91 protein-coding genes and 1 pseudogene (1 of these 92 running past the window's edge) are annotated in these 115,343 nt (G+C 58.1%); 41 read left to right on the top strand and 51 right to left on the bottom strand.

All coding sequences use genetic code 11. The features are described from left to right. The 6 genes from SO140_RS14660 to galE all read right to left on the bottom strand — a co-directional run. Window positions 1–86: the start of an Ig-like domain-containing protein gene (locus SO140_RS14660; RefSeq protein ID WP_498542759.1), read on the bottom strand. 5,179 nt of this gene lie to the left of the window's left edge; only the first 86 of its 5,265 coding nucleotides appear in the window; its start codon is at window positions 84–86; its stop codon lies beyond the left edge, outside the window. A 258-nt stretch (window positions 87–344) separates the two neighbouring features. After that, the gene (locus SO140_RS14655; RefSeq protein WP_449380557.1) at window positions 345–2,102 is read right to left on the bottom strand and encodes an ABC transporter ATP-binding protein; all 1,758 of its coding nucleotides are present in this window, start codon (window positions 2,100–2,102) and stop codon (window positions 345–347) included. Window positions 2,103–2,152: 50 nt separating this feature from the next. Continuing rightward, window positions 2,153–3,148: a glycosyltransferase family 2 protein gene (locus SO140_RS14650; RefSeq protein ID WP_498542758.1), complete on the bottom strand. Its 996-nt coding sequence runs from the start codon at window positions 3,146–3,148 to the stop codon at window positions 2,153–2,155. Continuing rightward, window positions 3,145–6,072, bottom strand: coding sequence for a trifunctional glycosyltransferase/class I SAM-dependent methyltransferase/polysaccharide deacetylase (locus SO140_RS14645; RefSeq protein WP_498542757.1), 2,928 nt, complete (start codon window positions 6,070–6,072; stop codon window positions 3,145–3,147). Before SO140_RS14645 ends, SO140_RS14650 begins: the two co-directional genes overlap by 4 nt. Then, window positions 6,069–7,187: a glycosyltransferase family 2 protein gene (locus SO140_RS14640; protein WP_498542756.1), complete on the bottom strand. Its 1,119-nt coding sequence runs from the start codon at window positions 7,185–7,187 to the stop codon at window positions 6,069–6,071. Before SO140_RS14640 ends, SO140_RS14645 begins: the two co-directional genes overlap by 4 nt. Before the next feature lie 57 nt (window positions 7,188–7,244). After that, a complete protein-coding gene (gene galE, locus SO140_RS14635; RefSeq protein WP_449380561.1) occupies window positions 7,245–8,228 on the bottom strand; it encodes a UDP-glucose 4-epimerase GalE in 984 nt (327 codons plus the stop codon). Window positions 8,229–9,181: 953 nt separating this feature from the next. Between galE and SO140_RS14630 the strand changes: the two genes are divergently transcribed. Next, window positions 9,182–10,216, top strand: a complete 1,035-nt coding sequence (locus SO140_RS14630) for a glycosyltransferase family 2 protein (protein WP_498542755.1) — start codon at window positions 9,182–9,184, stop codon at window positions 10,214–10,216. Here SO140_RS14630 and SO140_RS14625 read toward each other — a convergent pair. Further along, on the bottom strand, window positions 10,205–11,404 hold the full coding sequence (locus SO140_RS14625) for a glycosyltransferase (protein ID WP_498542754.1): 1,200 nt from the start codon (window positions 11,402–11,404) through the stop codon (window positions 10,205–10,207). The two genes, SO140_RS14630 and SO140_RS14625, sit on opposite strands and share 12 nt — an antisense overlap. A 109-nt stretch (window positions 11,405–11,513) precedes the next feature. On the opposite strand from SO140_RS14625, the gene SO140_RS14620 reads away from it, so the two are divergent. Further along, window positions 11,514–12,563, top strand: a complete 1,050-nt coding sequence (locus SO140_RS14620) for a glycosyltransferase family 2 protein (protein WP_498542753.1) — start codon at window positions 11,514–11,516, stop codon at window positions 12,561–12,563. Between the two features lie 63 nt (window positions 12,564–12,626). Here SO140_RS14620 and SO140_RS14615 read toward each other — a convergent pair whose 3' ends face one another. After that, window positions 12,627–13,445 (bottom strand): glycosyltransferase family 25 protein, encoded by an 819-nt coding sequence (locus SO140_RS14615; RefSeq protein WP_498542752.1) that lies wholly within the window; start codon window positions 13,443–13,445, stop codon window positions 12,627–12,629. Between the two features lie 311 nt (window positions 13,446–13,756). Here SO140_RS14615 and SO140_RS14610 point away from each other — a divergent pair, with 311 nt between their 5' ends. Continuing rightward, on the top strand, window positions 13,757–15,397 hold the full coding sequence (locus tag SO140_RS14610; RefSeq protein ID WP_498542751.1) for a putative Ig domain-containing protein: 1,641 nt from the start codon (window positions 13,757–13,759) through the stop codon (window positions 15,395–15,397). A 10-nt stretch (window positions 15,398–15,407) separates the two neighbouring features. On the opposite strand, the gene SO140_RS14605 is transcribed toward SO140_RS14610, so the two are convergent. The 5 genes from SO140_RS14605 to SO140_RS14585 form a co-directional block, all read right to left on the bottom strand. Continuing rightward, complete coding sequence (locus tag SO140_RS14605) at window positions 15,408–16,550, bottom strand: polysaccharide pyruvyl transferase family protein (protein WP_498542750.1); 1,143 nt, start codon at window positions 16,548–16,550, stop codon at window positions 15,408–15,410. A gap of 454 nt (window positions 16,551–17,004) precedes the next feature. Then, window positions 17,005–17,961, bottom strand: coding sequence for a GDP-L-fucose synthase (fcl, locus tag SO140_RS14600; RefSeq protein ID WP_498542749.1), 957 nt, complete (start codon window positions 17,959–17,961; stop codon window positions 17,005–17,007). Then, window positions 17,942–18,154 (bottom strand): GDP-mannose 4,6-dehydratase, encoded by a 213-nt coding sequence (locus SO140_RS14595; RefSeq protein ID WP_498542748.1) that lies wholly within the window; start codon window positions 18,152–18,154, stop codon window positions 17,942–17,944. Before SO140_RS14595 ends, fcl begins: the two co-directional genes overlap by 20 nt. A gap of 1 nt (window position 18,155) precedes the next feature. Next, the gene (locus tag SO140_RS14590; RefSeq protein WP_498542747.1) at window positions 18,156–19,706 is read right to left on the bottom strand and encodes a lipopolysaccharide biosynthesis protein; all 1,551 of its coding nucleotides are present in this window, start codon (window positions 19,704–19,706) and stop codon (window positions 18,156–18,158) included. A gap of 396 nt (window positions 19,707–20,102) precedes the next feature. Continuing rightward, window positions 20,103–21,449 (bottom strand): glycoside hydrolase family 16 protein, encoded by a 1,347-nt coding sequence (locus SO140_RS14585; RefSeq protein ID WP_498542765.1) that lies wholly within the window; start codon window positions 21,447–21,449, stop codon window positions 20,103–20,105. A gap of 244 nt (window positions 21,450–21,693) precedes the next feature. Between SO140_RS14585 and SO140_RS14580 the strand changes: the two genes are divergently transcribed. Together SO140_RS14580 and SO140_RS14575 are read left to right on the top strand one after the other, a co-directional pair. Beyond that, window positions 21,694–23,001, top strand: coding sequence for an O-antigen ligase family protein (locus SO140_RS14580; protein WP_449382837.1), 1,308 nt, complete (start codon window positions 21,694–21,696; stop codon window positions 22,999–23,001). Window positions 23,002–23,041: 40 nt separating this feature from the next. Continuing rightward, on the top strand, window positions 23,042–23,827 hold the full coding sequence (locus tag SO140_RS14575) for an FkbM family methyltransferase (RefSeq protein ID WP_498542746.1): 786 nt from the start codon (window positions 23,042–23,044) through the stop codon (window positions 23,825–23,827). A 16-nt stretch (window positions 23,828–23,843) separates the two neighbouring features. Here SO140_RS14575 and SO140_RS14570 read toward each other — a convergent pair whose 3' ends face one another. After that, on the bottom strand, window positions 23,844–24,914 hold the full coding sequence (locus tag SO140_RS14570) for a glycosyltransferase family 2 protein (RefSeq protein ID WP_498542745.1): 1,071 nt from the start codon (window positions 24,912–24,914) through the stop codon (window positions 23,844–23,846). 276 nt (window positions 24,915–25,190) lie between these two features. Between SO140_RS14570 and SO140_RS14565 the strand changes: the two genes are divergently transcribed. From SO140_RS14565 to SO140_RS14515, 11 genes are all read left to right on the top strand, one after another. Next, entirely contained in the window at window positions 25,191–25,712 is a 522-nt protein-coding gene (locus SO140_RS14565; protein WP_498542744.1) for a hypothetical protein, read from the top strand. Window positions 25,713–26,202: 490 nt separating this feature from the next. Next, a complete protein-coding gene (locus tag SO140_RS14560; protein ID WP_498542743.1) occupies window positions 26,203–28,008 on the top strand; it encodes an HAD-IIIC family phosphatase in 1,806 nt (601 codons plus the stop codon). 50 nt (window positions 28,009–28,058) lie between these two features. Continuing rightward, on the top strand, window positions 28,059–29,498 hold the full coding sequence (locus SO140_RS14555) for an MBOAT family O-acyltransferase (protein ID WP_498542742.1): 1,440 nt from the start codon (window positions 28,059–28,061) through the stop codon (window positions 29,496–29,498). Between the two features lies 1 nt (window position 29,499). Continuing rightward, entirely contained in the window at window positions 29,500–30,645 is a 1,146-nt protein-coding gene (locus SO140_RS14550) for a hypothetical protein (protein WP_498542741.1), read from the top strand. Window positions 30,646–30,686: 41 nt separating this feature from the next. After that, complete coding sequence (locus SO140_RS14545) at window positions 30,687–30,926, top strand: acyl carrier protein (protein ID WP_449382844.1); 240 nt, start codon at window positions 30,687–30,689, stop codon at window positions 30,924–30,926. A gap of 10 nt (window positions 30,927–30,936) precedes the next feature. Next, a complete protein-coding gene (locus SO140_RS14540) occupies window positions 30,937–31,374 on the top strand; it encodes a VOC family protein (RefSeq protein WP_498542740.1) in 438 nt (145 codons plus the stop codon). A gap of 189 nt (window positions 31,375–31,563) precedes the next feature. Continuing rightward, window positions 31,564–32,547 (top strand): NAD-dependent epimerase/dehydratase family protein, encoded by a 984-nt coding sequence (locus SO140_RS14535; RefSeq protein ID WP_498542739.1) that lies wholly within the window; start codon window positions 31,564–31,566, stop codon window positions 32,545–32,547. Between the two features lie 648 nt (window positions 32,548–33,195). Beyond that, window positions 33,196–35,616 carry a polysaccharide biosynthesis tyrosine autokinase gene (locus SO140_RS14530; protein ID WP_498542738.1) on the top strand — a complete coding sequence of 807 codons (2,421 nt, stop codon included), beginning with the start codon at window positions 33,196–33,198 and terminating at the stop codon, window positions 35,614–35,616. 90 nt (window positions 35,617–35,706) lie between these two features. Continuing rightward, window positions 35,707–36,351 carry a hypothetical protein gene (locus tag SO140_RS14525; protein WP_449382848.1) on the top strand — a complete coding sequence of 215 codons (645 nt, stop codon included), beginning with the start codon at window positions 35,707–35,709 and terminating at the stop codon, window positions 36,349–36,351. A 94-nt stretch (window positions 36,352–36,445) separates the two neighbouring features. Beyond that, entirely contained in the window at window positions 36,446–37,876 is a 1,431-nt protein-coding gene (locus SO140_RS14520) for an O-antigen ligase family protein (RefSeq protein ID WP_498542737.1), read from the top strand. A 70-nt stretch (window positions 37,877–37,946) separates the two neighbouring features. Next, window positions 37,947–38,579, top strand: coding sequence for a hypothetical protein (locus tag SO140_RS14515; protein WP_449382850.1), 633 nt, complete (start codon window positions 37,947–37,949; stop codon window positions 38,577–38,579). A gap of 108 nt (window positions 38,580–38,687) precedes the next feature. On the opposite strand, the gene SO140_RS14510 is transcribed toward SO140_RS14515, so the two are convergent. From SO140_RS14510 to SO140_RS14500, 3 genes are all read right to left on the bottom strand, one after another. Beyond that, the gene (locus SO140_RS14510) at window positions 38,688–39,260 is read right to left on the bottom strand and encodes a sugar transferase (protein ID WP_498542736.1); all 573 of its coding nucleotides are present in this window, start codon (window positions 39,258–39,260) and stop codon (window positions 38,688–38,690) included. 1,072 nt (window positions 39,261–40,332) lie between these two features. Next, window positions 40,333–41,763, bottom strand: coding sequence for an undecaprenyl-phosphate glucose phosphotransferase (locus SO140_RS14505; RefSeq protein WP_449382852.1), 1,431 nt, complete (start codon window positions 41,761–41,763; stop codon window positions 40,333–40,335). A 2,772-nt stretch (window positions 41,764–44,535) separates the two neighbouring features. After that, window positions 44,536–44,700, bottom strand: coding sequence for a hypothetical protein (locus tag SO140_RS14500; RefSeq protein ID WP_449382853.1), 165 nt, complete (start codon window positions 44,698–44,700; stop codon window positions 44,536–44,538). 471 nt (window positions 44,701–45,171) lie between these two features. Between SO140_RS14500 and SO140_RS14495 the strand changes: the two genes are divergently transcribed. After that, window positions 45,172–45,426, top strand: coding sequence for a hypothetical protein (locus SO140_RS14495; protein WP_449382854.1), 255 nt, complete (start codon window positions 45,172–45,174; stop codon window positions 45,424–45,426). A 237-nt stretch (window positions 45,427–45,663) separates the two neighbouring features. Here SO140_RS14495 and SO140_RS14490 read toward each other — a convergent pair whose 3' ends face one another. From SO140_RS14490 to SO140_RS14475, 4 genes are all read right to left on the bottom strand, one after another. Next, complete coding sequence (locus SO140_RS14490) at window positions 45,664–45,915, bottom strand: hypothetical protein (RefSeq protein WP_474799310.1); 252 nt, start codon at window positions 45,913–45,915, stop codon at window positions 45,664–45,666. A gap of 831 nt (window positions 45,916–46,746) precedes the next feature. Beyond that, entirely contained in the window at window positions 46,747–47,235 is a 489-nt protein-coding gene (locus tag SO140_RS14485) for a hypothetical protein (RefSeq protein WP_474799308.1), read from the bottom strand. Between the two features lie 621 nt (window positions 47,236–47,856). Continuing rightward, the gene (locus tag SO140_RS14480) at window positions 47,857–48,129 is read right to left on the bottom strand and encodes a hypothetical protein (protein WP_449382856.1); all 273 of its coding nucleotides are present in this window, start codon (window positions 48,127–48,129) and stop codon (window positions 47,857–47,859) included. A 1,318-nt stretch (window positions 48,130–49,447) separates the two neighbouring features. After that, window positions 49,448–49,786, bottom strand: a complete 339-nt coding sequence (locus SO140_RS14475) for an H-NS histone family protein (RefSeq protein ID WP_449382857.1) — start codon at window positions 49,784–49,786, stop codon at window positions 49,448–49,450. Between the two features lie 986 nt (window positions 49,787–50,772). On the opposite strand from SO140_RS14475, the pseudogene istA reads away from it, so the two are divergent. Both istA and istB read left to right on the top strand, forming a co-directional pair. Next, window positions 50,773–52,309: pseudogene (gene istA, locus SO140_RS14470) on the top strand (IS21 family transposase). 15 nt (window positions 52,310–52,324) lie between these two features. Then, window positions 52,325–53,068, top strand: coding sequence for an IS21-like element helper ATPase IstB (istB, locus tag SO140_RS14465; protein WP_498542735.1), 744 nt, complete (start codon window positions 52,325–52,327; stop codon window positions 53,066–53,068). 435 nt (window positions 53,069–53,503) lie between these two features. On the opposite strand, the gene SO140_RS14460 is transcribed toward istB, so the two are convergent. Together SO140_RS14460 and SO140_RS14455 are read right to left on the bottom strand one after the other, a co-directional pair. Then, window positions 53,504–53,755, bottom strand: a complete 252-nt coding sequence (locus SO140_RS14460; protein ID WP_449382858.1) for a PilZ domain-containing protein — start codon at window positions 53,753–53,755, stop codon at window positions 53,504–53,506. 17 nt (window positions 53,756–53,772) lie between these two features. Further along, on the bottom strand, window positions 53,773–53,907 hold the full coding sequence (locus tag SO140_RS14455) for a hypothetical protein (protein WP_474802478.1): 135 nt from the start codon (window positions 53,905–53,907) through the stop codon (window positions 53,773–53,775). 836 nt (window positions 53,908–54,743) lie between these two features. On the opposite strand from SO140_RS14455, the gene SO140_RS14450 reads away from it, so the two are divergent. Beyond that, window positions 54,744–55,406, top strand: a complete 663-nt coding sequence (locus SO140_RS14450) for an arylesterase (RefSeq protein WP_498541539.1) — start codon at window positions 54,744–54,746, stop codon at window positions 55,404–55,406. Window positions 55,407–55,824: 418 nt separating this feature from the next. Then, entirely contained in the window at window positions 55,825–56,082 is a 258-nt protein-coding gene (locus tag SO140_RS14445; protein ID WP_449382861.1) for a hypothetical protein, read from the top strand. A gap of 825 nt (window positions 56,083–56,907) precedes the next feature. Here the strand turns inward: SO140_RS14445 and SO140_RS14440 are convergent. After that, on the bottom strand, window positions 56,908–57,084 hold the full coding sequence (locus SO140_RS14440) for a hypothetical protein (RefSeq protein WP_449382862.1): 177 nt from the start codon (window positions 57,082–57,084) through the stop codon (window positions 56,908–56,910). Between the two features lie 709 nt (window positions 57,085–57,793). Beyond that, window positions 57,794–58,075, bottom strand: a complete 282-nt coding sequence (locus SO140_RS14435) for a hypothetical protein (RefSeq protein ID WP_449382863.1) — start codon at window positions 58,073–58,075, stop codon at window positions 57,794–57,796. 1,326 nt (window positions 58,076–59,401) lie between these two features. Between SO140_RS14435 and SO140_RS14430 the strand changes: the two genes are divergently transcribed. The 7 genes from SO140_RS14430 to SO140_RS14400 all read left to right on the top strand — a co-directional run bounded on the left by SO140_RS14430 (window position 59,402) and on the right by SO140_RS14400 (window position 68,950). Continuing rightward, complete coding sequence (locus tag SO140_RS14430) at window positions 59,402–59,773, top strand: hypothetical protein (RefSeq protein WP_449382864.1); 372 nt, start codon at window positions 59,402–59,404, stop codon at window positions 59,771–59,773. 174 nt (window positions 59,774–59,947) lie between these two features. Continuing rightward, a complete protein-coding gene (locus tag SO140_RS14425; RefSeq protein WP_449382865.1) occupies window positions 59,948–60,316 on the top strand; it encodes a hypothetical protein in 369 nt (122 codons plus the stop codon). Between the two features lie 145 nt (window positions 60,317–60,461). Next, on the top strand, window positions 60,462–60,719 hold the full coding sequence (locus SO140_RS14420; RefSeq protein ID WP_449382866.1) for a hypothetical protein: 258 nt from the start codon (window positions 60,462–60,464) through the stop codon (window positions 60,717–60,719). Between the two features lie 775 nt (window positions 60,720–61,494). Further along, complete coding sequence (locus SO140_RS14415; protein ID WP_498541538.1) at window positions 61,495–64,383, top strand: MFS transporter; 2,889 nt, start codon at window positions 61,495–61,497, stop codon at window positions 64,381–64,383. Between the two features lie 534 nt (window positions 64,384–64,917). Continuing rightward, a complete protein-coding gene (locus SO140_RS14410) occupies window positions 64,918–65,256 on the top strand; it encodes a VanZ family protein (protein ID WP_498542734.1) in 339 nt (112 codons plus the stop codon). 154 nt (window positions 65,257–65,410) lie between these two features. Continuing rightward, window positions 65,411–66,502, top strand: coding sequence for a GDP-mannose 4,6-dehydratase (gene gmd, locus SO140_RS14405; protein ID WP_449382869.1), 1,092 nt, complete (start codon window positions 65,411–65,413; stop codon window positions 66,500–66,502). A 426-nt stretch (window positions 66,503–66,928) separates the two neighbouring features. Beyond that, window positions 66,929–68,950: an acyltransferase family protein gene (locus SO140_RS14400; RefSeq protein WP_498542733.1), complete on the top strand. Its 2,022-nt coding sequence runs from the start codon at window positions 66,929–66,931 to the stop codon at window positions 68,948–68,950. Between the two features lie 968 nt (window positions 68,951–69,918). Here the strand turns inward: SO140_RS14400 and SO140_RS14395 are convergent. From SO140_RS14395 to SO140_RS14380, 4 genes are all read right to left on the bottom strand, one after another. Further along, on the bottom strand, window positions 69,919–71,226 hold the full coding sequence (locus SO140_RS14395) for a WcaI family glycosyltransferase (RefSeq protein ID WP_498541536.1): 1,308 nt from the start codon (window positions 71,224–71,226) through the stop codon (window positions 69,919–69,921). Between the two features lie 60 nt (window positions 71,227–71,286). Then, complete coding sequence (locus SO140_RS14390) at window positions 71,287–72,261, bottom strand: GDP-L-fucose synthase family protein (RefSeq protein ID WP_498541535.1); 975 nt, start codon at window positions 72,259–72,261, stop codon at window positions 71,287–71,289. Between the two features lie 262 nt (window positions 72,262–72,523). Then, on the bottom strand, window positions 72,524–72,796 hold the full coding sequence (locus SO140_RS14385) for a hypothetical protein (RefSeq protein WP_449382000.1): 273 nt from the start codon (window positions 72,794–72,796) through the stop codon (window positions 72,524–72,526). Between the two features lie 208 nt (window positions 72,797–73,004). After that, on the bottom strand, window positions 73,005–73,883 hold the full coding sequence (locus SO140_RS14380; RefSeq protein WP_498542732.1) for an ABC transporter substrate-binding protein: 879 nt from the start codon (window positions 73,881–73,883) through the stop codon (window positions 73,005–73,007). A 488-nt stretch (window positions 73,884–74,371) separates the two neighbouring features. Here SO140_RS14380 and SO140_RS14375 point away from each other — a divergent pair, with 488 nt between their 5' ends. From SO140_RS14375 to SO140_RS14365, 3 genes are all read left to right on the top strand, one after another. Further along, window positions 74,372–75,757: an undecaprenyl-phosphate glucose phosphotransferase gene (locus SO140_RS14375; RefSeq protein WP_498541534.1), complete on the top strand. Its 1,386-nt coding sequence runs from the start codon at window positions 74,372–74,374 to the stop codon at window positions 75,755–75,757. 172 nt (window positions 75,758–75,929) lie between these two features. After that, on the top strand, window positions 75,930–76,838 hold the full coding sequence (locus tag SO140_RS14370; protein WP_498541533.1) for a glycoside hydrolase family 113 protein: 909 nt from the start codon (window positions 75,930–75,932) through the stop codon (window positions 76,836–76,838). Window positions 76,839–76,876: 38 nt separating this feature from the next. Beyond that, on the top strand, window positions 76,877–77,890 hold the full coding sequence (locus tag SO140_RS14365) for a glycosyltransferase (protein WP_498541532.1): 1,014 nt from the start codon (window positions 76,877–76,879) through the stop codon (window positions 77,888–77,890). A gap of 215 nt (window positions 77,891–78,105) precedes the next feature. Here SO140_RS14365 and SO140_RS14360 read toward each other — a convergent pair whose 3' ends face one another. From SO140_RS14360 to SO140_RS14315, 10 genes are all read right to left on the bottom strand, one after another. Next, window positions 78,106–79,452 (bottom strand): hypothetical protein, encoded by a 1,347-nt coding sequence (locus tag SO140_RS14360; protein WP_498541531.1) that lies wholly within the window; start codon window positions 79,450–79,452, stop codon window positions 78,106–78,108. 101 nt (window positions 79,453–79,553) lie between these two features. Then, window positions 79,554–80,792, bottom strand: a complete 1,239-nt coding sequence (locus SO140_RS14355; RefSeq protein WP_498541530.1) for a lipopolysaccharide biosynthesis protein — start codon at window positions 80,790–80,792, stop codon at window positions 79,554–79,556. 10 nt (window positions 80,793–80,802) lie between these two features. Beyond that, window positions 80,803–81,735, bottom strand: coding sequence for a glycosyltransferase family 2 protein (locus SO140_RS14350; RefSeq protein ID WP_498541529.1), 933 nt, complete (start codon window positions 81,733–81,735; stop codon window positions 80,803–80,805). A gap of 15 nt (window positions 81,736–81,750) precedes the next feature. Further along, entirely contained in the window at window positions 81,751–82,179 is a 429-nt protein-coding gene (locus SO140_RS14345) for a hypothetical protein (RefSeq protein ID WP_498541528.1), read from the bottom strand. 902 nt (window positions 82,180–83,081) lie between these two features. Continuing rightward, on the bottom strand, window positions 83,082–83,843 hold the full coding sequence (locus SO140_RS14340; RefSeq protein WP_498542731.1) for a hypothetical protein: 762 nt from the start codon (window positions 83,841–83,843) through the stop codon (window positions 83,082–83,084). Further along, window positions 83,833–86,100: a polysaccharide biosynthesis tyrosine autokinase gene (locus tag SO140_RS14335; protein WP_498541565.1), complete on the bottom strand. Its 2,268-nt coding sequence runs from the start codon at window positions 86,098–86,100 to the stop codon at window positions 83,833–83,835. The genes SO140_RS14340 and SO140_RS14335 overlap by 11 nt, the downstream gene beginning before the upstream one ends. Before the next feature lie 274 nt (window positions 86,101–86,374). Continuing rightward, window positions 86,375–86,995, bottom strand: a complete 621-nt coding sequence (locus SO140_RS14330) for a hypothetical protein (RefSeq protein WP_449382011.1) — start codon at window positions 86,993–86,995, stop codon at window positions 86,375–86,377. Window positions 86,996–87,147: 152 nt separating this feature from the next. Next, window positions 87,148–88,617, bottom strand: coding sequence for an O-antigen ligase family protein (locus SO140_RS14325; RefSeq protein ID WP_474802438.1), 1,470 nt, complete (start codon window positions 88,615–88,617; stop codon window positions 87,148–87,150). Window positions 88,618–88,641: 24 nt separating this feature from the next. Then, window positions 88,642–89,229 carry a hypothetical protein gene (locus SO140_RS14320; RefSeq protein WP_449382013.1) on the bottom strand — a complete coding sequence of 196 codons (588 nt, stop codon included), beginning with the start codon at window positions 89,227–89,229 and terminating at the stop codon, window positions 88,642–88,644. A gap of 93 nt (window positions 89,230–89,322) precedes the next feature. Then, complete coding sequence (locus tag SO140_RS14315) at window positions 89,323–90,525, bottom strand: polysaccharide biosynthesis/export family protein (RefSeq protein ID WP_449382014.1); 1,203 nt, start codon at window positions 90,523–90,525, stop codon at window positions 89,323–89,325. Between the two features lie 262 nt (window positions 90,526–90,787). Here SO140_RS14315 and SO140_RS14310 point away from each other — a divergent pair, with 262 nt between their 5' ends. The 3 genes from SO140_RS14310 to SO140_RS14300 all read left to right on the top strand — a co-directional run bounded on the left by SO140_RS14310 (window position 90,788) and on the right by SO140_RS14300 (window position 93,136). Beyond that, complete coding sequence (locus tag SO140_RS14310) at window positions 90,788–91,357, top strand: hypothetical protein (RefSeq protein WP_498541564.1); 570 nt, start codon at window positions 90,788–90,790, stop codon at window positions 91,355–91,357. Window positions 91,358–91,433: 76 nt separating this feature from the next. After that, window positions 91,434–91,709 carry a hypothetical protein gene (locus tag SO140_RS14305; RefSeq protein WP_449382016.1) on the top strand — a complete coding sequence of 92 codons (276 nt, stop codon included), beginning with the start codon at window positions 91,434–91,436 and terminating at the stop codon, window positions 91,707–91,709. Window positions 91,710–91,873: 164 nt separating this feature from the next. Then, window positions 91,874–93,136: a hypothetical protein gene (locus tag SO140_RS14300; protein ID WP_449382017.1), complete on the top strand. Its 1,263-nt coding sequence runs from the start codon at window positions 91,874–91,876 to the stop codon at window positions 93,134–93,136. A gap of 11 nt (window positions 93,137–93,147) precedes the next feature. On the opposite strand, the gene SO140_RS14295 is transcribed toward SO140_RS14300, so the two are convergent. Continuing rightward, entirely contained in the window at window positions 93,148–93,771 is a 624-nt protein-coding gene (locus SO140_RS14295; RefSeq protein WP_449382018.1) for a transglutaminase-like cysteine peptidase, read from the bottom strand. 191 nt (window positions 93,772–93,962) lie between these two features. On the opposite strand from SO140_RS14295, the gene SO140_RS14290 reads away from it, so the two are divergent. Beyond that, on the top strand, window positions 93,963–94,700 hold the full coding sequence (locus SO140_RS14290) for a metallophosphoesterase family protein (RefSeq protein WP_449382019.1): 738 nt from the start codon (window positions 93,963–93,965) through the stop codon (window positions 94,698–94,700). 57 nt (window positions 94,701–94,757) lie between these two features. Beyond that, window positions 94,758–95,423, top strand: coding sequence for a hypothetical protein (locus SO140_RS14285; protein WP_474803406.1), 666 nt, complete (start codon window positions 94,758–94,760; stop codon window positions 95,421–95,423). 137 nt (window positions 95,424–95,560) lie between these two features. Here the strand turns inward: SO140_RS14285 and SO140_RS14280 are convergent, their stop codons facing one another. After that, a complete protein-coding gene (locus SO140_RS14280; protein WP_474803403.1) occupies window positions 95,561–96,004 on the bottom strand; it encodes a hypothetical protein in 444 nt (147 codons plus the stop codon). A gap of 502 nt (window positions 96,005–96,506) precedes the next feature. After that, the gene (locus tag SO140_RS14275) at window positions 96,507–96,755 is read right to left on the bottom strand and encodes a hypothetical protein (RefSeq protein WP_449382022.1); all 249 of its coding nucleotides are present in this window, start codon (window positions 96,753–96,755) and stop codon (window positions 96,507–96,509) included. Window positions 96,756–96,918: 163 nt separating this feature from the next. Between SO140_RS14275 and SO140_RS14270 the strand changes: the two genes are divergently transcribed. Next, window positions 96,919–98,070, top strand: a complete 1,152-nt coding sequence (locus tag SO140_RS14270; RefSeq protein ID WP_498542730.1) for a hypothetical protein — start codon at window positions 96,919–96,921, stop codon at window positions 98,068–98,070. A gap of 13 nt (window positions 98,071–98,083) precedes the next feature. Here SO140_RS14270 and SO140_RS14265 read toward each other — a convergent pair whose 3' ends face one another. The 3 genes from SO140_RS14265 to SO140_RS14255 form a co-directional block, all read right to left on the bottom strand. Beyond that, entirely contained in the window at window positions 98,084–98,362 is a 279-nt protein-coding gene (locus SO140_RS14265) for a hypothetical protein (RefSeq protein WP_474803397.1), read from the bottom strand. Between the two features lie 318 nt (window positions 98,363–98,680). Next, window positions 98,681–99,094, bottom strand: coding sequence for a hypothetical protein (locus SO140_RS14260; RefSeq protein ID WP_498542729.1), 414 nt, complete (start codon window positions 99,092–99,094; stop codon window positions 98,681–98,683). A gap of 253 nt (window positions 99,095–99,347) precedes the next feature. Beyond that, window positions 99,348–100,031 carry a LuxR C-terminal-related transcriptional regulator gene (locus SO140_RS14255; protein ID WP_449382026.1) on the bottom strand — a complete coding sequence of 228 codons (684 nt, stop codon included), beginning with the start codon at window positions 100,029–100,031 and terminating at the stop codon, window positions 99,348–99,350. 1,008 nt (window positions 100,032–101,039) lie between these two features. On the opposite strand from SO140_RS14255, the gene SO140_RS14250 reads away from it, so the two are divergent. Next, complete coding sequence (locus SO140_RS14250) at window positions 101,040–101,378, top strand: H-NS histone family protein (RefSeq protein WP_449382027.1); 339 nt, start codon at window positions 101,040–101,042, stop codon at window positions 101,376–101,378. Between the two features lie 90 nt (window positions 101,379–101,468). On the opposite strand, the gene SO140_RS14245 is transcribed toward SO140_RS14250, so the two are convergent. The 3 genes from SO140_RS14245 to SO140_RS14235 all read right to left on the bottom strand — a co-directional run bounded on the left by SO140_RS14245 (window position 101,469) and on the right by SO140_RS14235 (window position 104,385). Next, window positions 101,469–102,398 (bottom strand): ATP-grasp domain-containing protein, encoded by a 930-nt coding sequence (locus SO140_RS14245; RefSeq protein ID WP_449382028.1) that lies wholly within the window; start codon window positions 102,396–102,398, stop codon window positions 101,469–101,471. A gap of 293 nt (window positions 102,399–102,691) precedes the next feature. Next, a complete protein-coding gene (locus SO140_RS14240; RefSeq protein WP_449382029.1) occupies window positions 102,692–103,936 on the bottom strand; it encodes an NAD(P)-binding domain-containing protein in 1,245 nt (414 codons plus the stop codon). Window positions 103,937–104,019: 83 nt separating this feature from the next. Further along, a complete protein-coding gene (locus SO140_RS14235; protein WP_449382030.1) occupies window positions 104,020–104,385 on the bottom strand; it encodes a hypothetical protein in 366 nt (121 codons plus the stop codon). A 184-nt stretch (window positions 104,386–104,569) separates the two neighbouring features. Between SO140_RS14235 and SO140_RS14230 the strand changes: the two genes are divergently transcribed. From SO140_RS14230 to SO140_RS14220, 3 genes are all read left to right on the top strand, one after another. Next, window positions 104,570–105,424 carry a hypothetical protein gene (locus tag SO140_RS14230; protein WP_449382031.1) on the top strand — a complete coding sequence of 285 codons (855 nt, stop codon included), beginning with the start codon at window positions 104,570–104,572 and terminating at the stop codon, window positions 105,422–105,424. Continuing rightward, complete coding sequence (locus tag SO140_RS14225) at window positions 105,402–105,881, top strand: hypothetical protein (RefSeq protein ID WP_449382032.1); 480 nt, start codon at window positions 105,402–105,404, stop codon at window positions 105,879–105,881. The genes SO140_RS14230 and SO140_RS14225 overlap by 23 nt, the downstream gene beginning before the upstream one ends. A gap of 200 nt (window positions 105,882–106,081) precedes the next feature. Continuing rightward, the gene (locus SO140_RS14220) at window positions 106,082–106,315 is read left to right on the top strand and encodes a hypothetical protein (protein WP_449382033.1); all 234 of its coding nucleotides are present in this window, start codon (window positions 106,082–106,084) and stop codon (window positions 106,313–106,315) included. A 326-nt stretch (window positions 106,316–106,641) separates the two neighbouring features. Here the strand turns inward: SO140_RS14220 and SO140_RS14215 are convergent, their stop codons facing one another. The 3 genes from SO140_RS14215 to SO140_RS14205 all read right to left on the bottom strand — a co-directional run bounded on the left by SO140_RS14215 (window position 106,642) and on the right by SO140_RS14205 (window position 113,931). Then, complete coding sequence (locus SO140_RS14215) at window positions 106,642–107,967, bottom strand: HlyD family type I secretion periplasmic adaptor subunit (protein ID WP_449382034.1); 1,326 nt, start codon at window positions 107,965–107,967, stop codon at window positions 106,642–106,644. Next, window positions 107,964–109,667 carry a type I secretion system permease/ATPase gene (locus SO140_RS14210; RefSeq protein ID WP_474803387.1) on the bottom strand — a complete coding sequence of 568 codons (1,704 nt, stop codon included), beginning with the start codon at window positions 109,665–109,667 and terminating at the stop codon, window positions 107,964–107,966. Before SO140_RS14210 ends, SO140_RS14215 begins: the two co-directional genes overlap by 4 nt. A gap of 1,111 nt (window positions 109,668–110,778) precedes the next feature. After that, on the bottom strand, window positions 110,779–113,931 hold the full coding sequence (locus SO140_RS14205; protein WP_498542728.1) for an Ig-like domain-containing protein: 3,153 nt from the start codon (window positions 113,929–113,931) through the stop codon (window positions 110,779–110,781). Between the last annotated feature and the right edge of the window lie 1,412 nt (window positions 113,932–115,343).

The following is a 115,343-nucleotide window of genomic DNA, read 5'->3' as shown; positions in this document are numbered from 1 at the left end:
TCCGAGCCTGCTCCTCCGGTCAGGAGGTCGTTTCCGGTTCCGCCAAACAGGATATCGGCTTCTGCAGTTCCGTTGATAATGGTCATGGTTGAATCGCGCGCCCCTTTGCGCGACACGCAACTATGCCCACAATCAAAAGGGGCTTACGGGATTCCACACAATTTGACGCATGAAGTGAGAATCAGCCGAGGCACCGTAGCGCTACGGACTCACGCGAGGTCGGCGCTGCTTGGCAACCGGCAAGTTCAACCCACGCGCCGTCCCGTCGCTTCAATGGGCGCACGCCGAACACACGCTTGGTTCCAATTCGGGAACCGAGTTATGCGTCCGATATTTGACCGACTTCAGCGCGCGAAATTCCTGGTGCGCACGCTCGTAGAGTTCGCCATCACTATAGCCGGTGGCCCCTCCGCGCGAACCCGGCCGTTCTCGATGCATACCACATGATCCGCATCGCGTACGGATTCCAGGCGATGCGTTATGAGCAGTAAGGTTCGACTCCTGAAGTGCAGCTGGATCGCGCGTCGAATGCTGTCCTCGAGCGTCAGATCGAGCGCGCTCATCGCTTCGTCAAGGATGAGGAATTTTGGATTGCGCACAATCGCGCGTGCAAGACCAAGACGCTGACGCTGACCGCCCGAAAAGCGCAGGCCATGCTGCCCTATCCAGGTGTCGTATTTGTCGGGCAGGGCCTCGACGACCTCTGAAATTCCCGCCACCCGAAGCGCCTGCAGAACCTCCTCTTCGGTGGCGTCGTTCTTGGCCATCCGAACGTTCTCGATCACCGTGCCTTCGATCAGATCGACATCCTGGCCCGCAATCGCGAGCATACCGAGCCAATCCGTCCGGCAAAGGTCTTCGATGGGCCGACCGTCAACCCGTATGACACCCTCGTTGGCCGAATAGAGCCGCAGCAGCAGATTTACGATCGTCGTCTTGCCCGCTCCACTGGCTCCAATGAGCGCAGTGGTTTTCCCCGCCGGAATGTCAAACGAAACATCCGTAAGAGCGGCTTCGCCTCCGGCATCATAGCGGAAAGTCACGTCGCGAAATGAGATGCCTTCGTCCAATGCAGTCACGGCGACGTGCCCGGCCTTGGGGTACTCCTTGTCATCCGTCGACAGCATGTGTCGGATCGACCGAAGCTGAGGCTCGATTTGCGCCATATACAGCAAGTTCCCCTCCAGGTCTCGCATATGCGGCTGCAGTCGATAGAGCAGCGCAACCGCGGTCAAACTCGTCGCAAAGCCGATTCCCCACATGTCTGCGGACGCGATGACGAGAAACAGCACGACAAGATAGCCTACCTCCGTCAGAGGCGAGACCAGGGCGGACAGACGCGCAAGCCGCAGCGCGACCTGTCGCGCCTGTGTCGAAGCCTGCTCGAATCGCCTCTGGTGACTCTCCTCCTGGCCATATGCGCGGATCGTGCGCATACCCTGGAGCGTCATCAGCATGTGCTCCCCCAGTCTTTGATGAACCAGCTTCACGCCGGTGCCCAACTGCTGCATGGGCAACGAAAGATGACGCAATCCGGCCGATACCAGCATCGAGGCAACGATGGCGAGGACGGTCACCTTGATCGAGAGCGCCAACAGAAAGGACGCGAACAGAAAGATCGAACACGAGCTTACGATAATGCGGGTGAGGCTGGCGTATGCTCCAGAAATCACCCATGTCTCAGTTCCCAACACCTCCATGAGATATGCTTCGTCATGGCGTTGAAAGAACGAGTACGAAGTCGAGAGATACTGCAGATGGACGCGGTTGCGTGCGGCTTCATTGATCTGTTCGCCAACACGCGCACTGATGAGTGTGTTGACAAAGGAAAGAGCACCGCGAGCAATGATGAGAAGGAGCAGCACGACGGCAGTTTCGGTCGAGCTGTGAAACCAGTTCGCCGCATACCGGAGCGCCTCGCCCAGCAGGCCGCCGGTAGACGTCGCAAGTTCCACCTGCCCCATGGCGAAATAGAAGAACAGGAGCACGAGGGTGATCCCGACCGTCTCGGCCAACGATGCAGCCAGGCCAAGAACGATCAGCGTCGGCGTCACCCAACGGGGCAGCGGAGCAAGCTTGAGCAGCTTGAACAGTTCGACCAATGCAGCGCTGCGCGCAGCTCTCGATCTTCTCGTATTGTCTGCGTTCTCTGTCATAGCGTTTGATTTGGATCTCCGATCGCAAACGACGACAGGGGATGTCGAACCGCTCTGTGACGCTGATGGCGCCATTTCCACCGTATCTCCGAGACGGTATCTCGTGGCACATCGTGCACGAAAACCCTGAGCGCCAGCATGGGATTCCGTCTGCACAGGAGCCCAAGGATTGAAACGAAGTACCACAACTGACCGCCCGTCAGAGCTCTCCGAAGCAGCCAACGCGCATAGTTTCTGAAGCCCTGATCGAGTAGCGCCGTGCGCCCGGGATGCCGCGTCATGATCTCATCCGCGACCAGCATCCATGACCGGAACATCCGGGTCATGTTGCTCGACATGTTGTTCGGGAGATAGCGATAGCCAATCTGGTACTCGGGCACGACCGCGAAGTGGTACGACTCCGCGACGCGGCAATAGAACAGCAGATCTTCGCAGCCTTCGGCACCCGATGCCCTGAGTCCGCTCTCGAAACCTCGCGCGGCTATGAGCGCTTCCCGGCGAACCAGCGCCGAGCTCCCGTTGCCGATGAAATTTCCCTGACAGAGATAGTCCAGCACCTCGCCCGCATGAAACACCGGATCGGATCTGGCGCTCACGCGACTGTCGACGTCGATCCAATCATACCAGCTGTACACTAGACCAGTCCTTTTTCCCGCATCAAGCAAGACCTGAAGCTGCTGCTCGATCTTGCGGGGCGTCCAGAGATCATCGGCATCAATGAACGCGACGAAGTCCGCGCGCGCCGCCTGCCAGCCGGCATTCCGGGCTGCCGCTACTCCTGCATTACGCTGTTCTACGATTACTATTCGAGAATCCAGATCCAGATGTCGCTGGACGACCGCAACCGTGTCATCCGTGGAGCCGTCGTCCACGACAATGATTTCCAGCTCCCGGTGCGACTGGGATCTGACGCTCCGAAGCGTCTCGTCGATCGTTGCACCGGCATTGAAGGCGGGGATAACCACACTGACCAGGAGCGCACCGATGCTCATTGATATTGCTCCAGGTCGCACGCGAATTTGTCCAGCGTAGAATCGCCTCTGACCTCAATTCGCGGCAGGTCTAATAAATTGTCCTTCAGTGTGGCGGCCCGGCTCACCGTATTGTACAGGGTCCTGTAACCACATTCGGCTGCGAGAAATCCAAGCCGCTGATCAGTGGAGCCAAAAGGAGCAGCAAGCGACGTTATGGGGCGCCCAAGCCATTGCTCCAACTGTGCACGAGATCGCGTCAGTTCCTCGGCGAGATTCCAGGTCGCAAGCTCCTCGCTCCGCGGGTGGCTCGCCAAATGGCTGCCAAAGGCCACGCCCTCGGCGGCAAGCCCGGCAATCCTCGCCGCATCCAGCAGCGAAGCGGGCTCTCCAAACGGTGCATCCCACTCCGCCCGCTTTCCCACGAAGTCGGTCGCAACGAACACCTCTGCCGTGAAATCGTTTGCCTGCAGGATCGGCCATGCATGCTCGGCAAAATCCGCGTACCCGTCGTCGAAGGTGATCAGCACCGGCCTGCCGACGAACGGATGATTGTTGGCCACGAACCAAGCGAGCTGGTCCGAATTGATCGTGTGGTAGCCATTGCGGCGAAGCCACAGCATCTGTTGCCGGAACGCATCGGGAGACAGGCGATACCGCGCCAGTTCACCTGGTCCCTCAAACGCAATTCTGTGGTACATCAGGACCGGGGCGTGCGTGCGTCTTTCGGATTGCGCGACGTCGAACCTGCGCGCGACGGCACCACCCCACACGATGGACCGCGCAACCTCGACATCGATCGGCGCGTTGACGGCCGCAGCTCTTACCTGTGTTTCAGGGATGGATTCGCCCGGGAGTAAACGCCTGAACCGATCGATGCGGTACAGCTCCGTCTCGATCGAGGCCTCCAGCGCAAGTCCGGGCACGCCCCCGATAATCCGCGTAATCGTCTCCGCTCCATACGGACTATCCCAGTCGAGCCCCGTTCGGGCCATGTTGTCCTTCAGCACAAAGGCATGGGCCGCCACGAGGTAACCGCCAGGACGCAGCGCCTGCGCCAATCGCCTCGCGACCGATTCTAGTTCCGCCTCGTCATTAAGGTAGTAAAGGACCTCGGAGCAGATGATCAGATCGATGTCCTGCGGGAGTGGATCGGCGGACAAGTCCAGTTGAGAGAACTCAATGTTCGGATGTCCATTGCATCGGGCACGGGCGCGATCGAGCGCTTTGGTCGAAATATCGGCGGCCTGGAGACGCTTGACCCTGGGAGCCAATTGCTGCGTGAAATGACCTTCCGCGCACGCAAGCTCAAGAGCACGATCCATCGGCCGGTCTGGAAGGAGCTCGAGCTGCCGGTTGTACTTTTCCTGTTCATACGGCGAACCGTAGTTCCAGGGGTCTTCCTGCTTGAAGAGGTCTTCCCAATATTGCCTGCGTACGGTTGCCTGAGACTTCTCGGCGCGCATCCGGCTGCTGGCATCGGGGATGCCTGAAATGATGAGCGGCCGCGCTTGGCGTGAAGCCCGCAAGTTCAACTCACGCAGCCGCGCTTGGTGCGTATCTCGGCCATCGCGCAACAGAGATCGAACCCGTCCGGTTCGCTTGTGGAGTGCGATTTTTGCCTGAACCAGGCTTCCGATGTGGTCTTTGACCTGGAAATGAACGAGGCCATCGGCAGCCAGCTTGATCCAGAAACGGCCGCCGACAGTGCCGAGGGCGCCAATATCGACCAGCGTCAGGATGCGAGAGCCGTCGCAGAGATAGACGTACAATCGATCAATGGTCCCGACCGGCCTGATGGTGCTGACATGACGAAGGTCGACGCGCGTACCGAGCGTCAATGTGAGGACCCTGGGCGCCGAAACGTCGTCATAGTCGAGCACTTTCCGCTCGATTCTGTATTGGCACTTTCGCCCAGCCGCCGGGTCATTCCATGCACGACCGATTGCAGAGATGAGACCGGTTAAGCTCTCCCCGTATTGCGGCCACCGGTCCGCCAGCTTGGCAGGCACCGTTCTCGCACCGACCATGACGGCATCGAGCAGGACAGCCGTGATTTCGTCTGCCGACGTCTCGGTCTTCGGAATGTGGCTGAGCAGTTCCAGCGAAATATCGAAGGCATTCCTGCGGCCGCAATCAAATCCAGCACACCAAAGCGCGAAATGCGCGTACGCCGCGGCAGCGCTGCCATATGCAGTTGATGCTCCCGCTCGATGTGCGGGTGCCGGCTCTTTCACGCGATCATCATTCGAGAATCCGCGCGCAATGACCACCCGCGCGTCGGCCAGCATACGTTTGACGTCCTGCGTCAGCGAACGGTCGCTCGTCCGGTAATAGCTCAATTTCTCATCGACATGGATCCACCTGCCGCCGCAACGCGCGATCCGTTGCCACAGGTCCCAGTCTTCGCACGAGCGGAGGCTTGCCTCAAAGCCGCCGACCTTTTCGACATTGCTTTTTAAGACGAGCACGGCATGGATGAACGTGGCACACGTGCGAGCGAAACGCTCAAACGCACCGTCCTGGATGGTCGGATCGCTGCGAACGGGTGTCTCACTGCCGTCAGGCATGACCCGGCAACTGTTGCAATAGGCGGCCACCGCCGAGTGATCGAGATCCAGCGCAGCATTCATCCGGGCAAGGAAGGATCGATCAATCCAGTCGTCACTATCCAGGAACAGTATTCGTTCGCCGCGCGCGCTTGAAATTCCCCTGTTGCGGGCGCTCGATGCGCCTGCTCCGTCAGACTTCAGAACGCGAACGCGAGAATCGCGTACCGCATGTTCGGCAATGATCGCGGCCGTGCCATCATTCGATCCGTCATCCACGACGAGAGCCTCCCAGTCGGGGAAGCTCTGCGCGAGCAGGCTGTCAAGCGTTTCAGCAATGGTCGCTTCGGCATTGCGGGCTGCAATCACGACGGACGTACACGGATAGGCCGTCATCTTCGAAACCTTCGGCGATGATAGAACAGCAATCCGGCGAGATATCCCGTCACCTCCTCCTTCAGGAAGCGGTCGCGAACGCTGTCTCCCTCCATGACTTTCCGGAGCAGTCGATACAGGTACCAGCGAGGTTTTTGATAGTAGGCCAGACGCCGATTAGCCGAGATCCCCGTTCGCTCATACTGCACCAAAAGTGCCGCCGCATGACCACGCATGTAGTGATAGATCTGGCTGGCCAGGCCATCCATCGTCCTACGGTGAAAATGGAATGCGACCGACGCCGGAGTGTAACGACAGGTGTAGCCACCCGCGAGCAATCGATACCAGTATTCCGAGTCACCCGAGCAGCCCGCCTGACCGACGTCCAGTCGCTCGTCGAAAAGTCCGACGGTTTGAAACACATCGCGCCTGAACGCCATGCTCGCTCCAGCGCCAATGTCCCATGCCGGAAGAACTCGGTCGCTATGCGATCGGAAGACTGTGCCGTCGTAATCCTGTTCGCAGTAGCCCTTGCCAAATCCCCAATACGTCTCGAAGTGCCGTTGCGCCTCGGTTGCAAGCTCCGCCGGAAGCACCAGTCCCGTCACCGCCCCGATCTGGGGAGAGTCAAACGCGCACGTTAGTTGCTCCAGCCAACCCGGGTGAAGCAACACATCGTCGTCCGTATAGGCGACGATATCTCCGGTTGCCCGGAGCGCGCCGGCATTACGCGCAATATCCAGACCGGGTCTATCCTCGCGAACGTAGGTCACTCCCGCGGCCAACGCCACATCCCGCGTCCGCTGATCGCGCGACGCATTGTCCACCACAATAATCTCTCGCGGAGGATGGGTCTGTTGAGGCAGCGACAGCAAGCATCTGCTCAGCTCGTCCGGACGGTCCCGCGTGCAGATCACCACGCTTGCCGAGAGCCGCGCCTTCGTCGGCGTTCGCACCTTGGAGTCGATCGCTGAGATAAGCGCATCGTCGATATGCTCGATCCTGGAGTCCGTCACCCGGCCTTCATGCATCAGAACATGACCAATCGGCTGATTGGCACGCCAAAATACCGTCATGCCTTCGCTCAATGGCGTTTCCGCAACAGCAGAAGCCGACGCCACGGAGACATGCGTCACGCCCCTTCCCAATCCAATGCCTGCAATGAATGGGCTATCGGTCATCTTCGTGCGACGTCATGCCGGCGGGTTGCTATCGCTCCACCTGAGCGCAGTTTCGATAATGAAATCGATCTGGGATTGCCGTGGCCTCCAACCGAGCTCCTGCTCGACTTTGGCAAAGGAGGCGACAAGCGTGGGCGGATCTCCCGGACGGCGCGGGCCGCGGCGGACGATCGGATCGTTTCCGGAGACACGCTTCACGGCCTGTAGCAGTTCAAGCACGCTCGTGCCGATCCCCGTACCGAGATTGAAGACGTGAGTACCGCCACGAGCTGCCAGCATATTGCCTGCGAGAAGGTGGGCCTGCGCCAGGTCACTGACGTGGATATAGTCCCTGATCGCGCTGCCGTCCGGCGTCGGAAAGTCCGTTCCCAAAATGGTGAAAGGTCGATCGGGTCGGCGCACGGCTTCAATCGCAAGCGGAATGGCATGCGTCTCCGGTTCGTGGCGCTCGCCGATCTCGCCGTCCGGATCGCAACCCGCAGCGTTGAAGTAGCGCAGGGAAGCCGACGACATCCCGTACGCGCGACCAAAGTCCTCCAGCATGCGCTCGATGATCATCTTGGACCATCCATAGGGATTGATTGGCGCTTGCGGATGCGTTTCGTCTATCGGGATGCGATTTGGAATTCCGTAACTGGCACACGTGCTGGAAAAGAGGACGCGCGAGCAGCCGGCCGCTCGCATCGCCTCAAGGAGCGCAAGTGTTCCTCTCGTGTTGTTGTCGTAATAGATGGCGGGATCGGCCACGGACTCGCCGACATAAGACAGCGCAGCAAAATGCGCGACGAGGTCCGGCCTGTGGGTTTCCAGCGTCGCGCGCACGCCGGATGAATTGCGAATGTCGCATTCGATCAGCGGTCCCCAGCGGACGGCATCGCGCCAGCCCCGGGAAAGATTGTCCAGCGTCACGACGTTCCAGCCGGCCATCGCAAACGCTTTGCAACAATGCGAGCCGACGTAGCCGGCACCGCCGGTGACAAGAACGGTCTTCTTCATCTCGTTGCGTCCGCCCGCTGGGCATCGATCGCAAGCGCGGAATTACCGAGATTTGTAGGATCGGCGACATCGTCGCGCATCTGCCTTCGCGCCAACAACACTCAACTCCCTGTCACGAAGCACAACCTTGTTGTTGATCTCCCCGATCTGCCAAATTCCAATCAATTCTTATCCAAATGGATTGTGGCCGCATTCGTACCGTGGAACGGACAGTTGCAAAGGCCCGAAACTCTCGCTGCGAGATGCAGCGACTAAGTCAGCAACTACCTCAACAAACCGACGAACTTTCCGACCTCACACGGCGGCCGCGAGTGCTGCCATACTCGCCTTGCGACATCGCTGCGTAACTATTGTCTCGCTGTGGTTTCGTCCGCGGGATAGAATTGCGCTTGATGCGCTTCCGACAGAACCTGCCCTGTCGGTGATTTCGCCAAGGCAGTCCATTCATACAGGCCAGGATTGCACGGACCGAAAGTGTGGATCGTGCCAAATGGCAAAATACCGTTGCTCGGAACCGGAACATCCTGCCCTCCCATTTCTCGAGCGCCTTGCCTCAACGTTAGCGATATCGAGGTGGAACCCGCGGGAACATTGCGCAGATGAATCTCGGGATTTGGGAACAAAGTGACGCAACCGTGCGCACCGCGCCATGAAAAATCCAGCGTCATCGGATCAGCCGATGCGGGACGACACACGGCAAGCAGCCAAGCGAGGACGACAACAATAACTCTCACATACCACTCCAATTCGTGTTCGCTTCCAATCTTCCAGCGATCGGCCGGACAAACTATCCTCGCAAATAGATCGCCCTTTTAAGGCACGATCGGTGAGCACACTCACTTAGTTGCGGCGGCACGAGGAGGCCAAGCCGGGAGGTCACGAGTTGGCCATTCTTCTGGCTGACCGTCCGCTCGTCCTTGGCGTGCATCGAATAACATTCCCGCGCCCGCCCAATGGTTGAAGACAACAACGACAAGTGGCAGCTAACCGTGTCCAGAAAAATCCTGATCGTCATACCCGCTTTGAACGAGGCTTCCCACATCGAGACCGTTGTCCGCAACCTGGCTCGGGACAGTCTGCACGAAGATCGCACAATAGTGGTTGCAGATGGCGGCAGCACCGATGGGACGCCTGACATTGTTCGCTTGCTCGCCAAGGAGATCGACGACGTCCATCTGTTGCGCAATCCCCAGCGGCTGCAGAGCGCCGGCGTCAATCTGGCCGTACGGGGTTATGGCGCTGCGGCGCAGGTGCTGGTGCGGTGTGACGCTCATTGCGAATATCCGGCGGATTATGTTTCGAGTCTCATCGAGACCTTGGACGAGCGCCAGGCCGATTCGGTCGTGGTCCCCATGGACTCGCGTGGTGACAGCTGCCTGCAAAAGGCCGTCGCCTGGGTCTCAGACACAAAGGTCGGATCGGGCGGATCGGCGCATCGCGGCGGAAAGCAAAGCGGCTTTGTCGACCACGGACATCATGCGGCGATGACCATCGATGCGTTCCGCAGGGCCGGCGGCTACGATGAAACCTTCACTCATAATGAAGATGCAGAGTTTGATTGCAGACTGCGTGCAATCGGCGGCCGGATATTTCTCGATTCGGACATCCGCCTTTCATATCGACCGAGGTCGGGTTTTCTGAGCCTGGCGAAGCAGTACTTCAACTACGGTCGCGGTCGATCGAGGACCGTGAGACGGCATCCCGGATCGTTGCGACTGCGCCAGTTCCTGGTGCCCACTCATGTTGCATTGACGTTTTGCGCCATCGCGCTGTCTCCGGTGATGCCGGTGCTGTTGGCATTGCCAGCGGCCTATCTGGCAATTCTGGCGCTGACTGCAATGATGATTGCAGCAAAGCATCGCTCAATCTGCGGGCTGCTTGCGCTGCCGGCCGCTGTCGTGATGCACTTCGCGTGGGCACTTGGCTTTTTCTGGGGCATTCTGTCGATCCGCCAGACCACCTGGCAGATGACGCCGTCAGTTTCGTAAATCCTGCAGAACCTTAACGCTAGCCGGCGCGCCCCCCACACGCCGGCTCGCTTTCGCATAGGCGACTTCAGTCAGGCGGGCAATCGAGGTCCATGTCGGCACGGAGTCGCGCAGATCCAGCATTCCTCGACCCTTGGAGTTTCGATAGTCGGGGTCGCGAATCAAGCGTTCGAGCGATCGAGACAATGCCGCCGGATCATCTGGAGGAACGAGCGTTCCCTCTGCCTGATCGCTCAGCCATTCCGAAAACGTTCCAAGGTTCGACGCCACAATCGGACGTCCCGCCGCAATCGCCAGCATCAGCACACCCGATGCGTCGATGTCCCGGTACGGAAAAGCCAGGATGTCAGCGCGCGCGACCAGGGAGGTCACTTCATTTTCCGGGACAAAACGCAGGTCGAACTCGACATGGTCTTCGAGCTCCAGGTCCTTCACCATCGCAAACAGCGGCTCCATCGGCATTTCTGGCCAGCCCACGACCTTCACCACGCAATGCGCCCTGACCTCGCGGGGAAGCAGCGCAAGCGCGCGGAGCATGACGTCGACGCCCTTGTAGGGCTTTATCTTGCCGAACAGGAGTATTTGAACGCGCCCGCCCGCTGCCGAAGACTCGTCGGCCCGTCTGGCGATATGATCCGTGAGCAATCCGTGCGCGATAACGGATATCTTCTCGTCCGGGATGCCGACGCGCAGCAGGCGATCGCGTGCAACGGTCGTATGAACGATGAGATGGTCGAAACAATGCAGAATCCCGAGCGCGCCAATTCGCTGTATCCGCGAGCTCGGATTGTTATTGAACGGATTCGAATCGTGAACGGTCAAGACCGTTGGCGCGACCCTCCTGAACTTGGGGATGAACTGGCTGTCAACGATTGCCAGCGGCGCCCACTGGAAATGGATCACGTCAGGCGGCCTTCTCCTGAAGCGCCTGATTAGCCGTGTCATTGATTCCGCGTGACTGAGGCCCTTCAACCCCAGCTGCACGCTGCGCGGAAGTCTCTTGAAAAAACGCGATTGCAATCCCGGATAAAAATGCCGGTCAAGAAACAGTTCCTCATCCACGGAGGGCTTCTGTCCAAGCTGGCGGCCGACAATGCTGGCTGCATGCCCAATATCGGTCAATCCTTTGGCTAATTTGAGATCATACGGCCACGTAAACAGTGAGGGATCGATCAGAGAAATTTTCATGCGATTGCCTTACCGACCATGCTTTGCGGACCGTGAAATTACTTCTGGCTCATCAAGACATGGATTGATAGCCTCTCGTGACATCCGCGAACTTCGTGAGCGACACACGTTGAAGATCAGCATCGTCATAACGGTCTACAACTACGAACGATATGTCGGATTGGCGATCGACAGCGCATTGAATCAAACGCGTCCAGCGGATGAAATTGTTGTCGTCGACGACGGCTCGATCGACGGTTCCCGTCAGATTATCGCCGGCTATGGCGACAGGATTCGAGCCATATTTCAGGCTAATCAAGGCAACATCGCAGCATTCGAGGTTGGTTATCGCGAAGCGACAGGCGACGTGCTGCTCTTCCTCGATGCGGATGATATCCTGCTGTCGACGGCGGTGGAACACGTCGCTGCGCGCTGGCGCGAGGGTGTTTCGAAGCTTCAATTCAATCTGGAAATCATCGATGGCGCCGGCAAGCAACTTGGACGCTCGTTTTGTGCGTTTCCCAAGTCCTACGCGCCAGACGACGTGCACGCAGAATTTATCCGGTGGGGAACATACACCTGGCCGGTCATGTCGGGAAACGCGTATTCCCGAGAGTTTCTTCGCCAGGTCATCCCTCTCAATCCACCTGTTGGATACGATGGGGCTCTCAACACGATCGCGCCTCTCTACGGGAACGTGGTCACGGTGCAGGAAACCCTGGGGCAATATCGGCTTCATGGCAGAAATATCAGCCGGAATGACGCGAAGGGCCGCGCGCAGCGCTTTCCCGATTTCCCCAGGCAGATCGGGTTCCGTGTCGCCGAGTTCGATATCTTGAAGGCGCATTGCGACAGGAAGTCGATGCACGTGCAAGCTGCACGGCCGATCGACAACGAGATCGTCTTCGTGAACTATCGCCTCGCGTCGCGCAAATTGGGACTGAGGTATGTTGGCCAGGATGCGGACTCCTCGAGTTCGCTCGTGCGCCGTGGAATATGGCTTGCCCTGACCAGGACGACCCAGTGGCGCGCCGCCGCCTCTCATATCGTCTGGTTCTCCGCGTTGTTCCTGAGCCCCTCCTGGCTTGCGTACCGGCTGATCATGCTCCGGTTCAACCGGGCGGAGCTCCTGAGGCCGCTTCTGCGGTTCGGCAGCGTCATTCGCCGTAAGCACGCCTGAGTGCGCAACGGCGCAACGGCGACCCGCCTCGTCAGATCTCGCTGCAGGCCCTCGAGGCGCCGATCACACGCTTTCGATGGCGCGAATTGTCTCGCGCATTGGCCCGTGAAGAGTCGTTAAGCCGGCAAGGCGGCTGCGAATCCGCTTATCGGACTGGCGAAGACGAATATTTTCCGACAGGCGCAGAACATATTCCTTTGATTTCCACGCAAACCATGCCGCTCTGTCGATCGCGGTCGGCTCGCGGACCGAATCTGCCGCCTTTGCAATCGACGACGTCATCGTCAGTTCAAGGCACGGGAAAGGAAATAAGGCGTAATTGTAAAGGCCGTTTGCCCAGAACCGGTCCATCTCCCAGTCGACGGGTCGATGGATCGTCGTCACGCTGTCGATGAATCGACGCGCGGCGCGGCTGGAGATCAGATAGGCCTGGGTTCCCATCGGTGCACGCTCAAACCGCACCAGTTCCCGCTGATCCAGCCAGGCAACATGCTTGCACTGCGCCATGTGCCGTCCATACAGCCGGAGATAGCCGATCTCGGCAGCCTTGCAGATATCCGGAAGTGATCGAAAGCCGAATCCAGCATCGAGAACGACGTCGTCTTCCATCACAAGAGTCCACGAATCCTCCGAGTCCGACTCCGCCAGTTGCGCCATGATGCTCATATGGCTTGCTGCACAGCCGATCTCGGCTCGAGAAAGGCCCCTGCCCCAAAAGCGAATGGCCAGCGCTTCATCATATTGCGGAAGTCCCTGGGCCGGCACACGCAGGGCATCGAAGAAGGACCACGGAATATCAAGCGCATCCAGGTTTTCAGTTGCGCGCTGGCGGCGATGGGAACCGGCCAAACTAATCGCCATAATTCTGAGATTGCTGCCCATTGCTTGATCAGTCCGACGCTGTCGACTTGGAACCGTTTGCACACGACCCTCGGAACGATTAGCGCGAACTTGTCGGTGCTGACAAGGACGCGTCACGCATCTGAAGGCCGCCATGCTGTGGGCCATGTTTTCATGTTCCTACTCGGTCAGCACGACCAAATTCGCGGCTACGCTACGGCGGTCCGCATTCGCAGCACCTTGGAGCGAACCAAAGATCCTCACGTCAGAGTGAATAGATAGGTCGCGAGAGTCGCAATGGTCTCAAGCCAAGAGAGGCGTGGATGCTATCAAAGCGTCGAACCAACGGTACCATGGCAATACTGTTCGTCGCATCGTTGGTCGTCGCCGGCGCAGCACTTTATTTGGCCTTGAACCGCGAAGGCTTGCGACATTGGCTGCAATCCATGCCGCCCTTCAATCGAAGCAATCAGGTCGTTGGCGGCGCCGTCGTCGGCCAAAATGGCACTGGGTTGTATGAGGGCTATACGCTGTCCTGGGGCGATGATTTTGACAATCTCGATATCGTTGGTCCTCGAAATCCCCGCGGAAAATTCTTCCCGACCGGTGCCTATCATCCGGGCATCCGCGGCAATACCACGTCGCTAGGGACAGCCTTCGATGCCGACCCGCTTGCGACGGGCTACAAAGACCGCAACCGCGGCGTCGCGGTCGGTTTCGACAACATGTCGGTTTCCCACTCGGTGCTGCGGCTGGGAGCGCGCATGGCAACAGAGCGCGAGCAGGCATTCCTAACGCCGACCGATCGGTCCATCAACGGGGGCGTCCGTCCGCATCTCTCCGCAATGATCCATACGGCGGGAGCATTTGCATACTACCCGACCACCAACGCAGTCATTGTCGAGATGCGTGCCCGGTTCAGCTCCAGGCTTACAAATCCGGCCGGCTTTCATCCGACATTCTGGACTTATTCGGTCGCCCCCGTGCTCAATCCAACCGGCAACGAGTGGGATCTGGAGTGCAACTCTCAAGGCATGCATTTCAGCAATATCGTCCACACGTCGGGGGCAATCTCGACCGACAACAGCGCCGGACCATTCGACTACATGGACGACACGTTTCACGTGTTCAGCTTTGTCTTTCGGAACGGGGGGAACACCCAATTCTATGTCGACGGCGCACTTCGGGCCCAATTTGTCGGCGTCGACTCGAATACCAAGAGCATGCCTTCATATGTTCTTCTGACGTCACATATCTTCAACAGTACGTTCGCGGGCGAGGCGTATAACGCCGAGGCATGGGCCGGCTCGACGACTGGGGCCTATCTCGATATCGACTGGATCCGCGGCTGGCGGACGGCAGGCGTCAAGCATTGGAAGCCGCTGGTTTCGGTCGCAGACCTTAATGTCGACTACGACGGCAACGGCAAGGTTGTGCTGCCGAGCCCCATGGCTCTCTGGGGTGATGCGAGCGTTACGGAATTCGTCCAGGTCTTGCCCTATGACAGCTCCGAACCGGGCATGTCGGAGCAAACGACGTTCACGCAATTTCCGGAAGGAATTTCGTACGACGCGGCCTTGCGCACGATCAGGGCAGACTTCACCACCGGCACGGGCAATGCCGGGCGGTCGCACGTCATCGTATATGGCTATAAGCCCGACGGCTCGACGATGGAGCCTCTGCGATTCTCCATCAATCGCGGCCCAAACGTGACGACCGGTCCCCTTTCGGCCACCACGGGCGGTGGCTACCGCCACGATGTCTATGGTGACTGCGACGTCGGCGTCATGACGCCGAAGGTCTTGTCCGTCAAAGGACTACCGCAGGGTCTTTCCTTTAACGCTTCCACCGGGCTCATCGCCGGCACACCAACGGCAACAGGGGTCGGCAACCTGACAATCTCCTGCACAAACAACGCGGGCCAGACAACAACGAGAGCGGCCACACTAGCCGTCGACGCGCACGATCCGGCGAGCCACCCGGACGGAGGATGATGCTTGACCGTCACCCTTGATCCGCCGGAACCCGACTGCTCTTGCAGATATCCAGAAAGGTTGCGACGGCCTCATCCACACTTCTGCTCAATGGCCGGCCCAGCTTTTCGAACGGCTTGCTCCAGGCGTCGACGAACGTGCTGATCTTGCCATAATTGTTGTCAAGGACCGAGTGCGGCACATTCAACAACACGCAGAAGATGTGCGTGTGAAGCCGGTCCGTGATCACATAGGCCGACGATCCAACTTGCTTCATTCCGCGGGCCACCCGGTTCAACGCCAAAAGATGAAACCACCGAATACGCAAGTCGAGCTCGGACGGCATCCTGCCCTTGAACAGGCGAAGAGATGTTTCGAGCAGCGCCTGAAGCAAGAGCCACTTTCCCAAGCCTCGCTGTTCCGTAAGCCAGTCCTCGACGACTGCAAAGCTCGGGAGCGGGCGAGATCGCTTCTGCTCCCCCTTCTCGTGATCGGTTCGGAGCAGCAGCAACAATTTCCTAGTAATCTCCGCTCGTGAGCTCTGCGACCCAAGGCAGAATGCCATGTCCGGACAGAGATCGACGGCGGCTGTGAATTCCTTTCTCGCGATGTCCAGGCTTTGCAGGTCGCGGACCAGGATCCGGAACTTTTTGTGGGAGTTGATGATTTCCGCGGCGCGTTTGAGACTTGCCTTCGTGGAGAAGTGAATGGTTTGCGGTAACTGGATGATCTGGCGATCCGGAAACTCCGACAGAAGTCTGAGCCGGAACTCCTGATGACTTGGCCACAGGTCGCCGAAATTTCCCCCACCATGGATCAGGATAGGTCCGGCAGGAACGGCTCTCTCAAAGTCTTCCTTTGCCCAGGTGTCGTAGGTGCACACGTAGGACGGTGCCCTGCCCAGCTTCTGCTGCAAATAGGTCTCTTCACCCAACCAAATGGCGCTGTCGCCCACATTCGGATGGTTGGGGAAATCCACCAGCGCAAAGTTCTCGACGCCCTCCAGATGAGGCCCGATGACCTTGTCGATCTCGCTCTGCAATTCTGCAATGAGTGTACGAGAATCCTTCATTGGAGTTTCTATGGGACTTTCGGCCATCGTCCTTAACTCTTCGGCGCCGTCGGTCACATCACAGCATCGAACGGCTTCCGATGCATCGCCAACATTTCGCATTCGACAAATCCACCTCTGCGATTGCGCGAGACACTCGCTACGGGAGAGCGAACGACGAATCTGCGTGCAGCAAGCGAGACCGCTGGACAGTTTGCGCTGCCGTGCTCCCCGCGTCACGCATCAGATTCGAACTTTCACGCTCAGCCGGCGTCTGCCTCTATCACTCTCTCGTGTCCCCGCCGGTGCCGCCCCGCCGATCCAGAAGCCGCCCCGGTTCCAAAATACCGAATTGGTCGGCCTGGCAACCGAAGGGAAGACTCGGCAACACTGCGAGTAGCGATAACACCGCACATATTCATGACAAAAATCGACTCTATTGACGTCTTAAGGCAGGCAAATGTGTTCGTTGCAACGAACATGGGCAACGAGTGCACGGGAATGCCGCTTCCTGCAGCACTCACGCGGATTCGTTAGCGAGCTTCCGCGACCGTTGACTCGCAATCACGGCCGTCCCCTACTCCGTCGCCTGCCGGCTTTCGCTGAGATATGCCTGATAGGCGAGCTTGAGCCCATCCTCGAGCGAGGTCTTGGCCTGCCAACCCAATTGCATCAATCGGCTGACGTCTAGCAATTTGCGCGGGGTGCCGTCAGGGCGCGAGGTGTCATAGCTGATCTCGCCGGAATAGCCGACGGTCGCCGCGACCACGCGCGCGAATTCGGCGATGGTAATATCCACCCCTGTGCCGATGTTGACGAGCTCGTCGCTCGAATAGGTCTTCATCAGGTGGATACAGGCGTCCGCCAGATCGTCGACGAAGAGAAATTCGCGCCGCGGCGTGCCGGTGCCCCACACCGCGACGTTCTTCGCCCCCGATATCTTGGCCTCGTGGAAGCGTCGGATCAACGCGGCGACGACATGGCTGTATTCCGGATGATAATTGTCGCCGCGACCATAGAGGTTTGTCGGCATCACGCTGATGAAGTTCGAGCCGTACTGGCTGCGATAGGCCTCTACCATCTTGATGCCGGCGATCTTGGCGATTGCATAGGGTTCGTTGGTCGACTCCAGCGCGCCGGTCAGCATCGACTCTTCGCGCAGCGGCTGGGCGGCAAGTTTGGGGTAGATGCAGGACGAGCCGAAGAACATCAGCTTCTCGCATCGATTGACGTGCGCGGCGTGGATCACGTTGGTTGCGATTACCAGATTGTCGTAGAGGAACTCGGCGCGCAGCGTATTGTTCGCGACAATGCCACCGACCTTGGCAGCGCCAAGGAACACTACCTGCGGACGCTTTGCAGCGAACCATCTGTCGACGGCGGCCTGCTCACGCAGGTCGACCTCGCTCCGCGACACCGTCAGCAGCTCGACATCTTCCTCCGCAAGCCGCCGCACCAGCGCGGAGCCGACCATGCCGCGATGCCCGGCGACGAAAACGGTCTTGCCGGCCAGCTCAAACGGAGTGCTTGCCATTGGCAATCTCCCGCCTGGCCTCGCGTAAATCGCCCGCAACCATTTGCTTGACCAGTTGCGCGAACGGGGCCCTGGATTTCCAGCCCAGCTTCTCGTGCGCCTTGCTGGGATCGCCGATCGGGAGATCGACTTCGGTGGGGCGGAGATAAGTCGGGTCGATCCGCACGATGACCTTCCCTGAGCGTTCATTCATATCACTCACCCGACTGCGCGGTCATCATCGACGATTTTCCCACTTTCCCAAATCTGTTGGCGATCACGCCGAGGATCCGCAGGATCTCCCGCTCAGGTCCGGTCGGCGAACCCGCCACCCGCCAGAATCCAAACACTGACCCGACATAGGCAAAAATGCTCACGAGAACAACAGCGGTCAACCGAGCATAGACGTGAGACTCGTGGCCGAAGAATGTGATGAAAGCCCAATTGGTTAGAAGACCGACGATGATCATCGTGCACGTGGATAAGGCTGTCCTCAGATTCACGAGAAATTGCCGGAAGACAGAGGTGCCGATCAATTCGCGGACCAGGACCATGTTGTAGACGACACCGCCCAGCGTAACCGCCACACGAGCGACAAGCAGGCCAAGCAACCCTCCCACCCACAAGCCCGCAACAATGAAAGGCAATCTCACGATCAGGACCGCAACGTCGCGATGAAATAATTTGCGCGTCTGCCCAAGGGCCAGACCAAGAGGTTGGACGGTCGCGCTGAGTGTATGCAACGCAATTGCGCCACCGAGAAGCTGGATCACGATTGTCGCACCTGCCCAGGCATCACCCAGAGCGAGCGGAACGAATTGATCGGCGATCATCGCGAAGCCGAACCCCGCCGGAAAGGCGATCGCACACAGCATCGATTGCGCCGACAGATAAGCTCGCTGAAGGGCGGCTTTGTCGTCCCTCAGCTTCACGAACGCAGGAAACAGCGTTCCTGCAAGCGGGTTTGTGGCTTCTCGGGTCGGCGTGGCGGCCAGGTCGCTGCCCAGCACGTATCCGCCCAGGGTGGATTTACCGAGAAAGTATCCGATGATGATCTGGTCAAAACGCCAGTTCAGCGTGCTGACCGCCTGCCCGAGCGATAGCCACACAGAGAATGACCATAGGGAGCGGCTGCCCCTTATCCGGAATTTTGGCCGGAACGGCTGGATCAGATAGGAAGCGACGACATCGACGAGGTTGGCGACGACGGCCCCGGCGATCAGAGCCCAGTAGCTCCTGAAGAAAATGGCGATCCCAGAGGAGATGAGGATGGTTGCGAGTGCCCGGCTGCTGCTCGTCACGAATTCCTGCCAGAACACGAGCTGGCGCTGCATCATCGCGAGCATCGGATTTCGAAGGCCTGATATCGCAACCGAACAGCTCAGCACCAATAGGATCGGAATCAAACGAGCATCGCCGTAGGACAGCGACACCGGATAAGCGAGCAACGACAGCAAGAGTGCGAGCAGGCAGGCGCGAGCCAGGCTCAACGTCCAGGCGGCGTGGAACTGATCTTCACTTGGATCCTTGTGGTGGATTAGCGCCGATGTCAGGGACAGCTCGGTCATCGACGCCAGAATAGCAATGATCGCCGTCGCGACGGCGACCAAACCGAAATCCTCCGGCGTGAGCATCCTCGCCAATATCAGCGTGTTCAGGAAGCCAAGCGTGGCGACCACCACCCGACTCACGCCGATCCAGGCAGCTCCGATGGCGATTGAACTCTTCGACAACGGAGGCGCCGCTTTCGCACCGACAGCGACCATTTTTCAATGCTCGTTCATTGACAGATGGTTTCCAGCGCGAGCAAACGCCGCGTCACGGCTGCCGAATTGAAGCGGCGCCTTTCGCATCAGCACTTCTTCCTCGATGGCCCGCAGCCAGGAATGCGGATGTTCACTTCTCCACGTGCGATGACCGCAAAGCCGGCTAGGGCTGCCGCGCAATGCGCCACGGAGGATTTGCCTGACGGTGCGAACCTTAGAGTTCATGGACGACTACCATTGCAAGATAACGCCTCTGGCAGGAAGCCGCATCGCGCGCTTTCCTGCCACAGACAGAACAAAACCCAGACCGACCTGCGGGCAGCCGACCGCAATCGGCGTCACTCGGCTTGATCCAGATCACACAAAGTTGTGCTCGCGCTGGATACACGGTTCCGGTCAGCGGCGCACATGCAGCGACAATAGGCGGCAAGATCTGGCTTTTTTGGGTTGGATCACCTGGGTGTCGCAGGCAACGGGAACTTCTTTGGGGCCGACCTCGCCCGCGACTTCGGCCGTGAGCTTGCTGCCCAGAATATAGTTCCCTTCACGAGGCAAAGCCGGCAGCGCCAATTCGATCACGCTGGCGCCATCTTCCCCTTCCTTGCGAGAGACCTGCTGCAGCGGCTTCCTGGCCGATGCGACCACGGCGCCGGTTGTTTCGTCGAAGACGTACGTCTGAAGCGTTCGATTTGTCGGATAGTCTTCCGGAACCTTGATCGGAATTTCGACCTTGAGCGGGTCGGTTGTGCTTAGCGACAATACTCCGGCATTCGGCTGCTTGTCCGCCACGACCTTCGTCACGTTGAGGAATGTCGGCTTGGGCATGTCGTTGAGCGCTGCCGTGTATCCAAAATCCGTTGGATCCGGCGTCACCTCGCTCGGACCGCATTTTCGGCCTCCACGCGCGGAGGACGTGAACTGGCAGACCCGAACGTAGTCGATCTTGAACGCCTGCGGGAAAGCCGCGTCATCGATTCCATGCCGGCCCGCCCAGCCCGCTCCACCGACGGCAAAGTTGAGATCGACGTGTGCAGGCGGCCCCAGTTGGCCGTCCTTCCTGAGCCACTGGTACATGCGAGTGTAGACAAGGCGGCCGTCCCAGAAGAACGAAATGCGGTCAGGGGCCCAGACGAAGCCGGCAATATGCCAATCCTTGTTCAGGTCCTCCTTGCTGACCATGTCCTGAAACTTGAGCACGAACGAGCTGTCCACATACGTGTAGGACTGCGGCGTCCACTTGTCCTGGCTCATCGCGTTCGAGTGCAGCATGTTCGGCTTGTCTTCCACGCCGTTGATGACGTACTCGAAAATGTCGATCTCCGGCGGATGCCAAAACTTTCCATCGATGTCGTAATCGGCTTCGAGCCAGAATGCCGGCCACGATCCGCGCGCATTGGGAAGAAAGACCCGCGCTTCATAGTAGCCATAATAAAATGTCTGGTGGCTTCGGATCATCGCGGAATCGAACGTATCCGAGCCTCCGTTCTTTTTTGCGGTCAGGCTCAGTACACCCCCGGACACCACGTGGTCGTCGCGGTAGCGTTGCTTTTCGTCATTGAACCGGTCCATCGTTTCATTGTTGTAGATGTATCGGGTCGCCCATTTCGTTTGATCAAGCTTGTCGCCGTTGAACTCATCCGAAAACACCAGCTCCCAACCGGCACTGCGCGCAGGTCCAGCCGACGTGACCATCAGCACGATCGGAACAATACTCAAGATTTGTTTGCGCCAATCGGCAATCATCACTGATGTCTCCGGTCCGCGTTCGATCGAGTCTCACCGGAACTACATGCGAATATTGCGACACTTTTGCGTCGACATGGCATTGATTGCCGACTACGTTTCTCACGCTTTGAGGAACGATAGTGGCCACCATCTTCAGTTCCCGCATGCAGCAAACAAAGGCCTTTGGGTCAATGGCACCCGGGCATGTCTGAAAGCAACACAACTTACCAAAAGGGCAGCATAAGTGACTTTTGATATGCCGATGAATGAGCTGTCTCCTGCCGGCCAAACATCGGCCATTCGGATGGAGATGGAACTGGACAGAGCGGGAAAAGCTGTAGTCTGGATCTCGGTGATATCTCCTCTCTTCTTGTCGCAAATTGCCTACAACCTGGGCACCTTTCCGATCTCGGCGGATCTCATCTCTTACGCGTTATTTGCAACCTATCTCCTCGTCTCCGGCTACGTATCGCTGAGCGTTTTGTCATTGCTGCTATTCATCAGCGCGATCGCCTTGGCGGCTTTCCGCATGTCGTTTTCCGACACCTCGGGGACGTGGACGTCGCTCCTGCTTCTATCCGCCCTGTACGCGCCCTTCTGCTTCCGCTTGAGAAGCGCCCGCGATCCGCGGCCGGTGCAGGATTACATCCAGCGCACGTTCGTGACTGCGGCGACAGTGATTGCCGTGATTTCCATTGTTCAGATCGTCGCGGTAAACGCGGTGAAGAGTCCCTTCATCACGAATATTCACTTTGTGCTCCCCGAGGCGATACGGAGCGAGGGGGCTTATACCTATAGCCGCGAAGACGCAGGCTTGATAAAGGCAAACGGCTTCTTCCTTCGCGAATCATCGACTCTGTCCTTGGTGATGGCCCTCGCCATCATCCTCGAATATTGCACGAGGGCCAGGTGGCTCGTTCTCGGCGTTCTTGCGGGCGGGTTGGTCAGTTCATTCTCCGGTTCGGGTGTCATCGGAATCATAGCCGGGCTTCTGCTTCCACGGTCGCCGGCCCGCATTCCAGTCTTCGTTGCATGTCTGGTCGGCGTGGTCGTCGTGCTGTTCACGCTTTACAGCGCCGACATTCCATATCTGAACGTCTGGCTGAACCGGCTCGACGAATTTACGATGCCGAATACGAGTGGCTACGCCCGCTTTGTAGCGCCGCTCGACATGATCGCGCACAGCTTCGACGACGGATTCTTTTCGACGTGGTTTGGCAACGGGGCCGGCAGCTACCTGCGGGAAATCGGCCTACTCAAAGTCAAGTACGAGGTGAATGATCCGACCTGGGCGAAACTCATTTACGAGTACGGGGTGCTTGGATTTGCGCTGGTTTTGTCAGTTTTCGTACTTCGGCTACATTCGAGCGACCTGCGGGTCGAGGCCTGCAACTACTTTCTGTTCACCTGGCTTGTTAGCGGGCAGCTGTTGAAGCCTGAATTTGCCGTTATCGTTTGGTTGTTGACGTTGGTGCCGAAGCGACATCGACGCTCCGGCGTTGCGAGGCCGGCAACCGCAAGCCATTTGCCCTGGCATCGCGGGGAAATGACACCGATGAAGATGGCATAGTCGTACCACTTCAGCGGAGACTGATGAGGGATCACGACCAATGAGCTTTTGGTATCACGTTGGCCTTAATATCGAGGATGTACGACTCTTCGGTCCTCGAATTCTTTTGCGCCACGTCGCACGGATAACCGGCGCGAATGCATCGCGCGTGTTCCTTCCTTCGATCGGCAGTGTCTACCTTCGTCCTCGCGAAAGCGACGTGTCGACGTTTCGGGACATCTTCGGTTCGCCGAAATATGCGGCCTATTGCTATCCAGCAGTGAGGGCCAGACTCGAGGCTTCGTATTCAGCAATCCTACAGCGCGGCGCCAAGCCCGTAATCGTTGACGCAGGCGCCAATATCGGAGCGGCGTCGCTTTGGTTTCGGAAGGCCTTACCCGAGGCCTCCATCGTTGCCATTGAACCTGAGGAGAATAACGTCAAAATCCTCCAAAAGAATATCGGCGATCGCCCCAATACCTTTGTCGTCCAGGCTGCGATCGGCGTAGCCCCCGGCTTCGTCACGGTCACAAACTCCCAACTGTCCTGGGGCGCACGGACAAGCCGCTCCAGCACGGGAGTACGCGTGCTCACCGTTGATGACGCGCTGGCCATGGTACCGAACGGCGTCTTGCTCATCGTCAAAATCGACATTGAAGGCTTTGAACAGGAGCTCTTCTCGGAAAACACCGGGTGGATTGATCGCACAACAATGATCATCATAGAACCGCATGACTGGCTTATGCCTGGCAGGCGAACAAGCCGAGCACTTCAGAAAGCCATGGGTCGGAGAGATTTCGATATGATACTGGATGGCGAAAATATTGTGTATGTTCGTCCTGAATAGAGTCCGCTTCGCGTCCTTATCGGAGGACGCGAAGCCGCCTCAGCATTGACTTTATCCATTTTGGCCGTTCCGCGGGTACAAATCGCCAGCCCACGAGCTGACGCCCGAGACGTGATGGACTGACCAGCACGCAAACGATCCACAGCAGCAGCGAAACACTTTGTGAGGTCGAAAAGCCCTGCGGGTAAAAGAATGCCCTAAGTCCATCAGCCAAAATCGAGCTCGCAGTGTCTCGCGCGATGGGATGAATGTCAGGCCGCAACCGGTATGACGCCGTCCGCAGGCACAAGTATGTCAGGTTCCTGTTCAGAGCGTGCTGCCTCACGGGCAGGTTCATCGTCCGCGCCACCTCCAAAAAGAATTCGTAGCGCCGCCGCGTGAGGTCGATCTCTCTCGCAAAGCGCGTATCGTCCAATTGAAGGAAGGCCCCGTGATTGAGGCCATGTACGCGATAGTCTGCCAGCGGCTTGGTGATCGTCACGATATCGCCACACGCGGGAGCTGCCGCCAGAAGATAACTATCCGGCGCGCGATCGACAAAGTCGGATTCAAAGCCGAAAACACGCTCGACAAACCATCGCGGGTAGGCATTTCCCGACCCCGGCGGGGTCGGATAGGCACCGGTCGTTATCATCCAACTGCGGATGTCCTCTGAGGTCGGAGAGGAGAAGTACTGTGGCAGGACATTTCCAGTCGGCCGCCCCTTTGCGTCGATCACGCGCATCTGGAACTGATATTTGCTCGCGAGTTTCGACCAGACGGACGCAATCTCGGTCATCACATCGGGATGCAAGATATCATCCGAGTCGAGAAATATGATCACGTCGCCAGAGGATTTGCGAAGGCCGTTGACACAGGACGTCGTCTGACCTGCGTTCGGCTGGCTGATGACTGTGATCTCGTCGGAAAATTCGTTGATGACCGCAAGCGAATTGTCCGTCGAACCGTCATCGACAACGATCACGTCGACCTTCGGCCATCGTATGTCCAGTGCGCTGCGGATCGCGGATCCCACGTAAGCAGCGTAGTTGTGGTTGGGAATGATGACCGACAGACTCGGTACGGCCGCCAGTTCGGCGTCCCGCAACACAGAGTGTCCTGGCATCTCCTTCAACATTGGACGTCGATAATGCTCGCGTTGTGGATGCTCATCATATGATGACCGGTAGAGTATCACAGTCGACGGGTGTTCGGTGGCCTGACATTGAAGAGTGCCGTCACCGCTTTCAATCGCAAGGAAACGGCAGAATTCGGTCACAGCAATTAGGGAACAATTCGTTCGTCATTCTGTTGCCGTAACTACAACCCTATCCTGCCGCCGACGAGCGCGGCATCCTGTCGAGCCGGCCTCAGCTGTCATCACATGTTAGATGCGATCATACGCCGGATGTGGTTCGTCCTGACCGATATCTATGCAGAACGAGCAGTGAGGATGCGTGATAACCGATCAACGCGCACAGATCGTTACGTGGCGATGTGCATCGTGGTCGCTTCATCGCTGCTTGCAGCGACGGCCGATGCTCAAATTTCCGGCTTCGGCCGCACATCTCAACCGATGTATGGCGGCTCAGGTATTTCCACTCGGCCCTCGAGCTCGATTCGGCCGATGGAAGGCACTTACGCTCCAAATCACAAGACGGTGGACGGAAAGCTTTGCATATCGGTCCACCCGTTGACGCATCCGCAAGCTAACAATTCCAAGATCGTCGACCAGATTGTCCTGGTTCAAAACATTTGCGGTGACGCCATCCGGGTTCAGGTTTGCTATGCCGGCAGCACCGATTGCATCATCGTTCCACTCGCAGGCTATCAGAAGCTGCAGAGAACGCTGGGGATCGCGGCCGGAGCACCGAACTTTCAATTCGAATATCGCGAGCTCTATTGAGCAAGCCAACGCAGCCGAGCAGCCACGAGTGATCGTCCTCACACCTCATCATGAGAAATACAATCGTTCTCGCGACGAATGCGCGAGCATCCGCTCGATATTGCCGTTTCCACAGAGGAGCCGGATGGAACCGACGAGGTCGTCGCACGCACAGGTAGGTAACGATCTTGTTATCTCGGTCCGATCATTGGATACCCAACCAACTCCTGCCCCGATTTTTCGCCAAATCTACCAAATCTAAATGACGAGCCGTGGCGGGAACCGTACCGCGCTACGCGCAACTGCATGTCAAGCGATCAGCCTTTGCGGGCTTGGCGCTTGCGTCGGAGGTCGTAAGCGGCCTTCGAGAATTAATGCCAAACAAGTGGGGGCGACCGTGTCCGTGGAACTGTATCGGCAATTGGCGTGGCTTCCAAAACCACCCTCTGATTTTGCGTCACGCTGCAGGGAATTTGCAAACAATTCTGGCGACTTGGGAAAACAAATCAGATTGCTGGCGACACACGCATTGGATGAACGCCAATCGTCGCGCTTGGGTCGCGTCATTAAGTCAGCTCAACAAAGTGGCCAATCGCTCGCCCCCCTGGTTCCATTTCGCCTCGGCCTGATCGGCAATGGCACGCTCGATCTTATCGTTCCGGTCCTGGTCGCAACGGCCGCGCGTCACGGCTTCGCGCTCGAATGCATCACAGGAGCGTATGACCAGTTTTTGCAGGATGCATTGACGCCGGAGTCAACCATGAACAAGGCGCGCCCCGATGCGGTCCTGGTCGCCCTCGATCATCGCGGACTCGCGCTGCAACCTTCTCCGGGCAACGAGCAGCTTGCAAACGAATCTATCGATGCCGCGATCGGACTTCTCGATTCGATCCGCGCCGGCATATCGCGCAACTGCGGCGCGCCGTGCATCGTCCAGACGTTGGCGCCGCCTCCCGAGGGGTTGTTCGGGTCCTTTGACCGCGCGCTGACCGGAACCGCACGCAATCTGGTCGATCGTGTCAATCAGAGGATCAGCCAGTCGGTCCTGCAGTCGACCGACATGCTACTTGATGTTGCAGGCATGGCTGAGACGGTCGGGCTGGCCGATTGGCATTCCCCTGCCTTGTGGAATCTCGCGAAATTGCCATTCGCTGACGCCTTTGTGCCGCTTTACGCCGAACAGGTAGGGCGGATTGTGGGGGCGATGCGCGGCAAGAGTCGCCGTTGTCTGGTACTCGATCTCGATAACACTATCTGGGGCGGCGTTATCGGAGACGACGGAATGGAGGGCATTCAGATTGCCCAAGGCGACGCGACCGGTGAGGCCCATCTTTCCGTGCAGCAACTCGCGCTCGCGCTACGTGCGCGCGGCATCGTTCTGGCGGTAAGCTCAAAGAATACCGACAGCGTCGCCAGAAGGCCGTTCAAGGAACACCCGGACATGCTCCTGAAGGAAGAGCATATCGCGGTATTCCAAGCCAATTGGAACGACAAGGCGACCAACATTCGCGCAATCGCGAAAGAACTCGCGCTCGGGCTCGATTCGTTTGTTTTCCTCGATGACAATCCGGTCGAACGCGAGCTTATCCGGCAAGAGCTTCCGGAGGTTGCCGTCCCCGAACTTGAGAGTGACCCGGCCACCTACGCGCGCACGTTGGCTGCGGCCGGGTATTTTGAAGCGATCAACTTCTCCGAAGAAGACCGCGCGCGCGCCGAAATGTATCAGGCCAATGCGCGCCGACTGAGCTTGCAGGGTCAAACCGCCGACCTCCAGTCTTATCTTCGATCGCTGGAAATGCGTATCGTCTTTGGCTCCTTCAATCGAACGACACGCGCCCGCCTCACCCAGCTCATCAACAAGAGCAATCAATTCAACTTGACGACGCGGCGGTACACCGAATCCCAGGTCGAGCAACTCGAAACGGATCCGGCCGCAATGACGCTGCACGCGAGGCTAATGGACAAATTCGGCGATAACGGCCTCATTTGTGTCGTGATTTGCCGGGCAACCGGTTTCGCACGATGGACGATCGATAGCTGGCTGATGAGCTGCCGCGTGTTAGGTCGTGGCGTGGAGCAGGCGGTGCTGGCAGAGATCGTACGCCGAGCGCGTGCCGCAGGCATCGAAACCCTCGAGGGCCTCTACGTCCCAACCGATCGCAACGAGATGGTCCGTGAACACTACGGAAAGTTGGGTTTCATGCGCATAGATGATGGCTCTGACGCGAGCAGTCGTTGGGAGCTGGGCACGGACGTCGAATTGGAACAGTTGCCGATGACGGTCGAACAGGAAGAGTCGCAGCTTGAGCTGGCGTGATTGGAATCAATCTTGCAGTGCAATTTCAGACAGCTCCGAGCATTCCATCGATGAGTCTCACATCGCCCATATTCTTCGCTTTCGTCGCAGCGACAATCGTCGCTTTCCACATCAGTGAGTCAGTTTTCTATCGGCGAGTGGTCCTTGCGGCCGCAAACGCCATATTCGTCGCCAGCTATCTGACCGATTTCACACAAGTGTTGCCGCTGTTCGCCTTCCTGGCGCTCGGCTACGCTTGCGTGTGCATGCTTTATGTTTACCGAGCGTCTGTCGTGTTGGCATTCGGCGTCGTTGCCGTGCTCTGCTCTTATATTTACCTGAAACGCTTCTCTTTCTTCGATGGTCTTGGACACCTGCCGTTCCCCTACATGACCATCGGCTTGTCCTACATCCTGTTCCGGATATTGCACATCATGGTGGATGTCCGGTCGGGAGATCTGGTCGAGCGAATTGGCCCGTTCGCGTTTTTTCGCTACGCTTGCAATTTTCTGTGTTTCGTTTCCGGCCCCATCCAGCGCTATCAGGATTTCAGCGAGACGGACGGAAAGGCCGTGGTAAAGCCCGACACATCCAGTGTTTACGGCGCGTTTTCCAGAATCGTCACCGGCTACCTGAAATTCGTCATTATCGCCGCCACCGCCGACTACGCCTTCTCGTTCCTCAGCCCGCAATTGTTACAGGCGGCGCCTGTGCCCTTCCTCAAGCTATGTGCGGTCTACGCCATGGCCGCGTCGTTCTACACAGTCTATCTCTATTTCAATTTCTCCGGATACATGGACATCGTGATCGGTATTGGGGGCCTCCTCGGACAGTCATTGCCGGAGAACTTCGACAAACCGTTCACGGCGAGCAGCTTCCTCGAATTCTGGCAGCGGTGGCACATGACGCTGTCACAGTGGTTCAAGTTCTATCTGTTCAACCCGCTTCTGATGCTTCTCATGGCATGGCTGCCCTCTCCTGCCCTGACCGCTTACCTGGGCGTCCTGGCATTCTTCATCACGTTCCTGGTCATGGGCGTGTGGCACGGCACTACGGCGGTATTCGTCATCTACGGCTTGCTGATGGGTGCAGGCGCGAGCATCAACAAGCTCTGGCAGGAGGCCTGCATCAAGCGATTGGGTAAAAAGCGCTATCGGGCGCTTACCGAATCCACCACCTACATCTACTTTGCCAGAGGCCTGACGGTCGGCTATTTCGCACTCGCTCTCACATGCCTGTGGGTCACGGAGTTGCCTCAATTCACCGACCTGTTGGTACGCCTCGGTGTCGCCGGCGTACTAGGCACGTTCGTCGTATTGAGTGCGACGTTCGCAATAGCTGCTCTGGCTCTCGACCTGATCCGCGAGCGCGTACACATCCCGCTTTCTCTGTCGGCGATCCAGAGTGGGGAGATCGTCAGGAACTTAACCCTGGCAAGCAAGATGATGGCAATCGTCGCCGTCGCCACCCTGCTGCACAAGGCTCCGGACTTCGTCTACAAGGCGTTTTGAAGTGAAACACATCCTTCGACAGACCGCGCTGACCTTGTGGTCATTTGCCTTCCTTTACGTGCTGCTCGGCGGCGCATCGTTCCTGGTGTTTCAAGACCCTTCAGGAGGAGGCCCGAGGGATTTCCAAGCCGCGGAACGAACCCTCTACATGACGGTCCCGAAATATGTTGTCCTCGGCCGTAGCGTTCTGAATAACTCAGACAGGAAGGTCATTCTCGTCGGAGCGTCAAACACAAGCGTCGGATTTCGACAAGCGATGGTGCAGGCGAATCTCGGCTGTGCCGCCGTGACCAATCTCGGGATGGGCGGCGCCAACATTTCCGAGGTCAAGCAAGTGATTGATCTGGTGCATGAAGTACAGAACGAGCAGAATCGCCGGCTCAACACCTTCGTCATTGGCACCTGGTTCGGCATGTTTGTCGATTCAGACGTGAGATATGCCGAAGGCGACCGTCATCGCGGGGAAACGGACGTCGATATCGAGCGATACCGATATGGCTTCTACCGACGCACGCCGGATGGAGCCGTCGCGGTGCTGCCGCCGAAATGGCTGGACTGGGGCACGACAGCGCTGCGTCCGTTCCTGCTTTTCGAAAAGATCGCGCGTGAAGCCAGAGCCGGCGTCAGTTTGGTCCTTACCGGACGGACTACCGCGCAGCGCACCGATGACGAGCGCGAGAGCGTCGTTATGTCAAAGCGGGAGCGGCAGGAGGCACTGGAGTATTGGAAAGTGAGCATGGGCGGCAAGGATGAGATTTCCCATGCGCAGGTCGACGTGCTGAAGGAAACCATCGAGGCGCTACTGGCCTCCGATGAGAAGGTCGTGCTTGTGGACCTGCCGATCCCTGTCTGGCATCGGGATGCCAGCCCTTACCAACAAGGTTACCAGGAAGCCCTGAAGGACGTAGTTCAGCAATTTGGCCACCGCCCGAACTTTGTGTCGCTGAGCATGGATGATCTCGACCAGAACCTGGACTACTCCGACGAGGTCCACGCCAAGCGGCACCTGGCTCAAGTATGGTCTACCAGGCTCGCCATGGTGCTGAACTCATTCGTCTGCCAGGAGAAAGAGAAGGACGATACAGAACCACCGGTCGCAACCCTCCAATCTTCCCAACGCGTATTGGCTGTCCCGAAATCCAATTGAGACGTGATCCGCGAGCCGACCACCATCAAAGGATAAGACAAATGGAAAATGCCCAGCTCTACAGCAAGCTCACTGCCATTTTTCGGGAGGTGTTTGACGAGGACGAATTGAATGTTACGCCGCAGACCACGGCAGATGACGTCGATGGCTGGGACAGCCTGTCCCACATCCGCCTGGTACTTGCGGTCTCGAAGGCATTCGGCGTGAAGTTTTCCGCTTCAGAAATCGGGAACCTTAAGAATGTCGGAGAGTTCGCCGCTCTAATCGAGAAGAAAGCATGAGAGCATAAAAGTGGGCCGTGTCGTTCCTGCACTAGCTGGACTGGCCTTCCATCATCTGGGACTCGCGGTCGCATCCCCTGAAGCCGCGTTTCAGTTCCTGGCTTCGATCGGCTACACCCCGGGAAACTCGGCCTTTGATCCCATACAACGGGTCAACCTCGCCATGCAGCATCATCCCCTCATGCCCGATGTCGAAGTGATCTGGCCGAGTGAGGGCCCCTCTCCGATCGACAACCTCGTCCAGCGAACCGGTTCCATGATCTATCATTTGTGCTACGCCTGCCCAAATGCCGAACTGGCACTCGAGTCCCTGGCTGCCTCCGGAATCGAAATCGTTCCCGTGAGTTCCCCCGCGCCGGCGGTCTTGTTTGGAGGCCAGAAAGTATCGTTCCATCATATTGCCGGCTTCGGCCTCATCGAGATGCTGGAGACCGACGTCCCAGTCTGACCTCTAACCATCCGATCGAAAGGATACCGTCAGACGAATGACCACCGATCTCTACCCCATTACCCCAGTCGCACAGCCCGAATTCTACGCGGCTTTGGCGTGTCTCGCGTCCTCCTGCACTCGCACGCTCTGACCGCAAATTCGTCGCACTTGATCCAGTAGGCTTCACGCACTTTGGCCCGAACCATAATGTCCAATCCTACCCAAGCTATCGTGTTCGGCGGCGCAGGCTTCATCGGTACACATCTGATGACGCGGTTGGTCGCTTCCGGGGGCTACGACCGGATCGTCGCAGTCGATATCGGCAAGCCAAGGGCGCGCGTCGATGGCGTTGAATATGTCCATCATGACGTCCGTGAGCCGATCGATCCGAAGGTCGGAGACGGAATGCCTGCCGACATCTTCAACCTGGCTGCGATTCACGTCACCCCGGGTCACCCGGAGGGTGACTACTATTATACAAACGTGCTGGGCGCCGTGAACGTCTGCCGATTTGCGAGGGAGACGGGCAGCCGGAGTATAGTCTTCACCAGCTCGATATCGATCTACGGTCCCACCGAAGCCCCGCTTGACGAGGATGCGACACCGGCGCCGGTCAGCGCCTATGGACGCTCCAAACTCTCGGCCGAGGCGATCCATCGTCTGTGGCAATCGGAAGCCTCGGACAGACGGCTCACTATCGTTCGCCCCGCTGTTATTTACGGACACCACGAGCGGGGCAATTTCACGCGATTGTCGCGGCTTCTCGAAAGACGCGCCTTCATCTATCCCGGCCGAACCGACACTATCAAGTCGTGCGGCTACGTGAAGGACTTGGTCTCGTCGATGTTCTTCATGGCGTCTCGCAACGACAGCTTATCGATCTACAATTTCTGCTACGAGCAACGCTACACGATCAGCGAGATCTGTTCGGCATTCTCCAAAGCTGCCAAATACACAAAGCCAACGATCACGATTCCGGTATGGCTAATGAATCTCGCCGTGCTTCCATTCGAGATGCTGCACGCTGTCGGCATCAAGACGGGCATCAATCGCGACCGAATCAGGAAGTTGTGGTTTTCCACGAACATTATGCCGAAGCGCCTCGTGGCCAGCGGCTTCAAGTTCGAATACGACCTGGCAAGCTCGCTTGCGGAATGGAAGCGGGAATCCTCCATCGAGGATTTTGATTGAGATATCGACGGCCTGACTGTTTCACGATCAATTCGGTGGAACTTCGGAACAGTCGTTCGCCCTGGTGGCGGGTGTTCCCAAGCCGGGCTTTTTCGCATCGGGCCGTTCGTGGTTGATCGCAGCGAACAGGCAGGATTCACTTCCGCCCACTGCGGTTTTTCGATTCGTTGCCCGCCCCGTCACACTCAGGCCGATATTGCATCGCAGAATTTACGGGTTCGTCGGCGCCGGTTCCATTTAGTCGGCATGGGACTTGCTCGATCTCTATCCAACAGATCGGCGAACCAATGATCTTCCAAGGCGGTGCAGGTCATCCTGACTGACAGTCGCAGCCTTGGGCGGTTTGGCGGAGATGCGCATTATGACGACTTTGCGGCGAACGGAACCGATCGCGCCCGGCAGCGTTGCCGAAACTTCCTTGGCCAACAACTTGTCAAACAATCCGACTAGCTATTCCATCGATGCCGGCGGCGGCACCGGTCAACTCACGAGCGCAGCGATCTCGACTACCGTATCCGCCGTGTCGAACTTTTGCTGACGTCAGGCAGTTCGCTCCGGCGCCTTACACGCTCACAGATTCAGCGCGGGGGCACGGCCAGGCTGATGCCATACATCGCAAATCACAATAGGTTCACGTAGGCGAGCCGGATGCTTCAAACCAAAATCACATCTCGCGAGATCGACTCCACTGCGCCCGAGGCCCCATCGCTGGAGCAGACGATCTCCTCTGCGCTAGCGCTGTTCAGCCGGCAGTATCCCGTGATCATTTTCACGCTGCTCCTGTGCATCTTTCTTGCCGGCGTCTACGTGTTCACGGCGACGAAACGATATACCGGCACGGCCATCCTGATGATCGACAGCCGCAAGATGCAGGGCCTGCAGACGCAGGCTACGACAAGCGGCGGCGACAATCCGATCGATTCGGCGATGGTCGACAGTCAGGTCGAACTCCTCAAGTCCGAGGCGATCGCTTCCAAGGTCATCAAGGACCTGAAGCTCGTCGAGTCGCCGGAGTTTATGAGCGACGGCGGCGGCGGAGTGCTCGGTAGCATCAGCGACGCGATTTTCCGATTTTTTTCGGAGTCGAAGCCACCCACGGAAGACCAACTGCTGCGCGCAGCTCTCGCGCGCTTTGCAGGCGGCCTCAGCATCAAACGCGTCGGCGTGAGCTATGTTATCGAGATCGCCTTTCAGGCGTTGTCGCAGGAGCAGGCCGCGCAGATCGCCAACGCGGTCGCCGATGGCTATATCGTGGACTCGCTGGAGTCGAAATATCAGGCGTCCAGGCGCGCGGCGGTCTGGCTGCAGGACCGATTGAAGGAGTTGCGGTCGCAAGCATCCACCGCCGAACGCGCGGTCGCCGACTTCAAGGCCAAGAACAACATCGTCGACGCAGGTGGGAGACTACTGACCGAGCAGCAACTCGCCGAAATCAACACTTCGCTGACAACGGCCCGTAGCCAGCGAGCCGAGGCACAAGCCAAGCTCGAACGCATCACCACGATTTTGAATGCGGACACTGAGGATTCGACGGTCATTCTGAACGACCTCGCGACCGTGAGCGAAACGATGGCTAACCCGGTCATCACCAAATTGCGACAGACCTACCTCGAGTACAACGCCAAGCAGGCAGATTGGTCGAACCGATATGGATCGACCCATCTGGCCGTCGTCAATTTGCGCAACCAGATGCGTGAAATCCGGCGCTCGATTATCGATGAGCTGCGACGTACGGCCGAGGTCTACAAGAGCGACCTTGAAATCGCCAAGGCGCGAGAAGAGTCCAGCCAGAAGAGCTTGAACGAAACCATCGCGGTGTCGAACAACACCAGCCAGGCCCAGATCGTCCTGAGGGATCTCGAAAGTAACGCGCAGAGCGCCCGCGCCCTGTCTGACAACTTCCTGCAGCTGTACATGGTCTCGGTTCAGCAGCAATCGTTTCCCATTACTGAAGCGAGGGTGATCACCCAGGCCGCGTCGACTCTTCCCAACAAGACGTCGCCAAAGACGACACTCATCCTGCTCGCAGCGTTCGTAGGCGGATCGATTCTCGCGAGCATCGTCGCGATGTTGCTCGACATGATGGATCGCGTCTTCCGAACTGTTTCCCAGGTCGAGCAATTCGTGCAGACCAGCTGTCTGGCCTCAATCCCTGTCATAGAGCAAGGTGTGGTCAACGCCCTTCCCGCGCAACGGCGCAAGGCGGCATGGCGATTCGGTAAACGCGGCAAGCCCAAGCCGCAGCAGGCGCCGCCTGGAAACGGCGGATCCGGCACGACCTCGCCACTCTCGGGATCGGCGGCGGGTTCCGGTCATCCGCAGCCACACCGCGACCGTCTGCTTTCGACCGAGGAGAGCGTCGGGCGGTACGTGATCAACGCCCCGTTTTCGCGCTTCGCAGAAGGGTTTCGGTCCATCAAGCTGGCCAGTGATCTTGCAAATTACGGTTCGGCGTCCAACAAGGTTTTGGGGATTACATCAGCCCTTCCGAACGAGGGCAAATCAACCATCAGCGAAGCCCTGGCTCAGACGTTGGCCCAAAGCGGCTGCCGTACCCTGCTGATCGACGGCGACATTCGCAATCCAAGCCTCACCGCAAGGCTTACGCCAACTGCACAGGCTGGCTTGATCCACGTCGTCGTCGGTCAGGCCGACTGGAAGGAAGTGGTCTGGATCGACCCCCAGACAAATCTGCATTTTCTTCCTTGTGCGGTCACATCGCGTTTCCCGAATTCGAGCGACCTTTTGGCCTCGCAGGAGATGGAAAACCTGTTCCAACAGCTACGCCAACACTACGATCGCATCGTTCTCGACCTTAGTCCGCTGGCGCCGGTCGTCGACGTTCGGGCGACCAGGGGGCTGGCTAACTCCTATATTCTCGTCATCGAATGGGCGAAGTCTAAGGTGGATATCGTCGAGCGCGTGCTAGGTGAAACGCCGATCGTGCGCGAGCGTCTGCTGGGTGCAGTTCTTAACAAGGTGAACGTGTCGGTGATGAGCCGCTACGATACATACGGCGCAGCCTACTATCGCAATCGATACTACAAGAGGTATGGTTACGTCGATTGACGTTCAAGCTTGGCTTGATGCTATCGCCCCACAACATCACGGTGTCATGCGGCGCGATGGATTATGTTTTAACAGGCCTTAGAGTACGACATGAAGAATTCGACTCCGGCGGAGGTTACGTCTGCGTTCATGATGATGCGCATAATCTTGCTCTGCGCTGGTGTCTTGGTGTTGCCGTATGGTTCCGGCCGAGCCGAGCCGCTGCGTCCGGGTATTCTGAACTGCGCGTCTGGCGTCGACGCCGAGCAGCGTCGACGTTGCGACGAAGAGGCGCTCAGGCAGGTCGAGGCCGGCAGCCAGTCGACACAGCTTGAGGGCGGTTGGCGATTGGTCAAGAGCAGAAATCCCGACGGTGGCGCCGACGCCATTTCAGTGATGCACGTCGTCGATGGCGCCAAATCGGATGCGCGCCTTGCGGGCTTGAACTTGCAATGCGGTAAGGACGGCATCGAAGTTGTGCTCATCGTTCTCGAACCCCTGTCCCGCTCGACGCAACCGAACGTGACCCTGATAGCAGGAGAAAAGCAGGCAGAGTTCCAAGCAACGGTGATCCAGGGCGGAGTGGCGCTGCTACTGCCCGCCGATGCCTCCAAGCTTGCTGCCAGCGACTGGCAGAACGCAAACGAGCTTGCCGTCGAAATCGGAACCAAGCCGAGCGCCATCCGCGGGGCGGTGCCAATCGCCGGACTGGCTACGGCCCTACGTTACTTGCTGCAAAACTGCCATGCCCGGTAATTCAATCATGCCCATCAATCCCGCAAATCGACTGCATTCGGCCCGGTGGCGCGCCACCGACCGATGATCAGTCACATTCTCAACGAACAGCGCAATGAGCAAGACTGCGTTAGATTCACATGTTCGCCTATGGGATAGGCGCCAACGTGAGCCCTTTGCCGCGGTGAACTCCATTTCCCCTTCGAAGTCTCGCGGCTTGTCGATCGCTCATTACCTTCTAATCACATTGCTGGCCGCGGCTCCGATCTTGGCGATCGCAAACGGCGCCTTCGCACAGCATATGGTTGCGCTCGTTGCCGCCATGACTATGGCCATGGCGGCAAGGTCGCCGCAGGCCGAACTCGCGTCTGCTGCACAATTGCTGAAGCAATTTTTGCCCGTGGTCCTGCTTCCGATCGTCTGGATGGCGCTGCAAATTTTTCCGGCGCCCACTGTTTCGCTTGCAAACCAAATCTGGTCGGCGACTTCGGTCGCATTGAACCAGCCATCCCTACCTGGCCGCATCAGCGTTGCCCCCGGCGCAACGTTGCAGAGCTTGTTTCACTATCTGGTTGCTGTGTCGCTGGTGGTGTCGACCGTCATCATCACCAAGGATCGCCACAGGGCCGAAACGATCCTGTTCGCGTTGTGCGCGGTAACGACCTTCATGTCGATCGAGGTCCTGCTCCGCCGATTCGGTTTGTTCACCGGCATGATTTCCGGGACGAGCGCCGCTACGAGCCCATTTTCGGCAGCAGCTGCGCTCGCAGTATTGGCAAATGGTGCGCTCGTTGCCCGGGCACTCGAACATCACCTGCACCAACAGGACATCCACAATCTGGCCTCGCTCCAGCTGTGGGTCGGGGTTCTTTCCGGTCTGTTCGGAATTGCCGTGGCGTTCGCCGCTATGGCGACCCTCGAACGAGGCGCCTTGCTGGCGGTCACTGGCTGGGGATTGACTGTCCTCGTCTTCATCGCCGCTGTCCGCCGCTTGGGATTTCGCTCCTGGCCATCGGCGATCTTGTTTTCAATCCTTGCAGCAATGGCCGGCCTCATGGCGCTACCGCACTCTCAATCCGGTGGTTCGAGCCTCCTTGGATTCGCCAACCTCTCCCCGGAAGCGGTCGCACCGGTAAAACACCTGCTCTCTGATGCACCGTTGTTGGGGAATGGCATCGGAACATTTGGGCTGACGTCGATGGCCTATCAGGAGTTTGGCGTTGGAGCGTTGGCGATACCTCCTTCCACCGCAATCATGATCGCTATCGAGTCGGGACGACTGGCGATTGTGGTCCTGGCAGGCTTCGCCGCCCAGCTCTTCTTCGTTAGCTTTCGCGGCGCCGTACGGCGAGGACGCGATTTCTTTTTCGCGGCTGCCGCGGCCGCCGGCATTCTGGTCGTACTCTGCGAGAGTTTCCTCGATTCTAGTCTCTCAAGCCCGACGATCCAGATCGTCGTGGCAGTGATGGTCGGACTTGGACTTGCACAATCGGTGGGCCGGACCAGCGTGCGCCAACCGTTAGGCGACAGCAGGCTCGCGCCATGAGATTGCCTTACATCGAACTAGCCCGCCGAAAATGACCTCCTCACGCAGATTTCGCATTCTTCTGACTGCGTTGGCGCTGATCATCGGATCCCATGCGATGGTCTTGGCCATAGCAGAGGTGATGGCGTTGGAGCACACGACATTTCCTGCCGATGCAGCCAGGATTAGCTCGCGCTGGACTGAAGATCTGCCCTCCTCACTGGCAACGCTCTCTCCCTTCGGATCGGAGCTGGAGAGCAATCATGCCCTGATCGCCGCTCTGCAGGCGATCCAGTCTGGTCAGCAAAAGCCGGCGACCGTGCGATCGACAAAGCATGCAGACGCCATCGGCAGGGTCAGGCGGACGCTCTCAATCGCGCCTTACAATTCTGAACTGTGGCTGGCGCTGGCGCTGCTTCAGGCCCAACGCGACCCCCACGATCCCGTCGCGGTCGAGGCGCTGAAGATGGCTTATTATATCGCGCCAAACGACCAGCGCTTGATCCCAGTGCGGATCGACATAGCGAGCCGCTCCGATGCGCTGGCCATTCCGGACGTCAAGGACCTCGTACGCAACGATGTTCGGCTGATTTTGACCCGAGAGCCTGAATCGAAATCAGCACTCGTGTCGGCCTATCGGCGGGCATCAGACCTCGGCAAGGCTTTCCTGGAAGACGCTGTCGAATCGATCGATCCGTCATTCCTTGCGACACTGCGCGGCTGATTACGATGCGGTCAGCAGTCCATGCATGCTCGCCGTTTGACGACCGCTTCCCCTCTTGCTCTTCGATCCTAGTCGCGGCCTCGCCGAATGACGCGCGATCGACCGCTCTCAATCGGCTTCCTGATACATCAGCGCGACTGCGGTGCGGAAAATGATCCTGACGTCGAGCCAGATGCTCCAGTGCCTCACATACCAGGCCTCGCACTGCACGCGCTTCTCCATCAGGTCGACGGTGGGCGTCGCTCCCCCGAAGCCGTTGGCTTGGGCCCAATCGATCAGGCCGGGCTTCATTTGGTAGCGCCAGACGTATTTGCTGATTAAACGGTCATAGACCAGCGCATGCGGACGCGGCCCGACCAGGGAAATCTCACCCCGCAGCACGTTCCAGAGCTGGGGCAGCTCTTCAATGCTGGTCTTGCGCAAGAACTCTCCGACTCGCGTCACCCGCCCACCATTGGCTTGCGGGACCTTGGAGCCGTTCTCGGCCACGCCTATGCTGCGGAACCTCCAGATCTCGAACGGCTTGCCGTTGAGACCACGACGCGACTGGCGAAGAATGATCGGGCCCGGAGTTTCCAACTTGATCAGGATCGCCGTCGTGATGATCAGTGGTGCCAGCGCTACAAGGGTGACGGACGCACATCCGATATCGAGACAGCGCTTCTGAAATCGTTCGCGCACCGACAGGGAAGGCCTCTGAAGCTCAATAGCGACGGCTTCGCTGACTGGCAAAAGCGGCCGCGCGCTCGACTCCGCGATCGAGTAATCGCGACTCGGCTGCAGAATCGTCGGTCTCTGCAACTGAGTGCCGCAGTTCGGCTCCAATATGCGGAGTTCATCGGAGCGATACGCGCTCGCAGACATATCGAACCCTCCGCTCAGCGGCAACGGCCGCGTGAACCAAAAACCAACAAACACAACAAGTTTTGGCGAAAGGAACGAGCACAACGCGGAATGGGCTGCAACTGTTGCCCATCCAAGTTTGGAAGTGCGCTACAGAGCGAAGTTGCTTACCAAACACAGCGACATTGTGGCGCCGCTTCAAAGAGCTAAGTTGCGCGGGCTTGATATCATATCTCGAATTCTTCGTTGAGCAGCGGCCAGGCCCTCCCGCCGGAGGCTGGGAAACGTGCCCCGGTTATGTTTTCACACCGGCGAGAGCGGGAGCCCGGCGTCAGTCGCGATCGGTTCCGACGATGTTGTGCTTCGCCTCGAAGAACCAGCGATCCCAGGTGTGTCGATCGCAGACCGTAGTTGTCCCGGTCGCAATGACGATCATTGACGTAGCCGACTTTTGCCCGAATTGATAAAAACGACCGAGAGAGCTCCGAGGGCAGTTCTTGACTCCATACTTGATCCTGTATTTTTGGAAAGACCGGATGTCGGCTATACTTGTCATATTGAGCATCTGGCTGCTGCTCAACGTTCTATTCGTTCTGATCGTGGTACCTCCAAGGAAATCGAGCTCACGGCCCTCAAGAACCACCTTTGCGCCCGCTCCGATCGACAAGCACAAAGACCGGCTTGATCAAGGCGAACCAGTTTCGCTTCGCCATGTCTTCGTGTCACGTGCGTTGGGAACCTTTTTCATCCTAGCCTCGCCGCTGACCGCGGGACGTGATGCGATCGTGCGGCTCCGGAAGAGGATGCAGGATCCAGGACAGCGCCGCTGACAAGGTTAACGCAAGACCTTTGACGCAAAGCCCTACGGATGGGTTCTTGGTGCTGCTTCTCCTTGCGCTTCACGTAGACGCTAGTAGGCCTCCTGGAACAATACGGAAGCCGCCGTGCGCGACAAGATCTTGAGGTCGAGCCAAATGCTCCAGTTGCTGACGTACCAAACGTCATATTCCACCCGCTTCTCCATCAGGTCGATGGTCGGTGTTTCACCACGGAAGCCGTTAACCTGGGCCCAGCCGGTCAGTCCTGGCTTCATGTGGTGGCGGTAGACGTAGTTAGTAATAATCTCATCGTAGTATTTGTCGTGCGCAAGCGCGTGCGGGCGCGGCCCAACCAATGACATATCGCCGCGCAGCACGTTCCAGAGCTGGGGCAATTCATCGATGCTCGTCATGCGAAGGAGACGCCCGATCCGCGTCACTCGCGCGTCATGCTTCGTTGCCTGGATGATCGTCTGACCGTTCTCGCAGACCGTCATGCTACGAAATTTCCAGATTTCAAAGGGCTTGCCGTTGAAGCCCCGTCGCGATTGCCGGAAGATCGCGGCACCAGGTGAATCCAGCTTGATCAGAACGGCGACCATCACGAGCAGCGGCGCCAAAGTGACAAGAGCAAAGGCCGCGACACCCACATCAAGGCAACGCTTCTGCAGGCGCTCGAACACGGTCAGCGGAGGTCGCTGGATCTCGATCGCCACCGTGCCGCTGACCGGCAAGAACGGGCGTGACACGAGATCGGCGATCGAATTATCCGGAAGAACGCGTATCGGCTGCGGCACCGCGCGCAGATGTTGTCCGAGCTTCGGCAGCAACGGCAGCTCATTCCAGTCAACCGCAAGAAGATACTCGTCGACATCGACCGCGCGCGACTGCCGGATGATATCGCGAATCTGTGTCTTCCACCCGCTATCGCCATTATCGTTGGCAAGCACGAAATGGCGCACCACGTCGAACCCATTCCTGCGCAGGTCCTTGAATCGATCTGTGGTGAAATCAATCGGCCTGAGACTAAGCAGTACAACCTTCCGATCGACCAGCCGGCCATTCGCAAAACTCGTGCCGAGTGCAAACTGCCATGCGAAGCGCAGACTGAGCAGTCCGATGCCGCCGACTGCAGCAAACAAGATGACGGTGCCGCGGGAGAGATTGTCCGTCGATTTCAGTAGAAACGCCGCGACGGCAAGAATCGTCAGTGACGCGAGCCAAATGATGAGAGCTTTGCGCAACTGCCAGACGAGATTAAGCAACCGATGCGTCGCGTACACGCCTTTGAAATAGGCAATAGCAACGAACACCGCGCCTACGATTAGTCCCGCGCCGAGCGAGGCTCCGTCAGCATTGGAAGCGACGATGCCGCTGTAGAACAGGGAAGCCACGACATAACAAAGCAAGATCAGCAGGAAGTCGGCCGCAATAACGAAGACCTGAAAGGGACGCTGCAGAACGGCGCCGTGCGCTGACGAGACCGTCTCAACATCATCTGAACCGTATGTTGCTACAGCCATTCGAACCTCTGCGTGTCGATCGGATTGCTTCCGAGAGGAGACTTGATCCCTGGAGCGCGCGACACTCGTCGCGATCGCGAACACTTGCGAATTTCGACGCGGAGGTTGTTGACTGATCGCAGCGATATTGTGGCACCGCACGCAAAATCTTTGCGATGCAGAGAAGCATGCGATCTCTGAATTGCAGAGACAGATTCTCGAGGCTGTTTTGTCGGCGTTAACATTTGATAAGTGATGCGCGGCACCTTGCATCAACACGCTTGTTGATGGTTTACAACAGTTGATCTCGCGCGACGACGTCTAGCGGACAATCATCGCTTTCATGAGTTATCGGGCGCTCGCTCTCCATCGTCACCGCCCGTACGTGTCATGTCAGAGTCCATGCCCAAAATTTAGTAACGCGGCACTTGTTGCCGCATCAAGCCCTCGGGCGTCGTTTGCAGTTCCAGACCTCATGTTGTGATATAGCGACGGAACACTGTAGCGACGGAGCAGTTCCGGTCGGTGTGCTGAAGAGCTGGACGTGAAGCCGAGAGGACCCGCACGCTCGAACACAGATGGCCACGCTTCGGTTCCTTGCATCTGGAAAAAAACAATCTCCGAAGTTCCGGGATACGGTTCCTCACGTTTCATGGAAGCGCGCCGGGAACTTTCCAGCGCAGCATTCATAAAATAGGCCATCCTTCGGTGCTGAATGACTGCCTTCCGCGTGGGCAGCGCATAGGCGCTGATGTCTTACGTTGTCGGATTCTGACGAAGCTGCATGTTGGCTGAATGCCAATCTCGCCAACATCGATACCGGCGCCTATGCAATAGGCGGCCCTCACGACGACCCAAGACAGTCGCATGCTCGAGAGGGCCACAGAACCGCTCTCCGGCACAAACCACCACAGTGGAAGCAACGCGCGGACGATGCCAGGAGGTGGCGGCCGGGCAGCAGTTGCGCGGCTCAAATTCGTGCAAGGCAATCGCCTCCGTCAAATAGCGGCACGTGTGCGAATGGCGCTGCCATCTGGTGGGGGCAACGAAAACGTCGAGGTCCAGTTGATGAGCGCATCAACTGCCCCAATCAGATGCTGGCGCTACCGAGTGGACGTCGCGGCGAACGCCCCTCCGCGTGGAGCCGTTCTCGGCTTCTTGCATCTTCTCTAGCTACCCGCATGCCAGGAAGGGCACGCCCTTTGGAAGTCAGCCTGGGCCAGAGCTTCATCGAGCGCAGCGATTACTCGCAATCCGTATTTTCCTGACGAGCAAAGGATGCGTTGGGATTGCAATGGTACCCAGCGCCCTTAGGGAACTCCGGGTAGCGCTTTCCTCACATGGACAGGCGTCCCTCTTCGGGCGCAGGAGGCGGTCCACGGTCATTTAATTTTGTTCTGATTACGTTTAATGATACAAGATCAGCATTTCTAATCATCGGCGTTACAATGGTGACCCGTTCCCCGCCTATCGCGTCCCATATACCGGCAAACCAAGATACTTATCTCGTGCTGGATGACCTAGGCGGGCGGCTCGGGCGCGCTTGGTGCGAGACGGATGAAGACAGTGCGGACCGAGCAACACTAATTCGGCGTCTTTTGGATGGTCAGTACATTCATCCAGCACGCATCGTGGCCTTCAACACGGCCGAGGGCTGGTCTCGCGATGTAACTGCGGAAATCGCAGATGAACTTCGTCGCCGTTTTGTCGAACTCGACGAGATGGAGCCATCCGTCCTTGAGTTTCTCGACAGACTAGTGAGGCGTCGATGACTTTCGTATCCCCAAAAGCGGCCTACCAAGCGATCTCACCTCGACAGCAATCACGCATTCGGGCGATTCGAGCCGGCGCGCTTGTGAACCACGCATTGAGCTTGGGTGCTCCAGCTCCGCTGATGCCGCAGCTCCCTTAATACGCTCCGCCTATATGCCGTCTCTCTCCGGAAAGCGACGACCCCGACATCCAGGGGGGCTGGGGGCAGGTGGGGATGATGCCGGGGCCGTCGTCAGGTTATCGCCTCGCGGAATCACCGCCAAGCCTCCATAGCTTATCCTATTTTTAAATAATTTAAACATTTAATTTCGATTAATTTTATATTTTCGATTTATCGGCGAGGTAAGCATGGCGCCAGACGCCCCGACGCTAATCTCGGGACGATCAATCTTCAGTTTCCCCACCGGGACGCCGTCCACCCCAGGAAGCCGGTGGAAACCACCACTCTGCTCGCCGTCGCGCCTTATCGCCTGGCCGTTCAACACGAAATTGACCCCGGCACCCGAGCGTCCGCTTTGGAGGCGATGGGGATGGGTTGCCGGGGTCGTGGTCAGGTCCTGTGCTTGATGCGTGCATCCGGCACCAAGCTTCGTCACCTTATTATATTATCTTGCAACGATCTAGTTAATTTTAAAACCTTTAATTTATTATTTTTAAATGGCCCTTCAGGGCAAATGGTAGATGGAGACGGCTCCAGTCGCAGGGGTTTGAGCCGAGCCGCCAGGTCCTATTCCATGTGCCAGCATCCGTGGCAATCGGCACCGACATTTCCGTAGATTACTCGCTACGCAGAAGGGGCGTCGAAATGATGCAGTTTGTGCCCAAGCTGGCCGCAGGACCACCGTGATCTTGGCTTGAAACTGTCGCGAGCAGCTTTGTGCTGACCTTAGTGCAACCGCAACGAGAGGCTGAAGCCCGCCTCCATATTCGGCTGTCCGACCCCCGCGCAATTCCTTTTCCAAGGCTGCGGTCAGCGTCGGCCTTCCTCGGCGCCAGGGAGATCCCCTCGTGAGACGGAGTTCACTGCTCTGACCTACGGTCTGTGCTCTGTCGATTGAGCATCTCGAGACGGCGTTCAAGTTTTTGCTTTTTGGCAGATAATCTTGCGGCGAGAATATCGTTGACCGCGCTGTGGAGTTCCCACAGCTCGTCAACAGACATATTCTCAAACTGTTTCCGATCCATGATCCCCCCGAATCATGCTTTCATAGTTTGAACTCACTGCGCGGCGGCTGGCAACTAATCGTCGGTTTAGCGCATCAAGTACTGTTAGTTGTGATTCCTACGTGCCGACTGTCGTTCGATGTCCGAAGAGGCTTGATGAAGCCGGACAAATCCCCAGCCGCGCCGCCGTCGTTTCTCGCCTGGGCAGTCTTCAAAATTGAACGAAAACAGCGGCCTGCGATTTGCGATTGAGCTATCGCTGCCGCTCTCGTCTTTTGCCAACGCGGCGAAGCGCTTAATCCTCAACTTACCGAACTGGACGAGTTGCGAGCCCGAGCGCGCGAAGCGTCGCGGAAAGGCAACCCCGTTGGGGGCGTCCATCGCCAGGCGGCGAGCCAAGGCAACGAGCGATTAACGATGAACTCGTAGCATGGTCTTGTCGTTGATCTGTAGCTACCCCACGCGAGGTGGTTCAGCAGCTGAGTCAATACCATGAAGGACCTCAGGGAAAAGTTGGAGAACCTCCGCGCCGATGCCGCGGAGTTCGCCCTCATGAGCAGGCGGGCGAATGATGCGGAAAAGCGGGAACGGTTCGCACGCTTGGCAGATGAGATCGCAATAGAGGCTCTTGAACTTGAGCAGATTCTCGGGCGGCAGAGCGTGCGCTCAGGCCCGGTGATCGAACCGGACTCGGCTTCGATCGACCGACACAATGTGGTGCCGCTTGAAGTGCGATCGAAGCCATAAAGACGATCGTACGGCGGGGTCGCGCGGGCGTGGCTCTACCGTAAGCGCCGGAGCACGCTCTCTCTCCTGAAGAAAACAGAAGTTGCTATGACGGAAACACTCCAACCGAATTTCCGTGTTGAGGATTGCATTGCAGCATTCTGACCTCAGGTTCCAACGCAGCCAACCGCTGTATTTGCTATAACAGACACGGTTAATCGCAATGGAGTGCGGTTTAATGCGTGACGAGAGCTGGCTCTACAAGCTCTCAGCGATGCGCAGCGCATCCTTGAAGAATACCTGAAGCCTCAACCGCGCACTAACGAGCGCGTTATTCTCGATCAACTGGTTGAGGTGTTCGACTGTCCCGACCTTCTTGTGGCAATCGCCGCTAGCGCTATCGCGGTCCCCTTGCGCAAGCTTGAGCGCCGTCCGCCGAGTTCCCGCGCGTTCGGTGCGCTTGCAACAGTCTATTCCGACAACTTCCAGTATTTCAACCCGCTTGGTCATTCACGACGTAGCAACGCGGCAGTATTGGTTCCAATTCACGAAGCCCATAACACACGCGACTCACTTTCACCCAATCGCTGCCGAAACCAAACGGCTACTGCCAGGAAAGCTGCTGGGAGCCGATCGCATCGGCGTGGATCGCGTGGAACTTGGGTCGCCGAAACATTGCTTGAGGGGCGACATTTGATCGCATTTAACATATTTAATGAATATTGGGAAAACATGAGGATATAATCGTTTAAGTTGTCACAGCCGCGCAGGGAGAAAGTCAATGAAGATTGCCCAGTGCACTTTAACCGCCGCGGCTTTCGCTCTCGCTCTGGTGTTGTCCGCGCCACCAGCATCCGCCTGCAATGGCAACGGAAACTGTGAGAACGCTCCCGGCCAGATCAAAAAAGGCGGTGATGCGCACGGAGCTCCCGGACCTGTTGCGGGCGCAGGACTGCCCATTCTTGCAATCGGGTATGGCGTGTATTGGCTGGTGAAGCGCCGGCGACGGACTGGATAGCAGGCAGTTCTGATTGTCACGCTCCGCCACTTGGTCCCCTCCAAAAACCGGCTCGCGGCGTGATCAAGATCTCGCGACAGTCACCCCCTAACCCGTGCACGTACATAGATCGAGCAATCTTGCGCCAGTTTGAGCTTTTGCTCGGATAGCGCCGTTCCTTGTCGGCGTTCTTCATCCCGGGGGCGCGCTGAAGCTGTTGCGCGTGGTGTCGCACTCCTCGAGCTCAGTGTCATCTGCTTGGGCGAGGAGCGCCTTCCGATCGCCGCGCGCGTTGTCATTATTGAACCCGGCGTCATGTGACGCGAGTAACTTGCTCGTCGCGTCTAGGATCGCCAGGCCGTGATAGGACGCTTGCCGATTGCGGCCCGATGGATTTGCGATCGCTCCCGACTAAACGCGTCGGCCTTCTTGGTCGCCGTCACGCTGCTGCGGCGACCATCAGGATCGGTGCCCATAATCTCGAATTTCTGCAGCGATGAAGATCGGAATGTGAGCATCATTTGCGCCTCACTTGTCGCCGGATCGTCGCGATGGTCGCCGGTCTTGTGCATCTGCCGATAGTGGACCTTTTGCTCGGCGTTGACACGCGCCTGCGCGCACGGCAGCCAGAGCGCGTGGCCTTTGAGGCCGCCTCCTCCCAGGCCCGCCGAGCAGCGCATCGTCGTGGGGTCATCCGCACGCCGCACACTGTGCCGTAGCTGGAACGGTAGAGGAGTATCGCTATAAGGCTGGCGAAAGGCCAGCGGGATACTCAGATGACGCGCCCGCCCATTGATAGCTAAGCACTCGGGATATCGATCGCCCATTGCCATGGGTGGCACGTTGTTTGCGAGTTGGCCCATAGAACGCAAGGAGGCGTGCAACTATGGCACAACAAGCTCGCATTCTTAGACGCCAAAAGCCCACTCTGACACATATTGCTCGCCAGCTTGTGACGTTGCTGGAAGCGATCGACGAACTCGAGGATCTGCGAGAGAAGGTCCGGCTCGCCGAGGCAGCCCGGATTTTGCATTAGCGTCCCGCTCCAGGATGCGAACCACAGGGACATCGCCAACTTTCATCGTCTCGTTGGCTATGTTGTCACATCCAGCGGCTCGCCGGGCGCCTGAATTACAACGGATAAGTAATTTGCAAGCCATTTGGGGTCCCGTTTCTTTGCCAGGTCGGCGGCAAGGGTGCGAATTAACCACGAGCTCCCGTTCAATTTTAATGAGGCAACGATACGTCTTGTCGCGTAAACGACCCAGATCAACTTTGGGGGACAGCTACTTCTAGGACGTCGGCGGGACCTGTAAACTGATCTCCCTCGCAACCGCACTCATTCGACGGAAAACTATCTTCGCGTTTGAGATTTTCCCCATGATCGAACGTCGGGCACTGAAGCGCGTCCCGATCAACCGGCCGATGCATGCCGTGCTTCGAATTCCCGGGGCTCATGCGTAGCGCTTCATCAAACCCAAAAGACGCATCTTGATGAACGCGTCCGATTGCTCTGCGAGATCCTGCAATATCTTCGCGCGCGACCCATTAAATTCGTCTGACATGGTCGCCATGGCAGCAGTATGGCGGCTTGCTGCTCCCGAGAAAGGCCGTATCCCGGCGCTCGCCACTCCATCACGCAATCCAACGCTTGCGCCTGCAAAATCGGCGGGGCCGCCATCTCTCGACGGTCGGCCCCTAACCTTGCGGGTACGCAGGTCCCACATCTGACCATCCCGTTCGGCTACGCCAGACCTTCATGGAATTGCAGCCCGGCGACAACATCATTTCGCAATTTAAGTAAGCGGTGAAGGTTAATTCCCCAGCGGCTGCGATGGCCTCCAGTTGGAAGCGTATCCGTGCCCCGAGGTCCCACTCGCCATGAGAGACCTTATCTACCGGCAGATACTCCGAACCAGAAAATGTCGTCGGGCCAGCAGATGACGATGAGCCGACGCTATGCTCTGCAACAGGAAAAGAGAGCGCCGCGAGACATCCTTGAGCATAGAGGCCGGATCGCGACGACGTATCCCAATCGCCGATCGGAGGCGCAAACGCCGGAGGCCCGCCGTGGGACAATGCGAGGCCCGCACCGGTCTGGGACGATGCGCTGCTCCGCACTAACAAAGCATCGCTCCGCGAAATCAACGCGCCTTTCTGTCGAACGCGCGGCGCTTGTGGGCAGCGTCCAGAGGATGTCGCGAGCCGTTTCTGTCAATTAAACCGAGTTTGTCGCCAGACGGGCTCCGCCTCGCCGCAGATTCGGCCCGTCGAACGCGCTCGCGCAGTTCAAGAAGCTCGCGATATGCTGCCTCGAGCGGATCCGAGTTGGCCAGAGATGTTCGCGCTGCGTAATTCGTACTGCCATACGATGAATATCTAATCATGAAATCGCGCCGCCTGTGTTCAGGCAAGGGTCCGCTCGAAAAATCCATCGATCGATACCATTGCGATCTTGAAAGTTGCTCAACGTATCAGGGGCGTGCGGGTGCGCAAACGAACATCGCTCGTTAAGATTGATGCCAGCGTCAAAGGTTAAATCTGGAACCTATTTGGTGGCCACTCGACCAACGTGCTCCCGCGCAAAGCACTCTGAAGTCGGCGAAAATGAAATGGGTTTCGCGGCCGCGCAATTCCCAGGAATGCGCCTGCGCTCATACCTCGCCGGTGATCTGAGCTAACCAGCTGTAGCGGCTGGGCTCGGCGTATCTCCGATTGGGGCCTGAGCTGCCGCTCGTGTCTTTTGTCGAATGAGCTGCACGAATCTCGCAAACCGCATTGATGGGACGAGGTCAGAGAACATCTACTGTTGCGACCTCGGCGATTGGGTGTGCGACGCGCGTGATGAGCGGTATCTCCGCAGCTCAATGGTGCTTGACTCGAGCGCCGCTGCAACTATGTGCGCCGGTCCACCATCGCGGAGAATTCCGCGTATCGGTCCAGCCGTTCATGAATTGCGCAGGCACAGGCCGGGTCGATTCCGCGCCTTGGCAACCAAAGCCCAAACAAACGCACGGCCGAGGGGCGGCAGGCCGCTCGATCCGCTCAGGTCATCTGCCGCTTCTGATCAAGCGCTGGCCTAATCAGGAAATCATCCAGCTTCCGACCGCCCCGAAGTTCTGGCCTGAGCCATCGAGGCAGGCGGCCACGACCCGACCAGGTCTCCGCCGGGTTCTTCGGATTACGATACTTCGGATGAACCGGGGGATATCGGCGGCGCTTACGATCAAGCGGAGCGTGTTCGTGAGCCATTCCAATCTTGCGCAACCGCTCCTCTAATCTCGCTTTTTCTGCCAATAACTTCTTCTCGAGTTCGGAGGCCGCGACTTCGTGAAGTTTCCAAAGCTCTTCAAGGGAGAGCGACTTCAGGTGATCAATGTTCATAGCGCGATCCGGGTTCTTGGGAGCACTAACGAATAAAATCCACGCGGCAGAGACAAGCCCCCGCTTAGAAGGCAGTCTCGCAATCCACATTTAATTGCGGCACTTGGCGTCGAAAAAGGCTCAAGAGTGATAATTTTGCGACAATCGCGTGAAATTGAAGGCATTTTAACCGAGGGACCGGATTTGAGCAGCCACTGAAGGGCACGGTCATTCGGCGTGGATTGCGTGCGAGCTCAAGCTAGTGCGGTGGTTAATGCCATCACTGAAAAGCGATAGGGTCTCGTGGACGATCCCATTTAATTCCCGCACGTGGCTCAAATATGGGATAGTTCACAGAATTGTTTGATGGCTTGAGTAAGGTACCGCCGCACAGTTTTCTGGTTTTCGGGGACGAGTGGATGACGCGAAAGTTTTCGCCATTGGAAAAGCAAGCCGCGGACGCACTGAGGCGAGCGCGGCGACTTCCGGTTGGTCCGCACCGGAACGATCTTCGGCAACTTGCACGGGGACTTCGTTTGCTGCACCGCAAAGGAATGGACGCGCTCATCCACCAGCGAAGCACCGATGTCCCTGTCGAAGTCAATCATCTCGCCCAAAGCAAGCTATCAACATAGCCGGTCTAGGCCACACGACTTCGGCGTTTGCCACGCACAGGGCTACGACGACTGCTTCAATTTGACTTCGTTCTGCGCGAATTGTATCGCCCCCATCTGCTGCCGCAGATCAACGCGCGTAGGGCCGGTTGCAGTGCGTCAGCGCGCAGGCCTCATAGCATTCGAAACCATAGGTAGTGCGTGTTCCAGCCGATCGTGATCACCGATTCCAGGCCATCGTGATCACCCATTCCAGAGCATCGTGATCACCATTTCCAGCCGATCGTGATCGCTATTTCCAACGATCGTGATCGGGGACAACCGGGAGGCGCGCACCGCTGACAGTCTGCAACCGGGGTAGCTCGATCTTTTGCCAACCCGCAGAGGATCGAGATGCCGACAGAGAGACTGTCCATGCGCCACATTCGCGAAGTTCTACGCCTGCACTGCAGCGTCGGCATGTCGCAACGCGCCGTTGCCCGGAGCCTCGGCTTGGCCCAGGGCACGGTCAGCAAATACCTCAACCGAGCCCGCCGCGCCGGTCTGACCTGGCCGTTGCCGCCGGAGCTGGATGACGACGTCCAGCTCGAGAACCGCTTGTTTCCGCCGCCTTCCGATCGGCCCAGCGACGAGCGTCCGCATCCGGACTGGGCGCTCGTGCATCGCGAGCTGCGGCGGAGGAACGTCACGCTGATGCTGTTGTGGGAGGAGTATTGCGACGCAAACTCCGACAGCTTCAGCTATGCGTGGTTTTGCGAACGCTACAGGGAATGGGCCGGCCGTCTCAAGCCGACCCTGCGCCAGGTTCATGCCGCCGGCGAGAAGCTGTTCGGCGACTATTCTGGCCACACCATGGACCTGGTTGACGGGCTCACCGGCGAGGTGCGCAACGCGCAGATCTTCGTCGCCGTGCTCGGCGCCTCGAACTACACCTACGCCGAGGCCAGCCTCACCCAGAGCCTGCCCGACTGGATCGCCTCCCACGTCCGGGCCTTTGCCTTTTTCGGCGGTGTGGCCCGGCAGACGGTGAGCGACAATCTCAAGGCCGGCATCACGGGCCTGCTTTCACGAGCCGATGGTCAACCGGACCTATGCCGATCTCGCCCGCCATTATCGCACCGCCATCGTTCCTGCACGGCCGTATCGGCCGCGCGACAAAGCCAAGGTCGAAGTCGGGGTCCAAATCGTCGGGCGATGGATTCTGGCGCGCCTGCGCAACCACCGCTTCTTCTCGCTTGCCGCTCTCAATGAGGCGATTCACGCGCTGCTTGTCGATCTCAACAATCGACCATTGCGGAGCTGGGGGCGAAGCCGGCGCGACCTATTCGAAGAGCTCGATCGCCCGGCGTTAATCCCCTTGCCGGATGAGCCCTACGAGTACGCCGAGTGGAAGCGCTGCCGGGTCAACCTCGATTATCATATCGAGATCGCCAAGCATTACTACAGCGTGCCTCACCACCTCGTGCATCAGGAGGTCGAGGCTCGGATCACCGCGCGAACGGTTGAGATTTTCCTGCGCGGCAAGCGCATCGCCTCGCATCTGCGCAGCACGCTGCCGCATCGCCCGACGACGATTTCCGAGCATATGCCAAGCTCGCATCGCCGCTATCGTGACTGGACCCATGAGCGTATTCGTTCCGAAGCCGCCAAGGTCGGCCCCGACGCCGGGACCCTGATCGACGTCATCCTGCGGTCGCGACCACATCCGGAACAGGGCTTCCGCTCGGCCATCGGCATTCTCGGGCTGGTCAAGCGCTATGGCCAAGAGCGCGTCGACGCCGCCTGCGCCCGTGCCCTTCTCCTCAACGCCCGTTCGTACAAATCAGTCGCCGCCATCCTCAAGAACGGCACTGACAGAACCGCTCCGCCCGCCGAGGAGGCGCCCATCCTCTTCCACGCCAACATCCGTGGCCGCAGTTACTACAATTGATCAGGAGAGATCAGCATGCTCATTCACCCCACCATCGATCGCTTGCGCGCTCTCGGCCTCGCCGCTATGGCCGATACTCTCGCCGAACTACAGAACAATCCCGAGGCGGCCGAAATGCCGCACGCCGATTGGCTCGGCCTCCTCGTCGATCGCGAGGTCACCGCTCGCGATAACCGTCGCCTCATGCGCAGCTTGACCAGTGCCAAGCTCCGTCAAGCCGCCGCCATCGAGAACGTCGACTATCGCACCGCTCGCGGCCTTGACCGTTCGCTCTTCCAAACCCTCGCCACTTGCCAATGGATCCGTGATGCCAACCACCTGGTCATTGTTGGCCCAACCGGCACCGGCAAGTCCTGGCTTGCCTGTGCGCTCGGCAACAAAGCTTGCCGCGACGGCTTCTCCGTCCTCTACAAGCGAGCATCCCGCCTGTTCGCCGATCTCGCCCAGGCGCGCGGCGAAGGCCGTCTGGCGCGCCTGATCGCCGCGCTCGAGCGCGTCAATCTCCTCATCCTCGACGACTGGGGACCTGAACCGCTCACCGCCGACCAGCGCCGCGATCTGCTCGAGATCGTCGATGATCGCTACGACAAGGGATCCTTGTTGATCACAAGTCAGGTCCCCGTGTCGCAATGGCACGATGTCATTGCCGACCCCACCCTTGGCGATGCGATACTGGACCGCATCATTCACAATGCGCACCGCATCGAGCTCAAAGGCGACAGTCTGCGCCGTCACGCCGATGAAAAGAAAAAACCATGATCGCCTCGCGCCCGATCGCTCCGCCGGCCCACAGGTCCCTCCCGCGCGCGTCGCTCCGTCGCTCGTGGGGGCACTCCGCGCCGCGCACGGGGCCCTCCCATGGACCGCCGGAACGATCTCCAAACCAGCCCGCCAGCCTTGACGAGGAGACCGTTTCCAGCACACATAAACCCGTCAGTCGTGTCCGCTTCCGAACCTGATCACGATCACTGGAATCCGTGATCACCATCGTCTGGAATCACTGATCACCATCCCTGGAATACGCAGGTAGCGCACGACGGACAGCTTCGGTCCATCATTCGATGGCTTGGGCTTATCGCGCCGCTCGCGTTTCCACGCGGTGCCCGCCCGCTGCCTCGCCTGCTCCCTTTCAAATTTGATTGCGACAGCACGCTTCTGTTTGACGGGTCGATCAGCGCGACTTCGTACTGGTTCTCAGTTTTGTGGGAATCTGAGTCCGACGAAATCGCCCCATCGCCAAACCACACGACAGTGGCGAGGAGACTGATACCCGTCAATTGCCAGATTGAATTCAACAGGAAGAAGCTTTGTGCCGCCAAGCCACACGCCGGCTCCGTCGAGCGACATGTCACGGACACGACAATGCCGCGCCAGGATCAATTCGCCACAAAGGACGGTAGCATTCCGGTTGATCCAGTAGCGATGGCAAGTTCGTCGCTCCAGCAACAGAACCTCCTGATCGTTCAGTAGAGGCGCGCAATTTGGTGATGGTTGCGTCGGTCCTTCGCCTCGATGCTCACGCGCGCGACTCCGGCAATTACGAGCGTCAGCAAGGCGATCCAAATGCATATGTCGAAAGCGGTCATCAGCTTTTGCATACGGATAACCCATCGATCAAACTAACACTGGCATCAACGAAAAGTGTAATTCAGTGTTGGGTGCTCACTGAGTTTCTTTGGGGACTTTCTCAAGAAGGCATCGACGAATTTCGCGAGGCGTTGGCGGCGTCAAAGAGCGCAACAAGTGCGATCGGGCGTCTTCCACATTGTCTCGGGAGACGTAGCCCTCGCGCAACGCGGTTTCCAAGGAGTGACAAGCCGTCGCAACCGCTTGCTCCAGCTGCCTGATGCGCGATTGTAACCTCGTCTGCCCTTTCATAGTTCGCTCTTCCAAGTTCAGCTGCGGCCAAAACTGCGACCGAAATTTCGATTGAGGTATCGAAAGGATATGTCCGTCATTAAACTCAAAATAGGGTATGGAGCTTCGCGGGTTGCCCCTTGGTCTTCCCAAGAAAAAAACCTCATAGGGGTTCCCAGCAATCCACCGAGCGCTCGTCCAACGCCACGGAATTGCAAAGCATATTATTTGATATTTAAATAGCTGCAACATTTAATTGTTATTATTATATTATATTGCAGTCCGGTTGCGTGACTCCCGAGCTAGCGGGACCAGAGACAGCAATGTTCGAGCCCAGCAAGACAAGGCCCGGGAACGGCGGATCTTGTTAGTCACCGCCAGCCGGCGGCGAGCAGTTGGCGCCAGCCGCTTCTGCCTCGAATTGCGAGCGGATTTCGGCTTGCGATACCGAGGGCGAAGCCCGCTCCACGCCGAGAGCTACTCTTCCGCGAGGTCGCATTTTGCCCCGGAACGGATCACGACAGGGGAGTTACCGTAGCGTGTTGCCGTCTGTTCGCTGTCGGGTCTAATGATTGGCATGGCCAAGTTCACTCTGCGCCTTACAGTTACCATCGTCGCCGCTTGCATCGTGCTCGCGTGGGCAACGAACCATCGCGCTTGTGCCGAAGAAAAGGCGGTCAGGATCGTCGTGCTGGGAGATTCTCTCACTGCAGGATACGGAGTTTCGGCCATCGATGCCTTTCCGGCCAAACTCGAGCTTGCATTGAGAGGGAGAGGTCAAACGGTGGACGTTATCAATGCCGGCGTTAGTGGTGACACAGCTGCGAGGGGCCTCGCTAGATTGAGCCGATCAATCCCCGACGGAACCGATGCGGTAATTTTGGAGCTCGGTGCGAATGACATGCTCAGGGGATTCGATCCGACTGCCACTCGCGCGGTACTCGCGACGATTCTACGCACCCTCGAAGTTCGGCGAATTGTCGTGCTTCTTTGCGGGGTCCGGACCCAGCCCAGCCTGGGAGACGAATACAAGAGCGCTTTTGCAGCAATGTTCTCTGGTCTCGCCAGCGAGCACGACGTCTTGTTCTACCCGGCTTTCGACGATGCATTTGTCGACGATTCTCGGCTCAAGCAGCTTGACGGCCTGCACCCAACCGTGGCCGGAATCGACGCGGTCGTCACGCGCATACTACCAACAGTCGAGGCCCTGATCGACCGCGCGCGACGTAGAGAGCGTTGATTCCCTCCTTTTTGCAATCGCTGGTTTTTTGGTTTCGTCGCGCGCGATCTGCGGTTCTAGCCACCCGGGGGCGACGATAGTTCTAGCGGCGGGACTGCCCGGCGGGCGTCCCAATGTCACCGGCCTGGATCAATCGGCCCCAAAAGACACGCTGCCCCGGCTCGATTCCCCTTCGCAGTTATTGCCCGCCGCTGCTCCAAGCACCATAAATTGCTGGGAGCGCGCCGGTGATGGCTGGGCCATTGCCCGAAGGAAGCCGAAACGGCAACGTGAGAGCGCCCCGGTCGAGCTCCGATCGACCCAACGTCAGGCAGAACTGAGGGTCGGATGGTGCATCGGAGCCGTGGGCCGCTACGCAAGTAGCAGCGCCTCGGTTGCCGCGATGTGGCGTTCTTGACGAGCTAATGTGGAGGGTGATGTGGCCCTGCATTTTACTCGCGTCGACACGGCAGTGCGTGAGCTTGAAATATGGATGGCGAGCGACGACGGATATTCGTTTGTGATCAGTAACGAAAGCCGTGCCGGTCCTGGGCTTCACGGACAGCCCGGCTTTGTTGCCTCATGGCGGCCCATTTACATGAACAAGCCGGCAATCAAGCTTCCCGGCTCGCCCTTTACTACCCTCGCCGACGCCGAGAAGGCCTGCGAGGCCTTCCTGACAAACCTGAGGCGATGACGAATGGCCGCGCATCTCCATGGCTTCGTCTAGGTTGCGGATGGCTCCACTCGGCAATGATGGGAGATCTCAACATGCTTGGCGACTCGTTCCGATCGAAGACAATAACATTCGGACGATATTAATTTACAGTCGTTTAAATGGGCACCGGGAATGCCGAGGAAGTCAATACGGGGCTGTCCGGGCGGAACACTACTCGCAAATGCGTCCAGACTTAGCGACCGCTCGTGGAAAACTTTGAGATCAGGAGCGCATTGCATCGATCGCATGGGCGATCAAGACCGCTGCGCTGACGGTGACGAGTACAACAAGCAACCAGGTAAGGATCACGTTCGCCTCCGAGTTGGGAGTGAACGCGCTCATCCGTGCACAGTCAAAAACAACTGGCCGAAAATATCAATTTCGGTCTTAAGCTGAGGATTCGCGGCAACTGATGCGCCCGCTGTCGGCCCTATCGACAGAATGTCAGGAATAGCAGAATCCCAACAACGCAGGCCGCGAGAGACAAGAAATAGATACTCACGGCTAACACTCCCGATTCATCGGGCATTGAAGGTAAACGAGGCGAACACATCCAAACGCTTTTGCCCACTTTTCCCCCAAGGTTGTCCAACGGATTTCGGCGCCGGCATCAAGATGGCAGTCGACTAAGGCTGCCTCGAACTGCACGAGAGCGGGCCATCTGCGCGGTTCTTGAAACAGGGGCCGCCAACTGGACGGCTGTCGGCGACTGGTGCGGAGAGACGGGCGCCGCGACGCTAGCCAAGATGCACACCGCTGCCAATGACCAAGGGCAATCGCAAGGCAAGGCGAGCCCTGCGTCAGTTACTCAGGCGGCCCAATACTGTTCAGGGTTCGGCGCGGTTGCAATTGCTCTAGGCGCTCTTCGAGAATGCCCTTCCTCTCTCGGAGGATCATCGTCAGCTTCGCGTCAACATCTTCCCGCAATGACCAAAGCTCATCGGCGGACAGGTCGTATAGCAATTGCTCCTGTTGCTTCATGGTCGTCTCCGTCGTTGGAGGACACACCGAAGCAAAACTAGCATCCAATTTAGTTGGTTCCTAATTTAGTAACTTAATTTGGCCATGCCGATCACATCGATCGCCCAGGGGCCAGCGCGCGCGCCCGCAAGCGCTCTCCGCTACTTCTCTTCCTCTGAAGTGCAGCGTCGAGCCTTCTCTGCTCAGCCTTGAGCACACGATCTCGAAGCTTCTCCACTTCGGAAAGCTCAGTAGCAAGCGCATCAAGATGCTGGCGGAGAACAGTGGCGCGATCACAAATAGTCATTATACGCCTCAAATAATACCTGAGAAAAAAGAAGACCGGCGAAACGGAAACATTAAAATCACGCAACTCAAGCGATTGTTAGAGCATCCGTCAAGATACAACTGTGGGCAGGAAATGACCTGGGCCTGAAGTATCGATGCAGGGGTGCTTCGAGGCAAGCGCCACGCTCCAATCTAACCACAAGTATAATTCTTTTTCACTTTCATTTAAATTTAAATTTGGAATTCACCACATTAATTTAGCGACCTTCGCCGACTCCGTGTTCCTGTTCACAACTGAGCCACCAGCCCCTCTCTCTGGGGCCACCGCCATCCGATAGCGTCCGCTCATGTCGGAAGAGCCGATCAGGCTCCGGGTCGGCGCTTTCTGGCCGCGCGTGCGAGGGAGCAGTTAGGTCCGGCGCAAGCGCAACTGCACAGACAATCAGGCTGGTCGAGACAGATGATCCTCAGTAGCTTTGCGGGTCGCCTTTTCGAACAGCCACCCCAAAGCTTCTGCGGGATTCGACCAACGCATCTCATCGATCTGCTCGGCCAGCTTAAGTGCGTGCGTAGTCAGCACCTCTATGTCGTGAGGATTGGCGCCGGCTTTTTCCAATGCCTCCACGCACCGGTTGAACGCCGCCAGATCGAGCTGAAGTTGCTCAACATTTGGCTCATGACGATTTGCCCCCAGTAGCTTCCATGCCCTTCTCCGCGCGCGCATTTTTCTCCCCCTAAGCGGTCACGCATTCGTGAGATCCGTTTGTGGCGGCAACAGGAAGATGGGAGGACCGAATTAGGGATGTTTGCGGGCCATACGCCAAAGGTGGGGCGTTAACTGGATGAAGACGTGTCGCGAGCTGCACCCGGCCGACCAATGCAATGGTTGCGTGTTGCTCTGGAGCGGCAGTGCCCAGGCTAAGGCGCCGAATGAACGCCGAGGCTATGTCGCATAAGGCTTACCGCCGAACGCCGGCGCCAACACGGAAGCCGCAGCAAGCAAAGCTTGCTCAGCTCGAAAGAGCATTGACCCGCATCCACATAGAGAAAATCAACGCGGCTCTCCGTACGCGCTCTAAGCCAGTGGGGACAAGTTGGGGTCGGCAGCAAGCGCTCGGTTGAGCGCGGCTGGCTCAAGCTGCACGCGAGCCAGCACCTTTGCGCCTCACAAAACATGGACGGCAAACCAAGAAACTCACTTCCCTTCGATCCACTTTCGTTCTCAAGCCGCACAACCTGGATGAGCTTTTACGGTTGCAAAAGAACGGAACGTGTCCGCGCTAGCGAAGTCGATATTTCGGGCGAGGCTCGCCGATTTGCCGAAGCGTCAATGTCTCGTCTCCTACGGCAGTAGCTATCAATCGAAGTGCTTCATAGGATTCTTCGGAGTCTTGACCGGCGACGCTCAACTGAAAGGCGGAAGGTCGCGACTTAAACGCGGATTCCTCCTCTTTTGCCAGATCGTTCAGTTCTTTGACGATCGCATCTAGCCGGTCCGCTATGCTCTGAATCTCGTGTCGGCGGTACTTATCCATTTAGCTGCCAAAACGGTCTCGGCATCCTTGGGGATGCAGGGGTGGGATGGATGCCGAGACCGCAGGTTGTGCTCGCACTCGGGCTCTTGGCGCGAACTTCTGCAGCCTAGCATTAAATTTGATTTTTTTCACAATTTAAGTAATTTAATTAAGTGCACGATTAATGCTGTTTAGCAAGCTTGCCGCAAACTCCTGTTTTCGTCTTATGTGGAGCTCTGCCTGGCGACCGCCGGCAAGCAGAGGCCATCGAGCCCTGATTGAATCCAGAGGTAAGCACGATGGGCTGCTGGTCCATCCGGCGGAAAGATCGCGCGCCTGCTGTCGCGCCACGGCAGCCTCGATCAGGCGCTATCCGTGGGTCGCCGTGGCTACCCTGAAGAACCAGCAGAAGCACGTCACCAGGCCCTGCACCGTCATGGCAACGAGCGGCCGCGGTGGCCGCCGAGGTCGGTCGATGAGAACGCTGTCTCGGCCTTACCGTCCGCATCGGCCTCAAGCGCGGAGCCCGGGGCAACATGAATGGTCCTTTCCATACGGCTCACCCGGCTATTGCGATCACCTTGCCGAGCGAGCTTGAAATTCTTTCACCGCCGCCGTTGCTGTTGCCCGGCGAGGACGCCGGTCACTACCGATTGCTGCGAGGTGCGATATTTTCCGATGTCGCACCTCGTTCAGCCATCGAACGGTCGTTGGCCATCGATGTAGCCGAACTGTCTCGGGAGATCCGACGCTGTCGTACCCAAGCATGGAAGTCCATGTGCAAGCGCGCGGAGCTCTTGTCTTCTTCGAGAGCCTGCTCAATGCAGCACAAGCCAAACGTCTTCCGATTCCCAAGGAAATCAAACATCACCGCAGCTCAAGCCAAAGCAAGCTCGACGATTGCGTAAAGACAGGGACCAAGTAGTTTGCCCGCGATGCGCGTTTCACTTGCTGTGACAAACCATGTTCACTGGTCCGCGCCTCTTGGCGCCGTCCCAGTTCGGTTAAATCTACCAGTGGACTATCGTGTATGGTCTGCACTATAGCAATTGACGCATTCGGGACCTTCGAGGGGCGGTCACATGAGCATCAAATCAGCGATGGCCGGCCTGTGCTGCTTCGCCGGCTTGCTGTTGGCGCGCACTGCGATCGCAGGCGAATGCGCACCACGCGCCGAGCGCTTCGAACTACGCTCCGACACGGTGTATTGGTCCTTTTCGATCCAACCTGGAGGCGAGTGCCTGCAGGGATTGCGCGGCAGGACGCAGCTCCTGGACGAGATAAAATTGCTCGAGCCGCCAACAGCCGGCGTTGTAACCACCGTCGGTCCATCATTTCGTTACCAAGCCCCCTCTTCCGCGGGAAATTACCGATTCACACTAGAAGTGATAGGCGAAAATCGCAGGCAACGCGGTATGTCGACTATTATTGTAGAGGTGACTGTCAGGTAGAGGCGCATTCCATTGAAAGTGCGCCAGTGCACGGCCACAAGTAATGGGCTATGTTCGCCGCGACGTCCCTAGCATCACGCGATGCAACCTTTTGCAGGGCATCGCATTGTTCGAGCTTGAGCCATTTTGAGAAGGAGATTGCCCTATGAAGCCCCGTGCCCTGGTCCTGACCATGCTTTTGTGCGCTTCCGCCCCGATGCTCTCGGCAAGCGTTGCCTCGGCTGCGGATATCTCGACCTATCCGGCGCACCGATACAGGACTGGATATGTGTATTGGGACGATGTCTATCCGCCCGCAGTTTACGGTCCGCGTCTTCGACCAGTTGAGGAGGTAGCGGCACTGAAGGCGGAGCGTCGGCCCGTCTCTTCGCTCTGGTCAGGCTACTGGTGGTACAATCACTGATCCAACAGGACAGCTCGAGGGGTGACCTGACGGGCAAATTGCTAGTAGGGCCCCTCTAACAAACAGAACTCGACATTTCCGGAGCGACCGTCAATTCACTTGGAGAAGCATCGATCGTCTTTTGAGCATGATGGTGCGCGGGTGAGGGACCCGCTTTGTGAATGCTACCTTTGATACCGCACAAAATGTTAGGGCGGGGTAGAGTTTGTGGTCCTTTTCCTCCCCGTTGGGCCACCTGACGAAAGCGTCCAACACTATCAAATATTGCGATAGTCAACCTTCAACGATCTCGCGCCGCAATCTGCGATCGAGTGGCTGCTCGCCATCGATGTTGCAGAATTCTTCTGGGTAGATCCAGCACTACCGCTTCTTGCGACGCAAGCTTCTCGAGGCGTATTCCCAACGGGCAATCGAAGAGTCCCTCAGCACGTCGATGTAGTGGGCATCGCGCCGAGTTCGAAGCGCAAGCAGAGCGCTACACGATTCAAAAGACGCGCCGAGCTGCGGCTCGATCAGATTGCCGCCTCCTAGATTGAAGATCGCCTTGCTGCATACGGCTTCGCAAGTACGACAGAGCTGCACTCAGGCCCCCTCCTCCGCGAACTCCAGGCAGGGCCGCTCGAGTTACCCCCGCCACGAACATGTGATGCCAAGGCTGTGACCTGCCTCACGGTGGAGAGCGACGCAACCATTGATAGTACGGCGAGCGGAAAAGGGCTTCCCACACAGACAATGAGCGAACCCTGCCAGCCGTATTCGGTAATGGAGAGCATCCATGTGGAACGCGAAATTTCGCATCGAAGCTGCCCGAATGAGACGCATCAGGTCGGCCCGTATAGTCGATGGGGCGCAAATCCGACCTCCGAGCGCCTGGGACAGATGGCAGAACCGCCTGGTCAGGATCAGGTCGCTTCTCATCGGCGGCTGGGATGGCAATGCGAGCACAAGCCTGAACGGATGGATCAGCTTCGGTTTGCACTATCGCGCACTGTTGCCAAGGTTCTCCGTGGCGCTCGTCTTGTTCCTGCTGCTTGCCGAGTTCGACTGGCACCACTCCTGGCATTACCCCCCGCTCAACCGGTTTCTTGCCGCGCTTGATCCCCTGCCGCATCTCGCGGAGGCTTTCGCCCTGCTGGCTCTCGCCGCCTACGCCTCCCTCCTTAGCCTCAGGCTCGTGATCGACATCGTTGAGTTCGGCCGTTTAGGCCGGATCGTGGCCGCAATGGCATTGCCAATCAGCGTGATGGGCGTCGCGACGTACCTCCTGTTCTTCAACGATCAAGGGCGTGAACTTGGCCTTGGTCTAATGGACAAGAAGATCGGCCAATTCGCCGTGCTGTTTTTAGTCTTGATCTACTGGGCCGTGAGCGCGTGGCTGTCGGCTCGGATCGGACTCAATCGGGCGTTTCCTGAGCCTGAACACCATCAGGTTCTCCTTTTCTGGGGGCCTCGTCTCGTCGGTGTTATCGCTCATTTCCTCGCCGCTTGCAGCCTGTCCTTTGCTGCACTCCAAGCTACCAATTTCACACATACCGTCGCAAATATTGCACTTGCGGTTACTGCACCCATAGCGATCGTGCTCGCAGTCTCTTTTGTCTGGTTCCTCGAGCACGCGCTGTTGCCCCACAGGGGCAACGCCGAGCAGCGAGCGCGCGCACGTTCGAACATGCAGATGGCTGCGTTTTTTGAAGTCATGCTATTGATGGCCCTCGGATTTGCACTCTGGCGTGAAATTATTCCGGCTGGTCTATTTTGGGCGATACTGGCGATCTCGCTCTCCGCGATCGGTTTTTTGGGCGTGATTAGCTGGCTACGTCGCAGACCACCGCTCGGCTCCAGAGCCGTTCAGGAACACCGTCAACGCGACACAATCGCGGAAGCGAGAAATTCATGGATATGCGGCTTGGGTCTCACCGCAATCATGGTTGGCGGCACACTGGCGATCTGGATTTCGCCAATGTGGGTTGGCGGCCATTTTGGATCGCTGGTGATTGCCTTCTTCGCGTTCGGGTCATTCCTGTCCGGCGCCAATCTGCTGGATCTCATTGCAGACTCCCTGGCGCGGGATTGCAGGCGGCGAGGCTTCACTGCGATTCACAGACAGACAGTGTGGTGCGTTTTCGTCGGACTCTTGGTGGCGCCCGCCATATTGATGTCGGCCACCCGGACTTACCACCCTGTTCGGCTTTGCGGACAATGCAAGCCCGCGCCACAGAGTCCGGGAATGTCCGCTATCGCAAGGTACGACCAGCGGCCCACCGTAACCGAGGCCGTTGAAGCATGGTACCAGAAGGCCGCGCCGATCTACCACTCGTTGCATCCCGGAGAACCCGTTCCGCTGTTCATCATCGCGACTGCGGGCGGCGGGATCCGTGCCGCGTATTGGACAGCGACCGTTCTCGAGAAGCTCGAGGCAGAATTGGACGACGCTGCGATCGAGGCTGCGATTGCCGCGGCCGGCCAGCCGGACAACGACGGGCTAATGCGCCCCTTGCTGTTCGCCATCAGCGGTGTCTCCGGCGGGAGCGTCGGAGCAGCCGCGTACGCCGCAGCGGTTCATGATCATCTTGAGAAGAAGCCGAAGGTCGCGCCCACGAACGGAACGACGGTCGGGCCGAAGGTCGAGCCGACGACCTATCTTGAAGGCGACCTTCTCGCCCCAGGCCTAGCAAGCCTTGCATTCATCGACATTCCTTCCAACTTCCTGCCGGATTTCGGACAGATTGACCGCGGCGAGGCACTTGAACGCGGCTTCGAACAACAAGCGCCCGATAGCGGACTGTTGTCTAATTCCTTTACCAGCTTCTTTCCGGAAATCAGGTTATCGCCAGACTCATGGAAATGGCGGCCCGCACTGCTCCTCAATGCCACGCATCAGGAAACCGGGCGACGCATCATTACCAGCCACCTCAAGATCGATCAGGACACGTTTGTCGACAGCTACGATGCCCTTAAAATGCTCGCATCCGACGTTCGCCTCAGCACGGCTGCCCACAACAGCGCACGCTTCACCTACATCTCTCCCGCCGGCGACCTGATCGATCCGGACAATAAACCTCATGGATTCGTTATCGACGGGGGCTACTTCGAAAACTACGGCGCGCAGACGGCCGTCGAGCTCGCACGCGCGGCGATCAAGGCGAAGGGTAACGCAATCCGACCCGTGATCCTGCAGATCAGCAGTGATCCGACGATGGTCGTGGGCAAAACATTGGTCCGCCAATGCACGGACCACCGCGGCGAGGCCCTCGAAAGCTATCAGGCCAATCGCCATTGGTGGGACCTGTCGCTCTTCAACGAATTGAGCGCACCGATGATCGGCATCATGTCGGTGCGGGAAGCTCACGGCTTCACCGCCGTCACCGGCCTCGCTCATCTGTGCTGTGAAGATCAATCGAAACCCGAACTCGACATTGGCGATGCGACCTCCCTTAAGTCGGCAACCCTAAAGCCCTTGTTTTTCCATATGGCCATGTGCGCGCAGGAGCAATCATTCCCGCTTGGATGGGTGCTTTCCGACCAAACCCGCGAGAGGCTTAAGGGGAGCGACAGGCTCAAGGGCCTACTGACGAAGTGCGACAACGACGACCAACTCTCCAAGCTCGTGCGGGCTTTGGGGAAACCTGTGTCGCTCCCGAGCAAGGTGGCCACGGTCGGCCCTTGATCTCATCGCGCCCGAATTCGAAGAGCAAGTAGAACGCTGCACGGTGCAGAACGCGCTGAGCTGGCGCCCTGATCTAATTTACCGCCTTCGAAATCGACAATCGTCTTGTCGCCATCGGAGACCACCATCAGCATGGACGTGTAAGCGCAAGCACGGGAGATCTCCTGCCTGAAGGCCAACTCAGTGCCGCGCAGGCCTGGAGATTGCTGCCTCTCAAGGAGATCGAAAGGCACCGGAGCCTTCCGAAGCTGAAGGCAAATGTCGAAGGCCAAGCATTCAAGCGCGCGAACCGGCGTTAACGTGCGGCCATCCCAAGCACCGTTTTCCGCGCAACTGCACCTATCTCTGAGACTATTTGACCAAATAATAGGCGGCCGCCGTGCGACCGGCGTATGACCGTTCCACCACTCGGGGGGCCAGATTCGAGCCAGATTCCAAGCTATGCGTTGCAGGATCGCGAAGTTCCCGCTATGAGGAAGCATGACAAAACTTTGTCTTATTGCAGGATGGCTGGCGCTTGGGATCGTGGCGTTCATGACGCTTGGTCCCGTGCATGATAGACCCCAGGTTGCATCGTCCCATCTGGAACATTTCGCAGCGTTCCTACTATTGGGGCTCGTCTTCGCGCTGGCCTATCCAAACCGTCCCATTCGTGCTGTCCTGATTGTCGTTGGAAGCGCGATCCTGCTTGAGATGCTGCAACTACTTACCCCGGACCGACACGGCCGCCTCATGGATGCGATGACCAAGGTCGCGGGAGCAGCGTCTGGCATCATGCTGGCGCGCGTCGCGCTCAACTCCTGGCAAGCAAAATTGCGAAGCGTGCCTGCAGTGAGCACTGCGTTTAGACGCAGAGAGCACGATCGGCTTTAGTCGTCCTCGCCGCCGCTGCTGCGGCGTGATTGCCGGGCGCCATCCCCGGGTCTGTTAACATTAGCGACCAATCCGCTCGAAAATTCGCTTTGTTTCGGGTAGCCCAAACCGAACGCTTTGGCTAAGAACACGTGCCAATATCTGCGAGATTTGCATGACGAAAAAACGCGCACTTATCACCGGTGTTACGGGACAGGACGGCGCCTATCTAGCCGAACTGCTTCTTGAGAAGGGCTATGAAGTCCATGGCATCAAGCGCCGGACCTCGCTCTTCAATACCGATCGTATCGATCACCTTTACCTTGATCCGCATGAGCCGGACCCGCCCTTCCGCTTGCACTACGGCGACCTGACGGATTCGTCGAGCCTGATCCGTATCGTCGGCCAGGTGCAGCCCGACGAGATCTATAATCTCGCCGCGCAAAGCCATGTTGCGGTTTCTTTCGAAGAACCCGAATACACGGCAAATTCGGATGCGTTGGGCGCACTTCGAATTTTAGAGGCTATCCGGATCGTTGGCCTCGAGAAGAAAACGCGATTCTACCAGGCCTCGACGTCCGAACTTTATGGCCTCGTCCAGGAGATCCCGCAGAAGGAAACGACCCCCTTCTACCCACGTTCCCCTTATGCGGTTGCCAAGCTCTACGCTTACTGGATCACGGTGAACTATCGCGAAGCCTACGGCATGTACGCCTGCAACGGCATCCTGTTCAATCACGAGTCTCCCGTCCGCGGCGAGACCTTCGTGACCCGGAAAATTACCCGCGCGCTGGCGCGGATCAATTTGGGTCTTCAGGAACGGCTTTACCTCGGCAATCTCGATGCGCTGCGTGACTGGGGTCACGCCCGCGACTACGTTGAGATGCAGTGGCTGATGCTGCAGCAAGAAAAGCCGGAAGACTTCGTCATCGCTACCGGCAAGCAGCACTCCGTAAGGGATTTCGTCAACGTCGCCGCCAGCGAAATAGGAATGCGAATTCGCTGGGAAGGCGCGGGGGTCGATGAAAAGGGATACGACACCAAAACTGGAAAGTGCGTTGTATCGGTCGATCCCAGGTATTTCCGACCGACCGAAGTCGAGACGCTTCTCGGTGATCCCACCAAGGCGAAACAAAAGCTCGGCTGGGAGCCACAAACGTCGTTCGAGAGTCTCGTTCGGGAGATGATGAAGGAGGATCTCGAATCTGCGAAGCGGGACGAACTGATCAAGAAGCATGGCTTCCGCTACTTCGCGCGACACGAGTAGCCTGTCGTAGGTCTTCATAGCGATTGATGAGAAGGAAGTAAGCGCTCTCGCGGCGCTTACTCTTGATTGCTCTTGCCAAGCGACGTTACCGCGGTGTCACCCCTCTTCAGGGCAAGCGAACCGCATCCTCCGCCGGCAGTGCGGGACGAGGCGTTTGGGGCTGGACCGACGTCTTCCTGCTTCAACCAAGCCCCCAACGTTTCCGAGCCGATGCCTCGCCGCTATCGCCGCATCCCTCTTCGGTGACGTCCTGGAACTTACTCAAGGTAGTCAGGGCTGTTAGAGAGGACGGATCGCGCCCGACTTCTCCCTCGCGTATCCGGCGACCGTCAGCCTTGCCTCGCCGCCGCCCTACGAATAACCGAAAATCGCCAAACTCCCCGATCGAAATGCGCAGTACTGAACGTTTTCGCGTTTCTTGATGCAATGTGCGCAACAATAGACACGCAGCCCGTATCGCGAGCCGCGCCCCATTTCAGAGCAGATGTCGAGGGGCTAAGGGCGATCGCCGTTCTGTCGGTGGTCGCCTTTCACTACGGAGTTCCGGGCTTCACCGGCGGATTTGTCGGTGTAGACGTGTTTTTCGTCATATCCGGCTTTCTCATCACCCAACTTCTGCTTCGGGAGATAGCCGCGACCGGGAAGCTCGATTTTATTGGCTTCTACGGTCGCAGGGCTAAGAGACTCTTGCCTGCCGCTCTCGCGGTCACGCTAGCGACCTTAATCATCGGATACTTCGTGCTGGCGCCCTTTGAACGGAAGGAGATGGCCAAGTCGGCGGCAGCTTCTGCGCTGTATGCCGCCAATGTTTGGCTCCTCCGCCAGTCCATGAACTATTTCGCCCCCGAAAGTTCGCTCAATCCCTTTCTTCATACGTGGTCACTTTCAGTCGAGGAACAATTTTACCTGGTCTGGCCCGTTTTTCTCCTCATTGTGGGACGTTTCAGCCAAAAGGTCCTCCTGCTAGCTTTACTGATCGTAGTGTTCGGATCGTTCGCTGGCTGCATCTACCTGACCTACAGCAAGCAAGCTTGGGCGTTCTATCTTGCGCCCCCTCGAGCATGGGAGTTTGGCGCAGGAGCTCTGATCGCAGCATGCCCCTTCGAGCGTTGGGCAAAGCAGGCCGGCTCGAGCTCAATCGTTGGATGGTTGTCATTCGCGATTCTCATCCTGTCATTCTTTGCGATCGACGGCTTCATGGCGTTCCCAGGCGTAGTTGCCGTTGCTCCAGTGACAGCTACGGCGCTGCTGCTGCTCACGGGGGACAATCCTCATGGACCGTCAGCTTTGCTCAGGACGCATCCGTTTCAGTTCTTCGGTGCCCGGTCCTACGCCATTTACCTCTGGCATTGGCCGATTGCAGTGCTTGGTACGGTGCTCGTCGGCAGCACGGCACTCGCCAATTGCCTTTTCTTTGTCATGACAGTCGTCCTCGCCTCGCTCAGCCTCGTCTGGCTCGAAAACCCGATCCGAGCCAGTCACTGGCTGGCACGACGATCTGCACGATCAATTGTCATGGGTGGCGCCCTTACGCTAACCGCCACAGTTGCTGGCATCCTCTCGTTTGCGATCGCGCAGTACGCCACGAATGCCGCGCAAGCGAAGATAGTTGCCTCGATTTCGAAGTATTCCCTTTCGAGCGAGAGTGGTTGTCTGGCCGATTTCACGACACAGATTCCCATCCGCTGCGTGTTCGGCCCATCTAGCTATACAAAGACAATTGTTCTGTTGGGAGATTCTCACGCCGATCAATGGACGACCGCGCTTGCGGCTATTGCTGAACAGAGAGGATGGCGGCTCATCACGTACCTAAAGGCCTCCTGTCCTGTCGCCAATATCCCGGTTTCCAAGGTCTACAGTTTGCGACTTCGGCGGCTTTCGCCACAGTGCGCAAGCTGGCGCGAGCAGGCGATCGCCATGATAAAAGAGCAAGATAGCCCCGACGCAATACTGTTGGCACAGTTTTCGAGCGGAAACGTCAAAGGACCATTCACCAATCTGGGACCTCATGCGGTGAGCGTTGAGACGTGGGAACGCGGATTATCCGGGGCTCTCAAGGAACTCGAACCGCTCAACGCCAAGCTCATTGTGATCCGCGACAATCCCACTCCTTATCACCCGGTCGGAAATTGTCTCGCTCGGGCGGAATGGCGTGGTTTACCATTTAGCACGTGCAGTCGCAGTCTTTCGCTCACCACAAGCAACGAAGTGTTCGAAGCAGAGCAACGCGCCGTCTCGTCCATCAACAACGCGCGCATGATCGACCTAACATCGTCGATTTGCACAGGCTTGGTATGTCCAGCTATTCGCGACGGCGTCGTTGTCTATAGAGACGCCAATCATCTCACAGTCGATTTCACACTAGTCCTTATGGATCGTCTCGCCGCAGAATTAACAGCTGCCCTTCGAGGAGAAGGATCGGAGGATCCGCGAAGCGGGATGAACTGATCAAGCGGCACGGCTTCCGCTGTTTCGCCCGCCACGAATAACTCATTGGCGTAGATCAGCCGTCACACTGGCCGGACGAGAGAGTAAGCTCCTATTGTTGCGCTTGTTTCCGTCCAGTTGCGCCGAACGGCGTGCATGCAACCCGGCTCCTGAGACCAAGCACGTCAGGGCAAACGAACCGCATCTTCCCCGGGAAGCCCGATGCTGTCGCTGGCGCCCGTTGGATCCAAGCCCTCTTTCTCGTTCGAAATGCTCCGGCCTGCCATGACTTCCGCCCGCCGGCGAACAATGGTCCGCCGATCCCATCGACCCAGCGCGTGCTTTCGTCCTTCACTGCCGCGGGACTTGTTTCTTGCCGAGGCACTCCCGCAAATACTTGGTGGGTCCCTGCGGCATTGCCCGCATGGCTTCGAGACGATGTGGAATGCGGATAGGTCGACCAAATGACGTTTCCATTTCGGCGGCCAGAACTCCACCCCTCAGGGTTGCCGGTTCCCCTTCAGGTCAAAGGAACATGCGATGAAACGTCTTTACGGGCTCAGCTGCCTGCGCAGAGTGTCACGCTCTTCGAGCAATTCGCGAAGTCTTTGAGCATTGTCAGATTGTATCTCCTGCCATTCGATGCGATCTTCTGCAGTCCACAAGTAAGACTCGCGATTGAACCGAGCTTTCTCAGCCCTATCAAATTCTGAGTACAGTTCGATATCGCGCTCAACCTGGTCCAGCTGTTCCTGGAGAGTTCTTGGCATCAGCCGTTCCTTCGGCTTTGCCTCTAGCCCGCTTCGATCTTCCGCGTAATCGGCGCGGCAATCAACAGGCGTTCCAGTTCTCTCCCTCAGGGGATCGCGTCACCTACGCCGAATGAGTCGACCGCAACCAGCTCAGCCAAACGCCCATTGTGGCGTTGGTTTCCGTCCAGTTTCGCCGAATGACACGCGTGCAACCCAGCCAGGCTGAGACAAAGCACGTCAAGGCAAGCGAACCGCATCCTCCCCAAGGAGCCGAATGTTGTCATTGACGCCCGTCGGATCCAAGCCCTCCTTCTCGCTCGAACTGCGCTGACCTGCCATGACTTCCGCCCACCGGCGAACGATGGTCCGCCGATCCCAGCGATCAAGCGCGCGTTTTCGACCTTCATCGCCGTAACGGCGGCGAAGGGCCGGAGCCTCACTGAGCTGGCAGATCGCAACTTCCAGAGCGGACGAATCTCCCGGCGGAATCACGAGACCGGCACCGGTCACTTCCGCCGCCAACCCCGTACCTTCTTCGGCCATCGCTATGACCGGCCGCGCGGATGCGAAGATAGCGCCAAGTTTCGAGGGCAACACCAGATCGGCCGCTTCGGCCTTCTGCGGAATGAGATGAAAATCGGCCGTCGCCATCAATTCATTGAAGCTCTCGTTGGGCTGAAGTCCGAAAAAATGGATGTTGGAATGTCCAGCGCCCATCTGCTCGAGCCTCATTTTGTGTGGCCCCTCGCCCGCAAGAATAAAGTGAACATGTGGATGGCTATGCTCCAATCTGATCGCAGCGTCGATCACGAGGTCAAGCCCCTGCTTGTTCGACATGGTTCCGGAGTAGAGCGCAACAATATCGCCCTCGCCAAGCTTCAGCTGCCGGCGATATTTCGTCATTCGCGACCCCGGGCAGATCGCGCTGGTATCAATCCAATTTCTGACCTCAAGCGCTTTGTTGGGAGCCAGCCCCTTGATTGCTAGGCGCAGCAGCATCGCCTCAGAGATCGTTGAAACGTGATCGAACGACTTGAGGATCGCCGCTTCCGCTCTCAGCATCCACTTGCGCAGAGAATGGTTGCGCAGCAGACCAAGATCAAATGCCGCATCCACCTCGAAATCCTGGACATGAAGCCATGACCTGGCACCGACGCGACGCGCAACCAGTGAGACAAGGGCAGCCGACATGAGAGACGGCGCGACTGCGATCATGACATCCGGTCGCCAGGAGAGCGCATCGATAAGCACTGGCGCTGCACTGGAGAGCGCGAACGAGGCATGATGGATCAGCCGCTTCGCGCCCGATGGATGCTCGGGCACATAAATCGGCGTACGCCTCACGCGGACGCCTCCGATCGACCTCGATCTGAAGTAAGAACTCTTGAAACCCGTCGGAATCTTCCAGGCAGGGTAATAAGGAGGCGCCGTAATCACTCTGACTTCATGGCCTTCGGCGGCAAGGCTTTCGCAGAGCTCAGCATTGTATTTTGCCACTCCGATCAGATCGGGGGCATAGTTGATGCCGACCAAAAGAACACGCATAAAGCGCAATCCAATTTAAAGTTCAGGGTTTGAAAAACTTTGAAGTCCAACCGATTTCGCTTAGCTGACTGCGCTAACCGCCAAATGACGGCCATGTCCTTTTAGGAAATCTGCGTAAGCGGCAGCGAGACCGGATCGCAGAGCGATGTTCGGTCGCCAACCAAGCGCGCGAATCCTTGAACTATCGAGCAACTTGCGTGGCGTGCCATCGGGTTTGGACGTGTCGAAAACGAGCTTGCCTTGGTAGCCGACGACGTCTGCAACCGTTGCAGCAAAATCGGCGATCGACAACTCATCGCCACTGCCGATGTTGATGGGCGTGTCGCTGGAATACTGTTTCAACAGGAAGACGCAGGCGTCAGCGAAATCATCGACGTTGAGAAATTCGCGAAGCGGCGTTCCCGTGCCCCATACCGTCACCGTTGCCGCGTTCGCCAACTTTGCTTCGTGGAAGCGCCGAATTAGCGCCGCCGGCACGTGGCTATGATCCGGATGGTAGTTATCGCCAGGACCATAGAGATTAGTGGGCATCGCCGAGATGAAGTCATCCCCGTATTGGCGACGATAGGCTTGACACATCTTTAGCCCAGCGATCTTCGCGATCGCATACCACTCATTTGTGGGTTCAAGGGGCCCGGTGAGCAATTCATCTTCACTGATCGGTTGCTTGGCGTGCTTTGGATAGATGCAGGACGAACCCAAAAACAGCAGACGCCGGACGCCGACGGCGTGACTTGCGCGAATGACGTTCAGCTCAAGCGCAAGGTTGTCGCAGAGAAAATCGACCGGGAAATTGTTGTTGGCGGCGATACCTCCGACCTTTGCAGCCGCGTGAATCACCGCGTCGGGTCGGTTGGCCTCAAACCATCGAAGCGTGGGCTCCTCCTTCGTCAAATCAAGTTCGCGGCGATCGGCCGTAAGAACTATGCAATTCTCAGACGCAAGGCGGCGCACGGCGGCTGAACCAACCATACCGCGATGGCCAGCCACAAAGACGCGCTTTCCGGAAAGATTGTAGGTTGATGCCCCTGTCATAAAACACCTCGCCTGGGCCCTCTATGAAAGAACCCACAGCACAGCCCCCATTTCCATTCCAAGACGCGCTGCAGTGCAGCGCACTCAGCTTGTTAACACAATCTTTACGGGGCGGTAGCCCATGTTACCGCCAAACGGCATTTTTGGTGAACAGGCCCGTTGCACAATCCGACGGCAGACTATCGGCTCGGAAATAGACAAAGCAGCCGTACGGACCGCACGACTGCTTCTTAGGTGAATCTGTCTGGTCAGACTGGGCCGATCAGTAAGCCCGACGCAGGACGGGGCCTACCGGCGCACAGACGCGATCCATGTACCAGCCGTACGGCGTCTCAACACGCACCAGCGGGCAGCGACGCGCAGGCACATAGCGGTAGGGATAGGGCTGGGCCCAGAACGTAACCGGCGTGACCTGGTTCTCACCCGTCAGCACAGCCGCCGTGGCGGGCATCTGCATCGCTGCATGTGCACCACTCACTGCAAAGAAAGAGGTGGCCACGGCAAAAAGACTTGCGCGCGCAAACGTCTTGAACATCCCCAAAAGCTCCTTTGCCCCAACGGACCCAATCCGCCACAGCCCCCCTAAGAAGGACCCGCTGCAGCGGCCTGGATATCCGAAAATCCGGAAATCAGCCTCAAACGGCGACCAAAGATTACCAACCCTAGCAGGATGAACGCAACGGGGTCCCGCCTCTCAGATCGGTGATTGGGGCGATATGGCGCACAACTGTGGCTTCTTGGCCCTAGTTCTCCCCCGTCCAGGCGCCGGGGGCGGCAAGATCGGGTGAACGGCGGTACACATCCCGAAGGAATTGGTAGTTCACCGATTGGGCAAGCGGCACCTCTTCTTCCCCGAGTTTTGCAAAGAGAAGGATGTCCCGGAGGGTCTTCCATCGGCTCTCATCATAGTCGGCGATACGTCCCCCGGTCGGCAGGACTAGGTTTCGCTGCTGCTGCAGCTCGAATTTCCACCGATCAGGCTTCAGCTTCTCCGGATCAAAGCCGGCCAGAACCGGCACGCTCCGTGCATAATCTGTATAGACGAACTGCCAGCCTCGGATGAGGCCCTGGAGCACGTCGGCGATGACGGACGGCTGATCATGCATGAGATCATTGCTGGCGAAGTAGACCAGGCCAGGGACATGGATGCCGTACTCCTGCGGCTTGATGACATTCAACCGGACGTAGCCGGGGCTGGTCGGATCTGGCTGGTCATCGATCGAGGCGATGATAGCGTCGACCTCGCCGGCGCGGAGCGCCTCGAGGCTGTCGCGATCGGCCACTTTAGTAATCTGACTGCGCGGCAGTCCGAGCTGCGCCATCATGGCGTCGAAGATCACGTCGCCCTCGCTGCCCCTGCGGTAACCGAGGCGCTTGCCGATCAGGTCGGCAGGGCGCCGCACCCCCGAACTTTCGAGCGCGAATATCGCAACCGAGGTATCGAGGAAACTCGCAGCAAAGGCGGTCACAGGCACGCCGCGCCAGGCCGCCAGCAGGAACGTCTGACCGCTCGTCACGCCGATGGCATGTTGGCGTGCAATGGTCGCGATGAAGTCGGGACCATCGGGGCGGACCGCCAGAGAAATGTCGGAAGCAAAAAATCGCTGCTTGAGGGCGGCCATTTCGCCGGCAAACCGGGCTCCATATGCTCCATCCAGAAGCAGCGCGACCTTGGCCGCGGGGACCCTCGAGGCCTGTCTCGGCACGGAATCGGGGCGCAGGACCAGGAGCGCCGTTCCCAAAAGCGCGGCGGCGGCAAGGCCGATGGCAGCGTACGGACTGGTCCTCCGCTTGGATCGGCGCCGGGGCCGGGTCTGAGACACTGAGAGCTTCCTAGGGATTTGCGAAATTTGACATATCGGTCGGGACAGAGGATGCGGTACAATAGAACTGCTGGGGTAAGGTTACTTTTTCCTTCGCCTTGTTTGGATTGCGGTTTTGCCCGATAGCACGGCGCGTCGGGATAGGACATTTATCGTAAGTGAGCTTTAGAGCGATGACAATTCTATCGGCTCGGCCGACGTCAGCTCCTGATTCTGCTGCGGAAATTCACGTTCTGGAGTATGATCGGACAACATCCCAAAGCTTGGCGCCGAGCTGGCTGCGACCTATGGTTGTCGAGCGCCTTGTGATGTGCGTCGATGCCGCTCTGGTTGTGATCAGCGGCATTGGCTGCGCGGCGGCCTATCACCTCTTTACGCAAACGTTGCTCGGCAAGGCGGATGTCTATGCCGCGGCCAGCCTGCTGGTGGCGATCAATTTCGCGCTCCTGATCACGGTCCAGCACGGCTATCGCCTGAAGACCATCACCAACCTGCCGCGCACCTTCCGCGTGACGCTGACGACGTGGACGGGGCTGTTCGGCGCCCTGCTGGCGATCGCCTTCACCATGAAGGTGAGCGAAAACTTTTCCCGCGGCACCACGATCTCGTTCTATCTGGCCGGCCTTGCCGTGCTGCTGATCTGGAAGGCGCTCGCCGCGCGCTGGACGGCGCATGCCTTGCGCACCGGCGCATTCGCCAACAGCCGCGCGCTTCTGATCGCCGAATTCGGGCTGCCGGCCTCGTCCAACGCGATGATGGATCTTGCGCAGCATGGCTATCGGCTGCTGCGGATCATGGAGATCCGCTCCAAGGAGCTCGCCTCGCCCCTCCTGCTCTCCTCCATCGGCCCGCGCCTTGACGAGCTGATCGCCTATGCGAGGGAGAATCGGATCGAGCACATCTTCCTCCTGATGAGCTGGAGCCGGCAGCACGCGATCGACAGCATTTTGGACGCGCTGAAAATCCTGCCCGTGCCCGTGCATCTGTTGCCCGATGCCCATGCTGCACGTTTCTTGCGCCATCCGCTGGTGAACACCGGCAATACATGGACCGCGGAATTGCGCCGCGCACCACTCTCCTGGAAGGAACGGGCGCTCAAGCGCGCGCTCGACCTCGTGGGCGCAAGCCTGGCGCTGATCGTCTTTGCCCCCGCGATGCTGGTGACGGCAATCCTGATCAAGGCGACCTCGCCGGGGCCGGTGTTCTTCCGCCAGACCCGCAACGGTTTCAACGGGCGCGGCTTCAAGATCTTCAAATTCCGCACCATGCGCGTGCTCGAGGACGGCCCGACCATCGTGCAGGCGCAGAAGAACGACCCCCGCGTGACGAGCATCGGCAAATGGCTGCGCAAGACCTCGATCGACGAGCTGCCGCAGCTCTTCAACGTGCTCAAGGGCGACATGTCGCTGGTCGGCCCCCGCCCGCACGCCGCCGCGCACAACAGCGAATATGAGCAGATCATCGGCAACTACGCCTTCCGCCACCACGTCAAACCCGGTATCACCGGCTGGGCCCAAGTTAACGGTTACCGCGGCGAGACCCGCGCGCTCGAGCTGATGCAAAAGCGCGTGGAGTGTGATCTGTGGTACATCAATAACTGGAGCTTAGGGTTGGACGTTGCAATCTTGGTGCGCACCGTGCTGGTCACTTTCGCCAAACCAACAGCGTACTGATAGCGGAATGCGAGCGATGCTCGGGCAAGACTACAATCGTTGAATGTGAATGATTAATAGACGCGTGTTCACGGGTGGGTTGCTATCACTGCCCGGTTCTCTAGCCTCGTTACCTCTTCAGGCGAACCCGACTTCCCGGCGAGCTGAGTGGATGGTGGGACGTTGGGGAATAATGCTTCACTGGATCGCCCCTGGACCGGCAGCAAGATCAGGCAAGTACCGGTCGGATCTGAACGATGCGATTGACCACTTCGATCTTGATCGCCTGATCGGCCAAATTTCTGGTACAGGCGTTTCATGGGTGATCTTCACAATCGGCCAGAACAAGGGCTTTTATGCAAGTCCTAATCGCTACCTGGATTCGATCGCAGGCCCCGGACGCACACCCAGTCGGGATCTGGTTTTCGAACTAGCAAAGGCGCTTCACGCGCGAGGCATTTCGCTCATCGCCTATGCACCTGGAGAAATCAAAGCGGTCACCGCCTTACACGCCGCATTCGGATGGGACCCGGCCAATCAGGATACATTCCAACATCGCTATACCGAATTCTTGCGAGAGTACTCGGAACGGTACGGAACAACTTGCAACGGCTGGTGGATCGATGGCTGCTACAACTGGAAGGACTTCCCCAATTCGAAACGCGATTGGTCATTGTGGTCCGGCGCCCTCAGGGCCGGCAATCCGAAGAGAGTGCTGTCCTTCAACGATGGATGCTTCCTCACTGATCATCCGTATGCATTGACTGAGCACCAGGACCTTTTGTCGGGAGAAGCGGACGGCTTCAGCGTCGATGGGCCGCTCGCAAAAAAGCTCGGCCTACCAAAGACCTTCCCGCTATCGGATACATACCTGAGTGGGCTGACGTGCCAGGCTCATGTCGTGGCACCCATCGATAACTTTGGAAAATGGGGCTATGGGGGACCGGGCGAGATGGGACCGCCTTTGTACAGAGCTGAATACCTATCCCAAGTTATCCAGCATTATCGTCAAATGAGAGTGGCTCTCACCTTTAATGTTGGGATTTACCAAGAAGGCTTTTTGGGAGAACAGACGGTCGAACTTCTTCACCGCCTGAGCTAGGGATAATCCTTGGTGTCCTGATGCCTAGACCTCTTATCATGTCTCACAACTACGCCTACGTCGCCAACCCGGGCGGCGTGGCCGATGTAGCCCACAACCTCTCGGACGCATTCAAGAGGAGCCTGCCTCATTTCAAAGAGGTATTCCCATCCATGGACCATTCAACGGCGAGAACGCTTCGGAGGTTTTCGGAAGAGATTACCTTGGAGTTAAGGCACTTTCGAGAGGATGTCGTTCTCTTCTTTCCAAACTATTTCACCGTCCCGCTGCCCAGATCTTCAACACGCAACGTAGTCCTCGTGCACGATCTACAATACAGGTCGTACCCCCAATTCCATTCCAGGGCCAAACGACTTTTGCTCGAAGCTTCTCATCGAATCGCGCGCAGCCAGGCAGCAGGTGTGGTGTTCATCAGCGAAGCGACAAAAGCGGATTTCATTCGGTACTTTGGAGAGCCGAGAAGACACACCGTCATATTGAACCCAGTTACCGTTGATACGTGTCCCGTAGATCTACCCATTATCAGTGCAATCGGTTCATCACCTTATGCTATCGCCAACTTTCATTTCTATCCGCATAAAAACATAGAGAAGGTCTTTTCGTTTTTCCGCCAAATTAGAGATCACGTCCCGAACCTGAAGCTCGTATTGACGGGCCGCCATCTGGCAATCGCAGATTTACTGCAACGGTGTAACTTGCCAGACGAGTCCGTTGTACAGACTGGCTTCATCCCCAAAAAGATGGTTCTTCAGCTTGTTGCTGGCGCCGAGTTCTTCATTTCGCTTTCGCTCTTTGAAGGATTCAACATGGCGGCAGCAGAAGCGGCAAAACTGAGGCGCCCCCTTTTGCTCTCTGACATTGCCGTGCATCGCGAGTTGTTTGGCGACTACGCGTGCCTTGTAGACCCCGCTTCTGAGGAGCTCCCCTGGGATCTGCTCAAGACGTATCTTGGCGGCTTCCGTTCTGACCGTTCGTGGAGATTCGCTGACGCTACCGAACCAGATGCGGTCGCAGCTCGCTATGTTGGATTCTTTGATGAGCTGAGTGGGTAGCCAAGTAGAAACGGGGGCCGCCAGCGAAACGTCCCCAAAATCATCAATGCGTTGGCAGCCGAGAAACTGTTATGTGGACGCCAGGGCAAGCTCCGACCAGGTTTGTTCGTAAGCGACTCTTGTGTTGCTCAATGCACTTCATCTGGCGAGTGCCCCACAGCTTCTATCTCGACAATCGAGCGCGCCCGCTTTGGGCTAACGGAGCTGACGTCAACTCAAACTTCATCAACCAAGCCTGGCTGAGTCCCTGATGACGCGCCACGGCTTGTCTGGCGGACGGACCGCATGCCCGGTTTTGGACGATTGTTCGATGGTTGCGCAACTAAACTTCTACTAATGCCGAACCAACATACCGTCCATCCTAGAAGAAAGAAAATCAGAACCGGGCTGTTACCAAGAAATGGGCCTCGATTGAGCGCGAACCAGTTCCCTGACAACAGAGCGTAAACACCTAAAAGCCAAGTCCCGGCTGAACCATGATAGACGCTCTGCTGAATTCTCCGCACCCCCCAGAACATGGCAAAGGTCATGCCAACTACCCCTAACCAGCTAAAATCCACAAAAAACTCGACGAAGATAGGCATCGAAATATTTGTCTGACTGTAGAGAGCCTTCAGCCTTTCGGATGCTAGAAGATGCTCAGTTTTGAACAGCTTTAGCTCTGACGGGAGGACGGATGAAATCGAGGCTAATAGGTGTTGTCCGAATCGAAATCCTTCCAAATCGACCAGTTCCATCGCTAGGGCGATATTTTGATGAACGTCAAAATCGGGGGCGAAAGGAAAACTATCGTTCCGCGCTTCATATCTAGTGATATTCGAGATAGCCGGGGCGACAACCAAGGAAGCCAAAGGTAAGCAGACTAAAATCCATTTCCGGTTCAACATCCTGAAACGCGACAGGACGAATGCAACGGAAAGGCCAGCCGTCAGAAGCATTTGTCGAGAAATCGCGAGAGGGTTGAAGAAGATCAGCGCCGGAAGCGCCAGCAATGCTTCTGCCAGCGGCAATGTCCGCCGATACTTCAATGCACCACCCGCGGATATCGCGAGAGCCAACAGATATCCTGCTGCCAAGCCGCGCGGCGCAGTGACGAGCAGCAACTGCCTCAGTGCCGAACGGTCCTCTTGTCCTACGGCGACGCTTATTTCCGATCTCGTTTGTAGCAACAACGCTGGAAATGCTGCTGCGAAAAGCAGCAGGCTGCCAGCTATAAGCAGGGCAAAAGGCAAATGAATTGTCGCCATGGGCGGAGGCACATATCGCTGATGCTCTTGCTGCCTCCAGAGCGTTGCCGCGCTTGCACTTCCTAAAAAAGCGGCGCAGATCCACACTACCCTTGTGTTTGGATTGTTGAAATCAGATGGGGCATTCCAAAAATAGTAGTGTGCATCAGACAACATAGGTTCAGGCAAGAGCACGTAAAACGTTACGAACATTGTTGAGAGAGCTAGCGCGTCCTCAAGCACATCGCCTCGGAAGAGCCAAACAGCAAGAGAGAGCAGATAGAGCGCGAATAGGCCATAGTAGGTGAACGGGCCTACCCCAAAGATCAAAACCAATGGCACGCTCGACAAGCTAACCGTCAGCACTGAGGCCGAGAACGGTGAGGCGCGTCTGTGCTCCAATGTATGATTATGTGTCATTATTCGGGCTACTGTAATTATCCGAAGAGCCAAAGAGCGTAAGATCTCTTGATCGACAGCCGCACAAACCCTTCGACAATGATCATTTCGAGAAGCCCGAAGATCGGATATAAGTAGATTGCACTTTCTCCGACAAGGTTCACCGCGGCAGAAAGCGAGCCAACCTTGACCAAGGCTGAAACAAAGTAGATCCTCGTTAATAGAGTTCCTTTGCCACTCATGACTAATGCTTGGTCAAGTGGCAAGCTTCCGATCCTCAGAACGTAATAGGCGAGTAGAGGGAGCATCGCGTACAAAAAAGTATACTTTCCCGAGAAAAAGACCTGCAGCACAGCAGCCGCTCCGAGCGCCGCAACGCTGAGCCCGCACGCCAGCGCCACGAACCCTTTTGCAAGCTTCCGTCTACTCCCAGATGATGTGCCTTCAGTCTCGTTGAATTCAAATAGATGCGAATACTTGAAGAATACAGCTTGAACAAACTGCAACGGCGCCTCTGATAGCAGAAGCGCAATCTTCATGCTGCCGAGAGCTGCGGGAGCGAAGCCGGATGAGAGAATGAGAATGTCACTCTTGCGCACGGCGAAGCTCAGCAAGGTCGAGGCTAAAAGGCTAGCCTGTTCACGAATATTCCAATTCAAGATGGTCGAACATCTTTCGCGTACTAGACCGAGACAAACGTAGCCAAAAAAAATTGCGACGTTCGATAACGACACTGCCCCCACAAGGGTGGCAAGGCCCGGAGAAATGAGTCTCGCAGCAATGACGGCAGACGCTACATAAGTTGCGTATCGTATCGCTGGATCTACTGTGAAGAGAGAAACGTAGCCCAGACCACGAAAACTGCTGATTATCAACTGCGTCGCAGCTAAGGGAAGTGCGATAAAGAACGGAAAAAGTAGGTGCTCTTCGTTCATCCAGGGGAACGAAAGCTTTGCCAAGACCAATGCGGCGCCGGCGAGCGTCGATCCGATGAAAAGCGTCGACAGAATTTCAACGAGCGGTAATTTTGCCGTGGTGCGAGCGTTGCGGTATATCAATAGTCCACAACCCAACGTTATCGGAGCTAGTAGCAACTCGCCAGTTGCCATTAACGCAGAGAAACTGCCGAAGTCGGCTGGTGTGAGGAGGTATGAAAAGACAAGGTTGTACAGAAATCCTGAGAGATAGACTGACGCTCGCCCCCCCAGTAGGAGAACGCTCCCCAATAGTCGAGTCGAACCAAGCAACGGCTTGCCCTGAACGGTCGCGAGCGACAACTCCACACCCCTAGAAAGTACCGAAAAGCACGCGTCTCAACACAATCGGCCAAAGTTCCACACGCTGGAGCAGATACTTCAAGGCTCTGAATTTCCCGCGTTCCACTAGTGCCGTCTTGAATCCCGCCCACTTTAGATTATTTGCAAGCACCCTGCTCTTACGAAGCAACATTTCGCGCACATAAGGGTCAGCCTGGACACGCTCTTGTTCGAGGTAAGTCTCATTCACCTGCAGCGCGATTGAAAAATTGTGACGCCAGCGCCCTGCGCCGGTATTCGTCCACTTCATGTTAGAGGCGCTGAACGGGGCAGTGTAACGATACAGCGGCTTGTCAGAAACGAAAGCTCTCCCTCCACAGAGGAAGAATTCAAGAAGAAAGTAGAAGTCTTGAGAAAACCGCGACGCGGTGTTGTACTTCAAATTGTTCGAGCGGACGAAGTCCGACCTGATCACCGGCTTTAACGTCCCAAAATCGTGCTTCCAACCGATACTCCCAACGTATTCGTGCAGTCCAATCAACCTGTTCATTCGGCCGTCCTTATAGACGAGGCCTAGCCCTTCACCCGTAAAGGGATCAATCTTAGTCTGATTGTCCGCAACCATTTGCACGCCGTTATGCTCTCCCAACGCGATCAGCGTTTCGAGGCGAGACGGTTCGTAGGTATCATCGGCGTCAAGAATGGCTATCCACGCGCCAGTAACTCGCTCCTGAGCAAAGTTCATCACCACGGATTTTCCGCTGTTTTTCTCCATCCTGAAGATCTTTATCCTCGGATCGACCTGGGCACACTGACTTGCTACCTCGAGGGAATTATCACTGGAGCCGTCGTCGACAACCAAAATCTCCATCTCCTCGAGCGATTGGGCCCTTAGTGACGCTAGGCAGGCCGCGAGCGTAGTGGCGCTGTTGAAAACGGGAACAATAACTGAGCAGTGAATCATCTCTCTCTCCTGTCGTCACTTCGGCTGCGTTGAAGGAGAGGCTACTTGCTTCGCTCTCGCCGACATCCTGGCTCTTGTATTCCGGAAAAGACTAATCGCCTGGGTCATAACAAACGGCAGAACAATCTTTTTCTTCAACGTGTCTGCCATGATCATCTTGTACTTGCCTTGGAAGTGGATCGCGTACGGATAGACTAACTGCCCGTCATGATCAGCGAAGCAAAAGCCATCATTGCAGGGTACCAAGCGTTTGGCTCCCCACCGCATCTGAAATTGATTGGACACCTGATGAGATGACATTGCGATATTATGATCGATGGTGGTTCTCTGTACGACGCTGGTACCATTGACAAGCTTTGGCTTTGTGTCGTTCGCCCACATCGCGAGAAGGGTCATGTCTGATACACTGGCGCGTGGCGAGATCAGAAGATTTGCCTCAGCCACCCTATTCAAGGAATTCCTACCTTCTGTCGAACTGTAGGTTTGAACAACATAGTCTAGGAAGGATGTAAGGGACGATTTTCGCCAAAACGAAAAGTGTGGAGACATTTCAAAGTACGTCCCCGGTCCTCGAAAAGCTGTCGTTGGAGCACTCAAGGCCACGTCCGCGTCTCCGACAAGCAATTCTATCTGAGGGTATCGCGGTTGTATTAGAATATCGGTGTCCGAGAGGAAGAACGACTCGACGGGCGATCGCTTCAAAAACTCGCCTATTGCGAAATAGCGAGCAAAGCAGGCAATTTCGAACGCGCGTGAATTTACGGATCGATGGAAGTAATTCCGCTCGAACTGCGCAAACCCGCTATTGTCCGGACCCGGGGGGGTTGAAAGAATTGTTAGCTCGGCACCAGCCAGCCTTGCGCTTTCCCGGAAGGCCTCGACGTGACGTGCAGTTCGCGTTTCATATGAAAAGATGGGAATCAAGTGTAGATCTCAATTCAAGCGCTACTTCTGGAAAATCGTGTATCTGAACGTCTTGATTCCCGTCATGGTCCCGAGAACAGTATCAACTCTCTTGTAACCGAGAACATCAAACGCATTACAGTTTTCCGACCCGAAGTAGCACACTTTGACGCTAATCTTGCGCGGACAGTTGTTCTTAATACTAACAACGTGATCTAGCAGGTTGGGATTCACCACGTGGCTCCGTGATGCAGCTTCAACATCCAGGCAGGGCCTCCCGAGTCCATCGCGGATAACTGGCTGCGCCGATTGTTCAGAGGGCCCTTGAAGCATCAAGGTCGATGTCGAACCGATTTGAGCTTCGGCTAACGGTGAACCAAGTTGTAGCGCCATCAGCACCCCAAAGAACCTGTACCAGTAATTGCAACCGATAGAGTTGGTCACTACCAAGGCCTTTCATCTGTTTGTACACCGGGGACACGCGCCTTAACGCCTTCGCGCGAAAGACGGCGCTGAAGCATTTCCCGCGAAAGTAGATCCACTCCCCGGAGACCATTTAGCAATCGTTCGCGTTGCGTCCACCCGACAGTTATTAGGTTGAGCGCAGCGTCGTCGATCAGGTCTGCATCCACCATTTCCGTAAACTCAGAGACAACGCGCTCTTGGATGGCAGCACTCAACACGCCGAAAGTTGCCAACGCAAGTTTGTTGCGCCGTAGGGCGATCCAGCCTTCGTAAGGTCCTAGCAGATAGCACTGATCTAGATAGCTTAGCGTATCAAGTCCAAACCCGTTGCGCGTCATTTCTATCGAATAGAGCATTAGCCATAAGAAGGCGTCGCTGGGCCGCATCAAAAGCGCGGCTCGCAAGTACGTCCCTGCCTTTTCTACCTCGCGGTCGGCTTGGTCAGAGCCATTCCGCTGTTGCGCTTCTTCGGCGATCCGCAGTTGCAAAAGAGCTTGGGCATAAATGACAGCCGCTTGTCGCGTGATCGCAGGAGTAGACGACTCAATCGCCGTGAGCGCGTTCACGAGAATGCCTGGTTTGAACCGATCATCTGCAATGATACGGGCAGTCAAGTCTCGGGCCGGAGCAGCTCTTAAGAAATACGGAAACGCCAGCAAGGGCCACAGCACGGCGACGAGGCCGAACGGCAGCACAAATGCGCGCAAACTCCAGTTGGCGAAGCAACGTTTATTCGACATACCCATAACGGGCGTAATACTTCTGATAGTAGTAGCGGCCGTGATAGGACTCGTAGCGCGCGAGCGCTTTAGTGTCGGCCTTGTTCAGAACCACGCCAAGCAGCTTGTGCTGGATTTCCGGCGAGCCCCGCAGATTGTGCTTGACCACGTCGATATTGGTCCTGCCCCATTCCACCACAAACACGTAGGAATCGACGAAGGAAGAGGTGACGCGCACGTCGACCACCGGGGCCATTGGAGGCATGTCCAAAACCACGTAATCGTATTTCGACCGGAGCTGGGTGATCAGCGCATGCATCGCCTTGGAGGCAAGAATTTCGTTGGTGTGCAGCAGCTTCGAGGTGGTACCCGCTGGTAGGATCGCGAGCTTGGTCACGGAATCGACAACCAGCGCATCCTCAAGCTGCACCCTCTGCGCGATGACGTCGACCAAGCCGATCTTAGCGTCCGGCACCAGCGCGCGTGACAGCGAGGGGTTGCGCAGGTCGGCATCGAGCAGGATGACGCGCGCCCCGCCATGCGCCATGAGCTGGGCGAGATTGGTCGAGAGTGTGCTCTTGCCCTCGTTCGGAAGCGTTGAGATCGCCGCGAGCACGCGGTTTTCGCGCACGATCGAATTCAGATCCACCGCCACCTTCAGCGAACGGATCGCTTCCGAGAAGCGGGACAGCGGATTGTCGACGACATAGCGCAAGAGATCGGGCTCTGGGTTGTTCTTCCTGACAAGCTTACTACCCAGCAGTTTTTCTCCCAGCCCCTGCGCGGAGGCTGTGTTGCCGAGCGCCGGCAGGATGGAGATGCAGTTCGCACCCAGGACTTCCTCCACCTGCCCGGTGGTCCTGAACACCTTGTCGCTGTACTCGCGGGCCATCGCTGAACCGAAGGCGAGCATCAGACCACCCAGCAGGCCGCCCGCAAGGATAATCAGCGATTTCGGGGAGCTCTTCTTCAGCGGCGTTGTCGCCGCGCTGATCACGCGCGCCTCGGTGATCGGGAAGGACTGCTGCTGCACGCTTTCCATGTAGCGCTGCAGGAAATTGTCATACATCGCCTGATAGGACTGCGCGTTGCTCTCGAGCTCGCGCAGCTGCACCTGCGCCTGGTTGGTGAGCTGCGATTCTGAGACGACGTTGTTGAGGCTGGACTTGATGCTCTCCTCGCGAGTCACCGCGATGTCGTATTCACTCTTGTAGGATTCCTGGATGCGCTTCAGCTCGTCCGTGACGTTCTTCTTGATCTCCGCCATTTGTTTGCGCAAGTTGACGGCGGCGAGGTGATCGGAGCCATACTTGGTTGACCAGATCGATTCCTTGGAGGCCATGTCGACATATTGCGCGCGCAGCTTGACAATGGTGTCGTTCTTCAGCGCGTCGGTCACGTTGGCGTCCGGGATATCCTGCTTGAGGATGTCGTTCATGCGGTCGAGCCGCGCCTTGGCCTCGGCGGTGGCCGCATGTGCCAGCACCAACTGGCTGTTCACTTCCGCAAGCTGCTGCTCGTTCATCAGCCGCCCGCCGGTATCGACGATGTTATTGGCGGTCTTGAAATCGACGACCGCCTTCTGCGCGGCGGACGCCTGCGTGCGCAACTCCTTGATGCGGTCCTGCAGCCAGACGCTGGCGCGACGGGTCGCTTGGTACTTCGCCTCGAGCTGGTCGACGATGTAGGCATCTGCGATCGCGTTGGCGATCTTTGCCGCCTTCTGCGGATCGAGTGAGGTGAAGCCGATTTCCATGACGTAGGTGAGGCCGACGCGCTTGATGGTGCGGTTTTTCTCGAAACGCTCCAGCGCCTTGCGGGTTAGCTCGAATTCGGACGAAGCCTGCCCGTCGGAAAAGAGACCGCCAATGAAATCCATAACAGCGCCAAACAGCCCACCGCCGCTCCCGGTGAATTCGGGATCCTCGATCAGGTGCAGGTCGCGGATAACCGCGAGGCTTATGTTCTCGGATTTTAGAATCTCGACCTGGGTCTCTACCGTGGCAGAGTCGACTGCGATGTCGCCGAGCACCGACTGTTGCTGAAACAACTGCACCTTGCGGGTGTCGATCACCATCGAGGCACTCGAGGTAAATTGCGGTGCGGCAGTAAAGAGATAGATGAGCGCCAGGATCACGCAGGCCGAGACGATTGCTACAATGGTCGGGAATTGCCGGCGGATAATTTCGAGATAAGGGGTGAGGATCGGGGACGGGGAGCCGCCGTCCTCGGCGAGATCCCGGTTGATCTCCGACGTCGGCTTATTCACCTGCAGCATTGCGCAATTCCTGAAAGCATCCTCCCATCAATTCTGGAGAACGCATCGACCAAAGACGGTTACGTGAGCGAAGGTACTCAAAGGGCAAAGAACCGACATGCACATAGCATGCTAGCGGCCGCGGCTGAACTCAATTGATGCAGTGCAACGAGATCTGCACATTACATCTTGCACGAAGCTTAACGGGAAATGCGAAACGGCGCCTCGGAAAGCGCCGCTTCATGATCAGATGATGATGCGCGATCGGCTGGACCGCGTCAGACTTGGCTGCAGCTCAGCGACGTGGGCTGGTGCTGCTCGTCGTGCCGCCCACCGAGCCGCTGCCCATGCTCGAGCCTGAGGTCGCGTAGTGCAGGCCGCCGAACGAGGAGGCGCCGCCGTTCGATCCGCCGAACGCAAAGCCGCTCGATCCAGTCGAACCGCCTGCACCGGAGCCACCACCGCCGGCGCCACCGCCGGTTGCCGCGATCGCGACATCGCCGGTTGCGGCCTGGTAGGCGGCGATCACGTCGGCGCTGTTGGTGCCGGCGATTGCGTTCTGGATTTCGGTTGCAAAGGCCTGGTCGCTCTGCGCGGCCATGCGGGCGACCTGGGCGAGACCGGCGACGATCGCGCGCATCTGGTCCTTCGTCGTCGCGGAATCCTTAAGCAGCCCGATCAGGGCGTTGAGCGTCGAGGGATCCGAGGCGCCGAGATCGCGCACACGCGAGATCATCTGCGCACCGCCGGTCGGGAATTGCTGCAACAGGCTGCTCGGCGCGCTCTTGAAATCCGAGATGACCTGGGCCGGCAGCTGACGCTGCGGCGGATAGACGGCAGCGCTCGCGGCCGTTGAAATCGTTGCGGCCAGAGCCGCGGCCGCAGCCAAGCGAAGCGCAAAACGAATCGCGCGCATAATTAGACCCTCCAAAAATATCAGCTTGCCCCCTGCCGCGGGCAAATGACGCGTGCAGCGCGGAACCTAGCCGAACAACCCTCGGCTGTCTACTCATACTGAAAACTTCGTTAAGGCGGCAACTGCTTCAAAAATAGACAGTTTTGTGAACATCAGGCACGCGCCGGGACACCCCTTTTCGTCTTCTCATCCCGCGCACGCTGGGAGCCTCCTGCAACCTGCGCCTCAACCTCCGGCCGAGCCTCGCCCGAGCGCAAGGATTGCGCCAGCCCCGCGCCAAAAAGCGCAAAAAACGGAATGCTGTAGCCGGGGACCTGGAGCGTGAAGTCGAGGCACGAATGCAGCAGCGACAGCGTCGCGGTCGCCGCGGCCGCAAGCGGGATGATGACATCGCGCCGTCGTCCGAACACGCCCTTTGCCAGAATCACAGACATGATGATCCAGGCCGTCGCCACCAAAAGTGCCATGGGGATGCCGACTTCGGAGGCGAGCTCAAGCGGAGTCGAATGCGCCGCATCCCAGATGCCGCGTATCGAAATGTTCGGGCTGCGATAGGGCGGGAAGGCCCACTGGAAGGTGCCCATGCCGGTGCCGAACCACGGGTTGTCGGCGATGATTCGCAAGGTCGACTTCCAAGCCTCCACGCGACCTTCATCGACCAGGCCCTGGCTATCAAAGCGGCTCGAGACCCGCCCGCCAAGCAGTTGCATCAGGCCGAGCGCGACCACCACGCCGGAGCCGAGCGAGATCCAGATCCCCGTCCGCGGCGGCAAGTCTCTTCTCAAGAAGATCGTGAACGACACGATCATGGCGAGCAGCGACAGGCCGACGCCGGCGCGCGAGCCGGTCATGAACATCGCCATCAAACAGACCAGCAAAGCGAGAAGCTGCGGCAGGATTTCCCGTGGCGGAATCTCGGCGAGATCGCGCGAGAGACGTTTCCAGTCGAGGCGTCGCTCAGGAACGCGGCGGCGGACATCCTCCAGAATCAGCAGCATCCAGACCACAGCGGCCGAGCCGAAATAGGCCGCCGCGGTGTTGCGGTTGATGAAGGTGCCGGTAACGCTGCCGAGATAGGCGGTCTTGTCCCGCCACAGGATCATGGTGGGCTCGATCAGGAACGAGGCCACACCATAGAGCGCGTAGACGGCGCCTGAGATGGCGATCACCCAGAGCATGCGGCGCGCCCGCTCGCGGTCTGCCCCGACGGTGATCCCAAGCAGGATCGCCAGGATGTTGGCAAGCGGCGCGCCGAGCGCGAAGAAGGCCTCGTTCTTCACGATGGACACTGACGGGGCGATCTCCTGGCCCAGGAGGTCGGACGCCTGCTTCCAGATGGGATGAAACGGCGCGATCCAGGGGTGATCCGAGAGCTGCTCGTGCAACACGAATGCGTAGGCAGCGATCACGACGGCGATGCCGGCGATCATCCACAGGTGCGGCCTTCGCAAATCGCGCGTCGGCGCCACACTAAGAGCAACGCCAAGACAGAGGCACCAGAACGCGATCGAGAGATCGTTGGTCGAGCCGAATGGGAACGGCGCGCCGGCCACGACGAAGAACAGGATAAAGGTGGCCGGAAGACTCCAAGACCAGCGGATGTTCAGCGAGCCAAGACGCATCCTCGTTACGGCAAGGCCTCTCCTTTAGAGGACGCAATCAATCGGATAGATCTTCAGATCAACGTTCAAACGGCTGTTTCTGGTTTGCGCCCGAAAGGCAAAGAACGAGCCGCCATCATCGCTTGACGGCTCGAGCTTGATTCCGGGGGTGAGCTCGTCCGGCGGCACCAGAAGCCCGATGTGGCGGTTGATCGCGGAAATCTCTATTCTTTTGTGCCCCTCGCCAAAGTCTCCCGCAAGCTGGGTGACCGTGACCTTTGGCAAGCCCCGACGCTGATGGCACGCGTCCTCCTCCCAGATCTTCGTCTGCTTGACCAGCGGTTGGCCGGCGGTGTCAGGGAGCACGATATCGGAAAAGGATGGCCGCAGCATACCGAAAAACCGGCTCTCTTTCGAATTGGCGGACAGGCGCACCGTAAACGACAGCGATCCCTTCGCACCAGGTAGGTCTCTAAGAATCGACGCGTTCGGCTCAGCTGAAACGATCACATCGATCCGATGGCGCACGCCAAAGCTCGTACCAAGGCTCGTTTGAGCCCACGCCGATCCGCCGCCGAGCCAAAGCGCAGCGGCAATCACGACAAGCGCGCGGCCCGGCAACCAGCCTTGCATGTGTTTTCCCTTAAGTTCAGCGAACCGCCTCCTCAACAAAAATGGCACCGGGAAAGCCCGGTGCCATTTCTTCTCGTTCGTATCGGGCCGATCTTACGGCGCCAACTTGATGTTGTTGCGGAAGATCAGCGTGTCGTTGGCGAGGTTCACCGCATCAGAGCCAGTCGCCATGATCACCCGCAGATAGGTCAGGAACTTAGCAACTTCGACGTTGCGCGAGTTCGAGACGTAGATGATGTCGCCGTTCTTCATCATGACCTTGGTGGCGAGGAAGAAGCCGCCCGGATCACGGAAGTTCACGTTGAAGATGACCGGGATCGTATCAGAGGTGTATTTGTTGACGTCGACGCCGAGCTGGGCAGCAACCTCACGCGGCTCGCGACGATAGAGGAACACGGCAGCCGGATCGGCCTGAGCGTCGAGGAGACCACCGGCCTTACCGACCGCTTCGCCGAGATTGATGCGCCAGGCGTCGAAGTTGAACTCGCCGCTCTGCCCGCTAGCACCGAACGCCAGGAACTTCTGCTGCTCGCGATAGACGTAGATGCTGTCGTCAGGACGCACGTAGATATTGTTCTCAGGCGCCATGACCAGGTTCTCGAACGGCACAGTGGCGCGCTTGCCCTGGCGCTCCAGCATGACCCAGGTCTCGAAGCCCTGACCCTTGATGCCGCCGGAACGAGTGATGGCGTCAAGCACCCTGTCCTTCGCGCCCGCCGCGCTCGCCGGGAAACGGGTCGGCGTATTGACTTCACCGAGCACGCTGATGAGCTGCGTCCGCTGCGAGGACATCGCCACGACAACCTGCGGCTCGATGGCGCGGTTGGCGATCTTCTCAACGATCGAACGCTGGATTTGGACTGCGGTGAGGCCCGCCGCCTTCACCTGACCGGCATAGGGCACTGTGATGAAGCCGTCATTGTCGACGGTCTGATCTGGGATCGTCACGAAGTTGCCGGGACGAACGCCGGCTTCCGCCGGGATGAACAGACCGCCTGCAGCGGCTTCGAAGATGGTGACGCTGACGACGTCGCCGATGCCGAACACGATGCTGGCCGGCGGCCGCTTGTCTGTGAACGCACCTGCAAGCCCCTTGGGCTCGTGAGTGTGCAGGATCTTGACCGTGGCCGGATTCAGCGGGACGAGTTCATACTCCGGCGCGCTGGCCGTCTGAATGTGATTGTTAACGTCATCCGTGAGAGGTCCCGAACCGGGATTGGTCGAACAGGCGCCTAGCGCCAAAGCCACCGCCAAAAACGCCGGCTTGAATACAAAAGTCTTGGCAAAGGAATGCATGAATCGCGCCCACATAGTCCCCATTTACCCCTGAAGTGGTACGGCGGGTTGGGCGGTGCGACAAGAGTTCCACGCCGTTTCGCAAGCGTTATGGCGACGACTGTTGCTTGCAGGCAACTCTTAGGAACTCCAGCTAAGCCTTTGTGACCATTTGGTGTAACTTTCTTGCTCGATCGGTGGGCAGCGTGCCCGATGTGGGGCCGCTGCAAAATCCGTGGCCGTCCTGATAGAAGTCCGAACCGTTCAACTGATGGGAGTCCCCGTGCCCGTTTTTGCCATTGCCTTGCTCGGACCGCTGCTATCGATCCCGCAGGGGGCTCCCGTCGGGAACCGCTGCCAGAGCGGCCCTCCGGCCTTGGGTTCCGCCTGCGTCTTTTCAATTGCCGCGCCGGCCGCCCCCTCCTCCACCTGGAAATTCACCCGGACGCAGGGGGCTAAGGAGGGGGAAAGCTTCGCCGCCATCATGAAGACGGCCGACACGACTCAATCCGATCTCGACTTTGCCGGCCTGATCGTCCGCTGTGCGCCGAAGGGCAAGATCGACGTGCTGGTCGCGTTGATCCGCCCCCTCCCACCCCGAAGCCGCCCCCAAGTGACAATCACCTCGGCCTCAGGCGGCTCCCAGACTTTTGAGGCCAGCATGGCCGGCGCCGGCGTTGCCGTGCTGCTGCCCGACGAAGTCGCCGCCTTCGCCGGGGGCAAGTGGCAGGTGACGGCCTCGCTGACCGTCACGGTCAAAGAAAAAGAAAGCGGCAGCGAAATCAAAGGTCTGGTTGCCCTGAATGGGTTGCGGGAGGCCTTTAATTCGCTGCTCACGAATTGCGGCCAATAGGCCAAGTTTAGCCATACGACTTAAGGGTGTCTTAGGGTCTGGAACCTTAGGGTCCGGAGCACGGGGAGTGTTTCGGATGGCTGAGTTCTTGATCTTTAGTTTTCTCGTGGGAGCGGTGTTGGGCCAGCGTTTCCGCGTATTGGTACTCCTGCCGTTGACGCTCGCGATCGGGCTGATCGCCATCCCGATCGGTATGATCGCTCAAATCGCATTTCTTGAGGGGTTGAAGGATTTCGCACTGTGCGCAACCGCGCTTCAGGGCGGGTATCTGTTTGGATCGCTGGCGCGTTTCTGGCTGGCCGCGGCGCGTGCCTCCCGCGTCTTCGTGCGGCCGCTGAAAACCGCGCGCTGAAGTCTTCCCCTCCGCACGATCTGAAGGTCTTCCCACGCGATTTGCAAATTCCATCCACACCATCCGCGCCTGATGGCGCATTGTGATGGGGCCGCCCGCTTGAAATGGGGCTGACGGCTTGTATGGTGGCCTCACTGTTTCAGGCCTTTGTTCGAGCGCGCCGGTTGTCCCTCGCTTATTTTGCCCTCATCTTATCCATTGCTTCGGCAACCATCCTCGAAATCGGCGGCGCCAGGTTCGGTGCACAGCTCGGGATCGCGGCAGCCAGCGTCAGCCTGCTTGCTGCCTCGCTCAATGCAGGAAAGGCCGACTACGAACACTACCTGCGGGCGAGCTCGTGGGTCGGTTGGGTTTTGGTCGCAATACCCGCCGCTATCGCGCTGCAGATGATCCCAGTGCCGCTTGGCGTAGCGCACCCGATCTGGGCCGGCGTCCATGACGCGGTGGGCGGCCTTGCTCTCGGACCTATCACCGCCGACTTCGGCCTGACGTTGAATGCCCTGCTCGTTTCGCTTGCGGCTGTTTCGCTGCTCGGCGTGACCATCGTAGTAGCGCGCGATCGCGGCCGCGCCGAATTGATCCTGTTCGTCTTGAGCGGGATCACCACGCTATCCGCGCTGACGCTGGATCTGCACCGCATATCGCCAGCCTTGGGCGACGCATCGCCCGCGGGACTCGCAACCAGTCTTGCCGGCTTTGGCTTGCTGCTCAACCTTGCCGTCATGCAATTGGCGGCAGAGCGCGCCGAGACGCGTCACCCCCTCTCACGCTCCCTCGCTGTGGGAGCTTGCGGCCTGATCGCCGCGCTGATCAACGCGCTCGCCATCTTTGGATTTTCGAACACGAACAGCGCCGTTGCGGCCAGCCTCGGCTTTGTGCTGTTCGTGCTCATCCTGATCATTCGACGCCTGGACCTGTCGACCATCGCGGCCACAGCGCTGTCAATTGCGGCTCTCATCGGCACAGGCATCGTGCTGGGCTTCGTGTTCGAGAAGAGCTCGGGATCCGCCTTGCTGCGGTTGGTCTCCGAGCTCCCGGGCGAAACCAGAGCCACACTCGAGCGGATGCTGGCGGATACTCGCTGGTTCGGCGCAGGTGCAGGCAGCTTTGCGGCCGTAGCGAGGATCTATCAGAGCGACCCCGGTGAGGCATTGCGGCCGCCCTCGGTAGCGGCCGCCATTTTCATCGACATGGGGTGGATTGGCCTTGCTGCCGCTATTGTCGTAGCGAGCGTGCTGTTGGCGCGGCTTTTCTTAGGTGCCTTGGAGCGAGGTCGCGACTCGTTCTTCCCCGCGGCTTCCGCGGCCTGCCTCTGCTTCGCGCTTGTCGAGAGCTTCGCAAGTCCCGGCCTGCTGCACCCCGCAGCAATCCTTTGCCTCTCGGTGATGGTAGGCCTTGGGCTGTCGCAAAGCATCAGCTCACGCTAGCAGCCAGAGCCTCAGACGTTGCGATCCCCCAAGGATGCCCAATAGTTCGGGTTCTTCGGCGATTGAATACGCACCCAACGATAGGGCTTCTTCGACCACGGCAGGATGTGCGAGGTGAGATTGTCCAGCACGAGGTCGCCAGAGAAGGTGCGCACCACGACGACAAGGTGATGCTCGCCCCAGGTGGTCACGACCTCGCTGAGCAAAACCGAGCGGGCCGGCCAGCCCTTTGCGATCAGATCGTGGCGTTTTGTCACAGCGTAGTCGTTGCAGTCGCCGCTGGTCGGGTGCAGCAGCCACTTCTCGCCGCGCAGACCCTCCAGATTGGGCTCGGGCCGGATCGCAGCGTTGACCTCTTGGTTCACGTCCTGAAGCTGTGCCACGCGCTGGGGCGTCAGTTTCAGCCGACCGCCCCTGAACACCATGCGAGGCGGCTTGCATTCGTTCCCGTACTTCAAGCAGAACATCGTGAATGCCATGGGCGCCAGCGTCGGCTGATCGAACTTGATGTATTGAATGGCCCCGCGCAGGTTGATCGGTGCGGAGACGAAGGCCGCCTTGGCACTCTGCTGAACCCCGATCGCAGCCCCGAACACGGCGGCTGCAACGGTTAGGAATTTTGCTACTTTGCGCACTGTGCGCCCCCCGTTTTTCTTCGGGAGACCCTACAAAAGGCGTCTTGAAATACGGCTCACCGGGGCAGTCGCCATTGAATCAAACTCAAGGCGACGCTTTCTGAAACAATTAACAATACCGAGTGGACACTTGCTCTGCTAAGAGCACGATGATTTGCGCAGCTCAAGAAACAGGCGATTCGACCGACCAAATGGGCCTTTCCCGACGCTTACGTAAGAAGACCAAGCCCCGGCTTCCCGATGGCGTCCGCGTCTATGCGATCGGCGACGTGCACGGTCGCTCCGATCTGCTTCAATCCCTGTTAACCGTGATTGATGCAGATCTTGCACGCTCCGCGCCCGGGCGCGCCATCCAGGTCTTCCTTGGCGACTATGTCGACCGCGGTCCTGACTCGCGCGGGGTGCTCGACCTTTTGATCGATCGCTCAAGGACCCATGAGACGGTGTGCTTGAAAGGTAACCACGAGATCTTCCTGCTCGAGGTGTTGAAGGACCCGGCCCGATTGCAGGAATGGCGCCACTATGGCGGCCTGCTCACGCTGGTTTCCTACGGCATCACGCCCACCATGAATCCCAGCGCAGAGGAGCAGGTCGAGCTGATCGAGCGGCTGAAGCGCGCTATTCCGCCCGAGCATCTGGCGTTTCTCCGGCAGCTCCCATCCTCCTTCACCTGTGGCGACTTCTTCTTCGTCCACGCCGGTGTGAAGCCGGGTGTCCCGCTCGAGCGACAACGCGACGAAGACATGCTCTGGATCCGAGAAGAATTCCTCGCCTCCGAGGAGCGCTTCGGAAAGTATGTCGTCCACGGCCACACGCCGGTCAGCGCGCCGGATATCCGAGCGAACCGCATCAACATCGATACCGGCGCCTACGCCACGGGCAACTTGACCTTGCTGACGATCCAAGGCGATAGTCTGCTTGCGCTCTAGCGGTTGGCTCTACACATTCGGGCTCGCCGCAAAAATTAGTTACTTAGAGTTCATCTCATGCACTCGACGAAATGGCTTCGCGGCCTTGGTATCTGCATTGCAACGGTGCTGATCCTTTACGCCGGGTTGAGTTTCTATGGTGATGTTGTGCCGCAGAGATTCCGCGCCAGCGACGTATTCGCGGGCCCCCTCGCGCCGACGAACGCCAACGAATCATCTGGCGGCAGCTTTGCGCGGCTGGTGTCGTTTGATGGCGACTTGCTGGCGAGTGAGGCCGCGCGGATGGCAGCTCAGGTCATCCACCATCCGGCCAGCGACGCTAACGCTCGGGCCACGGACAACAAGTCGGCGCAAGGCGCCTTAACCGCGGCGCTCAAGATCTCTCCGATCCGACCCGCACTTTGGCTGGCGCTAGGAACGCTGAAAGCCGAAATGCGCGAACCGGCGACAGCATCGCTGAAGATGTCCTATTTGACCGGCACGGTCCCGGTGGACGTAGCATTTTCCAGGCTTCAGACCGTGACATCGACCTCGGCAGCATCTGACGAGGAAGTTCGGCTCTTGGCCCAATCAGACATCCGCTCGGCGCTCGCGAGCCGCGCACGCTTCGATGCGCCCTTGATCGCCGTGTATGTGCAAGCATCCCCAGAAGGGAAATCGCTTCTGCTCAGAGCGACCCAAACCATCGATCCCAAGTTCAACGCATTGCTGAAAAAATACTAGAGCGCGATCCGGAAAAGTGTGAAGCGGTTTTCCCTCACGACAAACGCGGAACGCTGCGCGGAGATGCCAAATCATAACCTTAAGCGTGATGACGATTCATCCCAATCTCATCGCGCTTTGTTCATCTACCCCGGCTCTCAGCGCCTGGATCCTGGCGCCATCGGAACGAAATCCTCCTCGCGCCGGGGCTGGTCCGATCCGCCCTGATAAACAAACATGCCCTTCTTGGTCTTGACGATGTCACCGCGCTGCAAGCTTTCGTCGTTGAGGACGCGCTCGCTTGCGACGATATCGGGATCCTCTGGGATCGGCGCATTGAGCTCGGGACGTTCGCGACGCTCGCGCGCGACGTCCTTTGCCCGCCGCTTTGCCTCTTCAACCCGTTGCCGCCATTCGTCGCGCGAGGGCTCGGGCGGACCCGGCGAGATAAAATCGTTGAGCGTTGGCCCGGGCTCGTCCTGCGCCAAGCAGACGGGCAGCGATTGAAGAAGCCCGACAGCAAGGATGACAACAACGGCAACGCTGCGGGAGCCATGTCTTCCCTGCGCGAAAACCGCGCCGATGTGGTGAGCGGTCTGCAACGTCACAGCTCCTGGAGAATGGGGGCCACGGACAAGATGGACGAGCGCCTCAATTCGAGCTCACCTCGTACTTGATTGCAAGAAGGGCTATTCGCAGGCAACCTTGTCTTTCAATTCATATGGCTCGGGCTGTTTTTCGCAGCCGCGCTCCCTTTTGCGGAACGGGGCCGGGCTTTGGCGCCTTACCGCCGGCTTGAGGCGCTACCCCGCGTCCTGTTTCCGTAGTACGGCACAGCGCGACCGCCCCTGGTAAGCGGAGCTTGGATCCGGCTCGGAATATTCGGGGTTGCGTTCGGGGACGCGGGCTGGGACGGGTTGACAATGATCACGTTGCGATTAGGCGTCGAGGGGTCGTTGACCCCCTGAGCGGAGACGGCGCCCACCGGGCTGACAAGCGCGACCACGACCAGAATGACACGGTTCATCACAATATCTCCCGAGCAAGAACGTCGGGGAGGCAGCCACTGTTCCTTCAGGGCTCCTTCACGCTCATTGGGGCCGATTACCGAGGCACGGCAACCAGCTTGCCATCTTTCCAAACCCCTTGAGCCGCCATTCCGACGGGCAAGCTACCGGTCGTAAGGTTTCGGATCGCCGTCGGCCGCGATGGGCTCTGCGTCGTCTGCGTCTTGTTCGTGCTCGTGGTCACGATGCTGGTGCTGGTCACGTTGGCCGGATCCTTCACGCCCTGCGCCAAGGCAGGCTGCATCAGAAGGGCCGAAAGCGTGAGAGCTGGCAGGATGACGCGCATGGTCGAGCACCGGTAATAGACATTTTCCGGAAGTGTCACAGGTTTCTGTGCAAAAGCAAGCGTCTTGGCGGACCTAATTGTCCCGGTAGTGCTTCGGTGATGTGGGCCCGTTGCGCGCAAAAACCTAGCGAACGAGCGTCATCCGCGCTACTTGATCGGCTTGATGACCGATCCCGGCGATACCACCGACACGACCGCGAAGACGCAGGCGATCAGGGCCGAGTTCGTTCGTGTCCTCTCCGAACGGGTCCGCTCCATCTCGACCGACCCACAGCAGATGCGGAACATGGTCTATGAGCTCGCCCGTCTCAAGCTCCTGGAACAGTTCACGCACGCAGACGCTCGCGAGTCTCGTGAGGTATTGCAGGTCCTGGAACGCGCTTTTCAAGACGTTGAGCAGTCCTTCGCGCGCAACGATGCGCCGGTTCCGCCGGATGGCGCATCCCCATTGCCTCCGGCCACGAAAGGCTTTCCTGCCTCCTTCCCTAAGGTCGAAGGAGAGACACCACGTCCTTCCGTTGCGGCTTCTCCCCCACGGCTAGCCGACCGGCCCAAACGAGCCGGAAACATCAACTTCGTTGTCCGCCTCGCCGCGATCCTCCTGCTCGTTGCGATTGTTGGCACTATCATCGCGTCTTGGCCGCGGGTCAGAACGCAATTCGCCGCGCTATCGCAGCGCTCTTCCACGGCCGCGCAACCCCAACCAGCACCCGCCCCACCTGCGAGCGAAAGCGCCGAGCGGCTTTCGGGCGTACAAAAGGAGGTGCCCCAGCCCGCGCCTCCCGCGATGCCTTTACCGGTCACCTTTGGCGTTTACGTTTTAAGCGATGGCCAGCTTCAAGAGCTGAAGATGGTGCCCGGCAAGATCCCCGATCGCCGCGTTGCGATTTCGGCCGCGATCACCACGCCCAGCGCAACCACGGTAACCAGCGGAGACGTCAAGTTCATCGTGTTCAGGCCAGATGGAGGCATCGACGCCGCCGGCACGGAAGTCCGGGTCGTCGCAAAAGTTTCACGCTCCATGGGTGTCGATGCCACGGGGAAGGCGGCGATGGTGAATGCCGGCGACTCCTGGGTCATCCGTAGCATGTCCTTCCCCTACAAGGTCGGTCCCGTCGAGGATCAACCCAGGATGCTGTTGCTGCAGCCAGAGCAGGACGGCTTCACGCTCTCGCCAGGCCGCTACATCGTGGTGGTCAAAGGCATGGGCTATGATTTCACCGTGGCCGGTGACGTGACCGACCCGAACCAGTGTGTTGAGCGCATCAACGCGATCAACGGCGCGTTCTATTCGCCCTGTCCGCCGCGACGATAGCTAGCCATGCCAACTACTTGGCGGCCTTGCTGTCTTTCGGTGTGTCCGCCGGCGCGTCGTCGACCTTGCCGTTGTTCTCAACGCATTTGTTGAAGTAGTCGCGCTGCTGCTTGGCCGTTCCCTTGGTGCTGCCTGCGGCGGGATTGCCGATCTGCCTCGGCGGAAAGGCTTTGGCTACGGCCGCATCGCACGTGCGCGCCACCTCCGCGGTAATCGCCGAAGCAGCCGCGGGCGCGACCAACGTCAGGACAAATGCAAATCCAATCGCCTTGCGCGAGATGTTGAGAATCACCAGGCAGCTCCATCAGTTCTCGGAGAGTTTTCTCGTGGAACATAGCAAAAAGTGTCGGCGGTCCAAATGACCAAATGCCGCCTCACCGAAAACCGAAGCGATCCTGCCGCAGCGGCCCTCGCGCCAGCGCACGCTCTGAGGAATGCGGTTGCTCCAGCCGGATCAGTTTTCGTTAGCCTTGGGTGAACTGGAAGGCCACACGACCAAATCACTTTGGAGCGCCGCTTGCGGTAACCATCGCATGAACCCCGATCGGCGCCTTTATCTCTGCTAAGTCGGCACGGGAGGCCCCAGAGGCCTGGACTCTCGGACCGGCACTCAAGTGAGCGCAGGTGACTTGAAGTCCGGGAAACGGGTCAGCATCGCAGCTTTAACGAACTTCAGATGCGAGATTGTCGCAGCCAAATCCTTGAGCCGCCGCTGACCGTTGGAGATTTCGGACGCGAACAGGTCCTGATGGTAATTGTCCAGGGGCTCACGTTCCAGATATTCGTCGGTGCCGTTGCCGAACGTAACAGACGCGCGAGCGAGCGCGTCGTCAACGCGCCGGTTTAGTCCGCCCTGCTCTCTCACAGCATCCTGCAGGGCGGCATCGATCGCCGCCATGATCGACGCGATCCTTGCTCGATCCGTTTCGGCATCGCGCTCGACAGAGCGCGCCCTGAAGCGCTGCTCATCGCGGCGAAGTCTCAGTAGATTTTGTGCGCGCGCTCTCAGGAATAGCTGGAACATCTGGGCCATCCCACGTGAAGGCATTCCGGCCAGCAGCATCGGCCAGCCATGGTTAAGAAAGCCTAAACCGTGCTCCCTCCGGGTCCGTACATCCGAGCGTCTCACGCCTTTTCGGACTCGGCTCAGCACACTTCTTGGACAGCCAAGACACAAGAAAAGCCGCAATGCGACGCGGAGAGGAATGAGGCGACCAGAGCGACGATGGGACCTCGGGCAGACCTATGCGATCGCGAACTGCGCGGGTTCCTGGTCCTCACTTCGTGCTGGCACAGTTGTCCTGCGGCGAGTCGTAGGGGTCAGTCTCGAGAGGCGCGAGGCGAGTCTCGTGCCGCGAGATCGCCAAAGCCGCGAGAACGGTGCGGTTTGAGATGTCGAGCTTTTGGAAAATATGATGAAGGTGGACCTTAATGGTCCCATTAGCAACATTGAGACGCCGCCCAATCTCCTTGTTCGACAATCCTTCAGATACGAGTCGCATGATCTGGCGTTCGCGCTCGGTTAATTGTCGGTGAGGCTTCTCCGAGCCTATTTCACCCTGCTGTTCCACCTCCTCGCGCGAGGTGACCGGCGACGGTAGACCTTGCGCAACCCGTCGCAAGGTCCGGAGCAGCATCTCAGGGTCGGCGTCTTTGGTGAGTACGCTGTGGACCCCCTCCGCAGTCATGGTGCTGCGCTCCGCAGACGTGGTGAAGAATATCACGCGAGTAGCCAGTCCTTCGGACTTTACGAGTGCAAGTATTTCGCGCCCGCCGATGTCGGGCATCAATGGCTCCAGAATTGCGATATCAGGCATGTAACGGCGCATTGCTTCGATACAGCTGACCCCATCCTCGCATGCTGCAAGGATCGTGAAGTCGAGCTGCGCCGCTAGAACGCTAGCTAGCCCTTCCCGGACAATCGGATGCCGGTCAGCAATAATCAGCGTGGTGCGCCGCATGCGGTCCTCAGCCTATCTCGATAGAAACCGACAGCGGGGCAGATTAGTCCAATCGGGCAAAACTTTTTCTAAAGCGCCGACATAAAATTAACTAACTTTGCAGAAAGCTAGCCCCGCTCCTGACGAGCCAAACAACTAATAATGGTGGGATTATGTTAACTCTTGCGGCGAGCGAAAACAGCTCCGATAGAGTACGGCCGCGGCATCAGGGCCACATTATCGCAAAAAGCCGCGACACTTCAGCACGTTTTGGTAGTTAAATCCTAGGTGTTCGCCTTTAAAATGTCAAAACTTGAACCACGCCTGGTGTGTTGTCACGATAACCAGCATCACTTGGTCACATCTGCCGCCTATAACCAACGATATATAGGGATATTCAAGCCGGCCATCTAAGGTTCAATTCAATCCTGTGAGCCCTTACAATCTTCTCAAGGCGCCGAGCTGCCATTCGAGGATCAAGTTACACACCCAAATAGTCATACTAATCCGTACAGGGTTGACATTCAGAAATCCACGCTCGGATCGTCAACATAGGGAGGCATTGATGTCACGGGGAGCTATTTAACAATTCGGTTATTCAACAATTTTCTCAGTTGAGGCTTGAACCTCTCAATCAAGATCTTGCGCTCCGATTTCCCTGCCACAGCGCTTTCATCGTGCAGGACAGCGCCAGTTCTGAGGTCAATCCTTCCTTTCGTAATGAGTAGGTGTCCAGATGTATCCTTTAGGTGTATTACGTCAGACTCACCAATCTCTCGTAGTTCAATTCACCGAATTGCAGACCCTGCGAAATCGTGTGTTTGAAGCTGAGCAGCGAATGCTCGGTAGGCGCCGAGCAAACAGGCGACATGACGGTAAGGCTCACCTCAATCGACGGGCTCGCTCCGGCCGGCCCTAGCGCTTTCCGTAAGTATTAGCGCCCCCTCGGGACACCGATCACACTTGCCCGAGCCCGGCACGATCTGATAATCCCCTGCTCCTTTGGGGGTATCAGGTTGGGGACGATCTATGGAGATGCGCGACTGGGGAGCTATGCCTACGTCGGAGCTCTGGGAGTTCTTTGACGAGGTCACCAGTGTACTCAGTCGTAGAATGGCAGCGGAAAAAGCCAAGCTCGAGGAGCGACTGCGCAGGATCGAAGGCGGAGAGATCGATGCCCGGACCGAGCGCGTGCGCCGCCCCTACCCGCCGGTCCTTCAAAAATATCAAAATCCCAAGAATCCTGACGAAACCTGGTCAGGGCGCGGAAAGCAGCCACGCTGGTTGAGAGCCCAACTCCGAGCAGGCAAGAAGCTCGATGACCTATTGATCGCTCAACGGGGTGGAAGGCGCCGGCAGAAGGGGTGAGCCAACCAACCTTCGGCGTCAACACGGCAGCGCGGAGTATAAGGCGCGCTACCAGTGAAGTTGCTGTGCCGCATGGACATCATGCGACACCTATCCACTCTTCCGCAGCGGCTTGGTCAGCCGAGCAAGGAGAGGTGGGATACTCTTCCTGCCATAGTATCCAAAGTACCGTAGAAACTCCGGCTCTTCGAACGGAACGTCGTGATAGGCCCTCGACAACCATCTGCTCGCCGGGTCGCGCCCCCATTCCTGCGGGAACAGCGCCACTTCGTTCGCGATTTGATGATCGACCGGGGTGACGATAGGTTCGTTCGAGATGGCACCAAGCAGCGCCGATGGCAAATCAAGACCATCGAAACCCGGAAAATGATCGATTTGCGTAGCCCGGGGATTGACCTCTATTAGCTTTGCCTGCTGGGTGCCATCTTCCAGCACAAAGTCGAATCCATAGATGCCCGAGAGGTCGAGATGGCGCGCGATCGAGCGCGCAGTAGCAATCATCGCCTCTCCTTTCACGCGGCGAACCACACTTGCCACTCCGAAGTCACTGGTACGCTGCAAGACCTCGACGGCCGCCGAACCGCGAACATCGCCATGCCAGCAAGCCACGGTGCAGTTTGCAAGGCGTCCTGTAACAAACGATTGGACACAAATTTGACCCGTCGAAGACTTCTTGGTCGCCAGAAGGGCCTCGCTGTCGCCGTTCACCAAAAACGACTTTAGCCGACGCACCCAGCTCCTCTGAAGACGCATCCTGAGAAAACAAGGTACGATTTCGCTCGCCCTGCGAATCGCGATGACATCTTTGCCACCAGAACTACCGTCGAGCTTCAGGACAGCCGGAAGCCCGTGCTGCCGAACCCAGTTGAACAGGTCCCCAATAGAATCGATGGCCGCGGTTTGCGGGATGTGAACATCGGGCAACTGCGCAAGATTGGAGAGGAAGGAACGTCGGACAATGACGGGGTAAGAAAGCGGCGATCCCAGCGATGCTCTAATGAGCGACGCAATGCGCCGCATGTCGACCTCATTGGAGAGCGCTGACGCCTCGTCGTGCAATCTGTGAAGATGAGCGACAACGCGATCGTCACATGGCACAATCAGGTCTGGCTGCGATGCAACGATCGCGGCCTTGATCGAATCATGGGCCGAAGTCCTCCGATACTCGAATGTTCGATTTGGGGAATGCATCCGATGAACCGGGTGCCCCGATGGTGCAACGACGTCTACCGCAGAGCCTGCTTTCCGAAACGCAATCGCTAATCGCGCGACATTGGGCCACAACATGCTGTGCGCGAGAAGGACTCTTGCGGTCATTTCTCCGCCCACGCATCAAACTGCGGTATCGGGTAATTGCGTGATCGCAGGCGAGACCCCCGACTCAGGAACGGCGCCAGACGACGCGAGGCAAATCCAGCACCGAAAGCAAAGCGCAACATCGGTCCGAAGCTGTTTGCGGCGGCTGGCCCGGTGAAGAAGAGCCCCTTGATCGACGATTCAAAACGCGACGACAGCAACGGAGCCTGACCTGTGTGCGATAAGCGCGGCAGCAGTGAACCATCGAGATAGTCGAGGCGCCGGATGTCGACGCGATAACCTGTTGCGGCGATCACGTGATCCGCCTCCACGCAGGCGGTCTCGCCAGACCCGTCGCGCAACTCCAGGCGGACGCATCCTCGGGAAATGGATGCATGCACCAGCTCGCGGCCGCTCAGCACAGGAACGTGACCGACAAACATGTCCTTCATCGGCCATCCTGCCGCCGGTCCCAGGTGGCGACGAACTACTTCCCGGCGGAAGTTGTCGGGCATGATACGAAAAAGCAGCGGCGCATCGGTACACATCCGCGACCTCAGACCCGGGCCTATACCAGAGCGGGGATGCCTGATGCGATGCCACAACGAACGATTTGTGTCGGACGGCGGGGTCGCGAACATCAGGTTTCGACGCCGGCAGATCAACGTGACGTCGCAACCGCGCGCCTTTAGGAGTGCCGAAAGATCGATCGCCGATGCACCTCCACCAATCACGGCAACGCGGCTGCCCGCGAAACGGCTGAGATCGCGATGATCATGGCTGTGCGAAACAATTTCTGAAGGGAACGCGTCAAGGGGGGGCGGCACATAGCGAAAATGGCCGACGCCTGTTGCCACCACGATGCGTCGGGCCCGCACCATCGCGCCATCCTCGCGGTTGAATGCGAACCCATTACCATGATGTCGAACCGAGCAGATCGTCGTTTCCTCCAGGTTTGGAGCGAAGCGCTTGGCGAACGCCATCCCGTAGTCGATGAAGGTCTTCAACTGGACAGGGATTCGATCGTCGCTGTATTCGATTGAGCGCTCCCGACAGAATCGCGACAGCGTCATTTCGTCCTGGGGATCGTAGAGATTGGAAGCGAAGCCGTCAGACTTCAGCAGCATACCTTCAGGCATGTGCCGCCGCCACAGCTCCATGGGACGCCCAAAAATCGCATGATCGACGCCCGCGGCGCGCAGATGGGCCGCGAGCGCCAGGCCGTAAGGGCCGGCACCGATAATTGCTACGTCAGTATCCATTGCGCTCACCACCGGTCATTCAAATCCACAGACCAATTCACCGCACATAGCCCAAATCGACCAACCAGAGCAGCAGCTCACACTTATGACGGTTGCTGCTTTTCGGTCTCGTCCTGCATGCGCACCTCCAGCGCTTGATCAATGGATGGCGCGATCGCTAGCGCCTGAGAGCGCGTGTCGCTGAGCTCCGACGGCCATAGGTCCACCGGCTCATTTGCTATTAGAGTAGAGATTTTTGCGCGCAGTGCCGGGGCGAGCCGTTCCAGGATCAGGTGCCGCTCCAAACGGATCTCGCGTTCGATAGCGTCCGAATAGAGCCAAAGCGCGTGAATCGTCTCGCGAGGAATTCTACATGGCACGTGTCCAAATTCGGTAACCGCCTGGACCAAGAGCGCCTTGCCATCCCATTCGACTTCGCCGACGAACTCGACCTCGCGGACACGCCCCATTTTTTTCTCTATATATCTATATAAATATTATTTCAGGAGTTATAGTATTAATTCCACCAATTAATGCAACTGCCAATTTTATTTAATACCCAGGCGGGAATACCTTGAAAAAAGCCTATCGATTTCAACTGCCGTTGCCGCCCAAACCCTTCCACGGAGTTAAGGCGACAAGAGGCGCTAGATCGTGACTGCTTCGGATAATCCTATTATTCACGATTCCGTATCGAGCCTCGCGAGGGAGCTGACGCGCGGTGAATTCTTTGCAGGCCTGTTTGCTCTTGGTTGTGCAAGTGGCCTTGCATCTCGTGTCATTCAGTCGGTGCACCGGCATGGATGGGTAGAGGCCACTCTTGGGACCTTTGAGATCAGTGTAGTCGTCTGGATATCGTGTGCCGTTGGAGTCTCTCTCGTACTTCAAGATCGAACGATCGGGATTCGTTCTTCAGAGCTCGTCCTGGGAGCAATCTTTGTCCTGCTCGTCCTCCTACCAATCGGTCCTCTTAGCTGGCTGGCGGTAACTGCGCTCAGCCTCTATGTCATCAACACCGCCCATGTGTCACCGTTGCGGCGCGGCGCTCTTATATTGCTCGCTACTACCGTGCCCATGCTTTGGAGCCGGCTGCTCTTTCAGTTTTTTGCCGAGCAGGTATTACGGATCGACGCATCGCTCGTTGGCTGGATCCTGCGCACGCATCGAACCGGGGATATCGTTGACTTCGTCGATGGCTCCGGCGTTCTGGTGATTCTTCCAGCGTGTTCTTCACTCGCAAACGTGTCGCTTGCACTTCTATGCTGGGTCGTCGTGAGCCAGTTAGTCAGCCACAAGAAATCTGCCTACGATCTATTCTGGCCTGTCATGGCGTGCATTTCCGTCGTGGTGGTTAATGTCACTCGCATAAGTTTCATGGGATTGAGCCAATGGCACTACGCGATGTTCCACAGCTCCTGGGGCGATGCGGTTGCGAACACGAGCATCCTGGGCCTGATACTCGGCTTCTGCGTGCTGGGGGTGAGACGTGAGCTCTTCCAGCGCATTTAGGTGGTCCATCGCGACCGTGCTTTTGCTCGCCGTTGGGTGGAAGATTGCGATTCCGTTCGAAGATCCTAGCCATTTAAGGGAGGATCTTGTCAGGTTTCTCGAACGAAACCACTTCAACGTCGTGGTAGCCGACGAAATGGCGGCGGCCGACATGCCGATCATCCGGGCAACGCGAGCGTCATGCCAACTGCAGGTCGCAAAACTAATTCCCGATGGATCGAACCGGAATCTCGTTCGACATCTTGCGGCAGGCGCGGATCGTTCGTTTGTCGTGTTCCGCGGCGAAGTGTACGCACAACAACCAATAGCCTGGACAGTGCTGCATTATCTATGGTCCAGATTTCTTCGCGAGCTGGGATTGATTAGACAGATTACTCCCGTCATCGACGTGGCGGAGGACCTGTCTTGCAATGCAGAACGGCTCCCATGGGCCGAACTTCAAGATCGTCCAGCCTGACACTGCGCTGAATCCTGGATATCGACGACAGTGGCGGTCAGACGCCGGGTCCGCCCGGCGTCATCTTGTCGCGGGCAAATCTCGGAAGAGATAGACCTAAGATTGATATTGACAGGTATTTAATTATGGTGACTATTAAATAAACGATACGAAATTTATTGACCTGGTCAGATAGTGACCACAGTCGAAAGGAAGAAAATATGACCATACCCGGATGGGTCCTTGCGATTTTCCTTGCAATGGCCGCAGCAGTGCCGGCCGGCGTCTATTTCACGGCTACACTGTTCTTTCCCCCTGACCAGACCTACACCTACGTCGGCCAGGGGACGGCCAGCGGCGCACCGGGGCCCCTCGCAGGCGCAGGGCTATCCTTCGCCGCGGTTGCCTATGGCGCCTACTGGATGGTCAAGCGCCGTCGGCGCAAACCGGACTAGGCGCCAATGTGATCGGCTCCGCGCGGCGGACACGGATAGTCGAATAGTCCAGCTCGTGGCACGCATGTGAGCGGTGCCACGGCGCCCCCCGGGGGCCCTGATTGAACCCCGACTTTTAAATACAGAGCTAGGCGTCGCGCCGATCAATCCCCACCATCCGCAGGCGTTGAAGCCCAAGAGTAACGAAGCTTCGGATTCGCCTGTCACGGGTTTCGAGTGCAGTCGCGTCTTCCGCAATCGCATCCGGCCCAGCCCCCAAGGCTCGACCGATGGGCTGAACCCAAAACTGAGGTCACCCGCACGAGCGGACTGATGCCGATCAAGCATCAGCGCTCCTTGAATGCGCGCCCAGCCTGATCTTGCAGCGGCTTGAGCAGGTAGGACAGCGCGGTCCGACCAGGGGTCTTGATGAAGACTTCGACCGGCATGCCGGGCAACAGTTTCGCCGACCCGAGCTTTTCCATCTCTTCCCGCCTCAGCGGGACGCGGCCTGTGTAGTAGCTCGTGCCGGTACGCTGGTCCTGCGTAATATCTGCCGAGACCATGCTGACCTCGCCGTCGATTTCCGGGGTCGTCTTCTGATTGAACGCCGCGAAGCGCATTGTCGCGGTCTGGCCCACATAGACCTGGTCGATATCGCGCGGTACGATTTTGACCTCGACGGCAAGCGAGTCGGCATCCGGCACGATAAGCATGATTTGCTCGCCGGGAGCGATCACACCGCCGACCGTATGAACGCTCAGCTCGTGGACTCGGCCGGATTGCGGTGCGCGGATGTCAATCCTATTCAACTGATCGACCGCCGCCGTCTTGCGCTCGGCAAGCTCGGAGAGTTTTGAGCGCGTTTCGATCAGATCCTTGCCAACTTCAGTCCGCAGGTCCTGGTCGATCTGAATAATCTGGAGTCCGATTTCCGCGATCTTGCCCTTCGACTGGGCGATTGCGCCTGCAAGCTGGCTGCGCTCGCCCTCGAGGCGGGCTGTATCGCGCTCGAGGGAATTGAGCCGGGTGATCGGCACCAGATTTTTCTGAAAGAGGCTGCGGACGCCCTCCAGCTCCTGGCGGATCAGAGTAACCTCTTTCTCCTTGGCCTCGGTCTGCCCGACAAAGCCCTTGATCTCGTTTTCCAGTTGCACGCTTTTCTCCTGCAACTGTGCCTTCTGTCCGCTTCTGGCCTGGCGGCGTAGGTCGAACAACGTACGCTCCGCAACAATCGCGCGGCTCGCTTCGGAATTGGTCTCCTTGGTCCGGTCGAGCAGCGCCTTGGGAAAGACGATCTGCTCGACGCCGTCGCGCTCGGTCTCGAGACGTGCCTGCCGCGCGAGCAACTCGTCAAGACTCTTGGTGACGATCGTCGCATTCGCGAGCGTCTGCGTCTCGTCCAGCCGGATCAGGATGTCGCCGGCATTGACCCGGTCACCCTCCCGCACGCGCAGCTCCCCGACGATCCCGCCGGTCGCGTGCTGAACCTTCTTCACACTGGAATCCACCACGACGACGCCTTGGGCGATGACGGCGCCTGACAGTTGAGTCGTCGTCGCCCAACCGCCGATGCCAAACGTGACGAAACCGAACATGATCGTACCGACAATCATGTAGCGTTGGATTGATTGCATGGCGGGCGCGACATCGAGCGTGACTTGGCTGGTCATCGGGCGCCCCCATGACCATCCGCAACCACCTTAAGCGGCACAGGATTCCGCAACACTCGCCTGAGAACCTCCTCTTTCTTGCCAAGAGACTGGACTCTACCGTCCCCGAGGCACAAGACGTGGTCCACGCCTTCCAGCGCTTTCGGACGATGCGCGACGACGACGACGATCCCACCGCGCCGGCGCACGTTCAGGATCGCCTCGGTCAGCGCCTCTTCACCCTCCGAGTCGAGATTCGAAGACGGCTCGTCGAGCACCACCAGGAACGGTTTGCCATAGAAGGCGCGCGCAAGACCGATGCGCTGCCGCTGACCTGCCGATAGCGCCGTCCCCCCCTCGCCGATCTTGGTGCTATAGCCATCCGGAAAAGAGAGAATGAGGTCGTGCGCGCCCGCAGCATGGGAAGCCTCCAGAACAGCGGCGGCCGTCGCCTGCGGGTCGAATCGCGCAATATTCATTGCAATGCTGCCGTCAAAGAGTTCAACGTCCTGAGGCAGGTAGCCGATGTGTTTGCCGAGGGCGTCGGAAGACCAGTGCTCGAGCGAAGCTTTGTCGAGCCTGATCCGGCCGCGAACACTTGGCCATACGCCGACCAGAGCCCGTGCCAGGGTCGACTTGCCTGATCCGCTCGGACCGATGATTCCGACCGCCTGCCCGCTCCGAAGCTGGAAAGATACATCACCAAGGGTGGGCCTCTCCGCATTTGGCGCGCCAACATAGAGATGCTCGACCGTGAGCGTTTCGACGGGAGCCGGAAGGGCCAAGCGCTCCTCTTCCGTGGGCAGAAGCTGGAGCAACTGGTCGAGCCGTTGTCCCGATTGACGCGCGGCCACGAAGCCCTTCCAGTTCGCAATTGCCATCTCGACGGGCGCGAGCGCTCGCGCCGTTAAGATCGATCCCGCGATGATGATGCCGGCCGTCGATTCCTGATTGATGACGAGGACGGCGCCGACGGCAAGCACCAGCGACTGCAGGATCGCCCGAAAGACCTTCGAAGCACCACCAAGGCCGCTTGCGACATCGCTGGCCCGTTCGTGGGCGGCGAGGTACCTCGCGTTCACATCCCGCCAACGCAAGGCCGCTTGCTGCCGCATGCCCATGGCCTGCAGCACTTCCGCATTTCGTCGCCCCTCGAGCGCCAACGCGCTGCGCGAGACCGCCAGACGCGAAGACGCCTTTGCCGGCCCGCGCGTTCGCGTTTCGGTGAGCATTGTAATGCCGACCAGCACCAATGCTCCGATCAGCGCAGTGATGCCGATCCAGAAGTGAAAGACGAAACAGACGCCGAGATAGATCGGCATCCATGGGAGATCAAACAGCGCCGTGGGTCCTCCGCCCGACAGGAAGCCACGAACCTGATCAAGATCCCGCAATGGCTGCAGGCCGTCACCGTCGGCCCTGGTCTTTAGAGGCAGGCGGACAAGCGCATCGAATATGCGAATGCTGAGCTTCTCATCGAGATAGCGGCCGACGCGTGCGCTGATCCTGCTCCTGACCAGATCAAGCCCGCCCTGGAAAAGATAAAGCACAGTCGCCAACGCCATTAATGCGATCAGCGTCGGTATGCTGCGGCCGGGAAGCACCCGATCATAGACCTGCAACATGAAAAACGAGCCGGTAAGCATCAACAGGTTGCTCATGCCGCTGAAGGCCGCGAGAGCCCAGAAAACTCGGCGGCAAGACCGCAGGAAAGCTGACATCTCCGACCGCGGCTCGTCATAGTCGTTAGCCGATCGCGGGAGACCGGGGAATAATCGTTGCCGCAAAGCTTCGACGAGGTGTTTCGCCGCGCCGATCGGCCCTTTCGTCCGCAGTTCGGCATCTTCCGCCCACTGCCGTGCGGCGGCCCAAAGCCTCGTCAGATGCGAAAGCTGAATTCGATAAAGGTTTGCAGGCAGGGGGATCACCCCCCACCGTTCAAAGTTTGTCATGGCACTCGCCCTTGAACCGTGCCTTATTTGACGATCCCCAAGAAGTAGATCCCCAAGGCAGATTTGAGTTTGATTTCCCTGTCGTCGAGCTACTGTTACGCGAGGTAGAAGTCAGGCCGTTTTTCGCGCCGAGCCTGATCAACTTGAGCGTGTCGCCTCCCGGTAAAAGCGCGACCTCATGGCCATCCCGCCATTTAATCTGCCCTACCAGTTTCTTCGACATGCACTCAGCTACGAAAGGCTGCTCGCAGAGCGTGATGTCGTGGCGATCTGTATCGAGTCCCCAACCACCTCATGGTTAATCGGTCGGCCTCACGTGCCGGTCGCCAGGGGCTTTTTTGGGACCAGATGGGGGCCGGGCCGAGGTTTTTTTGACCAGCACGCTTACGCACGGCACTGCAATAATAGCGCGATTCTCCTTTTAAATCGCTGCCAATTTCCCTGATGTCACGTCAGGTTGCGAAATTCAACACACCTGCATTACGCCACAGCCTCAGCCCACAGAAATCGGTGCTGAAACACTCTGCGAGTCCATCTGAGCGGGATAGAGACCACGGCACCGACTGTCACGCCGAATTTAATTCTATTTAATTTGCGTATGCTCGCGTTTTTTCGCGACGAGAGTCGTACGAGATGGACTTATTGGAGCACGGCTCGACACGCCAGGCTTGTCACGAGCGAGAATGGCGGTCGCGCGAAGCGTCGAATGGCTGCCTCGTCCAATCACGTACCGATTTCTGTCCCTTTGCTGCATCCGCGAACAGTGCGAGGCTGCTAGCGCGTATAGAGGCGCCAGAATGCAAGAAGGCGGGGGACCAGCCCCCGCCTTCCATAATCTCCACCGCAGATTGGTGGCTACTCCCTGTCGCTGACCTCTCGGCTACGCGAAATGGAAGTCGTGGCTGGTCAGCTTGTCGAGCTGCGTGTTTTTCAGCGTGAGAGTGTCGCTTCCCGCCGTGACAACGACATCATTGCCGGACTGCGCCGCATGGGAGAGAACACTCGCAAAGCTGTCGAACACACCCTTGCTGAACTGGACGGTGTCGTGAGCTGGGCCACTGGCGGCGAAGTCCTTGATGACATCGCTGCCGAAGTTCGAGGCAAACACAAAGGTATCCGCCCCTCCCTTCCCGACCATGACGTCGTTGCCAGTGGTGCCTGTCAGCGTATTGCTACGGCCCGTGCCAATGATCGCCTCGCCCGAGCTCGTCCCGACGGTATGGCCCGTCGTGTCGACCTGCTCTGCTGTAAAGGCATGAGTCTTGCCCGACAGGTCGGCGGTGTGGAAGCTCCACTTGCCGTCGGCTCCGGCCGTGACAGAACCGGCGGACGCCGTGCCGTCAAACAGCTTGATCTGGCTGTTGGGGTCGGCTGTCCCCTTGATCGTCGCGGTGTGATCCCAGTGCGAACGTATGTTGGTGACGTCAACCGTCGAGGTGCCGTGCGAGCCAATCGGCGGATCAATCGGCTGCGACATGGCGCTGGTGTTGCCGGCAACGTCGGTGGCCGAGGCAACGAACGTGTGCGATCCGGTTTGAAGGCCAGAGGTCGTCACACTGAAGTGTCCATCGGCACCAGTCGTCCCCGAGCCAAGCAGGGTCGTCCCCTCATAGACCTTGACGGTGCTGCCCGCCTCGGCCGTTCCGGTCACCGTCGCGCGATGATGGCTGATCGCATCGCTGAGCAGTACCGGAGCATCAGGCGCAGAGGTATCCACTGTCAGGGCGAGGGCAGCCGATTTTGCGCTGGTTGCACTGGAGACTGTGTCCGTGGCCGTGAAGGTGTGCTTGCCCTCAGGCAGCACCGCGGTTGTGTAGGACCACGCCCCCTTGGCGTCCGCCGTGACATGACCGATCTGGGTCTGTCCGTCGTAGACTTTTACCGTGCTCTTCGCCACCGCGGTCCCGGTCAATGTCACCGTATTATCGCTGGTGATGTGATCACCAACCGCGCCCGTGTCCTTCGAGAAGGAGCTGATTTTCGGCGCGGCAGGCAGATTTGAGCCAGAGCCAGAGCCGGAGCCAGAACCGGAGGATCCGCCGATGACGGGATTTACCGCCGCGGACGCGGCACTGACGTTTCCTGCGACGTCAGTCGCCTTGGCAGTCAGGACATGCGAACCGGTCGACAGCGCAGAGGTGGTTAAGCTCCACACGCCGCTCGAGTTGGTGGTCGCCGTTCCGACCGACGTCGTCCCGTCGTAGACCTTGACCGTGCTGTTCGCTTCTGCAGTCCCCGTCACTACCACTTGATGGGCGCTGTTGACCGTATTGCCGGTTATAGTCGGTGTCGGCGTCTGGGTGTCGACGGTGACCGCGAGCGCAGACGACGCCGCGCTGGTCTTGCCCGACGAGTTGGTCGCCGTCGCGGTGAGCGTATGCGTGGCGTCGGTCAGGACCTTGGTGATATAATCCCAGCTGCCCTTCGAGTCCGCAATCGTCGAGCCAATTTGGGTCTTGCCGTCGTAGATCTTGACCGTGCTGCCGGCAGCAGCAGTGCCCTTCAGCTCGAGCGTGTTGTCCTTGGTGATGTTATCGCCAACGACGCCGGTATCCGTGGAGAACGAGGCGATCTTCGGCGCGCCAGGCGCTGTCGTGCCCGACGACGAACCAGACGTACCAGAACCAGACGTGCCAGAACCAGACGTACCAGAACCGGACGAACCCGAACCGGAGGATCCAGAGCCAATGACGGGATCCACGGCCGACGAAGCGGCGCTCACGTTGCCAGCAGCATCGGTCGCCTTCGCCGTAAGAGTATGTGTCCCAGCCAACAGAGCAGAGGTCGTTACGCTCCACACCCCGCTCGAGTTCGTGGTGGCGGTGCCAACCTGCGTCGTTCCGTCATAGACCTTGATCGCGCTGTTCGCCTCAGCCTTCCCCGACAGCACGACCTGATTGGCGCTGTTGACCACATCGCTGGCAATCGTCGGCGCATCGGGCGCTTTGGTGTCAATGGTGACCGACAACGCCGCCGAGGTATCCGTGGTGGCACTGCTGGCCGCGGTTGCCGAGGCCGCGCCGGAACTGGGCACCAAATCCTGCACACTGTTGGACTGCACAAGCGGGACGCCCTTATCGGTGACGTTGCCGCTGTAAGTCTGCGCCGTCTCCGACTTACCCGCGGAGTAGCCATAGGTATACTGGGCGAAGACGTTGTTGGTTACGTGCGAGCCGCTGGCGTTGCCCTCAAAATAGAGGACATACGAGCCACCACTGAAGCGATTATTGCTGATGTCAAAGTTGACCGCATCCATAGTCGTGATGCAGGAATTAGCCGTGCTGTTATCCAAGTCGATGTTGTTGCCGCTGATGGTGGCATTCGAAGTCGTCGCAGCCCCAATGTTGCTACCGGGTACCTGGATCCCATCAATGTGGGGATCTGGGTTACCGTTGTTGCTAAACAGATTGTGAATATAATTGTTTTCGATCACGGCTCCATTTGCTTCCAGCCAAATTCCATTTTCAGAACCGCTTATATCGCAATTCTTGATAGTCGTATTGGCGCCCTGACCAGCGACACCATTTGGATTGATGTCGATGCTGTCGGTCGTATTTTTTCCAATCACCGTACAATGGTCGACAACGGCGCCGGTAGATGCCAGAGACAGGTTCCCAGTAATTTTACAGTCTACAAGCGTCACGTTCGGGGCGGTGATGACAACGTTGCCGGTGATATCAAGGCCGCTGATAACAGCGCCTGCTGTGCTGATCGTGATGTCGCCGGATGACTTGAGCGTCACGCCATCACGCACACCCGTTGTTGATGCATCGGGAAAGCCGGTGGTGGACGTGCCGGTGCCACCGCTGCTTGTCGCCGCCGTGAAGCTATGCGTGCCATCCGACAACGTACCGGTTGCGTAGCTCCACGCCCCGCTGGAATTGGTCGTCGTGCTGCCGAGCAGCGTCGACCCGTCATACACTTTCACCGTGCTATTGGCCGTCGCCGTGCCGCTCAGCAAGAGCGCGCTGTCGTTTGTGATGCCGTCGCCGACGGTGCCGCTGTCAGTCGTGAACTTGGTGATCGTAGTCAAATCTGTCTCCATGTGTGTCGCGCGTTGAGATCAAAGCCCTGCCTTTAACTCGGACTACGCACTCGCACTCAACGCTTATTACACTACGCTTTTTACGCTCTGCCCCGCACCCATCCGCTTTCGATAGGCGCCTTCGCTCTGGTCTTTTTTAAGACCATCTTTTTCTTTTTTGGGACCATTCCTTGACTTTTTCGAAGTCCGGATTGACCGGCGAAAGACGCAATAAAAACGCACCTTTAATCCCGAATCACAATCGAATTTTACGGCATAAATTCGTTTTGGTGCGCGGAAAATCAACCCCGCCAGAGTTCGCCTGACCTACTTATCGTGCAAACACGCTCAAATCGAAAAAGATATGAAAGCGCGCTGACTGCGACGATCAGAAACCCTCGGGCTGCCGCATTTGACCATGTTCGCGAAGCAGAGGGGCGCTCATGATCGAGCCCCAAAGGGAGAAATGTCGAACAAGCCGTATTCAATGAATAAGAAGCGCAGCGAGCGCGTTTACAAGCGACAGCCGTCTCGCGCTAATGAAGGCCCCACTCTGGTTTGGCGCTCACGGCCCATGAAAGCGCCGCTATGCCACCCTGCTGGCTTTAAGCGGCAGGCATAGTCAAAAGAAATAATCTTTCGAACCGCTTTAAATCCAGACTCAAAAAAAATAAATCGAAATCAAGATTATTCGAATAGGCTTCGAGCCACTCGAATGCCGAGACACACTACTCGGCGTTACCCCCATTACCATTGTTATCTCAACGTTGCCCGGATTGGCGTCAGAGAAAAGCGGGCGCTGTAGGCATGCAGGGAACGCGCACGCGTTATCCATCATGCCCACACCGCCCGAGCCCGCGCACTTTACCCGCGCCAGACTTACCCTTGGTGCGCGCGTCGCCTGGCGCCTGAGGAACGCGCCGCTCTTCCGCGATGCCGCCGCGCCTCACGCCCGCCGGGGCGCTTCATGATTAGAGGGATCGCCACAACCGCTCGATGACACGTTGCCCAACCAGCTCCCACGGCGGTCCATCGAGATTGCAACGCCGGCGTCCATTAGCCCGTCGATGAAGGTTGCCGACGCAAACTGCGCGCCCTGGTTGGTGTTGAAATTTCTCCGGCCAGCAATGGCGCGCAAGCGCGTCATCGAGTGACGCTAGAACAGAACGACGCGTCCATCCGGGCCGTTTACGTCATTGGTTGCGTCTAACGGATGGGGAAATGTTTGAGCGAAGATAACGACTTTGCGCGATCCCTCCTGATTAGGGTCGTCTCTTGCACGCGAGGTATCACAAGTGAACAGCAACAGACACTGCGCCCACAGTTGTTGTGAACGATATAAAAGGTAACCCTCCGGTGCAGGCCGCGGGTTAGCTGCGTTTGGCGCGCTTGCCTGCCCATTTTTTGGCGAGGGCCTCAAC

The sequence above is a fragment of the Bradyrhizobium sp. UFLA05-108 genome (assembly GCF_059803455.1).
The sequence above is the reverse complement of the archived record's forward strand: the minus strand, read 5'-3'. Positions and strand labels throughout refer to the sequence as shown.

Coding starts and splice junctions, on each gene's coding strand:
- SO140_RS14390 (WP_498541535.1), bottom strand. CDS start 72,261: ATGACAGGGGCATCAACCTACAATCTTTCCGGAAAGCGCGTCTTTGTG.
- SO140_RS14275 (WP_449382022.1), bottom strand. CDS start 96,755: ATGCGCGTCATCCTGCCAGCTCTCACGCTTTCGGCCCTTCTGATGCAG.
- SO140_RS14335 (WP_498541565.1), bottom strand. CDS start 86,100: ATGCTGCAGGTGAATAAGCCGACGTCGGAGATCAACCGGGATCTCGCC.
- SO140_RS14400 (WP_498542733.1), top strand. CDS start 66,929: ATGTGCGCAACAATAGACACGCAGCCCGTATCGCGAGCCGCGCCCCAT.
- SO140_RS14370 (WP_498541533.1), top strand. CDS start 75,930: ATGCTTCACTGGATCGCCCCTGGACCGGCAGCAAGATCAGGCAAGTAC.
- SO140_RS14480 (WP_449382856.1), bottom strand. CDS start 48,129: ATGTGGGACCTGCGTACCCGCAAGGTTAGGGGCCGACCGTCGAGAGAT.
- SO140_RS14575 (WP_498542746.1), top strand. CDS start 23,042: ATGAGCTTTTGGTATCACGTTGGCCTTAATATCGAGGATGTACGACTC.
- galE (WP_449380561.1), bottom strand. CDS start 8,228: ATGAAGAAGACCGTTCTTGTCACCGGCGGTGCCGGCTACGTCGGCTCG.
- SO140_RS14285 (WP_474803406.1), top strand. CDS start 94,758: ATGCACTCGACGAAATGGCTTCGCGGCCTTGGTATCTGCATTGCAACG.
- SO140_RS14535 (WP_498542739.1), top strand. CDS start 31,564: ATGTCCAATCCTACCCAAGCTATCGTGTTCGGCGGCGCAGGCTTCATC.
- SO140_RS14290 (WP_449382019.1), top strand. CDS start 93,963: ATGGGCCTTTCCCGACGCTTACGTAAGAAGACCAAGCCCCGGCTTCCC.
- SO140_RS14425 (WP_449382865.1), top strand. CDS start 59,948: ATGAGCATCAAATCAGCGATGGCCGGCCTGTGCTGCTTCGCCGGCTTG.
- SO140_RS14420 (WP_449382866.1), top strand. CDS start 60,462: ATGAAGCCCCGTGCCCTGGTCCTGACCATGCTTTTGTGCGCTTCCGCC.
- SO140_RS14590 (WP_498542747.1), bottom strand. CDS start 19,706: ATGGTCGCTGTCGGTGCGAAAGCGGCGCCTCCGTTGTCGAAGAGTTCA.
- SO140_RS14380 (WP_498542732.1), bottom strand. CDS start 73,883: ATGGCCGCCCTCAAGCAGCGATTTTTTGCTTCCGACATTTCTCTGGCG.
- SO140_RS14340 (WP_498542731.1), bottom strand. CDS start 83,843: ATGTCGAATAAACGTTGCTTCGCCAACTGGAGTTTGCGCGCATTTGTG.
- SO140_RS14490 (WP_474799310.1), bottom strand. CDS start 45,915: ATGACCAAGCGGGTTGAAATACTGGAAGTTGTCGGAATAGACTGTTGC.
- SO140_RS14325 (WP_474802438.1), bottom strand. CDS start 88,617: ATGCGTCTTGGCTCGCTGAACATCCGCTGGTCTTGGAGTCTTCCGGCC.
- SO140_RS14385 (WP_449382000.1), bottom strand. CDS start 72,796: ATGTTCAAGACGTTTGCGCGCGCAAGTCTTTTTGCCGTGGCCACCTCT.
- SO140_RS14525 (WP_449382848.1), top strand. CDS start 35,707: ATGAAGAATTCGACTCCGGCGGAGGTTACGTCTGCGTTCATGATGATG.
- SO140_RS14255 (WP_449382026.1), bottom strand. CDS start 100,031: ATGCGGCGCACCACGCTGATTATTGCTGACCGGCATCCGATTGTCCGG.
- SO140_RS14220 (WP_449382033.1), top strand. CDS start 106,082: ATGACCATACCCGGATGGGTCCTTGCGATTTTCCTTGCAATGGCCGCA.
- SO140_RS14215 (WP_449382034.1), bottom strand. CDS start 107,967: ATGACCAGCCAAGTCACGCTCGATGTCGCGCCCGCCATGCAATCAATC.
- gmd (WP_449382869.1), top strand. CDS start 65,411: ATGACGAAAAAACGCGCACTTATCACCGGTGTTACGGGACAGGACGGC.
- SO140_RS14260 (WP_498542729.1), bottom strand. CDS start 99,094: ATGTTCCAGCTATTCCTGAGAGCGCGCGCACAAAATCTACTGAGACTT.
- SO140_RS14495 (WP_449382854.1), top strand. CDS start 45,172: ATGAAGGACCTCAGGGAAAAGTTGGAGAACCTCCGCGCCGATGCCGCG.
- SO140_RS14505 (WP_449382852.1), bottom strand. CDS start 41,763: ATGGCTGTAGCAACATACGGTTCAGATGATGTTGAGACGGTCTCGTCA.
- SO140_RS14440 (WP_449382862.1), bottom strand. CDS start 57,084: ATGAAGCAACAGGAGCAATTGCTATACGACCTGTCCGCCGATGAGCTT.
- SO140_RS14595 (WP_498542748.1), bottom strand. CDS start 18,154: ATGAATGAACGCTCAGGGAAGGTCATCGTGCGGATCGACCCGACTTAT.
- SO140_RS14455 (WP_474802478.1), bottom strand. CDS start 53,907: ATGCAAAAGCTGATGACCGCTTTCGACATATGCATTTGGATCGCCTTG.
- SO140_RS14415 (WP_498541538.1), top strand. CDS start 61,495: ATGTGGAACGCGAAATTTCGCATCGAAGCTGCCCGAATGAGACGCATC.
- fcl (WP_498542749.1), bottom strand. CDS start 17,961: ATGGCAAGCACTCCGTTTGAGCTGGCCGGCAAGACCGTTTTCGTCGCC.
- SO140_RS14610 (WP_498542751.1), top strand. CDS start 13,757: ATGGCAATACTGTTCGTCGCATCGTTGGTCGTCGCCGGCGCAGCACTT.
- SO140_RS14565 (WP_498542744.1), top strand. CDS start 25,191: ATGTTAGATGCGATCATACGCCGGATGTGGTTCGTCCTGACCGATATC.
- SO140_RS14330 (WP_449382011.1), bottom strand. CDS start 86,995: ATGCGCGCGATTCGTTTTGCGCTTCGCTTGGCTGCGGCCGCGGCTCTG.
- SO140_RS14475 (WP_449382857.1), bottom strand. CDS start 49,786: ATGAACATTGATCACCTGAAGTCGCTCTCCCTTGAAGAGCTTTGGAAA.
- SO140_RS14410 (WP_498542734.1), top strand. CDS start 64,918: ATGACGCTTGGTCCCGTGCATGATAGACCCCAGGTTGCATCGTCCCAT.
- SO140_RS14450 (WP_498541539.1), top strand. CDS start 54,744: ATGGCCAAGTTCACTCTGCGCCTTACAGTTACCATCGTCGCCGCTTGC.
- SO140_RS14645 (WP_498542757.1), bottom strand. CDS start 6,072: ATGACGGCCTATCCGTGTACGTCCGTCGTGATTGCAGCCCGCAATGCC.
- SO140_RS14585 (WP_498542765.1), bottom strand. CDS start 21,449: ATGATTGCCGATTGGCGCAAACAAATCTTGAGTATTGTTCCGATCGTG.
- SO140_RS14545 (WP_449382844.1), top strand. CDS start 30,687: ATGGAAAATGCCCAGCTCTACAGCAAGCTCACTGCCATTTTTCGGGAG.
- SO140_RS14305 (WP_449382016.1), top strand. CDS start 91,434: ATGGCTGAGTTCTTGATCTTTAGTTTTCTCGTGGGAGCGGTGTTGGGC.
- SO140_RS14580 (WP_449382837.1), top strand. CDS start 21,694: ATGAATGAGCTGTCTCCTGCCGGCCAAACATCGGCCATTCGGATGGAG.
- SO140_RS14500 (WP_449382853.1), bottom strand. CDS start 44,700: ATGGATCGGAAACAGTTTGAGAATATGTCTGTTGACGAGCTGTGGGAA.
- SO140_RS14235 (WP_449382030.1), bottom strand. CDS start 104,385: ATGGGGCGTGTCCGCGAGGTCGAGTTCGTCGGCGAAGTCGAATGGGAT.
- SO140_RS14430 (WP_449382864.1), top strand. CDS start 59,402: ATGAATGGTCCTTTCCATACGGCTCACCCGGCTATTGCGATCACCTTG.
- SO140_RS14625 (WP_498542754.1), bottom strand. CDS start 11,404: ATGAAAATTTCTCTGATCGATCCCTCACTGTTTACGTGGCCGTATGAT.
- SO140_RS14245 (WP_449382028.1), bottom strand. CDS start 102,398: ATGCGGCGCATTGCGTCGCTCATTAGAGCATCGCTGGGATCGCCGCTT.
- SO140_RS14435 (WP_449382863.1), bottom strand. CDS start 58,075: ATGCGCGCGCGGAGAAGGGCATGGAAGCTACTGGGGGCAAATCGTCAT.
- SO140_RS14210 (WP_474803387.1), bottom strand. CDS start 109,667: ATGTCAGCTTTCCTGCGGTCTTGCCGCCGAGTTTTCTGGGCTCTCGCG.
- SO140_RS14350 (WP_498541529.1), bottom strand. CDS start 81,735: ATGATTCACTGCTCAGTTATTGTTCCCGTTTTCAACAGCGCCACTACG.
- SO140_RS14315 (WP_449382014.1), bottom strand. CDS start 90,525: ATGCATTCCTTTGCCAAGACTTTTGTATTCAAGCCGGCGTTTTTGGCG.
- istB (WP_498542735.1), top strand. CDS start 52,325: ATGCTCATTCACCCCACCATCGATCGCTTGCGCGCTCTCGGCCTCGCC.
- SO140_RS14250 (WP_449382027.1), top strand. CDS start 101,040: ATGGAGATGCGCGACTGGGGAGCTATGCCTACGTCGGAGCTCTGGGAG.
- SO140_RS14485 (WP_474799308.1), bottom strand. CDS start 47,235: ATGGCAATGGGCGATCGATATCCCGAGTGCTTAGCTATCAATGGGCGG.
- SO140_RS14395 (WP_498541536.1), bottom strand. CDS start 71,226: ATGCGTGTTCTTTTGGTCGGCATCAACTATGCCCCCGATCTGATCGGA.
- SO140_RS14270 (WP_498542730.1), top strand. CDS start 96,919: ATGACCGATCCCGGCGATACCACCGACACGACCGCGAAGACGCAGGCG.
- SO140_RS14530 (WP_498542738.1), top strand. CDS start 33,196: ATGCTTCAAACCAAAATCACATCTCGCGAGATCGACTCCACTGCGCCC.
- SO140_RS14615 (WP_498542752.1), bottom strand. CDS start 13,445: ATGGGCAGCAATCTCAGAATTATGGCGATTAGTTTGGCCGGTTCCCAT.
- SO140_RS14555 (WP_498542742.1), top strand. CDS start 28,059: ATGAGTCTCACATCGCCCATATTCTTCGCTTTCGTCGCAGCGACAATC.
- SO140_RS14605 (WP_498542750.1), bottom strand. CDS start 16,550: ATGCGAAATGTTGGCGATGCATCGGAAGCCGTTCGATGCTGTGATGTG.
- SO140_RS14320 (WP_449382013.1), bottom strand. CDS start 89,229: ATGCAAGGCTGGTTGCCGGGCCGCGCGCTTGTCGTGATTGCCGCTGCG.
- SO140_RS14240 (WP_449382029.1), bottom strand. CDS start 103,936: ATGGATACTGACGTAGCAATTATCGGTGCCGGCCCTTACGGCCTGGCG.
- SO140_RS14650 (WP_498542758.1), bottom strand. CDS start 3,148: ATGAGCATCGGTGCGCTCCTGGTCAGTGTGGTTATCCCCGCCTTCAAT.
- SO140_RS14520 (WP_498542737.1), top strand. CDS start 36,446: ATGAGCAAGACTGCGTTAGATTCACATGTTCGCCTATGGGATAGGCGC.
- SO140_RS14375 (WP_498541534.1), top strand. CDS start 74,372: ATGGTTGTCGAGCGCCTTGTGATGTGCGTCGATGCCGCTCTGGTTGTG.
- SO140_RS14365 (WP_498541532.1), top strand. CDS start 76,877: ATGTCTCACAACTACGCCTACGTCGCCAACCCGGGCGGCGTGGCCGAT.
- SO140_RS14630 (WP_498542755.1), top strand. CDS start 9,182: ATGGTTGAAGACAACAACGACAAGTGGCAGCTAACCGTGTCCAGAAAA.